Annotated in this window: 88 protein-coding genes (1 of these 88 only partly in view); 33 read left to right on the top strand and 55 right to left on the bottom strand. The window is 73.6% G+C overall.

Annotation, left to right across the window (positions count from 1 at the left end; all coding sequences use genetic code 11):
* Positions 1-11: 11 nt before the first annotated feature.
* Genes fabD through AB0J46_RS28440 form a run of 4 tightly spaced genes read right to left on the bottom strand, consistent with a single transcriptional unit; the run spans position 12 to position 5,098 of the window.
* Entirely contained in the window at positions 12-2,315 is a 2,304-nt protein-coding gene (fabD, locus tag AB0J46_RS28455; RefSeq protein WP_364337099.1) for an ACP S-malonyltransferase, read from the bottom strand.
* 15 nt (positions 2,316-2,330) lie between these two features.
* The gene (locus AB0J46_RS28450) at positions 2,331-3,053 is read right to left on the bottom strand and encodes an enoyl-CoA hydratase-related protein (RefSeq protein WP_364337097.1); all 723 of its coding nucleotides are present in this window, start codon (positions 3,051-3,053) and stop codon (positions 2,331-2,333) included.
* Entirely contained in the window at positions 3,044-4,261 is a 1,218-nt protein-coding gene (locus tag AB0J46_RS28445) for a hydroxymethylglutaryl-CoA synthase (protein ID WP_364337095.1), read from the bottom strand. The genes AB0J46_RS28450 and AB0J46_RS28445 overlap by 10 nt, the downstream gene beginning before the upstream one ends.
* 3 nt (positions 4,262-4,264) lie before the next feature.
* Positions 4,265-5,098: a DUF6039 family protein gene (locus tag AB0J46_RS28440; RefSeq protein ID WP_364337093.1), complete on the bottom strand. Its 834-nt coding sequence runs from the start codon at positions 5,096-5,098 to the stop codon at positions 4,265-4,267.
* A gap of 134 nt (positions 5,099-5,232) precedes the next feature.
* Between AB0J46_RS28440 and AB0J46_RS28435 the strand changes: the two genes are divergently transcribed.
* A complete protein-coding gene (locus tag AB0J46_RS28435) occupies positions 5,233-6,516 on the top strand; it encodes a cation:proton antiporter (RefSeq protein ID WP_364337091.1) in 1,284 nt (427 codons plus the stop codon).
* Between the two features lies 1 nt (position 6,517).
* On the opposite strand, the gene AB0J46_RS28430 is transcribed toward AB0J46_RS28435, so the two are convergent.
* Both AB0J46_RS28430 and AB0J46_RS28425 read right to left on the bottom strand, forming a co-directional pair.
* Entirely contained in the window at positions 6,518-7,156 is a 639-nt protein-coding gene (locus AB0J46_RS28430) for a 4'-phosphopantetheinyl transferase superfamily protein (protein WP_357978830.1), read from the bottom strand.
* A gap of 59 nt (positions 7,157-7,215) precedes the next feature.
* Complete coding sequence (locus tag AB0J46_RS28425; RefSeq protein ID WP_364337089.1) at positions 7,216-8,136, bottom strand: nitroreductase/quinone reductase family protein; 921 nt, start codon at positions 8,134-8,136, stop codon at positions 7,216-7,218.
* A gap of 160 nt (positions 8,137-8,296) precedes the next feature.
* Here AB0J46_RS28425 and AB0J46_RS28420 point away from each other — a divergent pair, with 160 nt between their 5' ends.
* The 3 genes from AB0J46_RS28420 to AB0J46_RS28410 all read left to right on the top strand — a co-directional run bounded on the left by AB0J46_RS28420 (position 8,297) and on the right by AB0J46_RS28410 (position 12,021).
* Positions 8,297-9,694: an MFS transporter gene (locus AB0J46_RS28420; RefSeq protein WP_364337087.1), complete on the top strand. Its 1,398-nt coding sequence runs from the start codon at positions 8,297-8,299 to the stop codon at positions 9,692-9,694.
* A gap of 32 nt (positions 9,695-9,726) precedes the next feature.
* Entirely contained in the window at positions 9,727-10,788 is a 1,062-nt protein-coding gene (locus tag AB0J46_RS28415) for an alkene reductase (RefSeq protein ID WP_364337085.1), read from the top strand.
* 498 nt (positions 10,789-11,286) lie between these two features.
* A complete protein-coding gene (locus AB0J46_RS28410) occupies positions 11,287-12,021 on the top strand; it encodes a glyoxalase (protein ID WP_364337083.1) in 735 nt (244 codons plus the stop codon).
* Positions 12,022-12,063: 42 nt separating this feature from the next.
* Here AB0J46_RS28410 and AB0J46_RS28405 read toward each other — a convergent pair whose 3' ends face one another.
* Genes AB0J46_RS28405 through AB0J46_RS28385 form a run of 5 tightly spaced genes read right to left on the bottom strand, consistent with a single transcriptional unit; the run spans position 12,064 to position 17,987 of the window.
* Positions 12,064-13,362 carry a hypothetical protein gene (locus AB0J46_RS28405; RefSeq protein ID WP_364337081.1) on the bottom strand — a complete coding sequence of 433 codons (1,299 nt, stop codon included), beginning with the start codon at positions 13,360-13,362 and terminating at the stop codon, positions 12,064-12,066.
* Complete coding sequence (locus AB0J46_RS28400) at positions 13,359-14,570, bottom strand: hypothetical protein (RefSeq protein ID WP_364337079.1); 1,212 nt, start codon at positions 14,568-14,570, stop codon at positions 13,359-13,361. The genes AB0J46_RS28405 and AB0J46_RS28400 overlap by 4 nt, the downstream gene beginning before the upstream one ends.
* Positions 14,567-15,850, bottom strand: a complete 1,284-nt coding sequence (locus AB0J46_RS28395) for a hypothetical protein (RefSeq protein WP_364337077.1) — start codon at positions 15,848-15,850, stop codon at positions 14,567-14,569. The genes AB0J46_RS28400 and AB0J46_RS28395 overlap by 4 nt, the downstream gene beginning before the upstream one ends.
* Positions 15,847-17,049, bottom strand: a complete 1,203-nt coding sequence (locus tag AB0J46_RS28390; protein WP_364337075.1) for an ATP-grasp domain-containing protein — start codon at positions 17,047-17,049, stop codon at positions 15,847-15,849. The genes AB0J46_RS28395 and AB0J46_RS28390 overlap by 4 nt, the downstream gene beginning before the upstream one ends.
* Complete coding sequence (locus AB0J46_RS28385; protein ID WP_364337073.1) at positions 17,046-17,987, bottom strand: glycosyltransferase family 2 protein; 942 nt, start codon at positions 17,985-17,987, stop codon at positions 17,046-17,048. Before AB0J46_RS28385 ends, AB0J46_RS28390 begins: the two co-directional genes overlap by 4 nt.
* Positions 17,988-18,186: 199 nt before the next feature.
* Here AB0J46_RS28385 and AB0J46_RS28380 point away from each other — a divergent pair, with 199 nt between their 5' ends.
* Genes AB0J46_RS28380 through glf form a run of 3 tightly spaced genes read left to right on the top strand, consistent with a single transcriptional unit; the run spans position 18,187 to position 21,763 of the window.
* Positions 18,187-19,983 carry a carbamoyltransferase C-terminal domain-containing protein gene (locus tag AB0J46_RS28380; protein WP_364337071.1) on the top strand — a complete coding sequence of 599 codons (1,797 nt, stop codon included), beginning with the start codon at positions 18,187-18,189 and terminating at the stop codon, positions 19,981-19,983.
* Complete coding sequence (locus AB0J46_RS28375; RefSeq protein WP_364337069.1) at positions 19,980-20,618, top strand: hypothetical protein; 639 nt, start codon at positions 19,980-19,982, stop codon at positions 20,616-20,618. Before AB0J46_RS28380 ends, AB0J46_RS28375 begins: the two co-directional genes overlap by 4 nt.
* Positions 20,615-21,763 (top strand): UDP-galactopyranose mutase, encoded by a 1,149-nt coding sequence (glf, locus tag AB0J46_RS28370; RefSeq protein WP_364337067.1) that lies wholly within the window; start codon positions 20,615-20,617, stop codon positions 21,761-21,763. The genes AB0J46_RS28375 and glf overlap by 4 nt, the downstream gene beginning before the upstream one ends.
* 176 nt (positions 21,764-21,939) lie before the next feature.
* Here glf and AB0J46_RS28365 read toward each other — a convergent pair whose 3' ends face one another.
* The 5 genes from AB0J46_RS28365 to AB0J46_RS28345 are packed head-to-tail and all read right to left on the bottom strand — an operon-like array spanning position 21,940 to position 34,669.
* Positions 21,940-24,111 carry a hypothetical protein gene (locus AB0J46_RS28365; RefSeq protein ID WP_364337065.1) on the bottom strand — a complete coding sequence of 724 codons (2,172 nt, stop codon included), beginning with the start codon at positions 24,109-24,111 and terminating at the stop codon, positions 21,940-21,942.
* Complete coding sequence (locus tag AB0J46_RS28360) at positions 24,108-27,740, bottom strand: DUF5682 family protein (protein WP_364337063.1); 3,633 nt, start codon at positions 27,738-27,740, stop codon at positions 24,108-24,110. The genes AB0J46_RS28365 and AB0J46_RS28360 overlap by 4 nt, the downstream gene beginning before the upstream one ends.
* Positions 27,737-28,888 carry an AAA family ATPase gene (locus AB0J46_RS28355; protein WP_364337061.1) on the bottom strand — a complete coding sequence of 384 codons (1,152 nt, stop codon included), beginning with the start codon at positions 28,886-28,888 and terminating at the stop codon, positions 27,737-27,739. The genes AB0J46_RS28360 and AB0J46_RS28355 overlap by 4 nt, the downstream gene beginning before the upstream one ends.
* A gap of 34 nt (positions 28,889-28,922) precedes the next feature.
* Positions 28,923-33,779 (bottom strand): DNA-binding protein, encoded by a 4,857-nt coding sequence (locus AB0J46_RS28350; protein WP_364337059.1) that lies wholly within the window; start codon positions 33,777-33,779, stop codon positions 28,923-28,925.
* Positions 33,776-34,669 carry a DUF4132 domain-containing protein gene (locus AB0J46_RS28345; RefSeq protein ID WP_364337057.1) on the bottom strand — a complete coding sequence of 298 codons (894 nt, stop codon included), beginning with the start codon at positions 34,667-34,669 and terminating at the stop codon, positions 33,776-33,778. The genes AB0J46_RS28350 and AB0J46_RS28345 overlap by 4 nt, the downstream gene beginning before the upstream one ends.
* Before the next feature lie 320 nt (positions 34,670-34,989).
* Here AB0J46_RS28345 and AB0J46_RS28340 point away from each other — a divergent pair, with 320 nt between their 5' ends.
* From AB0J46_RS28340 to AB0J46_RS28320, 5 genes are all read left to right on the top strand, one after another.
* Positions 34,990-36,585, top strand: a complete 1,596-nt coding sequence (locus AB0J46_RS28340; protein WP_358298299.1) for an FAD-dependent oxidoreductase — start codon at positions 34,990-34,992, stop codon at positions 36,583-36,585.
* A gap of 32 nt (positions 36,586-36,617) precedes the next feature.
* Positions 36,618-37,829 carry a cytochrome P450 gene (locus AB0J46_RS28335; RefSeq protein WP_364337055.1) on the top strand — a complete coding sequence of 404 codons (1,212 nt, stop codon included), beginning with the start codon at positions 36,618-36,620 and terminating at the stop codon, positions 37,827-37,829.
* A 138-nt stretch (positions 37,830-37,967) separates the two neighbouring features.
* On the top strand, positions 37,968-40,796 hold the full coding sequence (locus AB0J46_RS28330) for an AAA family ATPase (protein ID WP_364337054.1): 2,829 nt from the start codon (positions 37,968-37,970) through the stop codon (positions 40,794-40,796).
* Positions 40,797-40,868: 72 nt separating this feature from the next.
* Positions 40,869-40,991, top strand: coding sequence for a hypothetical protein (locus AB0J46_RS28325; protein ID WP_364337052.1), 123 nt, complete (start codon positions 40,869-40,871; stop codon positions 40,989-40,991).
* Between the two features lie 108 nt (positions 40,992-41,099).
* Positions 41,100-45,140 (top strand): S8 family serine peptidase, encoded by a 4,041-nt coding sequence (locus tag AB0J46_RS28320; protein WP_364337050.1) that lies wholly within the window; start codon positions 41,100-41,102, stop codon positions 45,138-45,140.
* A gap of 75 nt (positions 45,141-45,215) precedes the next feature.
* Here the strand turns inward: AB0J46_RS28320 and AB0J46_RS28315 are convergent, their stop codons facing one another.
* Positions 45,216-45,683, bottom strand: a complete 468-nt coding sequence (locus tag AB0J46_RS28315; RefSeq protein WP_364337048.1) for an NUDIX domain-containing protein — start codon at positions 45,681-45,683, stop codon at positions 45,216-45,218.
* A gap of 129 nt (positions 45,684-45,812) precedes the next feature.
* Here AB0J46_RS28315 and AB0J46_RS28310 point away from each other — a divergent pair, with 129 nt between their 5' ends.
* A complete protein-coding gene (locus tag AB0J46_RS28310) occupies positions 45,813-46,703 on the top strand; it encodes a YihY/virulence factor BrkB family protein (protein ID WP_358298309.1) in 891 nt (296 codons plus the stop codon).
* 74 nt (positions 46,704-46,777) lie between these two features.
* Positions 46,778-48,535 carry a 3-oxosteroid 1-dehydrogenase gene (gene kstD, locus AB0J46_RS28305; RefSeq protein WP_364337045.1) on the top strand — a complete coding sequence of 586 codons (1,758 nt, stop codon included), beginning with the start codon at positions 46,778-46,780 and terminating at the stop codon, positions 48,533-48,535.
* Between the two features lie 3 nt (positions 48,536-48,538).
* Here kstD and AB0J46_RS28300 read toward each other — a convergent pair whose 3' ends face one another.
* The gene (locus AB0J46_RS28300) at positions 48,539-49,186 is read right to left on the bottom strand and encodes a hypothetical protein (RefSeq protein WP_364337043.1); all 648 of its coding nucleotides are present in this window, start codon (positions 49,184-49,186) and stop codon (positions 48,539-48,541) included.
* 256 nt (positions 49,187-49,442) lie between these two features.
* Here AB0J46_RS28300 and AB0J46_RS28295 point away from each other — a divergent pair, with 256 nt between their 5' ends.
* Positions 49,443-50,843, top strand: a complete 1,401-nt coding sequence (locus AB0J46_RS28295) for an APC family permease (RefSeq protein ID WP_364337041.1) — start codon at positions 49,443-49,445, stop codon at positions 50,841-50,843.
* A gap of 107 nt (positions 50,844-50,950) precedes the next feature.
* Positions 50,951-51,514: a dihydrofolate reductase family protein gene (locus tag AB0J46_RS28290; protein ID WP_364337039.1), complete on the top strand. Its 564-nt coding sequence runs from the start codon at positions 50,951-50,953 to the stop codon at positions 51,512-51,514.
* Between the two features lie 165 nt (positions 51,515-51,679).
* On the opposite strand, the gene AB0J46_RS28285 is transcribed toward AB0J46_RS28290, so the two are convergent.
* The 5 genes from AB0J46_RS28285 to AB0J46_RS28265 all read right to left on the bottom strand — a co-directional run bounded on the left by AB0J46_RS28285 (position 51,680) and on the right by AB0J46_RS28265 (position 58,174).
* Entirely contained in the window at positions 51,680-53,632 is a 1,953-nt protein-coding gene (locus AB0J46_RS28285) for an ABC transporter ATP-binding protein (RefSeq protein ID WP_364337037.1), read from the bottom strand.
* Positions 53,629-55,365, bottom strand: coding sequence for an ABC transporter ATP-binding protein (locus AB0J46_RS28280; protein ID WP_364337035.1), 1,737 nt, complete (start codon positions 55,363-55,365; stop codon positions 53,629-53,631). The genes AB0J46_RS28285 and AB0J46_RS28280 overlap by 4 nt, the downstream gene beginning before the upstream one ends.
* A complete protein-coding gene (locus AB0J46_RS28275; protein WP_364337033.1) occupies positions 55,365-55,988 on the bottom strand; it encodes a helix-turn-helix domain-containing protein in 624 nt (207 codons plus the stop codon). Before AB0J46_RS28275 ends, AB0J46_RS28280 begins: the two co-directional genes overlap by 1 nt.
* Before the next feature lie 69 nt (positions 55,989-56,057).
* On the bottom strand, positions 56,058-57,761 hold the full coding sequence (locus AB0J46_RS28270) for an MFS transporter (RefSeq protein WP_364337031.1): 1,704 nt from the start codon (positions 57,759-57,761) through the stop codon (positions 56,058-56,060).
* Positions 57,762-57,871: 110 nt separating this feature from the next.
* Positions 57,872-58,174 carry a 4a-hydroxytetrahydrobiopterin dehydratase gene (locus AB0J46_RS28265; RefSeq protein ID WP_358298325.1) on the bottom strand — a complete coding sequence of 101 codons (303 nt, stop codon included), beginning with the start codon at positions 58,172-58,174 and terminating at the stop codon, positions 57,872-57,874.
* A gap of 424 nt (positions 58,175-58,598) precedes the next feature.
* Here AB0J46_RS28265 and AB0J46_RS28260 point away from each other — a divergent pair, with 424 nt between their 5' ends.
* The 7 genes from AB0J46_RS28260 to AB0J46_RS28230 all read left to right on the top strand — a co-directional run bounded on the left by AB0J46_RS28260 (position 58,599) and on the right by AB0J46_RS28230 (position 68,438).
* The gene (locus AB0J46_RS28260) at positions 58,599-59,705 is read left to right on the top strand and encodes an FAD-binding oxidoreductase (protein WP_364337029.1); all 1,107 of its coding nucleotides are present in this window, start codon (positions 58,599-58,601) and stop codon (positions 59,703-59,705) included.
* 70 nt (positions 59,706-59,775) lie between these two features.
* Positions 59,776-62,814 carry an amino acid adenylation domain-containing protein gene (locus AB0J46_RS28255; RefSeq protein ID WP_364337027.1) on the top strand — a complete coding sequence of 1,013 codons (3,039 nt, stop codon included), beginning with the start codon at positions 59,776-59,778 and terminating at the stop codon, positions 62,812-62,814.
* Between the two features lie 16 nt (positions 62,815-62,830).
* The gene (locus AB0J46_RS28250; protein ID WP_364337025.1) at positions 62,831-63,814 is read left to right on the top strand and encodes an aldo/keto reductase; all 984 of its coding nucleotides are present in this window, start codon (positions 62,831-62,833) and stop codon (positions 63,812-63,814) included.
* Positions 63,799-64,533, top strand: coding sequence for a sulfotransferase family protein (locus AB0J46_RS28245; RefSeq protein WP_364337023.1), 735 nt, complete (start codon positions 63,799-63,801; stop codon positions 64,531-64,533). Before AB0J46_RS28250 ends, AB0J46_RS28245 begins: the two co-directional genes overlap by 16 nt.
* Positions 64,534-64,542: 9 nt before the next feature.
* Positions 64,543-65,382 (top strand): family 3 encapsulin nanocompartment shell protein, encoded by an 840-nt coding sequence (locus AB0J46_RS28240; RefSeq protein ID WP_364337021.1) that lies wholly within the window; start codon positions 64,543-64,545, stop codon positions 65,380-65,382.
* Between the two features lie 37 nt (positions 65,383-65,419).
* Positions 65,420-67,045, top strand: a complete 1,626-nt coding sequence (locus AB0J46_RS28235) for an AMP-binding protein (RefSeq protein WP_364337019.1) — start codon at positions 65,420-65,422, stop codon at positions 67,043-67,045.
* A gap of 1 nt (position 67,046) precedes the next feature.
* Entirely contained in the window at positions 67,047-68,438 is a 1,392-nt protein-coding gene (locus AB0J46_RS28230; protein ID WP_364337018.1) for a DHA2 family efflux MFS transporter permease subunit, read from the top strand.
* Between the two features lie 55 nt (positions 68,439-68,493).
* Here AB0J46_RS28230 and AB0J46_RS28225 read toward each other — a convergent pair whose 3' ends face one another.
* Both AB0J46_RS28225 and AB0J46_RS28220 read right to left on the bottom strand, forming a co-directional pair.
* The gene (locus AB0J46_RS28225; protein ID WP_364337016.1) at positions 68,494-69,606 is read right to left on the bottom strand and encodes a right-handed parallel beta-helix repeat-containing protein; all 1,113 of its coding nucleotides are present in this window, start codon (positions 69,604-69,606) and stop codon (positions 68,494-68,496) included.
* 45 nt (positions 69,607-69,651) lie between these two features.
* On the bottom strand, positions 69,652-70,275 hold the full coding sequence (locus AB0J46_RS28220) for a GntR family transcriptional regulator (RefSeq protein WP_364337014.1): 624 nt from the start codon (positions 70,273-70,275) through the stop codon (positions 69,652-69,654).
* Positions 70,276-70,308: 33 nt separating this feature from the next.
* Here AB0J46_RS28220 and aceE point away from each other — a divergent pair, with 33 nt between their 5' ends.
* Complete coding sequence (gene aceE, locus AB0J46_RS28215; protein WP_364337012.1) at positions 70,309-72,756, top strand: pyruvate dehydrogenase (acetyl-transferring), homodimeric type; 2,448 nt, start codon at positions 70,309-70,311, stop codon at positions 72,754-72,756.
* A 104-nt stretch (positions 72,757-72,860) separates the two neighbouring features.
* Positions 72,861-74,216, top strand: a complete 1,356-nt coding sequence (locus AB0J46_RS28210) for a HAMP domain-containing sensor histidine kinase (protein WP_364337010.1) — start codon at positions 72,861-72,863, stop codon at positions 74,214-74,216.
* Between the two features lie 48 nt (positions 74,217-74,264).
* Here the strand turns inward: AB0J46_RS28210 and AB0J46_RS28205 are convergent, their stop codons facing one another.
* The 14 genes from AB0J46_RS28205 to AB0J46_RS28140 all read right to left on the bottom strand — a co-directional run bounded on the left by AB0J46_RS28205 (position 74,265) and on the right by AB0J46_RS28140 (position 89,877).
* Positions 74,265-75,860, bottom strand: a complete 1,596-nt coding sequence (locus AB0J46_RS28205) for a serine/threonine-protein kinase (protein WP_364337008.1) — start codon at positions 75,858-75,860, stop codon at positions 74,265-74,267.
* Between the two features lie 85 nt (positions 75,861-75,945).
* Positions 75,946-77,439 (bottom strand): CoA-acylating methylmalonate-semialdehyde dehydrogenase, encoded by a 1,494-nt coding sequence (locus AB0J46_RS28200; protein ID WP_364337006.1) that lies wholly within the window; start codon positions 77,437-77,439, stop codon positions 75,946-75,948.
* Positions 77,436-78,218 carry a Cof-type HAD-IIB family hydrolase gene (locus tag AB0J46_RS28195; RefSeq protein ID WP_364337004.1) on the bottom strand — a complete coding sequence of 261 codons (783 nt, stop codon included), beginning with the start codon at positions 78,216-78,218 and terminating at the stop codon, positions 77,436-77,438. The genes AB0J46_RS28200 and AB0J46_RS28195 overlap by 4 nt, the downstream gene beginning before the upstream one ends.
* The gene (locus AB0J46_RS28190) at positions 78,215-79,039 is read right to left on the bottom strand and encodes an inositol monophosphatase (protein WP_364337002.1); all 825 of its coding nucleotides are present in this window, start codon (positions 79,037-79,039) and stop codon (positions 78,215-78,217) included. Before AB0J46_RS28190 ends, AB0J46_RS28195 begins: the two co-directional genes overlap by 4 nt.
* Entirely contained in the window at positions 79,030-79,794 is a 765-nt protein-coding gene (locus tag AB0J46_RS28185; RefSeq protein ID WP_358292752.1) for an HAD-IA family hydrolase, read from the bottom strand. The genes AB0J46_RS28190 and AB0J46_RS28185 overlap by 10 nt, the downstream gene beginning before the upstream one ends.
* Positions 79,791-80,888, bottom strand: a complete 1,098-nt coding sequence (locus AB0J46_RS28180; protein WP_364337000.1) for an ABC transporter ATP-binding protein — start codon at positions 80,886-80,888, stop codon at positions 79,791-79,793. Before AB0J46_RS28180 ends, AB0J46_RS28185 begins: the two co-directional genes overlap by 4 nt.
* Entirely contained in the window at positions 80,889-82,715 is a 1,827-nt protein-coding gene (locus tag AB0J46_RS28175; protein WP_358006466.1) for an iron ABC transporter permease, read from the bottom strand.
* Positions 82,716-82,735: 20 nt separating this feature from the next.
* Positions 82,736-83,389 (bottom strand): DUF47 family protein, encoded by a 654-nt coding sequence (locus tag AB0J46_RS28170; RefSeq protein ID WP_364336998.1) that lies wholly within the window; start codon positions 83,387-83,389, stop codon positions 82,736-82,738.
* Complete coding sequence (locus tag AB0J46_RS28165; RefSeq protein ID WP_364336996.1) at positions 83,386-84,366, bottom strand: inorganic phosphate transporter; 981 nt, start codon at positions 84,364-84,366, stop codon at positions 83,386-83,388. Before AB0J46_RS28165 ends, AB0J46_RS28170 begins: the two co-directional genes overlap by 4 nt.
* Positions 84,366-86,204, bottom strand: a complete 1,839-nt coding sequence (iolD, locus tag AB0J46_RS28160) for a 3D-(3,5/4)-trihydroxycyclohexane-1,2-dione acylhydrolase (decyclizing) (RefSeq protein ID WP_364336994.1) — start codon at positions 86,202-86,204, stop codon at positions 84,366-84,368. Before iolD ends, AB0J46_RS28165 begins: the two co-directional genes overlap by 1 nt.
* Positions 86,201-87,112 (bottom strand): deoxyribose-phosphate aldolase, encoded by a 912-nt coding sequence (locus AB0J46_RS28155; protein ID WP_352324729.1) that lies wholly within the window; start codon positions 87,110-87,112, stop codon positions 86,201-86,203. The genes iolD and AB0J46_RS28155 overlap by 4 nt, the downstream gene beginning before the upstream one ends.
* On the bottom strand, positions 87,105-88,070 hold the full coding sequence (gene iolC / locus AB0J46_RS28150) for a 5-dehydro-2-deoxygluconokinase (RefSeq protein ID WP_364336992.1): 966 nt from the start codon (positions 88,068-88,070) through the stop codon (positions 87,105-87,107). Before iolC ends, AB0J46_RS28155 begins: the two co-directional genes overlap by 8 nt.
* Entirely contained in the window at positions 88,067-88,909 is an 843-nt protein-coding gene (locus AB0J46_RS28145) for a TIM barrel protein (RefSeq protein WP_364336991.1), read from the bottom strand. The genes iolC and AB0J46_RS28145 overlap by 4 nt, the downstream gene beginning before the upstream one ends.
* A complete protein-coding gene (locus AB0J46_RS28140) occupies positions 88,906-89,877 on the bottom strand; it encodes a Gfo/Idh/MocA family oxidoreductase (RefSeq protein WP_364336988.1) in 972 nt (323 codons plus the stop codon). Before AB0J46_RS28140 ends, AB0J46_RS28145 begins: the two co-directional genes overlap by 4 nt.
* A 237-nt stretch (positions 89,878-90,114) precedes the next feature.
* Here AB0J46_RS28140 and AB0J46_RS28135 point away from each other — a divergent pair, with 237 nt between their 5' ends.
* The 5 genes from AB0J46_RS28135 (at position 90,115) to AB0J46_RS28115 (ending at position 95,498) form a co-directional block, all read left to right on the top strand.
* The gene (locus AB0J46_RS28135) at positions 90,115-91,284 is read left to right on the top strand and encodes an ABC transporter substrate-binding protein (protein WP_358006489.1); all 1,170 of its coding nucleotides are present in this window, start codon (positions 90,115-90,117) and stop codon (positions 91,282-91,284) included.
* A 167-nt stretch (positions 91,285-91,451) separates the two neighbouring features.
* Positions 91,452-92,726 (top strand): phytase, encoded by a 1,275-nt coding sequence (locus tag AB0J46_RS28130; protein ID WP_364336986.1) that lies wholly within the window; start codon positions 91,452-91,454, stop codon positions 92,724-92,726.
* A 185-nt stretch (positions 92,727-92,911) separates the two neighbouring features.
* Positions 92,912-93,637 carry a helix-turn-helix transcriptional regulator gene (locus tag AB0J46_RS28125; RefSeq protein ID WP_364336984.1) on the top strand — a complete coding sequence of 242 codons (726 nt, stop codon included), beginning with the start codon at positions 92,912-92,914 and terminating at the stop codon, positions 93,635-93,637.
* A gap of 79 nt (positions 93,638-93,716) precedes the next feature.
* Complete coding sequence (locus AB0J46_RS28120; RefSeq protein WP_364336982.1) at positions 93,717-94,244, top strand: hypothetical protein; 528 nt, start codon at positions 93,717-93,719, stop codon at positions 94,242-94,244.
* A 90-nt stretch (positions 94,245-94,334) separates the two neighbouring features.
* Positions 94,335-95,498: an FAD-dependent monooxygenase gene (locus tag AB0J46_RS28115; protein ID WP_364336980.1), complete on the top strand. Its 1,164-nt coding sequence runs from the start codon at positions 94,335-94,337 to the stop codon at positions 95,496-95,498.
* Between the two features lie 28 nt (positions 95,499-95,526).
* On the opposite strand, the gene AB0J46_RS28110 is transcribed toward AB0J46_RS28115, so the two are convergent.
* Entirely contained in the window at positions 95,527-96,069 is a 543-nt protein-coding gene (locus tag AB0J46_RS28110) for a hypothetical protein (RefSeq protein WP_364336978.1), read from the bottom strand.
* 114 nt (positions 96,070-96,183) lie between these two features.
* Here AB0J46_RS28110 and AB0J46_RS28105 point away from each other — a divergent pair, with 114 nt between their 5' ends.
* On the top strand, positions 96,184-97,155 hold the full coding sequence (locus AB0J46_RS28105) for an alpha/beta hydrolase (RefSeq protein WP_364336976.1): 972 nt from the start codon (positions 96,184-96,186) through the stop codon (positions 97,153-97,155).
* Between the two features lie 320 nt (positions 97,156-97,475).
* Here the strand turns inward: AB0J46_RS28105 and AB0J46_RS28100 are convergent, their stop codons facing one another.
* The 10 genes from AB0J46_RS28100 to AB0J46_RS28055 form a co-directional block, all read right to left on the bottom strand.
* Positions 97,476-98,453 (bottom strand): alpha/beta hydrolase, encoded by a 978-nt coding sequence (locus tag AB0J46_RS28100; protein ID WP_364336974.1) that lies wholly within the window; start codon positions 98,451-98,453, stop codon positions 97,476-97,478.
* Between the two features lie 86 nt (positions 98,454-98,539).
* A complete protein-coding gene (locus tag AB0J46_RS28095; RefSeq protein WP_364336972.1) occupies positions 98,540-99,610 on the bottom strand; it encodes an aryldialkylphosphatase in 1,071 nt (356 codons plus the stop codon).
* Positions 99,607-100,764, bottom strand: a complete 1,158-nt coding sequence (locus tag AB0J46_RS28090; protein WP_364336970.1) for a phosphotriesterase — start codon at positions 100,762-100,764, stop codon at positions 99,607-99,609. The genes AB0J46_RS28095 and AB0J46_RS28090 overlap by 4 nt, the downstream gene beginning before the upstream one ends.
* A gap of 45 nt (positions 100,765-100,809) precedes the next feature.
* Positions 100,810-102,324 (bottom strand): aldehyde dehydrogenase (NADP(+)), encoded by a 1,515-nt coding sequence (locus AB0J46_RS28085; protein WP_364336968.1) that lies wholly within the window; start codon positions 102,322-102,324, stop codon positions 100,810-100,812.
* A complete protein-coding gene (locus AB0J46_RS28080) occupies positions 102,317-103,792 on the bottom strand; it encodes an FAD-dependent oxidoreductase (RefSeq protein WP_364336966.1) in 1,476 nt (491 codons plus the stop codon). The genes AB0J46_RS28085 and AB0J46_RS28080 overlap by 8 nt, the downstream gene beginning before the upstream one ends.
* Entirely contained in the window at positions 103,785-104,063 is a 279-nt protein-coding gene (locus tag AB0J46_RS28075) for a (2Fe-2S)-binding protein (RefSeq protein ID WP_364336964.1), read from the bottom strand. Before AB0J46_RS28075 ends, AB0J46_RS28080 begins: the two co-directional genes overlap by 8 nt.
* A complete protein-coding gene (locus tag AB0J46_RS28070; RefSeq protein WP_364336962.1) occupies positions 104,060-105,304 on the bottom strand; it encodes an FAD-binding oxidoreductase in 1,245 nt (414 codons plus the stop codon). The genes AB0J46_RS28075 and AB0J46_RS28070 overlap by 4 nt, the downstream gene beginning before the upstream one ends.
* 31 nt (positions 105,305-105,335) lie before the next feature.
* Positions 105,336-106,337, bottom strand: a complete 1,002-nt coding sequence (locus tag AB0J46_RS28065; RefSeq protein WP_364336960.1) for a proline racemase family protein — start codon at positions 106,335-106,337, stop codon at positions 105,336-105,338.
* On the bottom strand, positions 106,334-107,239 hold the full coding sequence (locus tag AB0J46_RS28060) for a dihydrodipicolinate synthase family protein (protein WP_358292699.1): 906 nt from the start codon (positions 107,237-107,239) through the stop codon (positions 106,334-106,336). The genes AB0J46_RS28065 and AB0J46_RS28060 overlap by 4 nt, the downstream gene beginning before the upstream one ends.
* Before the next feature lie 62 nt (positions 107,240-107,301).
* Positions 107,302-108,621 (bottom strand): aminopeptidase P family protein, encoded by a 1,320-nt coding sequence (locus AB0J46_RS28055; RefSeq protein WP_364336958.1) that lies wholly within the window; start codon positions 108,619-108,621, stop codon positions 107,302-107,304.
* Between the two features lie 203 nt (positions 108,622-108,824).
* Here AB0J46_RS28055 and AB0J46_RS28050 point away from each other — a divergent pair, with 203 nt between their 5' ends.
* Together AB0J46_RS28050 and AB0J46_RS28045 are read left to right on the top strand one after the other, a co-directional pair.
* Positions 108,825-109,025, top strand: coding sequence for a hypothetical protein (locus tag AB0J46_RS28050; RefSeq protein ID WP_352329981.1), 201 nt, complete (start codon positions 108,825-108,827; stop codon positions 109,023-109,025).
* A gap of 70 nt (positions 109,026-109,095) precedes the next feature.
* Positions 109,096-110,223, top strand: a complete 1,128-nt coding sequence (locus AB0J46_RS28045; RefSeq protein ID WP_364336956.1) for an acyltransferase family protein — start codon at positions 109,096-109,098, stop codon at positions 110,221-110,223.
* Positions 110,224-110,309: 86 nt separating this feature from the next.
* Here AB0J46_RS28045 and AB0J46_RS28040 read toward each other — a convergent pair whose 3' ends face one another.
* The 5 genes from AB0J46_RS28040 to AB0J46_RS28020 all read right to left on the bottom strand — a co-directional run.
* A complete protein-coding gene (locus AB0J46_RS28040; RefSeq protein ID WP_357979848.1) occupies positions 110,310-111,269 on the bottom strand; it encodes a TauD/TfdA family dioxygenase in 960 nt (319 codons plus the stop codon).
* 80 nt (positions 111,270-111,349) lie between these two features.
* The gene (locus AB0J46_RS28035; protein ID WP_364337237.1) at positions 111,350-111,424 is read right to left on the bottom strand and encodes a putative leader peptide; all 75 of its coding nucleotides are present in this window, start codon (positions 111,422-111,424) and stop codon (positions 111,350-111,352) included.
* Between the two features lie 57 nt (positions 111,425-111,481).
* Entirely contained in the window at positions 111,482-112,945 is a 1,464-nt protein-coding gene (locus AB0J46_RS28030) for a hypothetical protein (protein ID WP_364336954.1), read from the bottom strand.
* A complete protein-coding gene (locus AB0J46_RS28025; protein ID WP_364336952.1) occupies positions 112,929-114,803 on the bottom strand; it encodes a hypothetical protein in 1,875 nt (624 codons plus the stop codon). Before AB0J46_RS28025 ends, AB0J46_RS28030 begins: the two co-directional genes overlap by 17 nt.
* A 157-nt stretch (positions 114,804-114,960) precedes the next feature.
* Positions 114,961-115,343, bottom strand: partial view of a hypothetical protein gene (locus tag AB0J46_RS28020; RefSeq protein ID WP_364336950.1) — the end only. Its footprint extends 874 nt past the window's final position; the window shows 383 of its 1,257 coding nt (coding positions 875-1,257); its start codon lies beyond the right edge, outside the window — the gene reads right to left on this strand; it ends in the stop codon at positions 114,961-114,963.

Here is a 115,343-nt window from a genome sequence, read left to right as displayed (position 1 = left end):
GTCCTCAACGTCTAACCGTCCTTGGACAGGTCGCGCAGCCGGGCTTCGAGCAGCCCGGCTGCGGCCTCCATCAGCCGGTCGGCGATGACGTCCACGTGCCTGGCCCGCCAGTCGGCCAGCTCCGTGCCCGCCACCCACCGGTTGAACGCGCCCATCGCCGGCCCGCAGTGGACCTGGTAGTCCACCTGCCGCCCGGCCTCGCCGCGCAGCGCCAGCCTGATCGTGTGCACGAAGTACCAGCGGAAGACGAGCGCCATCCGGTGCTTGGGGTCGCGCTCGGCGCGGGCCAGCTCGGCCGGCCGGCGCGCGGCCAGGAACGCCCGGGTCTCCTCCCAGACCTCCTCGAAGGAACGGCGGAAGAACTTGTCCTGGATCGTCCGCCTGGTCCGCTCGTCGATCTCCTCCAGCGAGCCGTACTGGCGGTAGAGCTGGTACAGCTTGTTGGCGCGGGCCGGGAACAGCGTGCCCTTCCTGGCGACCTGCACCTGCGCGCCCATCTCGAACATGTCGCCGGCCGGGGCGTAGGCGGTGTCCTGCACGTCGAGCCCGGCCAGCAGGTCCTTGACGGCGTCGGACGTCCCGGCCTGCGGGGTGCACTGGTTGACGCTGCCGGTGACGATGAAGTCGGCGCCGAGCACGAACGCGGCGGCGGCCGCCTCCGGTGCGCCGATGCCGCCGGACGCCCCGACCCTGATGCGCCGGGCGTAGCCGTGGGCGGCCATCTCCTCGTCGCGCAGCCGCAGGATCGCCGGCATCAGCGCGTACGGCGAGCGCCCGTCGGTGTGCCCGGCCGAGTCGGCCTCGACGCAGACGTCCGCGCTGACCGGCAGCTCCGCGGCGACCTCCGCCTCGGCCGCGCTCAGCGCCCCCTCCCGGACGAGCCGGTCCAGGACGGCCTGCGGGGCGGGCCGCATGAAGGCAGCGGCGACCTCGGGCCTGGAGACCTTGGCCACCACGTGCCGGACGGCGACCGGCCGCCCGGCCGGGTCGCGGTGCGCGCCGCTGCAGCGGTAACGGACGAGGGGCGCGGTGATGTGCGGGTAGGCGGCGGCCTCGACGTACCGCACGTCGCGGCGGAGCAGCAGGTCCACCGTCTCGCGCTCCAGGCCCTCCTCGTCGAAGCCGTAGAGCAGGTTCACGCCGTAGGCGCCGTCCGGGCCGAGGGCGGACTGGACGGTGTCGAGCGCGTCGGAGATCTGGTCCAGGGTGAGGCCGCCCGCGCCGAGGAAGCCCATCAGCCCGGCCCGGCCCATCCTGATCACGAGCTCGGCCGAGGCGATGCCCTTGAACATCGACCCGGCCAGGTAGGCGTGGCGGACGCGGTAGTCGGCGCGGAACTCGGCCGAGCCGAGCACGATCCCGGCCTCCCGGACGGCGGGCGCCTCGACCGGCTCCCGGGCGGCGGGCTTCTCGACCGGCTCCCGGATGGCGGGCTTCTCGACCGGCTCCCGGATGGCGGGCTTCTCGACCGGCTCCTGCTCGGCAGAGGGCTCGGGCGGGTGGCGGCGGGTGACCGTCCACAGTTTGGTGAGCACGTCGCCGGGGCCGAGCTCCTCCAGCTCGGAGACGCCCTGGTCCATCAGGTAGCGCAGCCCGTCCACCCACCGCACCGGGTTGCAGATCTGGCGGCGCAGCAGCTCGGCCGCCTCACCGGCCCGGTACGGGCGTCCGGTCACGTTGGAGACGACGGGCACCCGCGGCTCCTCGATGCGGACGCCCTCCAGCGCCTCGGCGAAGGCGTCGGCGGCCGGTTCCATGTAGCGCGAGTGCGAGGGCACGCTCACGCTCAGCGGCACCCACTTGCCGGGGCCGCCGCGGCTGAGCGCGTCCAGCTCGTCCTTGGGCCCGGCCAGGACGACCTGTTCCGGGGAGTTGTAGTTGGCGATGTCGACGCCGGTGCCCGCCACCAGCTCCTCCAGCCGTTCGCGGTCGGCGCCGAGCACCGCCGCCATGGCGCCGCCGCCGGCCGCGGACATCAGCTCGCCGCGCCGCTTGACCAGGCCGAGCGCGGTCTCGAAGTCGAAGCAGCCGGCCGCGAACAGCGCCGCGTACTCGCCCAGGCTGTGCCCGGCCAGGTAGTCGGGCCGGCCGCCCTCCTCCTGCCGGGCGAGGAAGCTCAGCGCGTTGACCGTGAACAGGGCGGGCTGCACGTAGCGGGTCTCCCGCAGCCGCTTGGGGTCGTCGCACAGCTCGGCGACGGAGTAGCCGAGGATCTCGTCGGCGCGGGCGCACAGGTCGGGGTACCGCTCCAGGACGCCCGCGCCCATGCCCTTGCGCTGCGACCCCTGACCGGGGAAAACCCACACGACGGACATCAGGCGCGTTCCTCTCTAGCGTTCCCAGGGGAATCTCTTCTCGGTCGCGTAGTCGACGAGCCTGCGGCGCACCTCGGGGCTGGACATGAGCCGGCCGAACTCCTTGACCGCCACCTGCTCGGTCTCGTCCGACAGGATCCACAGCTCGCGGAAGTAGCGCTTCATGTCCGTGACGATCGACCGGTCCAGCTTGGTCAGCCGGTAGGCCAGCCGCCGCACGAGCGCCTCCGGGTCGTCCGACACCTCGTCCACCAGGTGGAAGGCGGCGGCCTCCGCGGCGCTCACCGGCTGGGTGCTCAGCGTCATCGCGTACGCCTTCTGAAAGCCCGTGCGCAGGATCAGGAACGGCAGCACGCAGCACGGCAGCAGCCCCCACAGCGCCTCGGGGAGGCTGAAGGTGCTGCGCTCGCTGGCGAAGACGAAGTCGCTGGCCGCGGCCAGGCCGACGCCGCCGCCGGCCACCCGGCCGTCCACCCGGGCCACCACCGTCACGGGCGTCTCGGTGAAGCGGCGCAGCAGGCCGTAGAACGCCCGGCCGCCGTCGGCGACGTCGCTGCCGGCCGCCTCCTCCAGGTCCATGCCGGTGCAGAAGACGCCGTCGCCGCCCTCCAGCAGCAGGATGCGGCAGCCGGGCGCGCGCTCGGCCTCGTCCAGGGCGGCGCCCAGCTCGTCGATGGCGCGGTCGTCGATCGTGCGGCTGCGCAGCCGGTGCCGCAGGGTCGCCGAGGTCAGCTCCATCTGTACTCCCGGTGGAAGTCCGCGATGCGGTCCAGCACCAGCAGGCCGCGACCGCCGAAGGCGTCCTCGTACAGGTCGCCGTACGGTTTGGGGTCCAGCACCGCGTCCCGCACCCCGAAGGCGCGGTCGGCGCTCAGCTCGGTCAGCGCGTCCAGCTCCGCGACGCCGATCTCGCGCCGCTCGTCCAGCGCCCGGCCGATGCCGCTGCGCCCCTGGGCCGGGATCACGCCGCTGTAGAACTCCGACGCGCAGCCCGACCCGTACGAGAACAGCCCCGCCCGTTTCGGCGCGTCGAACGCGCCGTGGTCGATGAGCGAGCACAGCGCCAGGTAGAGCGCGGCCGAGTAGGTGTTGCCCACCCGCACGCCGTAGGCCAGGGACGGCGCGACCCGCGCCGCGAAGTCGGCCTCGATCTCCTGCGCCCCCATGCCCTTGAGCTTGCGCAGCAACATCCGGTGCGCGCCCTTCACCATCCCGGCGAATGGCGTGTGCAGCGCCAGGTAGTCGAAGGTGTCCACGATGTCGGCCCCGGCCACCCGCCGCCCGTAGGCCGCGAAGCACTCCTCGGCGCAGCGCATGTACGCCAGCAGCGACAGGTCCGGATCGACGGCGTCGGTGTCGTGGCGCGGCCGGGCCGTGTCCATCACCTCGAAGGTGTGGTAGCCGCTGGCGCCGGGGTCGAGCCGCAGCACCCGCGCGTCCTCGCCGACCAGCATCGCCACCGCGCCGGCGCCCTCGGAGGGCTCCCAGTAGGTGGACTTGGCGGTGCCGCTGGCCGCGTCCGTGGCGATGGCCAGCGCCTTCACGCCGGGGATCGGGCTCGCGCCGACGACGGCGGCGGCGCACTGCAACGCGGCCGTCCCGCCGTAGCAGGCGTGCTTGACCTCGAACGAGCGGCACGCCGGGTTCAGCCCGAGATGGTGGTGGATGTAGGTGCTGATCGGCTTGCCGAAGTCGAGCCCCGACTCGGTGCCGACGACCAGCAGCTCGATCCGGTCCTTCTCCTCCGGGGCGAGCGCGTCCAGCAGCGGGCGGGCGGCGTTGACCGCGTTGGTGACCGGGTCCTCGCAGGGCAGGTTGACCGAGCGCTGCTCCATCATCAGGTTGCCGAAGCGGTTCACGTCCAGGCCGCGCGCGTCGAACAGCGCGCGGACGTCCGTGTACGCCCTGCCGACGTACGCGTTGATCGCCTCGATCCCGAGAGCCATGGCCTAGGGCACCATCAGGACGTCGTGGATGCTGGTCGGCACGAACAGCCGGTCCCACTGCCCGCCGCCGTGCCGTTCCGGGACCCGTTCCACGTCGTAGACCTCCTTGCGCATGCCCTCGCCGCGGTCCACCTCCCGCACGGCCTGGTAGTCGTCCAGCTCGCGCAGGTGGATGAGGGCGTGCAGGCGGTCCTGCCGGCCCCACGTCTGCTCGTAGATGAAGGCGGTGGCGCGGCCTTCCAGGTTGGCGTTGAGGTAACGCGACCAGTCGTAGAGGAACTGCCGTCCCTCCTCGCGCAGCTCGTAGCGCGCGTCGGCGGTGCGCAGCACGATCGCCCCGGCGGTCGCCGAGTTGAGCTGCTCCCGCTGCGTGGTCTGGTGCGTCGCGGGCGGCACGAACGTGCCGGGCACGTCGTGCACGTCGTCGGTGAACCCGTGCTGCGGGCACATGACGGTCTCCTGGAGACTGCCGTGCACGAACATCTTCTCCCAGTTGCCGCCGCCCTTCTTGGGCAGCCGGTCCTTGAGCGAGATCTGCTGGAACGCCTCGTCGTGGTCCACCATCTCGATGAGCTTGCTGTACTTCTCGGGGGACTTCATGTGCACGAACCAGTGCAGCCGCTCGCGTACGCCGAAGACCTCCTCGTAGCAGAAGGTCGTGGCGACGCCGGCCTGGGCGCGGTTCATGTAGTCGAGCAGGTCCACGCTGAAGTCGCGGCCCTCGCGGGCCATGCCGTACTCCAGCATCCCCACGCGGTGGATGATCAGGCCCGCGTTGCCCGAGTGCAGCAACTGGTCGGGGGGCAGGGTGGTCTGATACTGCGCCGGCTTCGTCATGCCCCGAATGTCGCCCACGGGGGCGGGAAGCTCCGCTCAATATTGAGCAGGCCCCTGGGGCGCCCGTCGCGGGCGGGCTCAATATTGAGCAGCAGGACGGCGGCCCGATCGGCCTAGCCTCTCGTGTGCCTGACATGCCTCTGGGAGCCCACGAACTGCTGGTCTTCATGCTGCAGCTGGGCCTGCTCCTCGGGCTGGCCGTCCTGCTGGGCCGGCTGGCCGTGCGCCTGCGCATGCCCGCCATCGTCGGCGAGCTGACCGTGGGCGTGCTGCTCGGCCCGTCGCTGCTGAACCATCTGGCCCCCGCCCTGAAGTTCACCCAGCTCCACCTGCTGGACGCGGTCGGCCAGGTCGGCGTCCTGCTGCTGGTCGCCATCACCGGCGTCCAGCTCGACTTCGGCCTGGTCCGGCGGCGCGGCGCGACGGCCGTCAAGGTGAGCGTCGCCGGTCTGGTCGTGCCGCTGGGGCTCGGCGTGGCCGCCGGTTTCCTGCTGCCCGCCTCCCTGCTCGTCGAGGGCACCAGCGTGACCGTCTTCGCGCTGTTCCTGGGCGTGGCCACGTGCGTCAGCGCCATCCCCGTGATCGCCAAGACGCTGACGGACATGAAGCTGCTGCACCGCGACGTCGGCCAGCTCTGCCTGACCGCGGGGATGGTGGACGACGCCTTCGGCTGGTTCATGCTCTCGGTCGTCTCGGCCATGGCGACCACCGGCGTGCGCGCCGGGCAGATCGTGTTGTCGCTGGCCTACCTGGCCGCGCTGGTGCCGTTCGCGCTGTGGGTGGGCCGGCCGCTGGTCCGCTGGACGATGCGGGCGGCCACCCGCTCGGACGAGCCGGGCCCGGCCGTGGCCGCCGCCGTGGTGCTGGTGCTGCTGGCCGCCGCCGGCACGCACGCGCTCGGCCTGGAGGCCATTTTGGGGGCGTTCGTCTGTGGCGCGCTGATCGGGCGGTCCGGCCACGCCGACGCCGCGTGGCTGGCCCCGCTGCGCACGATCGTCCTGAGCGTGCTCGCGCCCCTGTTCTTCGCGACGGCCGGCCTGCGCATGGACCTCACGCTGCTGGCCAGGCCGGACGTGCTGGCGGCGGCGGGGGTCGTGCTGGGGGTGGCGATCGTCGGCAAGTTCCTGGGCGCGTACCTGGGGGCGCTGCTGAGCCGGTTGAGCGCGTGGGAGGCGTTCGCGCTGGGGGCGGGCATGAACGCGCGCGGCGTCATCGAGGTGATCGTGGCGATGGTCGGGCTGCGCATCGGCATCATCGACACGGCGATGTACACGATCGTGATCGTCGTCGCGATCGTCACCTCGCTCATGGCGCCGCCGATCCTGCGCGTCGCGATGAGACGCGTCGAGCTCACCGCCGAGGAACGCCTGCGCCGGGCCGAGCACGAGCAGCTGGTCGAGCCCGGCCGCCGCGGCTGACCTATCGGGGGACGACGATCGCCGTGGCCAGCAGCCCGGGGGCGGCCGTCCAGCGGCCCGCGAACTCCGCCAGCGGCGCGTCCGGCGGCAGCAGCCTGGCGCGGAAGCGGCCGTCGAGGGAGAAGGCGAGCGAGCCGTCGTGGAACCCCAGCCACTCGCCGGTCAGCGGGAACCACGCCTTGTAGACCGACTCCTTGGCGCTGAACAGCAGCCGGTCCCAGCAGGTGCCGGGCCGCAGGTCGCGCAGTTCGCGGACCATCGCGGCCTCCTCGGGCCTGGCCACCATGCGGAAGACGCCTTCGGGGAGCGGTTCGTGCGGTTCGGCGTCGATGCCGATGCTGCGCACGTCGCCGGCGTCGGCCACGGCCGCCGCGCGGAACCCGGCGCAGTGCGTCATGCTGCCCACCGCGCCCGCCGGCCAGCGCGGCGCGCCGCGCCGGCCGGGGACGATGGGCGCGGGCGGGATGCCGAGGGCCGCCAACGCCTCGCGGGCGCAGTGGCGGACGGTGGCGAACTCGCGCCGGCGTTTGGCGACCGCCTTCCTGACGGCGTGCCGCTCCTCGGGGAAGAGCCGCACGCCGGGCGGGTCGCCGTAGGCGGTGGAGACGGCGACGTTGTCCGGGACGAGCGTCTCGATCATCGAGTGTCCCTCCTCCTGGGCCGGCGGGTGCCCCTCCGTCTACCCACAGGCCGCCGTCGTCACCGCTCTCCGGCGAGCGGTTCGAGGACGAAGACCGGGATCAGGCGCTCGGTCCTGGTCTGGTAGTCGGCGTAGTCGGGGTAGGCCGCCACCGCCCGCCGCCACCAGGCGTCCTTCTCCTCCCCCGACACCTCGCGCGCCCGGTAGACGCCGGTCGCCGTGCCGTCCTGGAGCTCGACGACGGGCTCGGCGAGCACGCTGGCGTACCACTGGGGGTTGACCGGGGCGCCGCCCAGGGACGCGACGGCCGCGTAGCGCCCCTCGTGCTCGACCCGCATGACCGGCGTCCTGCGCAGTTTGCCGGTCTTCGCGCCCCGGTAGGTCATCAGCACGACGGGCCGGTCCTTGATCGTGACGCCGTCGGTCGTGCCGGTGCGCATGATCTGCTCGACGTGCTCGCGGACCCAGTCCGACGTGCTGGGCTCGTACTCGCCGGTCGGCCCCTGTACGGCCCGCCGCGCCGCCTCCGCCGGGCCGTGCCGCCGGCCGGGGCGCTTGTCCACGTTGTCGGTGAGGGTGTTGATCAGGGCGGGCAGCCCGGCCACCGTCTCGGGCGGCAGCCCGGCCACGGTCTCCTCGGCCAGGTCGACCCAGAGCCGCTTGACCTGCTCGGCCAGCGCCCGGCCGCGGTCGGTGAGCTCGACCACGCTGGCCCGCTTGTCGGACGGCGCAGGCGTGCGGCGGATGTGACCGGAGGCCTCCAGCTTGCGGCTCATGAGCGTCACGCTGGGCGGCTCGCACCCCAGCGCCTCGCTGAGCTGCGCCTGGATCCTCGGCCCGGTGCGGGCGAGTTCGAGCAGGAGCGCCTCCTGCCCGGGATGCAGGCCGAGCGGGGCCAGCAGGGCGGCGGCCCTGGCCCGGTGGCGCAGGCTCAGCAGGCGGATCGCCTGGTTGACGGCGTCGGCTTGCGCGAAGTCCATGATCGCTCCTTGACGGAAATTAGTTATCTGCATAATAGTTATCCGCGTAACCAAATCCTACACGGCCGGGGCACGGCCTGCGGGAGCCGGGACCGTCCCCGGCGCGGCGCACGCACGCCGCGCGTCCACGGCGGCGAAGCAGACAAGAACGGAAGAACCCATGACGAGCATCGGCGCCGCCGCCCGGCGGGCCACCCCACGAACCGTCCCGTCCTGGCTGATCCTGGCGCTGGCCTGCGCCGGCCAGTTCATGGTCATCCTGGACGCCTCCATCGTGAACGTCGCCCTCCCCGCGATCCGCGCGGAGCTCGGCTTCACCCCCACCGGGCTCGCCTGGGTGGTGAACGGCTACCTGCTGGCCTTCGCCGGCTTCATGCTGCTGGGCGGCCGGGCCGCCGACCTGTTCGGCCCGCGCCGGACGCTGGTCGCCGGGCTGCTGCTGTTCTCCGCCGCCAGCCTGGCCGCCGGCCTGGCCACCGCGGCGGAGGTCCTGGTCACGGCCCGCGTGGCACAGGGCGCCGGAGCCGCCATGATGGCCCCCGCCACGCTGGCCGTGATCAACACGTACTTCACCGAGCCGGGCGCGCGTGCCAGGGCGTTCGGCGCCTGGTCGTCCGCGGGCGGCATCGGCGGGATGATCGGCGCGGTGGCCGGCGGCGCCATCACCACCGGCCTGTCGTGGCGCTGGGTCTTCCTCATCAACGTGCCGGTCGGCGCGCTGCTGATCGCCGTGGCCCTCGCGGCGCTGGTCACCGTGCGCGGCGCGCGGCGCGAGCCGCTCGACCTGGCCGGCGCGGTCACCGGTACCGCCGGCCTGGCGGCGCTGGTCTACGGGGTCATGCAGAGCGCCGAGCACGCCTGGTCGTCCGGACGGGTGCTCGTGCCCGTGCTCGCCGGCCTGCTGCTGCTCGCCGTCTTCGTCGTGGTCGAGGCGCGCTTCGCCGGGCGCCCCATGCTGCCCCTGCGGCTGCTCCGGATCCGGGGCGTGGCCGTCGGGAACGGCATGCTGCTGCTGTTCGGCGGGATCACCATCGCGATGTGGTACTTCACGTCGCTGTTCCTGCAGAACGTCCTGGGCTTCAGCGCGCTGCTCGCGGGGCTCGGGCAGACGCCCGCGGCGGTGACGTTCATGCTGGTCGCCCGGGCGTCCGCGGCCCTGCTGCCGCGGGCCGGGGCGCGGGCGCTGACGCTCGGCGGCGGCGCGCTCTTCGTGGCCGGGTTCGGCTGGCTGTCCCTGGCGCAGGCCGGCAGCGGCTACCTCACCGGCGTCCTCGGGCCCACACTCCTCGTCGCGGCCGGCATCGGGCTGACCTTCCCCACCCTCATGGCCGCGGCGACCGCCGAGGCGCCCGAAGGCGCGGCGGGCGTCGTCGGGGGCCTGGCCAACACCACCAGCCAGGTGGGCTCGTCGATCGGCCTGGCGGTCCTCGCGACGGCCGCGGGCACGGCGGGCTCCCCCGAAGCCCTCGCCGACGGCTACGGCCTGGTCTTCCTCATCGCGGCCGGGCTCGGCCTGGCCCTCGCGGCGGGCGGCTTCCTGCTGCCGCGCCGCGCCTGACCCACCCCACCCCTTCCACCAAGGAGATCTCCATGTCCCTCGCCTTCGATCCGATCGCCGTGGGCGGCACGAAGCTGGCCAACCGGGTCGTCATGGCCCCGATGACCCGCAGCCGCGCCCGCGACGGGCTGGTGACGAGCCTGACGGCGCAGTACTACGCCCAGCGCGCCTCCGCCGGGCTGATCGTCACGGAGGGCGTCCAGCCGTCGGTGATCGGCCAGGGCTATCCCTTCACGCCCGGCCTGCACAGCGCCGCGCAGGTCGCCGCCTGGCGCGAGGTCACCGGCGCGGTGCACGCGGCGGGCGGCAAGATCTTCGCCCAGCTCCTGCACACCGGCCGGATCGGCCATCCGGTGCTGCTGCCCGAGGGAGAGGTCCCCGTCGCGCCGTCGCCGGTGGCCGCGCGCGGGCAGCTCTTCACCCCCGACGGCGTCAAGGAGTTCGTCACCCCGCGCGAGCTGACGGAGCCCGAGATCGAGCGGACCGTCGCCGACTTCGCGAACGCCGCCCGCAACGCCGTCGAGGCCGGTTTCGATGGCGTGGAGCTGCACGGCGCCAACGGCTACCTGATCCACCAGTTCCTCGCCCCCGGCACCAACCGGCGCACCGACGGCTGGGGCGGCTCGGCGGCCGGGCACGCCCGGTTCGCCGTGGCGGTCGTCTCCGCCGTGGCCGGCGCGATCGGCGGCGACCGCACCGCGTTGCGGATCTCCCCCGGGATGCCGAACAACGACATGCACGAGCCCGACCCGCGGCCGGTCTACGAGGAGCTGCTGGGCCGGACGGCGGAGCTGGGGCTGGCGTACCTGCACGTCATGGAGGCCGCCGACCGGGAGCTGACGCGTGCCCTGCGGCGGCTCTTCCCCGGCCCGCTCGTCCTGAACCCGCACACCGGCGACCGCCCGACCGGCCCCGAGGACCTCGCGCTGATCGAGGACGGCACCGCGGACCTGATCGCCTTCGGCCGGCTCTTCCTCGCCAACCCCGACCTGCCCCGCCGTCTGGCGACCGGCGCGCCGCTCAACGCCCCGGACCCGGCCACCTTCTACGGCGGCGACGCCGGAGGCTACACCGACTACCCGGCCCTGTCCTGACCGGCCGGTCGCGGGGCGCGGACCCGATCAGGTGACGCCACCCTTTTTGATCTTCAAGGATGCGGCCGGCCGGAATTTCGGTCGGCCGATAAAGCGGCCTCCTTGCGGAGAAGGCGGTCGGAGGCGGTGTCAAGGAAGGTCCGCGCCCCACGCCCCGGCGGCGATTGACCCGGACCCGCGCGAACAGGACGCCACCAGCCTCGATGCGCGCCTCCACCCGCGGGAGTCACCGAAACGTGATCGGCGCTCTTTTCCCATGCATTCTTCGTCCCGCGGGTGATTCAGTGGAAAACAATTCCTCGGCGAATTCAGGGCGGGCGGTTCGCCGGAAATTCACCGCCACCCGATCGCTATTCAAATGAATCGGGAAAAGCGCATTGTCCGATCGATTATGTCTCGGAATTCAGCGGATGGGGGGCGGAACCGTCATGGAACGATCCATATGCGAGAGGCCGCCGGAGATGCCAGCATCGTCGGATGACCCGAGAGGTGGAATCCATGAGCGAGCCCGCGATCCGTCCCAACGAGACGACGGTTCCGGTGCTGCCCTGCCCTTCCCCCGAGCAGACCCTGGAGTTCTTCGAGGCGCTCGGGTTCACCGTCACCCACCGGCAGACCCGGCCCTACGTCTATCTGGCGATGCGCTGGAGCGGGTTCGACCTGCATTTCGGCCCCGCGCCGAAGGACTTCGACCCCGCCCGGGACGCGACCGGGGCGTGCCTGGTCCTGGTCGACGCGGTGGCGCCGTACCACGCCGCGCTCGTCGCGGCCATGCGCCGGGCCTACGGCAAGGTGCTGAGCACGGGCCTGCCGCGGATCACCCGCTACCGGCCCGGCGCGTCCAGGTTCACGCTGATGGACCCGTCCGGGAACTCGATCATGTTCATCCAGCGGGACGAGCCGGCCGAGCTGGAGTACGGCGGCTCCACGAAGCTGACGGGCCTGGCCAAGGCGCTGGACAACGCCCGGATCCTGCGCGAGTTCAAGAACGACGACCTGCAGGCCTACCGGGCGCTCAAGTCGGCCGTGCGCCGGCACGGCCCGCAGGCACCGGCGGCCGAGCGGGCCATCGCCCTGTGCCACCTCGCCGACCTCGCCACGGCGCTCGGCGAGCCCGCCGAGCCGTGGCTGGCCGACCTGCGCGGCACCGAGCTCACCCCCGACGACAGGCGGCGCGTCGAGTCCGAGCTCGGCCACCTCGCCGACCTGCGCGAATGGCTCGGGCCGAACTGACGGCGGGCACGCGGGCGGCGAACGGCCGGGCCGAGGAGGGCGTCAGGAGGCGGGGGTGTTGTGCATGATCTTGACCATCCGCACCTTGCCGTTGGGCTCCGGGGTGATGCTGTCCACCGTGCGCGCGGTCACCTCGAAGTCCGTGGCGACGGCGGCCACGGCGTCGCGGACCCGCCCGGCCAGGTCGGCGGGGGCCGACGGCGAGGGCACCAGCAGGATCTCCACCGCGCCCGGCCGGTACTGGAGCACCTGCACGCCGCGCACGCCCGCCGTCGGCATCACGGCCGGGTTGGTGAGGAAGTTGGCGTGCACCGTACGCCCGTCGGCGGCCACGACGCGGTCCTCGGTCCGTCCCTGGATCCGGCGGATGATCGGGGTGTGGAAGGCCCGGCACGGGCAGTCGTCCGGCTCGATGAGCACGCGGTCGCCGAGCCGGTAGCGGATCAGCGGCATCGCCTCGGCGTGCAGCCGGGTCACCAGGACCTCGCCCTCGCCGTCGGCCAGCGACACGCCGCCGTCGTCGTGCAGCACCTCCACCACCACGTCGGCCGAGCGCAGGTGCATCGCGCCCTCGGGGCAGGTGCGGCCGATCGTGTACGCCTCCACCGAGGCGTACACCTCGTGGCCGCGCGCCCCGAAGTAGTTCAGCACGTGCTCGCGGGCCTCGGGGGTGAGCGTCTCACCGGCGAAGATGACGGTGTGCACGCCACGGTAGGCGATCTTCCTGCGGCGCAGCTCGTCCACGAGGGTGACGATGCAGCCGGGGAAGCCCCACAGGAACGTCGGCCGTCCGCGCAGGAACGCCTCGACCTGCTCGTCCAGGCTCCGGCTGGTGTTGACGTGGACCGTGCGGGCCAGGCCGAGCCGCTGCAGCCGGTGCGGCCGGAACTCGCCCACCCGGAAGTAGCCGATCCGGTCCCAGGGGCGCAGGCCCGAGGCCAGCAGGTCCTGGAGGTAGGTGGCGCGCAGGTAGCCGAGGTCGCCCTCGGAGTAGAAGGGACGGATGGGCACGCCGGAGGAGCCGCTGGTGGGCGCCTCGCGGGTGTTGTCGGGGGTGAACCCGGTGGCCATCAGCTCGGCGGGCGGCAGGTCCCGCAGCGTCGTCCGGTTCAGCATCGGCAGGGCGGCCAGGTCGGCGGCGGTGGACAGCGCCGCCACGGCGTCGGCCGGGAACACGCGGCGGTAGTACGGCACGTTGGCGTGCGCGTGGCGGACGAGCCCCGTCAGCAGCCGGTCCTGCACGACCTGGAGCCGGGCCGGGTCCATCCGGTCCCGCGAGCGCGCCAGGTAGAGGTTCCGCACCACCGGCACCACCGGGATCGTGCTGGGCAAGCCCTTCATGAGGTCTCCTTCTTCAGCGTGGCCAGCATGACGCCGCCCTTGACCACCTCGCCCGCGCAGTACGCCAGCAGCGCGCCGAACGCCGCCGCGGCGGGCACCAGGAACCAACCGGCGGCGGCGACCACCGCGAACTGCAGGCACGCGGCCACCGCGGCCAGCCGCCGTCCCCGGTCGTCGGTGTTCTCCACCAGCAGGAACGCGGGCAGCACGGCCACCGTCAGGGCCGCCTCGGCCAGCAGCGCCGCGCCGGTCGCCACCATGCCCCGCTGGCCGCCCGCCAGCACCACCCCGAGCACGACCACCGCCAGGGCGCCGGCCGGCACGGCGGGCGCGAGGATGCGCCGCGCCATCCGGCGGGCGCCGGCCTCGCCCGTGCCCTCGATCCAGACCGCCACCCGCGGCTGGAGGATGCGCAGCAGGTACGACACGCCCATCACGACCACCGACAGCGCCACCGACCACACGTAGAAGACGCTGGTCTGCTGCGCGTCGTCCAGGTGCGCGAAGTACGCGAACGTCACCGAGGTGGCCGCGACCGCGGTCACCTCGCCGACGCTGAGCAGCGCCGCCGCGCGTACGGCCGGCCGGTAGGCGCCCTTGTCCGCCTTGCCGGCGCGCCCGCGGATCAGCCCGGCCGCCAGCACGGCGTTCAGCACGACCAGCACGCCGACGTGCAGGGCCAGCAGCGCGTTGGCCCGCATCCCGGTCATGGCCACCAGCCCCACGCCGGACGCCTGCGCGACGGCGAGCGTCAGGTAGGCGAACACGTCGGCCCGCGCCCGCCCGCGCAGCCGGTTCAGCGCCGCCATGACCGCGCAGCAGCCCAGCCCGCAGGCGTAGGCGGCGGCGGCCGCGTACCGGGCGGGCGCGCCGCCGGGGTCGGCCGCCGCCAGGGCCAGCCAGACGGGCACGGCCAGCGTGAACGGCGTGGCCGCCAGCAGCATGAACAGCGGCCGCAGCGTCTGCCCGCCGCGCCGCGGCACCAGCGCGAGCGCCGCCTTCTCGATGCCGCTGGACGTCAGGGCCAGCAGCCAGCCGGACACGCCGTTGGCGGTGGCGTACAGGGCGAACTCGTCGGCGCCCCAGAGGCCGAGCAGCACCAGGTTGGCGGTCCACAGGGCGGCGCGGAACGCGCCGCGCCCGGCGAACAGGGCCGCCGTCACCGCCACGAGGCGTGGCGGCGGCCTGCGGCGCAGGCTCACGGTCACGGGCCGGCCTGTGCCGACTCGACGAACCTGCCCTTGCCGCCGGGGGTGAGCGTGACCCGTTCGGCCTGCTCGAAGCGCACCTCGACCGGGCCGCCCACCTGCTTGGCCAGCCCGTTGCGGTAGGCCGCGGCCACCTCGTCGAAGTCCCGGCCCGCCTCGGGGACCAGGTGGACGGTGACGTTGCCGTCGGCGTCCTGGCGGACCATGCTCTCGGCCACGCCCGGCGTCCACATGGCCAGCGACAGGAACGTGGCCGTGTAGACGCGGTGGCCGCCGGGGAAGGTGATGTAGTCGTCGGACCGGCCGCCGGTCACCCGCATGCGCATGAACCGGTTGCCACAGCCGCACTCCCCCGGCACGATCATGCCGCGGTCGCCCAGGCGGTAGCGGACCAGCGGCATCGCCCGTTCCCTGAAGTGGGTCACCACGACCGCGCCGTCCTGGCCGTCGGGCACCGGCATGCCGTCGTCGTCCACGATCTCCAGGCGGACGCGGTCCTCGTCCACATGCATCGCGCCCCGGTCGCACTGGGTGGAGACGGTCAGCACCTCGTAGGCCGAGTACTCGTCGTACACCGGCACGCCGAAGCCGTTCTGGAGCAGCTCGCGCACCTCGTCGGTGAGCAGTTCCGAGTCGGTCATGACCATGCGCAGCGTGCGCCGCAGCCGGGCCACGTCGTTGGGTGAGGCGGCGCGCAGCAGCCCGCGCAGCACCACCGGGTAGCCCATGATCAGGTGCGGGCGCACCTTCAGCACGTCGGCCAGGATCTTCGCGTCGCCCTGCCCGGCGCCGATGACCGTGCGCGGGAACAGGCCGAGCCGCTGGAACCAGCGCAGCGGGCGGGGGAACGGCTTGATGTGCGCGATCCGCCACCACGGCCGGTAGCCCGACAGCAGGAAGCGGCGGAAGATGGTCGCGCCGTGGTAGCCGTAGGCGGCCACGTCGTGCCGCACCTCCAGGACGCGGCCCGTGGTCCCACTCGTACGGTCCAGCCGGTAGTCCTTGGCGCCCAGGCCGGGCGTGTGGAAGCGGGACAGGTCGCCGTCCAGCACGGTGGCCTTGTCCAGGATCGGCAGCTTCGCCAGGTCGGCCAGGCTGTGCAGGGGCACGTCGTAGCGCGGGTCGGCGTAGTGCGGCACGTGCGCGCGGGCGAAGGCCAGCAGGTCGCGCAGGCCGTCGAGGGTGAGCCGGTCGGTCTCGGCGCGCGGGCGGCGGATGGCGCGGAAGGCGTCCACGACGTGCCGCACCTCCCGCACGGCGACGCCCAGTCCATGGCTCACAGGCCGTCCCCGATCTCGAAGCGGAGCAGCCCGGTGGCCTCGGCCAGCACGCCGGCCAGCGCGTCCCGGCCGGAGGCGGCGGCGGTCAGGTAGCCGAGCTTGGCGCCCGCCCGCGTGTAGCGCTCCACGTGGTCGCCGGGGGCGGCGGCCAGCACCAGGTCGACGACGCCGGGCAGCGCCCTGACCTGCTCCTCGCCGTCCACCCGGACCAGTTTCCCGTCGCGTTCCGCGTTGAGCACGCGGACCGCGCCGTACCGGGTCGCCGCCGGGGTCAGGGAGGGCGTCTCGCCCATGGCCGACAGCACGTACTGCTCGACCACGTCCACGCCGTGGACCAGGCCCAGCAGCTCGGCCAGGCCGTTGCCGCCCAGGCGGGCGCCCATCTCGACGAGCACGACCTCGCCCGTCCCGGTGACCAGCACGTCGGCGCTGAGCGGCCCTTCGCGCAGCCCGGTCTCGGCGCAGACCGCGTCGAGCATCGGGCGCACGGCGTCGGTGACGTGGTCCGGCCCCGGCATGGTGTGCTGGACGGTGATGAACAGCGGCGGCGGGGTCAGCTCCCGTTCGGCCAGGCCGATCAGCGCCACCCTGCCGCCGATCACGAACGCCTCGGCCGTGTAGTGGGCGCCCTCCAGGAACTCCTCGGCCACGACGCGGCCGGACAGCGACCACTCCCTGGCCAGCCCCACGGCCTCGGGCAGCTCGTCCGGCGCGCGGCACAGCGACACGCCGCGGCTGCCGGAGGAGTCCACCGGCTTGACCATGAGCGGGAATCCCAGCTCAGGGGCGTCGCGCAGCACCTCCTCCGCGGTGCCGCTCACGTGGCGGGGGCCGGGCAGGCCGAGCCGGGCGCACATCGCACGGAACCAGCCCTTGTCCACCGAGCCGCGCACCGCGCCCTCCGACAGCCCGCACGGCAGGCCGAGCCGGGCGGCCAGGGCGAGCTGCGAGGGCAGGTTGACGTCGCTGGCCGGGGAGACCACGCCGGCCAGGTCGTCGCGCTCGGCCAGGGCCCGGGCGACCCGCGGCACGTCGCGGGTGCTGAGGTCGAGGAACTCGTCGGCGTGCGCGACGCCGGGGGCGTCGGCCCGCATGTCCACGCAGATCGTGCGCACGCCGAGGCGGGCCGCGGCGCGGATGGTGCTGATGGCGCCGTCCGCGCCGCCGAGGACCGCGATGGTGCGGCCGGCGCCGGTCACGTGAGCCTCCCGGCGAGCAGGTCAGCGGAATCGACCGGCACGTTGGCCTCCCGTACGAGGAACAGCGGCGGACGGGCCTGACCGCGAGAGATGTGCAGAAGCGTGCGGGCCATCATGCTCAGCCCGAACAGGGCGGCGGCCAGCGCCAGCCCGAACAGCAGCGCGCTGCCGGTGATCCCGGCCAGCAGCGCCACGGGCAGGCCGATCAGGCCCGCCCACACCGCGGCCGAGATGGGCCGCGACGAGAAGCCGAAGAACAGGTCCAGCGAGTGCCTGGCCAGCCCGCGCACGGTCACCTTGGACGAGCCGTGCACCCGCGGCCGGTGCGCGGTCGGCACGGTCGTCCAGGCGCGCGTCAGGCGCGGCAGCGTGGCCAGGAAGTACGGCGTGCCGAGCCGCAGGTCCACGATCCGGCGCGCGATCTCCGTGCGGACCAGGCGGAACGTCGTGGCGCGCGGCGGGATCTCGATGCCCAGCAGCCGCCGCGCCAGCCAGTCGTGCACGATCGACGCGGTCCGCCGCGGCCAGGGGTCCTTGCGGTCCACCCGGATGCCGAACACCGCGTCGTACCCGTCGGCCGCCCGCTCGATCAGCCGCTTGGCCTCGGTGGGCGGGAACTGCAGGTCGGCGTCCAGGTGCAGCACCCAGGGGTTCCGGGCGTACCGATATCCGGCCGAGAAGGCGGCCTCGACGCCGAAATTCTTGGACAACGATATGAACGACACACGATTGTCACTCTCGGCGATCAAGCGAATGCGCGCGAGCGTGTCGTCCGTACTGCCGTCGTCGACGAAGAGAATTTCGAGTTCGCCCTGGTCACCCAGCGCGTCGGCGATTTCCCGATACGTGTCAGGGATGTTGTCGGCCTCGTTCAGGCACGGAACGACCACGGTGAGTGCCAGGCCGTCCGGCGGAACCGGAAGCGGATGCTCATTCATGGAACGGTCTTCACCACGTGTATCAACCCCGGTTCACCCTGTGACAGGGCCCGGGCATTCCCACCCGGCTACGACCCCGGTTGCGGAATATATCCATACGCGTCAGACAAAAGCTAGGTATTGATTTCTTTCCGGACGGTTTGTTAGGAAGATCTCCGACGCGGGGCCGCTGGGTCATGCGCATTGTCAGGGGGCATTCATGTATGTGCTCGGCATCAGCCAGGTCCACGACTCGGCGGCGGCCCTGGTGGCCGACGGGAAGATCGTGGCCTTCGCCGAGGAGGAGCGGTTCACCAGGGTCAAGCACGACGGCCGGTTTCCCGCGCAGGCCGTGCGCTACTGCCTGGAGGAGGCCGGCATCACGCTGGCCGACGTCGACCACGTCGCCTACTACTGGCAGGCGCCCCGTGAGACGTTGCACGCGCTCGGCCACTTCGCCCGGCACCTGCCCCACACGCTGGCCGTCTTCCGCAACGACGCCGGCGACTACGGCGACAAGGCCAGCGGCCTGCTGGAGACGCTGTCCGACCAGAAGGGCCAGGCCCACCCGGACGACTACAACGTGGGCGGCGCGCTGCTGCTGCACCTGCGGCGCGGGTTCACCCTGGAGAAGATCCTGCGCGAGTCGCAGAACTTCCGGGGCCGGACGAAGTTCAAGGTCCACCTGATGGACCACCACCGCGCCCACGCCGCCAGCGCGTTCTTCATCTCGCCGTACCAGGAGTCGGCGATCATCACCTGGGACGGCATCGGCAGCGACGGCACCTCCACCTACCTCGGGCTGGGCAAGGGCGGCCGGATCCACGACATCCGCCGGGTCAAGTTCCCGCACTCGCTGGGCGCCATGTACGCCGGCGTCACCGGTTATCTCGGCTTCAACCCGACCCGGGACGAGGGCAAGGTCATGGGCCTGGCCGCGTACGGCACCGACCGCTACGTGGATGACTTCGCCGACCTGGTCCGCCTGGGCCCCGACGGCCACTTCGAGCTGGACCTGAGCTGGTTCCGGCACCACGCCACCGGCAAGCACCAGATGTCGGCCAAGTTCCTGGAGCGCTTCGGCCCGGCCAGGCCGCGCGAGCGCGCCATCCCCAACCAGCACTACGCCGACGTCGCGTACGCGCTGCAGGCCACGCTGGAGCGCACCGGCCTGCACGTGGCGCGCTGGCTGCAGGCCAAGACCGGGCAGACCCGCCTGGTCACCGCCGGCGGCGTCGCGCTGAACAGCGTCATGAACGGCCGCATCCTGCTGGAGACGCCGTTCGAGGACTTCTTCGCCCAGCCCGCCGCCGCCGACGACGGCTCGGCGCTGGGTGCGGCGCTGCTGCTGGGCGTGGAGAAGTACGGCATGCGCCGCCCGCGCGACGAGGAGTACATCTTCCTCGGCCCGCAGTTCGGCGAGGAGGAGATGGAGCGGGCGCTCCAGGACGCCGGCCTCGACTACCGGCGCACCGACGACATCAACGACACGACGGCGCAGGCGCTGGCCGACGGCAAGATCGTCGGCTGGTTCCAGGGCCGCATGGAGTGCGGGCCGCGCGCGCTCGGCAACCGCTCGATCCTGGCCGACCCGCGCCGCGCCGACGCCAAGGACCGGCTGAACGAGAAGGTCAAGCACCGCGAGCCGTTCCGCCCCTTCGCGCCCTCCTGCCTGGCCGAGCACGCCGGCGAGTACTTCGCCAGCGGCTACCCCTCGCCCGTCATGCTGCTCGTGTTCGACGTGCTGGAGCACCAGCGGGACAAGGTGCCGGCGATCACGCACGAGGACGGCACCGCCCGCGTCCAGACGGTCTCGGCGGCCGACAACCCGCGCTACCACGCGATGATCTCCCGCTTCAAGGAGCTGACCGGCGTGCCCATGGTGGTCAACACCTCGTTCAACGACAACGAGGAGCCCATCGTGTGCACCCCCGAGGACGCCGTCCGCTGCTACCTCAAGACCGACATGGACGCCCTGGCCCTGGGACCGTTCTTCACCGAGAAGGACGTTCGTTGAGGCGTTGGCTGTGGCTGGCGCCCGCCGTTCTGGGCGCCGGGGCGGCCACCATGATCATGGTGATCCTGCCGCCCGACCGTACTCTGGACAATCCGCTCGAAGCGCTGTGGAAGGTCAGCCCGCTGGTGTTCGCGGTGCTGGCCGTGGCCGGGTTCCCCCGGCGTCCGGGGCTGGGCATGGCGCTGATGTGCGCGCTGGTGGTCGGCTACATGGGCGTGCTCGACACGGTCAACGTGCTGCACATCTTCTCCTACGCCGAGTCCGCCGACCAGAAGGCCGCCTTCCCCGAGCTCTACCAGTTCATGCTCTTCATGAACTCCTTCACCGTGCTGGCCGTGCTGTTCGCCTACCGGCTGGGCGGGGCGCGCTCCGACCGCGTGGTGAAGGTCGGGCTCGCCAGTGTCCTGGTGGTGATCTCCGGGCTGAACGACCTGTCGATGTGGCTGCTCGGCGACTGGCCGCAGGGCCGGCCCGGCACGCTGACGTGGGCCTCGCACATCGCGGTGTTCGTCGGCGGGCCGCCGAGCGTCGCCGTGGCAGTGATCTTCTTCCTCGTCCACCTCGTCCTGGCCGGGGTCGTGCTGGCGCTGCCCGTGCGGCGGTGGCTGGACCGGCTCGTCCCCGCAGCCGCATGAACGCCGACTTAGTCGTCGTCGGCTCCGGTCTGTTCGGGCTGACCGTGGCCGAGCGGTGCGCGTCCGAGCTGGGGATGCGCGTGCTGGTGCTGGAGCGCAGGGACCACGTCGGCGGCAACTCCTACAGCGAGCGCGAGCCGCAGACCGGCATCGAGGTCCACCGGTACGGGTCGCACCTGTTCCACACGTCCAACGCGCGCGTGTGGGAGTACGCCCAGAGGTTCACGTCGTTCACGCCGTACGAACACCGGGTCTACTCGGTGCACAAGGGGCAGGTCTACCCGATGCCCATCAACCTGGGCACGATCTGCGCCTTCTTCGGCCGCCACCTCAGCCCCGACGAGGCCCGCGACCTGGTCGCCCGGCAGGCCGCCGAGGTGACCAGCGCCGGCAACCTGGAGGAGAAGGCGATCTCGCTGATCGGCCGGCCGCTGTACGAGGCGTTCATCCGGGGCTACACCGCCAAGCAGTGGCAGACGGCCCCGGCCGAGCTGCCCGCCGAGATCATCGGCCGGCTGCCGGTGCGCTACACCTTCGACGGACGCTACTTCGACGACCTCTACCAGGGCCTGCCCACCGACGGGTACGCCGCCTGGCTGGAACGCATGGCCGACCATCCCAACATCGAGATCCGGCTCGGCGCCGACTTCTTCGACCTGCGGGAGAGCCTGGCCGGCGCGGTGCCCGTCGTCTACACCGGGCCGCTGGACCGCTACTTCGGCTACGCCGAGGGCGAACTGGGCTGGCGGACGCTCGACTTCGAGACGTCCGTGCTGCCGACCGGCGACTTCCAGGGCACGTCTGTGATCAACTATGCCGACGAGGACCTGCCGTGGACGCGCGTCCACGAGTTCCGCCACCTGCATCCCGAACGCACCTGGTACCCGTCCGACGCCACCGTGATCATGCGGGAGTACTCGCGCTTCGCCGGTCGGGCCGACGAGCCGTACTACCCGATCAACACGCCGCAGGACCGTGCCCGGCTGCGCCGGTACCGCGACCTGACCAAGGGCGAGCGGGACGTCTGGTTCGGCGGACGCCTGGGCACCTACCAGTACCTCGACATGCACATGGCCATCGCCGCCGCCCTCACCCTGTACGAAAACCGCCTCCGCCCCCGCTTCACCCCCCACCCCTCCGAATAGGACGGCCCCTCCCACACCTGGTCCTGGGGCCGTTGCCGCCGTGCCTCCTGGTAAAGCGGCCGGCTTTCGGGGCCGGGGCCGTCGTCGCGCGCGGCTGCCTTTTCGTCCCCACCGCCCCCTTTCGCCTCCCGCGGGACCGGGCCGCCCGTGGGGTGGGCGGCCCGGTCGCCGGTTGGTCAGGGGGTGGCCTGCCAGGAGGTGCGGACGAGGGCGCGTTCGGTGGCGGCCAGGTGGGTCGCCGCCGCGAGCCAGGCCCGCGCGTACCCGTCCGGGTCGGCCTCGGCCAGCCTGCCGAACACGTCACGTTCGCGCCGGTCGGCCTCGTCGGCGAGCGCGACTGCCAGGTCGGCGGCCGTGCGGAACCCGGCGCGGCGCAGGGACGCGGCCTGCCCGCGGGCGTCGCCGCCGCGCGCGGACTCGGCGACCGCCCTGCGTCCACCGGAGACGGCCAGCTCGACCAGTCGGCGCACCCGCCACAGTGGTGCGCCGTCCAGCGGGTCCACCTCGGCGTACGCGTCCGGGCCGGGCGAGGGGATGGCGTCGGCGGGCGGGGGGCAGGCGTCGGCGGATGGCAGGTGCGAGCCCTGGAGGCGGTCGTAGCCGAGGTCGGCCCGGCCCTGCCACTCGGGGGGCAGCCTGAGCGTCGCCTCCTCCCCCGCGACCGGCCCCACGGCGAGCGGGACGAGCGTCGCCGCCCGGCCGGGCTCGACCCTGGCCACCACGCGCACCCGCAGGCCGGGCCGTGAGGCGAGCCGCCGCAGGTTCTCGACGTACGCGAGATCGGGATGACGGTTCGCCGGAACCAGCCGGACCACCGGCCCCTCACCACCGACCACCACTCCCGCCGCTTCCTCCGCCTCTCCCACCTGCGCGGCTTCGGCGGCTCTCCCGGCCTCCACCGCTCCCCGAGATTCGGCCGTTTCCGCCGCTCCCCCGGCCTCCGCCGCTCCCCCGGCTTCGGCCGGTTGTGGCGGGGCGGTGGGTGGGAGGTGGCGGGCCAGGACGTGGTCGCCCGCCGCGCCGACGATCACCAGGTCGCAGCCGACCGGCTCCCGTACCTGCTCGGCCGACTCCTCCTCGCTCCACGCCCCCGCCGACAGCCGGGCCCCCACCGCTTCGGACAGCGGCCGGGTGAACAGCGCGCCGAGCGGCCCGTCCGTCCAGGCCAGGCCGGCGACCGGGGTGGCCCGTACGCCCTTGCCCGCGCCGAGGCGGCCGTCCGGGGAGACGGTGGCCCCGGCGATCAGCAGTCCGCCGCGGGCCAGTTGCGCGTGGCTCATCATGGCCGCCCCGATGGCGACGGTCGCGGTCGCCGCGCCACGGGCACGGGCGGGGCCGCCGGGCTTGACGTCGGCCACCGAGAACCAGCGTCCGTCGTCGGTGACGAGGTGGGTGACCACCCCGCCGTAGCCGGTGCTGCTGATCACGGGCTCGCGGAAGACGCCGTACACCTTCAGGCCGCCGTTCGGACGGTAGCCGCGCCGTACGGTGCCGACCAGCGCCGGGTCGGGATCGGACGCGGCCAGCCGGCCCACGGTGAGCAGCAGCTCCCGCAGGGCGGAGACCAGGTCGGCGAGGCGGTGGCTGTCGTACCGGGCACGGGCGGCGCGCAGCCCGCGCACCACCCGCAGCGTGGCGGCCTCGGCCCTGGGCAGCCCGGCCAGGCGGGCGGTGTGGGCGGCTCTGAGCAGCTCAGCCTGCGGCACCGCGCCCGCGCCCGGCACACCCGCCGACAGCACGGCGGCCGCCGCGCGCCACAACCCCGCGGCCGCCGCCACCTGCGCCGCCCCGGGCGCAGCCGGAACGACCACCTCCCCCGACCCAGACTCGGCACCCGCCTGCCCGGACCGTGAACCCGACCCGGAGTCGCCACTCGCCTGGCTGGCTTCTGGGCCGGGCCCCGGCTCGGCACCCGCCTGGTCGGTGTCCGGTCGCCGGGCGGATTCTGTGGCCGGCTGGGCGGGACGTCCGTCGGTGGAGGGCGTGTCCGGTTGTCCGGAAGGGGACGGGGATGTGTCCGTCTCCACGTCCAGGGAGAGGCTGTCGGCCGGGTCGGCCAGGGGGCAGGCGGTGAGAAGGGCGGCGCGGTGGAGGCAGCGGGGGGCGAGGAGGCAGGAGCAGCGGGCCTGCCCCTCCTCCGCGATCACCCCCGACGGCCCCGGCGACAGCGTGACCACCGCGTCCTCACCGCACGTGACCACCACGTCGGTGCCGTCGGCCACCCGGTCGAGGGCGGCGTACTGGTGGACGGCCGCGTCCAGCTTCTTGAGCAACCTGCTGGTCAGGCCGTCGACGGCGGCGGCCACCACGTGCGGCGCGGCGGGCGGGAGCGTTGCAGAGGTGTTCACCGGACTTCTCCCCGGAGGCGGTCCCCCACCCAGCGGGCGAGGGCGAGCGGGCTGAGCGCGGCGACCGGCATGCCGGCCGCGACGAGCTGCTGGGCGATGGGCAGCGAGTAACGAGGCACGCCCTGGTCGTCGAGCGCCGCGCAGCCCAGCAGGTGGACGCCGGACCCGGCCAGCGAGCGCACCTCCGCGAGCAGGCCGCCCACCGGGTAGCCCTCCTCGAAGTCGCTGACGACGACCACGAGCGTACGGCTCGGCACGGTGACCAGCGTCCGGGCGTGCGCGAGCCCGGCGGCGATGTGCGTGCCGCCGCCGACCCGCACTTCGAGCAGCAGGGACAGCGGGTCCTCCACCCGGTCGGTCAGGTCGATCACCTGGGTGGAGAACGTCAGGAAGTGCGTCGAGAGCGTCGGCACGCCCGCGAGGACGGCGGCCGTCAGCGCGGACCACACGACCGACGCCTCCATCGACCCCGACACGTCGACCACGAGGATCAGCCGCCAGTCGGCCTCCTTCCTGGCCCGCGTGCTGAACACCGGCCGTTCCGGCACCACCACGAGCCGTCCGTCGTCGAGGCGGCGGGTGTGGGCCAGGTTGGCGCGCAGCGTGCGCGGCAGGTCGAGCCGGCCGCCGGGCCTTCTGGTCGGACGCGGGTTGGCCAGGCCGGTCAGCGCGGGTCTCAACCGGGTCGCCAGCTCGCGGGTCAGCTCGGCGACCAGGCGGCGGACGAGCGGCCTGAGCTTGGCGACCTGCTGCTCGGGCAGCCCGCCGGCCAGCGACAGCACGGACGTCAGCAGCTCGACGGACGGCCGCACGGCGGCGGGGTCCAGCTCGGCGAGCACGTCGTGCCGTCCGGCGTCGGCGGCCCTGGCCAGGACTTCCTCGCGTACGTCGCCGCCGAACAGGGACTCCAGCTCGTCGGACCATTCGCGGGCCGTGGGGAACGGGTCGCCCTGGCCTCCGGTGTCGCCCTGCTGCCCGAAGTCGTCGGCGCCCTCGCCGCGGCCGGCGCCGTAGAGCTCGTCCAGGGCGCGGGCGTACGGGCGGGCGCCGGCGGGCAGCCGTTCGCGCTCCCGCCCGAGCAGCAACCGCCACCGGTCGGCGGGGCCGATCCGCATCCCGCCCTCCACCCGCCGCCCGGACACCGGCTCCCCGCCCTCCGGCCGGCGCGTGGATGCCAAAGGCACCGGCTCCCCGCCGTCCACCGGCGGGACCGGACCGTCATACGAGGCCGGGGCGTCGTGCGGGGTGAGGAGGCCGAGGGTGTGCAGGGCCGTCAGGCCGGCCAGGTCGGCGGCGGTCCAGGCGGCCAGCAGGTCGGGCGGCGCGTCCAGCGTCAGGTCCGGACGGTCCCCGAGCCGCTCGGACACCGCCGCCAGCAGCCGGCCGCGCGCCGCCGGGGCGAGCGTGTCGAACCCACCGCGCAGGGCGGGCAGCCGGTCGAGGAACTCCTTGTCCGCCAGCTCGTCCACCCGGTCCATCAGCGGGCCGAGCGCGGCGGGCGCCGCCTGGAGCAGCGGTCCGGCGGCCGTGAGCACGCCGGTCAGCAGCAGGCTCAGCCGGCGGCGGCCGTCCGGGGTGGTGGCGGTGTCGATCCAGCCGGCGGCCCGCGCGCCCAGGAGCTCGGGGCCGTCCAGGTCGAGCAGCACGCGGGCGGCCAGCGCGGCCCCCTGGACGAGCGGCGCCCCGGTGCTCGCGAGCGCGCCCAGCGCGTCGTCCAGCCGAAGACCCAGCCGGTCCTCCCCGGCCCGCGTGGCAAGCGCGACCAGCGCGACCGCGTCCTCGGGCCGGTCGCTGCCGGCGAGTCCGGGCAGCGACCGGACCGCGGCCTCCAGCAGCGTGACGGCCAGCTCGCCCGCCTGCTCGCGCCCCTCCGGGGTGGTGCCGGGAAGGTGCTCGCGGCGCAGCGCCTCCAGCAGGTCGAGGGCGTCGAGCAGCTCAGGGAGGGTGGCCGTGGCGGGCAGCGTGCCGGCGGCGTCGGCCAGCCGCTGCCCGACCAGTTCCGGCAGGTCGCAGCGGGCGGCGGCGCGCAGCCCGTCGAGGATGGTGCGGCAGGTGGGGCCGCCGTCCGCGGACTCGCGCCGGTAGGTCTCCCGCAGCGTGCCCGCCGCGGCCTGCGCCGGGGTCACGCCCCGGACCCCGGCCAGGTCGAGCAGCGCGGGGACGGCGGGCGTCCAGGACAGGCGCCATTTGGTGGTGAGCGCGCCGGCGTCGCCGGTGCCCGCGACCTGGATCGGCTCGCCGTAGCCGATGCCGCAGACGTGCAGCCGGCGCAGCAGCACCTCCCGGCGCGCGTCCAGGTCGGAGCGGAGCGGGTCGAGGCGTACCTCGCGCGGGTCGGGGTCGTCCGGGCAGGGCAGCCTGAGCGCGGCCAGCTCCTCCTCGACGGCGGGGCCGAGCCCCGAGCGGGGGGTGCCGGGGGCGGTGCGGCCCCTGGCCGTCCCGACGAACACCGTGTCGAGCGCCTTGGCCAGCGCGCGTCCGCGGCCCAGGGGTTCGCCCTGGCCGAGGACGGTCGTCACCGCCTCCAGCAGCTCGCCGCGGCCGGGTGCGGGCAGGCCGCGCAGGCGGGCGAGGTCGCACGCCAGGCGCAGCGTCTCGACGGCCTCGCCGGTGCCCGCCGTGTGCCCGGCGGCCCGCAGCTCCCTGCACAGGTCGGTGATCGCGCGGGCGGCGCCGTCCCTGACCCGGTCCGGTACGCCGTCCGCCTCGAACACCGCCTGCTGCCAGCGCGGGTCACGGATCCCGGCCGGGTAGCCCGACCGGGCGTCGAGCAGATCGAAGGCGTACGGGACCAGCGAGGTGACGGCCCGCACCCCAGCGGGCGCGGACCCGGCGGAGTCGGTGGGAGCGGAGTCGGACGGGGCGGAGGCGGGGGCGGTGGTCTCGTCGGCGGCCAGCAGGGCGGGGACGTGGAAGGCGCCCACGACCGCGGCGACCCGGCGTCCACCGGCCGCGGCGGCGGACACCACGCGCCGCATGTACGCCTCCCGCGCCAGGTCCCTGGCCTCGACGCCGCCGCCCGCCGCCGCGTCGCGCCGCAGCGCCCAGCCCACGCCGAGCGCGGCCCGGCGGACGGCCTCCGGCTCGCAGCCCGGCGCCAGGACCTCGACGGCCCGGTCCCACATGTCGTCGCCCGCCCGCCCGGTGCCCGCGGCGGCCAGCGCGTCGGCGAAGCGCGGCGTGTCGGCGGCCTCGGCCTCGGCCTCGGGTCCGGCGGCCTGCCGGCCGGGGTCCGACAGCGGGAGGTCGCAGCACAGCACCTCCACGCCGCGCTCGACCGCCCACCGGATCGCCACCAGCTCAGGGGAGAAGTCGGCGAACGGGTAGAAGCCGAGCCCGTCCGCGCCGTTCCCGGCCAGGGCGACCGGGGCGACGGTGGCCGGGTCGGCCAGGTGGGGCAGCCACTGCTGGAAGTCGGCGGGCAGCTCGACGCACACCGTCTCCGGGTCGGCCGCCTCCAGCAGCTCGGGCAGCACCACGGCCAGGGCCGGACTGTGGTGCCGCACCCCCACCAGGTACGGCCGGGTCGCGGCGGCCAGCCCGGCCACCACCACCCGCGGATCCGCCGGGTCGAGCGGCGCGGCCGGGGTGGCGGGGGTGACCGGGGTCGCCGGGGTGTGGGGCGTCAACGGAGGTTCTCCCGCAGGTCCCAGAGGCGGCGCCACATGGCGGAGCCGTCCTCGGCGCGCCGCCGCACCGGCCCGTCCCAGTAGCCGAGCAGCCGTCCGTGGTCGGCGGGGTCGTCCTTGCGCACGACGCCCAGCAGGTGGCCGGGCACCAGGTCGAGGACGTCGCCACTCGGCAGGTACGCGGCCGCGACGCCGAGCGAGGCCGCCACCTGCACCGCCTCGGCGGTCGACATCACGGTGCCCGGCCGCTCGACGTCCCAGCCCTCGCCGGACCGTCCGGTGCGCAGGTCGCGGAAGACCGTGACCAGCGCCTCCAGCACCGCGTCGTCCACGGCGAACCCGGCGCCGGCGCGCTGGACGACCGCCGTGGCCTGCCGCCGCACCAGGGACGTCTCGGCCGCGGCGTCGGAGATGGGATCGACGGTCTCGAAGTTGAAGCGCCGCTTGAGCGCGGCCGACATCTCCGACACGCCGCGGTCGCGGAGGTTGGCCGTGGCGATCACCGTGAACCCGGGGACGGCGGCCACCTGCGCGTCGTCGGTCCCGGCCAGCTCGGGGACGCTGACCCGCCGGTCGGACAGGATGGACACCAGCGCGTCCTGCACCTCGGGCAGGCAGCGGGTGATCTCCTCGACCCTGGCCACCCGCCCCGATCGCATGGCGGTCAGCACCGGGGAGTCCACCAGCGCGCCCCGGCTCGGCCCCTGGGCCAGCAGCAGCGCGTAGTTCCAGCCGTAGCGGAAGGCGTCCTCGGTGGTGCCGGCGGTGCCCTGGACGGTGAGCGCGCTGGTGCCGCAGACCGCCGCGGCCAGCAGCTCCGACAACATCGACTTGGCCGTGCCGGGCTCGCCGACCAGCAGCAGGCCGCGCTCGCCGGCCAGCGTCACGACGCAGCGCTCGACCAGCGCGCGTTCGCCGACGAACTTGGGCGCCACCTTGAGCTTGGACGGCAGGCCGTCCCGGGCGGGCAGGGAGAGGGTCTCCTCGCCGCTGCCGCAGATGAAGGTCACGACGGCGCGCGGCGTCAGCAGCCAGCCGGGCGGGCGGGGGCCGTCGTCGTGGGCGGCGAGGAAGGCCAGTTCGGTGGCGTACCGCTGCTCGGCGGAGACCACCTGCGTGGCGGGGGTCGCCTCGTCGGTGAGGGTCATGGGGTTTCGTGTCCTTCGTGTGGTGATGACAGGGTCAGCGGCGGCGGCCGCGTTTGACGTCCAGCTGCTCGAACCGGGGCACGTCGCCGTCCTGGACGCGCCGCCAGGCCCTGGCGTACAGGTCGGCCACGGGTTCGCCGGGCACGAGCAGGCCGCCGAGGCCCGCGTCCGGGCTGAACATCGGGAGCTTCCACTGCTCCAGCGGGAGGCGCGGCGTGCGCTCCTCCGACCAGCCGCCGGTCAGGAACAACGAGCGTCCGGCGCGGGCGCGCACGGCCTGGACGACCAGGTCGGTGCGGGCCAGCTCGGCCCGCGCGGCCTTGAGCCGGGCCGGCTTCCAGCCGGTCCACCGGGCGGTGTTGCGGTCGGTGGGGTCGGGCATGGCCAGCAGCATCAGGTAGACGGCGGCGGCGTCCTCGCCGAGGCCGTGCGCCTTGGCGACGTCCACCACCAGGTCGGGCACCGAGCGGGTCGGGTCCTGCGGCCACCAGGCGCCGTCGGCGTCCCGGTCGCCCTGGGCGGGGTCGCCGGGGTCGGCCAGCAGCGCCGCGAAGCGCGGGTCGAGGGCGGTGCGCAGCGCGGACACGGCGGGGAACGAGCCGTTGAGCCCGATCAGGGCCCGCAGGTAGGGGTCCTCGCCGGCCGGGTCGAGCAGGTGCGGGCGGATGGCGGGCGAGGGCTGGCTGTCGTAGGTGGCCATGACGACCGCGCCGTACCGCTCGTAGCCGTCGCCGACCTCGGTCGGCGTGCCCGCGACCTTCTTGAACGCGGGCAGGCCGACGTACTGGTCGAGGTCGATCAGCAGCCCGGGGTGGGCGAGCCGGTCGCGGACCGCCGACAGGACGGCGGGCAGCCCGGCGCGCAGCGGATCCCCGGCCGGCAGCCGGTGGGCCAGCCAGGCGGCCGTGGCGACGGCCGTGACCAGCGACCGCCCGCCGAACCCGGTGCCCTGGCCGACGGGGTGGACGCGGTCGCCGCGCACCTCCCACTCCAGGTCCACGCTCAGCTCGGGAGCGGCGGCGGGGTCGAGCACCGCGCGCAGGGCCTGCGCCGGGTCGTCCTGGACGGTGCGCAGCGCGCGGGCGGCCTCGCCGAGCAGCCATTCGGGCAGGGCGAGCCGCTGCCCGAGGCGCTCGTTCCACACCCGCGCGGCGGCGGCCGCGTCGGGGCCGTCGGTCCACAGGCGGGCCGGGTCGGCGGGCAGCAGCGCCGCGGTGACGGCCTGCCGCACCCCGGCGCCGAGGGCGCGCAGCTCGTCCTTGGCGACGGCGGCCTCGGCCACCTTCACGCCGATCGTCGCGCGGGCCTCCTTGTCGAGGAAGGTCCGCTCGTAGGTGTCCACCTGCGGGAACCCGGCCACGACCAGCCGCGCGGCGGTCCGGGAGACCCCGGTGAGCCGGGCGAACTCCTCGGCGGCGGCGTCGTGCCAGGGGGCCGGGCCGCGCGCGGCCAGCTCGGTGAGGAACGCCGCGAGCCAACTCGCCTCCCGGTCACCGCCGACGGGCGAGGTGTCGCGGACCGTGTAGGGCGCGGGCACCTCGAACACCCCGGCGGGGTCGTGGCAGAGCGCCGTCCATTCGAGCCCGTCGACGTCCGTCTCGCGCAGGTCGAGGAAGGCGACGAACGCGCCGCCGCCCAGCGGCAGCACGCCCGAGAGCGAGCCGTCCGCCGGGGCGCCGTCCGCGCCCACCATGTGCTCGCGCCTGAGCGTCACCGTCATGCGGCGCCAGCGGGACGAGCCGGCCGCGACCGGCAGGCCGCCGTCGCGCAGCTCGCCGAGCAGCACGCCCAGCGCGTCCCGGTGCTCGGCCGGGGTGGTCGGCGCCGCGCACCGGTACGCCATGGCGGCGCAGTGGTCGAGCAGGCGCTCCCACCGCAGGCCGGAGGCCGGCATCCCGGGCAGGCGGAGGTGGTTGGCCACCTGCGGGCGGTCCTGCCCGGCGGTCACGGCCCCGCCCACCGCGCGGATCTGCTGGAAGGCGGCGTCGGCGTTGTGGCGGTGGTAGCCGCGGCCGTCGCCGATGCCGTTGAGCGCCTCGTCCAGCAGCAGGTCGGTGGGCCCGGACGGGCCCCGCTCGGCGGCCGGGTCGCCGGCCAGCGCGCGGTTGAGGTTGGCCACGACGGTGCGCACCGCGTCCTGCTGGCCGGCGGCGAAGCCGACGATCCCGGCCACGCCCTTGACCAGCGCCTCGTGGGTGATGCCCGGCAGCAGCGCGCGGACGGCCGCCGCCAGGTCGGCGCCGTGCGGCGTGGCCGCTTCGAGCAGGGCCGCGGCGGTCTCGCGGTCCGCGCGGCGCAGCGCCGCCGAGCCTTCGAGGTCGCGGGGGCGCAGGCAGTACCAGTAGCGCTCGGGCGGCAGGATGGGCGTGCCCGCGCCGAAGGCGCCCGGCTTGGCGTCGGTCCGGTACTCGGCCAGGACGACGCCGTCGGCGTCCACGAGGCTGATCCGGTAGCTGCCGCGCACGACGGCGCAGGCCCGGTCCGCGCCCGGGAACGTCAGCACCCGCACCGGCGCGCCGGTGCCCGGCGGCAGCGTCACCGAGATGCCGGACAGGTCCTCGGCGCGGTGGGAGCCGTCGGGCAGCTCGACCACGCGCAGGCCGTACAGGCCGTCCACGGGGGCGCCGACCGGGGTGGGCTCGTCGGAGGGCGCGGGCAGCAGCCAGCCCCTGCCGGGCCGGACGTCCGGGATGCCGGCGAGGAACCCGGGCAGCGACTTCCTGCCGATGCCGCCGCCGGCGGGGTCGAACTCGTACCAGCCGCTGTCGTGCTCCGCCCAGATCCACGTCCAGAACGACGTGCCGTCGGTGAGCAGGTGCCGCTCGTCGGGGACGGCCGTGTCACCGGCGTGCAGCACGCCGTGGCCGGTGGTGCGGCCGCCGCCGGGCACCGCCAGGCTGACCGGGTCGTCGCCCTGGTAGTAGTCCAGCCGCGTGCCCCGGCTCCGGTCCTTCCCGTCCAGGTCGCGCACCCGGTCGGCGGAGGTGTGCCAGTAGCCGCGCAGGCCGTTGGCGCGGTCGCGCGAGTCCCAGTAGACGAGCAGCTCGCCGTCCACGTGGTGGAAGCCGGGATCGCTCCAGGTGTCGTCCCTGGGGACGCGCAGGTCGTGGGTGAGCAGGACGCCGTCGGCCGAGAGCACCCGGGCCTGCGCGGTGCCCGCGACGACCAGGTTCGGCCAGGCGTCGCAGACGACGAGGTCCTCGATGTCCTTCTCCGGCACGAGCTGGGTGGCGGCCTGCTCGAAGGCGGGCCAGCCCAGCTCGTCGATGACGCCGGAGCGCAGGGCGCGGGCCAGCACCCCGGCCACGTCGGCGTCGGTCACCGCCTGGCGCACCTCGTCCTCGGCCAGGGCCAGGGCCTCGCCGGGCAGCCAGGACAGGCGGCGCAGGGCGTCGGGCAGGTTGGGCAGGCCGGCGGCAGCCGAACGGCGGGCGACCAGGCGTACCCACTCGGCCAGCAGCGGACGCCCGCCCGGCGAGGCGGCCAGGGCGCGGACGGTGGCCCTGCCCACGTCGTCGGCGTCGAGGTAGTCGGCGCCGTGCCGGAAGGCGGTGTGGAAGCGGCCGTCGGCGGCCAGGGCGAGCAGGTCGCGCCGGTCGTTGTGCTCCGCCCAGTGCGTCAGCCGGAGCCGGGCGCCGGGACCGGGGTCGGCCAGCGGGATGCCGAGGGCCAGCAGCAGGTCGATCAGGTCGGCGTCGTCGTCGACCTCGATCGTCGCGCCGGTCGCGGTCAGCTCGGCGCGCAGCCGGTCGGCCATGCGCTCGATCAGGGCGTGCAGCGCGGGCAGGTGCGGCGCGACGCCCCAGGCCCGCTGCCGCGCGGCGAGGAACCTGCGCAGCCAGCCGGCGGCGCCGTCGGCCGGGCGTTCGGCCTCGGGCACGTCGGTGTGCAGGCCGGCGGTCGCGCCCGCGCTCTCCAGGATGTCGAGCCAGATGCCCGGCAGTTCCCGGTCGTGGCTGTCGGGGATGACGTTCAGCAGCGTGCCGCGCAGCTCCGGGCGCTGCCCGGCCAGCGCCGCGACGGCCGGGGCGTGGGACTTCCACCAGCCGGTCGGGGCCTGCATGGCGGCCGGCAGGGCCAGCACCTCGGCCAGGTAGTCCTGCTCGGCCGTCTCGGCGTCCACGCCGGCGGCCCTGGCGAGCCTGCGGATGTCGGCGGCCATCTGCGCCGAGGGGGCGAGGCCGCCGGCGGTCCTGCGCACGCACAGCCGCGCGTACCTGTTCAGCGCCTCCGCCGCGGGCAGGCGGGCGGTCAGCTCCTTGGCGTACCCGGACAGCACCTTGACCGGCAGCGCCCCGGCCAGCGCGAACTCCAGGAACACCGCGTCGAGCCGGTCCTCGTCCACGGCGAGGCCGTGCTGGGCCTCGGCCCGGCGGGCGGCGGAGAAGAGCTGCCCGGCGTACTGGGCGTTGTCGGCCGCGGCGAACACCCGGGCGGCCTGCTCGTAGAAGGTCGGCAGGAAGTGCGGGACGGACGCGGCGAGCTGCTCGGCCAGGCGCTGGTAGGCGTCGAGCGCCATCTTGGGCTTGGTCCTGGCCTGCCGGGCGACGCGCTCCAGCTCCGGCACGACGGCCAGGGCGTGGTGCCCGTCCTGCGGGTGGTGGACCAGCACCCATTCGGGGAAGCCGAGCGAGCGCCGCAGGCCCAGGCCGACCACCGCGGCCTCGCCCTCGGGCACCAGGCCGAGGAAGCCGCCCACCGCGTCCTCGGCGCCGCTCAGCTCCTCGGTGACCAGACGCACGATCACCCGGTCGTCGAGGCCGGGGTGCCGGTAGGCGCGGGCGACCAGCGGCACGGCCCGCTCCCCCGCGCCCTCGGTGCCGGCCGGCAGCACCGCGCCGGCGTCGAGCAGCTCCCGCGCCTCGGCGTTCTGCGAGATGTCCCCGGTCATGCGCTCTTCCCCTCTTCGACCTGCCGGCCGGCGTGCAGCGCGGCGGCCATCCTCATGCCTTCCGACCAGGCGACCGGGCCGACCTCGCGCAGCGTGAGCGTCCTGCCGTCCTGGTCGCGCCAGGTGAGATCGCCCGTGGACGTCTCGCTGTCCCAGTAGGGCTCGCCGATCCAGACGGCGGCCTCGGTGAGCCGGCCGGCGTCGCGCACCTGGCAGGTGGCGTAGCCGCCGGAGACGCGGTAGCCGAGCTGGGTGGCGCGGGCCGCCACGCCGAACCGGGAGGCGTACGTGCCGCCCGCGAAGTCCTTCACCTGGCGCACCCCTTCGCCCTGGTCGGCGGGCTTGCGCCAGATGGCCCGGTGGATCTGCTCGACCTTCTGCGTGATGCCCAGCTCGGCGGCGAACTCGCGCAGGTCGTCGAGGTCGGGCAGGAGCACCGGGTGCGGCAGCGTCACCGTGCGCGGGGCCAGCCTGACGGTCTCGCCGTCGAGGTTGACCATGCGCAGCTCGCCGGCGGAGGTCGCGTCGCGCAGGAAGCCCACCTCGTCGGGGTCGTCGCCGACGACCGCCACGTCACGCAGCGCCGTCTGCCACGCCTCGTCCGGCCACACCCGGGCGATCAGCTCGGTCGGCACGGGCAGCGAGGACACCATCCAGGCGTCCACGTGCGCCACGCAGGACGCGGCGTGCCGGTCGAGCCATTCGGCGAAGCGGCGCAGCCGGTCCGCCTCGGGGTGCTCGCGCACCGCCTTCGGCAGCGTCTTCAGCTGCCGTCCGGCCGAGCGGCCGGACGTGGCCCTGGCCGTGACCCGGCCCTCTATCAGGGCGACCTCGTACGCGTCGCCCGCCGCCAGCCAACCCAATTGCCGCCGCCTCTCCTCGTGCGCCATGGCATGCAGCCATGCCGTCAGGCCATGGGAATGTGTCGCGGCGCGGATCTCCCACCGCCACGTTGCGCGGAACGTTATCGGCGATCACTGACAAATGCCTACCGACTGCCCGACGGCCCGGTTACGGCGCCGGGTCCCCTCGGCGAGCGGGGATGCTGTGATTTCTGTGCTTACCGCCTAAAGACCGTCCGTACCGCCTAAAGAGCAGGGCAGGATCGCCGCGCGCAGGCTACGGGCGCGGGCGGCGGGGGTAGGCCAGTCCGGGCCGGGCGCGCCGGCCGGGGAACGGGCGCGCGGCTCGCTCGACAGGGGGATGGCCGGTGAAAGTCGTCGTCGATCTGACGCGTTGCCAGGGGTACGGGCAGTGTGCCTTCCTCGCGCCCGACGTCTTCACCATGCGCGAGGAGTCCCTCCTGTACGACCTCGACCCCGGCGACGAGCGGCGCGAGCACGTGCTGCGCGCGGCGGCGGCCTGCCCCGTCCAGGCCATCCACCTCGACTGGACGGCCACCCGGCTCACGCCCGAGCCGCCCGGCCCGCCGGCGCGCGGGATGACCGACGGGCGCATCGTCATCGTCGGCGCGTCCCTGGCCGGGGCGCGGGCCGCCGGCGTGCTCAGGCGGGAGGGCTTCACCGGGTCGCTGACCGTGATCGGCGACGAGCCCGCCGAGCCGTACGACCGGCCGCCGCTGTCCAAGCAGGTGCTCATGGGACAGGTGGCGCCCGACCACGTCATGCTGCCCCACCTGCGCGAGGTCGAGGCCGAATGGTTGTGGGGCACCCGGGCGACGGGCCTGGACGTGGCCGGCAAGCGCGTCCTGCTGGCCGACGGCCGCGAGGTCGGCTTCGACCGGGTGCTGCTGGCCACCGGCACCCGCGCCCGGCCCTGGCCGCACGAGGAGCAGGCCCGGCTGACGGGCGTCCACACGCTGCGCTCGATGCGGGACGCCGCCGGCCTGCGGGAGGCGCTGGCCGCCCGCCCCAACCGGGTGCTCATCCTGGGCGCCGGGTTCACCGGCAGCGAGATCGCCTCGGTCTGCCGCGAGCTGGACCTGCCCGTGACGGTCGTCGAACGCGGCCCGGCCCCGCTCGTCAACGCCCTCGGCGGCGTGATCGGCGACGTCGCCGCCCAGCTCCACCGCGAGCACGGCGTGGACCTGCGATGCGGCACCACGGTCACCGCGCTGGAGGGCGACGGGCAGGGGCGGCTGCGCGGCGCCCATCTGTCGGACGGCAGCACGGTCGAGGCCGAGGTCGCCGTCGTCGCGCTCGGCTCGGTGCGCAACGTCGAGTGGCTGCTCGACTCGGGGCTGGCCGCCGGTGTGTGGGGCGTGGCCTGCGACGCCGGCTGCCGCGCCGTGGACACCAACGGCCTGGTGACCGACGACGTCTTCGTCGCCGGCGACATCGCCCGCTTCCCGCACCCGCTGTACCAGTACCAGTTCATGACGCTGGAGCACTGGGGGAACGCCGTCACCCAGGCCGAGATCGCGGCCCACAACATGGTCAGCGACCAGACCCACCGCTGGCCGCACCTGTCGGTGCCGGTGTTCTGGTCCAGCCAGTTCGGGGTCAACATCAAGTCGGTGGGCGTGCCCACCTTCGCCGACGAGCTCGTCGTCACCCAGGGCTCGACGGACGAGCGCCGCTTCGTCGCCGTCTACGGCTACAAGGGCCGGATCACCGCCGCGGTCACCTTCGACCAGGGCATGTGGCTGGAGTTCTACCAGCGGCTGATCGAGCGGGCCACGCCCTTCCCGCCCGCCTTCCGGCACATGGACATGCGGGGGGAGGCGCGGCCCGTGCCGGCCCGGGTGCCCGAGCGGCTGGTCGCGGCCGAGGGGGCGACGGTCGTGGTGACCGGCCACGACCCGGCCGAGCGGCGCGCCTCGCTGCGGCACGAGCCGCAGAGCTGACCCGGCAGGAACTCAGGACAGGAGTGCAGGACATGACCTCGGACGCCGCCATGCAGCGCATCCTCGACCCGGCCGGCCGCGCCGACCCCTACCCGTTCCTCGGGGAGCTGCGCCGCAACCCGGTGACGCGGCTGGCGGACGGCTCGTACGTCGTCAGCACGTACCGGGAGATCGTCGAGCTGCTGCACGACCCGCGGGTCAGCTCCGACCGGCGCAACCTGGCGAACGCGCCGGAGGAGCCGGAGCACGCGCCCGCCTTCATCAGGCTCGACCCGCCCGAGCACGACCGGCTGCGCCGCCTGACCATGCGCCACTTCGGCCCGCCGCACTCGCCGGGCGTCGTGGACGGGCTGCGCCCGATGATGCTGGCCACCACCACCGAGCTGATCGACGCCCTGGCCGGCAAGAACCGGGCCGACGTCGTGGACGAGGTCGCCTATCCGCTGCCGATCGCCGTCATCTGCCGGCTGCTCGGCGTGCCGGCCGAGGACGAGCAGCAGTTCCACGCCTGGGCCGACCAGATCGTCGAGACGCTCGGGCCGGGCGAGGAGGACCGCGCCGAGCGGGCCCGCGAGCGCCAGGCGGTGTCGCAGAACCTGGAACGCTACCTCGCCGGGCTGGCCGAGGCGCGGCGGCAGGAGCCGGGCGACGACATGTTGTCCGGTTTCGTCACCTACGAAGGCCCGGACGGCCGCATGACGCCCGAGGAGGTCGTCGCCACCTCCCTGCTGCTGCTCATCGCCGGGCACGAGACCACGATCAACCTCATCGCCAACGGCATGCTCACCGTGCTGCGCGACCCCATGCTGCTGGAACGCCTGCGCGCCGACCCCGACCTCGTCATCACCACGGTCGAGGAGCTGCTGCGCTTCGAGCCGCCCGTGCAGCTCGTCTCCTCCCGGGTCACCCTCGACGACGTGGTCGTGGGCGGCGTGACCATCCCGGCCGGCTCGCCCGTCGTGCTGGCGCTGGCGGCGGGCAGCCGCGACCCGGCCCACGTCCGCGAGCCCGACCGGTTCGACCCGTGCCGCCGGCCGAACGAGCACCTGGGGTTCGGGGGCGGCGTCCACTACTGCTTCGGCGCGCCGCTGGCCCGGCTGGAGGCGCAGATCGTGCTGGGTGAGCTGGTGCGCAGGGTGCGCAATCCGCGGCTGGTCGCCGACCCGCCGCCGTACCGCCCCAGCCCGGTGCTCCGCGGTCCCCGCCACCTCCTGATCGACTACGACGGCATCGCCCCGGCCTGACCAGCCCACGGCGCCCCCGCTGGAGCCGGAAGCCGGGGCCGCCGGGCACTTCCTCCCGGTTAGGGCGTTTCGCGGGGTTGTGACGTTGATCTGTGACTTCGGGTGCAGTTGAATGAGCGGGTGCGTGCTGGGCGGGTGGTGTCTCCTGTTCTGGTTGGGCGGGAGAAGGAGCTCGCCCGGCTGGTCGCGCTGGTCGCCGGGGCGCCCGCCGTGGCCGTCGTCGAGGGCGAGGCCGGCATCGGCAAGTCCAGGCTGACGGCCGAGCTGCTCGGCGGTCCCGCGGTGGCGGGCCTGCGGGTGCTGGGCGGGGCCTGCGTGCAGATCAGGGAGCCGTTCCCGCTGGGTCCCGTCGTCGAGGCGTTACGCGGACGGGCGTCCGAGCTGGCCGGCGCGGCGCTGTCACCCGTCGCCGGGGCGCTGCGCGAACTGCTGCCCGAGCTGGCCGGGGTGCTGCCGGAGACGCCGCCGCCGCTGGACGACCGGGCGGCCGAGCGCCACCGGGTCTTCCGCGGGCTCGCCGACGTGCTGACCGCGCTCGGCCCCGCCGTCCTGGCGGTGGAGGACCTGCACTGGGCCGACGGGCAGACGGTCGAGTTCCTGACGTACCTGATGTCCGTGCTGCCCGGCACGTTGCGGGTGGTGCTGACGTACCGGAGCGAGGAGGCGTCCGGCGCGGTGCGCGCGATCACGGCCCGCGCCCCCGACACGATCACGGCCGAGCACCTGGTGCTGCCGCCGCTCGACGCCGCCCAGACCCGGGTGATGGCCTCGGCGATCCTCGGGGCCGAGGAGGTGACGGCCGAGTTCGCCGAGCACCTGTGCGGGCGGGCCTCCGGCCTGCCGCTGGCCGTGCAGGAGCTGCTGGCACTGCTCCGCGACCGCGGCACGCTGATCCGCTGGGAGGGCGGCTGGGCGCGGCGGGCCCTGGAGGAGCTGGACGTGCCGAGCGGCGTGCGCGCCTCGGTGCAGGAACGGGTGGCCCGGCTCTCCCCTGGCGCCAAGGAGGTGGCCGAGCGCGCCGCCGTGCTGCAGCTCCCGGTGCCCGTCGCGCTGCTGTCGGGGCCCGACGTCGGCGCGATCGACGAGGTGCTGGGCTCCGGGCTGTTCGCCGACACCGGCGGCCTGGTCGGGTTCCGTCACGTGCTGGCGGCGCAGGCGGTCTACGAGGCGATCCCGCTCGGCCGCCGGCAGGCCCTGCACGCCGCCGCCGCCGACACCGTACGCGAGCTGCGCCCGGTGCCGCTGGGCCGGCTGGCCCACCACCTGCGCCAGGCCGGCCGGGCCGGGCAGTGGGTGGCGGCCGCGATCGAGGCGGCCGAGCAGGCGTCCCGGCTGGGCGACGACGCCGAGGCCGCCCGCCTGCTGGAGGACGTCCTGCGCGGCGCCGACCTGCCCGCCGCCCGGCGCGCCGAGCTGACGGTGAAGCTGGGCTGGGCCGCGCTGGAGCTGCTGCGCCCGCCGCCGGTCGCCGACCTGGTCACCGGCGCCCTGGAGCAGGACGTGCCGCCCCCGGTGCGCGGCCACCTGCGCCTGCTGCTCGCGCTGCACCTGGAACGCACCCGCACCGACGGCGCCCGCATCGGCGAGGCCTTCGCGCGGGCCGCCGACGACCTGGCCGGCGAGCCGGGGCTGGCGGCGTGGGCCATGGCCGGGGTCGGCCGCCCGCCCAGCGGCCTGCCGCCGGAGGAGAGCAGGTCGTGGCTGGAGCGGGCGCTCGCGACCCTGCCCGCGGTCGCCGACCCGGCCATGCGGATGCTGGTGCTCGGCAAGATCGCGATGATCTTCGTGGTGATGGGCGACCCGCGCTGGGCCGTGCTCGCCGACGACCTGCTGCGGGAGACCGGCGGACGGCGGCTGCTGCGCCGCGAGGTCAACGCCTACCGTTCCATCGGGGGCGCGGCCCTGTTCAGCGGGCACCACCGGCGGGGCCGCCGCCTGCTGACCGCGGCGGTCGAGGAGGGCGCCGAGCCCGACCTGCGCGAGCGGCTGGAACTGCGCTGCCTGGTGAACCTGGCCGCGGCCGACTACTTCGAGGGCTCCTGGCAGGGCCTGCCGGCCAGGCTCCAGGAGCTGCGCGACCAGTTCGGCGACGAACCGCACGAGCGCATCCTCGTCGACATCGTGACCGCCTGCCTGGCCGTGGTGCAGGGCCGTCAGGAGGCCGCGCTGCCGTCGTTGCTCGACGCCGCCGCCGAGGCCCGTACCCGGGGGCAGTACGACGACCTGGTGCTGCCGCTGGCGATGTCGCTCCGAATGAGCGCCGCGCGGGGCGAGCCGGAGGCGGCGATCGAGGCGGCCGTCGAGGCGGGCCGCCACTGGGAGGCGAGCGAGCTGTGGCCGGTGGCGGTCCGCGCGCTGCCCGCGCTGACCGAGGCGCTGCTCGTGGCGGGCCGTCCCGAGGAGGCCGCCGACGTCGTCGCGCGGCACGCCGCCCGGCTGGCCGGGCGCGACGCGCCGCTGGCCGGGCCCGCGCTCGCGCAGGCCCGCGGCCTGCTGGCGGCCGCCGGGGAGCAGTGGGCGCGCGCCGCCGCCGAGTTCACCGCCGCCGCCGACGCCTTCGAGACGGTCCCGGCGCGGTACGAGGCGGCGCAGGCGAGCGAGCAGGCCGCCGCCTGCCTGTTCGCCCTCGACGACCCCGAGGCCGCCGTCCGGCTCGGCCGGGCCGTCGCGGTGTACGCCGAGCTCGGGGCGCGCTGGGACCTCGACCGCGCGACCGGGCTGGGCCGCAGGTGGGGCGTCCGCCCGGCGGCGCAGAGCGCGCCCGCGCAGGCGGGGAACGACCACGCCCTGTCGGCCCGGCAGGAGCAGGTGGCCCGGCTGGCGGCCGAGGGGCTGACCAACCAGGAGATCGCCAGGGAGCTGTTCCTGTCGCCGAAGACGGTGGACAAGCACGTCAGCGCGGCCATGCGCAAGGTGGGGGCGCGGTCGCGGACGGAGCTGGCCCGCCACCTCCTCCCCAGCGACTGACCCCAATATGGGGATTTTTCCCCATAGGGCACCCCATACCCCACCCCATACGTCTGCCGCGACACTTTCGGCATGTCCAACACCATCCAAGACCCCGACCGGCCGGACCCGGACGACCCGGCCCCCGACGTCCCCTCCCCGCACGAGGAGACCCCGGAGCCTCCCCGCCCACCGGACGGCTTCGAACCCGTCTGACCCTTCCCGGACGGCCATGCCCCCGTCCGCACCCTCACGGACGGTTCCTCCTTCCGGGCCATGAGCCCGCCGCCGCCGTCCGAACCCCTCCCCGCCAGAAAGGCCACCATGGCACTGCCCCGCCCCCCGCTGGCACGCCGGACAGGCGTCCTGCTGACCGCGGTCACCGCGCTCGCCGGCGTGCTGACCGCCGGACCGGCGACCGCCGCGACACCGGACACCCCCGCACCCGGCGCCCCCGCCGCTCCCGCAGCGCCCACAGCGCCCGCGCAGCCCGCCAAGGACGTCGCCCTGTCCGGGGTGCGCGCCCAGAAGGTCGTCGTCACGCTGATCACGGGTGACAAGGTCCAGCTCACCCGGTCCGCCACCGGCCGGTACCGCGTCGAGCCGGCCCCCGGCACCCGCCAGGACGGCCGCCGCGTCAACCTGTTCACCCAGTTCACCCCGGACGGCGTCTTCGTGCTACCGGACGACGCGGTCTCCGCCGTCCAGGCGGGCCTGGTGGACAGGCGGCTGTTCGACGTCAAGTACCTGGCCGAGAACGGCTACTCCGACGAGGTGGCCAAGCGGCTGCCGGTCATCGTGCAGTACCCGGGCGACCAGCCCGAGGCCGCGGTCAAGCGCTCGGCCGCAGCCGTCCCCGCCAGCGAGCCCACCCGGACGCTGGAGAGCATCCACGCCTCCGCCCTCGACGTCACCAAGGCGGAGGCGGGCGCGTTCTGGGAGGCCGTGCGCGGCGGGCGGCCCGCCGGCGAGGGCCTGGCCAAGTCGCCCGGCACGCTGCGCGGCGGCATCGCCAAGCTGTGGCTGGACGCCAAGGTCAAGGCCGACCTGGACGTGAGCGTCCCGCAGATCGGCGCCCCCAAGGCATGGGAACGCGGCCAGGACGGGACCGGCGTGAAGATCGCCGTCCTGGACACCGGCGCCGACACCGGCCACCCCGACCTGGCCGGCAGGATCGCCGACAGCAAGTCGTTCGTCCCCGACCAGCCGGTCCAGGACGGGCACGGGCACGGCACCCACGTCGCCTCGACCATCGCCGGCACCGGCGCGGCCTCGGGCGGCAAGTTCAAGGGCGTCGCCCCGGGCGCGCAGCTCGTCGTCGGCAAGGTGCTCGACAACACCGGCTCCGGCCAGGAGTCGTGGATCATCGAGGGCATGGAGTGGGCCGCGCGCAGCGGCGCCAAGGCCGTCAGCATGAGCCTCGGCGGCCCGCCCAGCGACGGCACCGACCCGCTCAGCCAGGCCGTGAACGACCTGACCGCCGAGACCGGCACGCTGTTCGTGGTCGCCGCGGGCAACCTGTACGAGGCCGAGACGATCAGCATGCCCGGCGCGGCCGACGCCGCGCTGACCGTGGCCGCGGTGGACAAGAGCGACAAGCTCGCCGCGTTCTCCAGCCGCGGGCCGCGCCCCGGCGGCGGGCTCAAGCCCGACATCGCCGCGCCCGGCGTGGACATCGTGGCCGCGCGGGCGGCCGGCACCGCCATGGGCTCCCCGGTGGACGACCACTACACCGGCGCCTCCGGCACCTCCATGGCCACGCCGCACGTGGCCGGCGCGGTCGCGATCATGGCGCAGCGGCACCCGGACTGGACGGCCCAGCAGCTCAAGTCCGCCCTGATGTCCACCTCCACGGACGACGGCTTCACCGTCTACGAGCAGGGCGCCGGCCGGGTGGACCTGGACCGCGCGACCCGGCAGCAGGTGTTCGCGACGAGCGGCGGCGTGGACTTCGGCCTGCTGGAGACCGGCAGCGCGGCGAAGACCGGCGAGATCTCCTACCGCAACCTGGGCGACCAGCCCGTCACGCTCACGCTGAAGGCGGCGATGGGCGCCGCCAAGCCGGTCCTCGCCGACGCGACGCTGACCATCCCCGCCGGCGGCACCGCCGCCACCACCGTCACCCTCGACCCGGCCGAGCTGCCCGTCGGCCTCTACAGCGGGGCCGTGACGGCCGAGGCGGACGGCGTCCGGCTCAGCACGCCGCTCGGCGCGGTGCGGGACGTCCCCAAGTACGACCTGACCATCCACACCATCGACCGGGACGGCAAGCCGCGCACCCCGTCGGCCATGAGCGTCCTGGACGTCGACGGCAACAAGGGCGAGCTCGGCCCCAACCGCATCGACGACGTGGGCCTGGTGGTGAGCCGCGTCCCGGCCGGCACCGTCAGCCTGCTGCAGGTGCTCGACTGGGTGGACGCCGACGACCGCGCCAACCGGGCCTGGCTGTTCGAGCCCGAGCTGGCCGTCACCGGCGACATGGAGATCACCCTCGACGCCCGCAAGGCCACCGAGGTCAGCTTCGGCGCGCCGAGGACCGCGCAGCCGCTGAACAACACCTACGACGTCTTCTTCCAGCGCGCCCTGCCCAACGGCAAGGTCTTCGGCGGCACGCTGCTGTCCGGCCGCCCGCTCGGCGCCTGGGAGAGGGTGTGGGCGCTGCCGACGAAGAAGGTCACCAAGGGCGGCTTCCGCTTCGCCGGCCAGTGGGAGCTGGGCGTGCCTGAGGTCACCATGACCATGCGCACGCCGAAGCGCACGACCCTGCACCCGGTCTCCCGGGTCCACACGATCGACTCCGGCGAGATCCACCCGGGCTACGTCCCCTTCGAGGGCACCAAGGACCTGCGGGTGGTCGACGCCGGCAAGGGCCGTCCCGAGGACCTCGCGGGCAAGGACCTGCGCGGCGCGCTCGTGCTGATCGACGCCGAGCCCGCCGAGGGCATCTTCGGGGTGGCGTGCGGCCTGCAGATCGAGCGGGTGGGCCCGATCAGGGACGCGGGCGCCGCGGGCGTCCTGGCCTTCAACGAGAAGGCGGCCACCTGCCCGATCCCGCTGCCCATCTCGCAGAAGCCGTTCAGCGGCCCGTTCCAGCCGGTCGACATCCCCGTCGCCTACGTCTCCAACGCCGAGGGCCGCAAGATCCGCGAGGAGGCCGGCCGGGGCAGGGTGACCGTCCGGGTCGAGGGCACGCCGAACACGCCGTACTCGTACGTGTTCCGGCCGTCCGTGGACGGGCGCGTCCCCGGCTCGATGCGGTACGAGGTGACCGAGCGCCAGCTCCACCAGGTCGACCTCGACGTGCACGCCGGGCCGTACACGAAGTACATGAACTGGCGGGCCTCGTGGCGGACCGACGACATCTCCTACACGACGACCAACACCAACATCCTGCAGTGGTCGGCCCCGCTGCCCGAGCGCAGGACGCAGTGGATCTGGCCGCTCGACCCCAAGGTCGTGAGCGAGGCCGGCCTGTCCGCGCTGGTCACGTCCGCGCCCGGCGAGGAGGTCCAGGAGACCCGCTACCGGCACGAGGTGTTCGACCGGCCGGGCACCACCGTCCAGAAGTGGTTCGCCACCCCGAGCACGCCGGGCGCCTCGACGGCCTCCGACAAGCTGTACGCGCTCGGCGGCCCCGCGGACGCGCCCCCGCTCAGGCAGCTCGTGATCGGCGTGCCGTGCGCGATCTGCGTGCACGACGGCAACCTGTGGGTGACGCCGTCGATGGTCAACGGGGTCGGGGACCGGCGTGACGACGGCGTCGCGTTCGGCGACCTGGTGCCCCAGTACGAGCTGCACCTGTACCGCGACGGCAAGGAACTGCCGAACGCCCCCCTGCCGGGCTTCGACACGCTGCCGCGCTACCCGCTGCCCAAGGAGCCGGGCACCTACCGGCTGACGGCCAGGAACGCCCTGTCGGACATCGAGTGGACGTTCACCGCGCCGCCGTCCAAGGAGCAGCTGCGGCCGGGCGCCAACTGCTACGCCTGGTTCGTCGACGGGCTGGTCGAGCAGTGCCGCACCACCCCCGCGGTCTACGTCAGCTACGACCTCGGTGACACCCTGTCCGCCGGCAACACGGTGGCGGCCGGGCGCAGGCACACGTTCGAGCTGGAGGCCTACCACGGGCCGTCGGCGGCGAAGATGCCGGCGATCGCGGGCGTGCGGCTGTGGACCAGCACCGACGACGGCGCCACCTGGCAGCCCGCCGACCTCAGGCGGGGCCGGGACGGCGTCTACACCGCCGGCGCGAAGTACCCGGCCTACCGCGCCACCAAGGGCGCGGTGAGCCTGAAGGTGGAGGCGTGGGACGCGGCGGGCAACCGCCTCAGGCAGACCACCCTGCGCGCCTTCAACCTCCGCTGACCCCGCCGACCGCGGCCGCCCACCCGGCGGCCGCGGTCACCCGCCGGGCGGGACCCGCTGACCTTCCCGGCGCGGTCACCAGTCCAGCGTGACGGGCGAGCCGGGCCGTACGCCTTCGAGGAGCCCCTCGACCAGCCCGGCCAGCCCCGGCGGGAAGACCCGCTCGGTGGCGCGGCCCAGCTCGCCCGCGCTCCACCAGCGATGCCCGAGCCCGTCGTCGGCGGGCTCGGGCAGCCCCATGCCCGGGACCCGGGCGAAGAAGTACGTGTGCACGGTGTGGAACCGGTGTCCCCGCACCGACCACTCCCCCGCGTTGACGGCCACCGGCCCGCCCAGGTCCGCGGCGGCGAGCACGAACCCGGTCTCCTCCCGCACCTCCCGGCAGGCCGCCTCCGCCACCGTCTCCCCCGGCTCGACCGCGCCGCCGGGCAGGTGCCAGGCGGGCTCGGCGGGCCACGGGTCGGGCGGGACGAATCCGAACATCAGGACACGGCCGGCGGGCTCGGCGAGGATTACGCGGGCCGTGGGGCGGTACGTGATCACCTGCCGGAGGGTACCGGCAGGCCGTACGGCGGCGCGCGGGCCGGGGCCCTGCCGATCCGCTCGTGGCGGTACGGTGAGCACCCGGCGGCGTACGGCCACCGGGACGGAAAGCGAAGGGACCCGCGCACCATGAACGCCACCGGACCGGACAAGGGCCCGGCGGCGGCCTGGCGGCGGGCCCGCGACCGGCACGGCTGGCTCGACCACCTGTCCCGCGCCGTGCTGCGCTACGACAAGGCCGACGGCGGCCGGTTGTCGGCGGCCCTCACCTACTACTCCTTCTTCGCCACCTTCGCCCTGGCCCTGCTGGCGTTCGGCATCCTCGGCCACGTCATGGACGACCCGACGGTCCTCGCCACGGTCCAGCACTACCTGAGCGAGAACTTCCCGCGCCTCGACGTCCAGGCGTTACGGGAGGCCGGGGGCACGGCCGGCGCGGTGGCCTTCGTCGCGCTGCCGATGACCGGGCTGTTCTGGATGGACACCCTGCGCTCGGCCACCCGGGCGATCTGGGGGCTGGAGGAGTATCCGGGGCGTTTCCTCCTGCGCCAGCTCATCGACCTGGGCGTGATGGCCGGGCTCGGGATGCTGCTCGCCCTGTCGCTCGCCGTCGCCTTCGCCGCCGAGCGGCTGCTGACCTGGCTGGCCGTGCTCACCGTGGGCGTGGAGGCCCTTCCGGCCCAGTGGGTGCTCACCGCGGCCGGGATCGTGCTCGGCCTCGGCGTGAACACGCTGCTGGCCATGGCGCTGCTGACCGCGCCGCCGCGGCTGCGGGTGCCGCTGCGCCGCGTGATCGGCCCGGCGCTGGTGATCACCGCCGGGCTGGAGATCCTCAAGACGATCGGCCAGGTCTACGTCAATCTCACCGCGGCCAATCCCGCCTACCGGGTGGTCGCGGGCGCGGCGGGCATGCTGCTGTTCCTGAAGGTGCTCAACCAGCTCATCCTGTTCGCCACCGCCCTGACGGCCACCGCCACGTCGGGCCACGTCAAGGATCTGGCCGTGCGGCGGGCCCGTTGACAGGGTAACCAACCAAGCGCATGCTCGTTTCGGCGAGGGGGCCGACCGGCTCTCCCCTGTCGAAGGGATCACCGATGCGACCAGCCACACCGGCCTCCGACGACCTCACCCCCCGCGGCCGCAGCCGCCGTACCCTGCTCCTCGCGGGCGGGATCCTGGTCACCGGCGCGGCGCTCGGCCAGGACCCGGCCTACGCCGAGGCCGACTACGACGTGGTGGTGGTCGGCTCGGGGGCCGCCGGGATGACCGCCGCCCTCACCGCCGCCAAGCGCGGCCTGAGCACCGTCGTGCTGGAGAAGGCGCCGACGTTCGGCGGGTCGGCGGCGCGGTCGGGGGCGGGCATCTGGGTCCCGTGCAACGAGGTGATCCTGGCCGCCGGGGTGCCGGACACGCCCGCCAAGGCCGCCGCGTACCTGGCCCGCGTGGTGGGCGACACCGTCCCTGCCGCGCGGCAGCAGGCGTTCCTGAACGCGGGGCCGCAGATGATCTCGTTCGTGACGCGCAACAGCCCGCTGCGCTTCCGGTTCATGGAGGGGTACTCCGACTACTACCCGGAGTTCCCCGGCGGAATGCCGGGCGGGCGTTCGATCGAGCCCGACCAGTTCGACGGCAACCTCCTCGGCCCGGAGCTGGCCCGGCTCAACCCGCCGTACATGGCGACCCCGGCGGGCATGGTCGTCTTCAGCGCCGACTACAAGTGGCTGACGCTCGCCCTGGTCAACCCGAAGGGCGCGGAGGTGTCGGCGGCGTGCCTGCTGCGGGGCACGCAGGCGGCGTTACGCGGCGAGAAGCCGCTGACGATGGGCCAGGCGCTGGCCGCCGGGCTGCGCGCCGGACTGCTGGCCGCCGGGGTGCCGGTGTGGCTGAACACCCCGCTGCTCGGCCTGCACGTCGAGGGCGGCCGGGCCGCGGGCGTCGTCACCCCGGCCGGGGTGGTCAGGGGCAGGCGCGGGGTGATCGTCGCATCGGGCGGGTTCGAGCACAGCGCGGCGATGCGCGCCGAGTTCCAGCGCCAGCCCATCGGGACGAGCTGGACCGTCGGCGCCAAGGAGAACACCGGCGACGGCATCGAGGCCGGCGAGCAGGCCGGCGGCGCGCTGGACCTGATGGACGACGCCTGGTGGGGGCCGGTGATCCCGCTGCCCGGCGAGCCGTACTTCTGCCTGGCCGAGCGGACCCTGCCGGGCTGCGTCATCGTCAACGGCGCCGGCCGGCGCTTCGTCAACGAGGCCGCGCCCTACAGCGACGTCGTGCACGTCATGTACGACCGCAACACCCCGTCCGACCCGCACATCCCCGCCTGGCTGATCATCGACCAGCAGTACCGCAACAAGTATCTGTTCAAGGACATCGCGCCGCTGCTGCCCTTCCCCGACTCCTGGTACGACAGCGGCGTCCTGTTCAGAGCCCCGACGATCGAGCAGCTCGCCCGCAAGATCGGGGTGCCGGAGGCCGCCCTGCGCGCCACGGTCACCCGCTTCAACGGGTTCGCCCTGGCCGGGCGGGACGCCGACTTCCACCGCGGCGACAGCGCCTACGACCACTACTACGCCGACCCGTACGTCCGGCCGAACCCGTGCCTGGCGCCGCTCTGGCTGCCGCCGTTCTACGCCTTCAAGATCGTCCCTGGTGACCTGGGCACCAAGGGCGGCCTGCGCACCGACGCCCGCGCCCGCGTCCTGCGTGCCGACGGCTCGGTGATCCCCGGCCTGTACGCCGCCGGGAACGCCAGCGGCGCCGTCATGGGCCACAGCTACGCGGGCTCGGGCTCGACCATCGGACCGGCCATGACCTTCGGCTACGTGGCCGCGAACGACCTGGCCGGCGGCTGACCGTCAGTCGGCCGTGTACGTGATCGACCGGACGTCGTAGCCCCTCGTCGTGGAGCCGCGGACGTGCATGAACATCGCGCCGCCCTCGTAGGACCAGGCGCACGCGTAGCCCTTCGGCTCCTTGGCGCAGCCCTGGAAGTGGTGGGTGACGCCGCGCGGGTCGTACCTGACCCGGAACAGCGTCCGCACCGCTTCCTCGGCGCCGACCTCCAGCGCGGCGTACCGGTCGCCGCGCTTCCAGGCGGCGAACAGGTGCCCGGCCGCGGCGGACGGCCGCACGACGTGCCGGGACAGGTAGACCTTGGTGACCTTGGAGCCGGTCACGGCCATCGCGATGCCGTTGAGGCCGCCGGGCACGCGCACGCTGGTGTGCACGTACCGGCACACGCCGCGCGAGCAGCCGTCGAAGCGGTCGGGCGCGCGGTAGGCGTAGCCGAAGATCGTGCGCACCGCGGCGGGGGTGGCGACCCCGGCCGCGGCGGCGCGGTCGCCGGCCAGCCACGCGCGGAACAGCTCGCCCGCCACCTTGCCGGGAGCGGGCGCGGCGGCGAGCGCGGGCGCGGTGGCGAGTGCAGGGGCGGCGGGAAGGCCGAGCGTCAGCGTGGCGGTAGCCGCGAGGGCGGCGCCGCCGAGAACCAGTCGTCTGGACACGCCCCGACGTTAGGACCCGCCCCTTGCGCAGGGATTGCTCCCGACTTGCAACCCTTACCGCCGCCCCCGGGTTCCCCGCACCGGGGCGGATGCTCAGCGTGACGGCCTGTTCACGGATGACAAGCCGGGATCGTACAGTGTCAGGATGACGGTCGAGATCACGTGGTCGCGGCGGCGCGCGGCGACCGGCCGGGGCTCGCCGTCGCCCGCGCACCTGACGTAGCCGTCATCCTCACGGACGAGAAGGACCACCCCCATGGCTCAGATCAGTCCCCCCAGCCCGCCCGAGGCCGGCAGCGGCCAGCCCAGCCTGAAGCGGGTGATGGGCCCCGGCCTGTTGCTGCTGTTCATCGTCGGCGACATCCTCGGCACCGGCATCTACGCCCTGACCGGCCAGGTCGCCGGCGAGGTGGGCGGCGCGGCCTGGCTGCCCTTCACGATCGCCTTCGTCGTCGCGCTGATCACCGCCTGCTCCTACCTGGAGCTGGTCACCAAGTATCCGGAGGCCGCGGGCGCCGCCCTCTACGTGCACAAGGCGTTCGGCAAGCACGCGCTGACGTTCCTGGTGTGCTTCGCGGTGATGTGCTCGGGCATCACGTCGGCGTCGGCGGCCTCGCGGGCCTTCGCCGCCAACCTCGCCACCGGGTTCGGCCTCGACGCGGGCAACGGCGTCATCCTGCTGATCGCCGTGGGGTTCATGCTGCTGATCCTGGCCGTCAACCTGCGCGGCGTCGGCGAGAGCGTCAAGCTCAACGTCGTGCTCACCGCGGTCGAGCTGTCGGGGCTGCTGATGGTCATCGTGCTCAGCGGGTACTTCATCTCCGGCGGCCACGCCGACTTCTCCCGCGTCGTCGCCTTCGAGACGCCCGCCGACAAGGGCGTGTTCCTGGCCGTCAGCGCCGCGACGTCGCTGGCCTTCTTCGCCATGGTCGGCTTCGAGGACTCCGTCAACATGGCCGAGGAGACCAAGAACCCGACCCGGATCTTCCCGCGCATGATGTTCGCGGGCATCGGCATCACCGGGGTGATCTACGTGCTCGTGTCGATCTGCGCGGTCGCCGTCGTCCCGGTCGGGCAGCTGGCCGCCAGCGAGACGCCGCTGGTCACGGTGGTGCAGACGGCGGCTCCCGGCGTGCCGATCGCCTCGCTGCTGCCGTTCATCTCGATGTTCGCCGTCGCGAACTCGGCGCTGATCAACATGCTGATGGCCAGCCGGCTGCTGTACGGCATGAGCAAGCAGGGCGTGCTGCCGCCGTTCCTGTCGGCCGTCCACGCCACCCGGCGCACGCCGCACGCGGCCATCCTGTTCACCACGGTGGTCGCCATCGGGCTCATCACGTTCGTCTCGCTGGTCCCCGACAGCCCGGTCGTGGCGCTGCTGGGCGGCACGACCTCGCTGCTGCTGCTGGCCGTCTTCGCGGCGGTCAACGTGGCGGTCCTCGTCCTGCGCCGGGACGTCACCGGCGCCGAGCACTTCAACGCGGGCCGCGTGCTCCCCGTGGTGGGCACGGTAACCTGCCTCTACCTGGTGCTGCCGTGGTCCTCCGGGCGTCCGGCGGGCCAGTACGAGATCGCCGGGATCCTGCTGGTGATCGGCGTGATCCTGTGGGCGGCGTCCTGGTCGTCGGCCAGGCGCCGGGCCGCCCGGCGACCATAAGACCGGCGACCATAAGACCGGCGACCTTAAGTCCGGCGGAAGCAGACCGTAAGCAGGCTCCGGCACGCTGGGAACCACACAGAGCGGAACCGGAAGGGACATATCAGATGCGCAAGGTCAAGCTGCAGCTCCAGATCACCACGGACGGCTTCGTGGGCGGCCCCAACGGCGAGATGGACTGGGTCACGTTCCCCTGGACCGACGACATCAACGCCCACGTCGCGGCGCTCTGGGAGCCGGTCGACACCATCGTGCTGGGCCGCAAGCTGGCCGAGGGCTTCATCCCGGCCTGGGAGTCGCGGCCGGCGGGCGAGACCGAGGAGGGCATCGACAAGATGATCAACACTCCGAAGGTCGTCATCTCCCGCAGCCTCACCGAGTCGCCCTGGAAGAACGCCGTCGTGGCGGGCGGCGACCCGGCCGAGACCGTCGAGGAGCTGAAGGCGAAGCCCGGCGGCGACGTGATGGTGGCCGGCGGCGCCTCGATCGGCCGGCAGCTGATCTCGCGGGGGCTGATCGACCAGCTGCACCTGTTCGTCAACCCGGTCGCGATCGGGGCCGGGCTGCCGCTGTTCCCGGCGGGCGAGGGTCACCACCGGCTGCGCCTGGTCGGCGCGCGCGCGTTCGACTGCGGCGTGGTGGGCCTGCACTACGAGCCGGAACGGTCCTGAGAGGTCCGCCCTCCACCGTGGCGGGCCGTGAACCCGCGGAAGGCGAAAGAGAGCATGTGCCCGGGAATGGCCTCCCGGGCACTTCGCTTTTTGGTCAGAACGTCACTGACCAGGAGATAGTCCGGCCGTCAATGACGTGAAAGCGAAGGCCCGGGAGAATGGCGGTCAGTCCACCTCGACGGCGGCCTGGGCGAACTGGGCGGAGTAGAGGCGGGCGTAGGCGCCGTCCGCCGCCAGGAGGGCCTGGTGGGTGCCCTGCTCGACGATTCGGCCCTCCTCCATGACCAGAATGAGGCTGGCGTCGCGGATCGTGGACAGGCGGTGGGCGATCACGAAGCTGGTCCGGCCCTCGCGCAGCGAGCTCATCGCCCGCTGGATGAGCACCTCGGTACGGGTGTCGACGGAGCTGGTGGCCTCGTCCAGGATGAGGATCGCCGGCTCGGACAGGAATGCGCGGGCGATCGTGATGAGCTGCTTCTCACCCGCGCTGACCGTGGCGCCCTCCTCGTCGATCACCGTGTCGTAGCCGTCGGGCAGCGTGTGGGCGATGCGGTCGACGTGGGCGGCGCGGGCGGCGGCCTCGATGCGCTCGCGGGTGGCGCCCTCGGCCCCGTAGCCGATGTTCTCGGCGATCGTGCCGCCGAACAGCCAGGTGTCCTGGAGCACCATGCCGATGTCGGCGCGCAGCTCCTCCCTGGACATCTCGGCCGTGTCGACGCCGTCGAGGGTGATGCGGCCGCCGGTCACCTCGTAGAACCGCATGATGAGGTTGACCAGGGTCGTCTTGCCCGCTCCCGTGGGGCCGACGATGGCCACGGTCTGGCCGGGCTCCACGGTCAGCGACAGGTCCTCGATCAGCGGCCGGTCGGGGGCGTAGCGGAAGGAGACGTTCTCGAACGCCACGCGCCCCCGCAGCTCGGCGGGACGGGCGGGCTCGGCCGGCTCGGCCGACTGCTCGGGGGCCTCCAGCAGCTCGAAGACCCGCTCGGCCGAGGCGATGCCCGACTGGACGAGGTTCGCCATGCCGGCCACCTGGGTCAGCGGCTGGCTGAACTGCCGGGAGTACTGGATGAACGCCTGCACGTCGCCCAGCGAGATCGCGCCCGAGGCCACCTTGAACCCGCCCACGACGGCGACCAGCACGTAGTTGACGTTGCCGATGAACATCATCGCCGGCTGGATGAGGCCGGAGATGAACTGGGCGCGGAAGCTGGAGGCGTACAGGGCCTGGTTGTGCTCCTCGAAGGTGGCGACGGCCTCCTGCTGGCGGCCGAAGATCTTGACCAGGGTGTGGCCGCCGTACATCTCCTCGATGTGGCCGTTGAGCTTGCCGGTGGACGACCACTGCTTGACGAACTGCGGCTGCGACCGCTTGCCGACGACAGCGGTGACGTAGACCGACACGGGCACCGTGACCAGGGCGATGAGCGCCAGGATCGGCGAGATCCAGAACATCACCACCAGCACGCCCACGACGGTCAGCACCGAGGAGATGAGCTGGCTCATGGTCTGCTGGAGGGTCTGGGCGATGTTGTCGGTGTCGTTGGTGGCGCGGCTGAGGATCTCGCCGCGCGGCTGGCCGTCGAAGTAGCTGAGCGGCAGCCGCCCCAGCTTGGCCTCGATGCGCTCGCGCAGCCGGGACGCCGCCCGCTGGACGATGGTCGTCGTGAGCCGGAACTGCGCGATGCCGAGCAGCGCCGCCACCACGTAGATCGCCAGCACCCAGCCCAGGACGTGCGCCAGGGCGGTGAAGTCGATGCCCTGGCCGGGCACGACGTTCATCGAGGCGACCATGTCGGCGAAGTTGTCCTCGCCCTTGGCGCGCAGGCCCGCCACGGCCTGCTCCTTGGTGAGCCCGGGGGTCAGCCGGGCGCCGATGATGCCGGAGAAGATCAGGTCGGTGGCGTGGCCGAGGATCTTGGGCCCGGTGACGGTGAGCGCGACGCTGGCCGTGCCCAGCGCCAGCACGACGCCGAGCATCGCGCGTTCGGGACGCAGCAGGCGCAGCAGCTTGCGCAGCGTGCCGCCGAAGTCGAGCGCCTTCTCGGCCGGGCCGGCCATCATCCTGCCCGGCCCGAAGGCGGGCTGCGGGCGGCGCGCGGGAGCCTGGGCGGTCATGCCGCGGCCTCCTGTTCGGTGAGCTGGGACAGCACGATCTCGCGGTAGGTCGGGCAGGTCTCCATGAGCTCGGCGTGGTCGCCGCTGCCCACCACCCGCCCCTCGTCGAGCACGAGGATGAGGTCGGCGTCGCGGATCGTGTTCACCCGCTGGGCGACGATGACGATCGTGGCGTCGGCGATCTCCTCGGCCAGGGCGGCCCGCAGGCGGGCGTCGGTGGCGTAGTCGAGGGCGGAGAAGGAGTCGTCGAACAGGTAGATCCCGGGCCGGTGGACGAGGGTCCTGGCGATGGCCAGGCGCTGGCGCTGGCCGCCGGAGACGTTCGTGCCGCCCTGGGAGATCGGCTCGTCCAGGCCGCCGGGCATCGCCTCGACGAACTCGCGGGCCTGGGCGATCTCCAGGGCCCGCCACAGCTCCTCGTCGGTGGCGCCGGGCCGGCCGTAGCGCAAGTTGGAGGCCACGGTGCCGGAGAACAGGTAGGGCGACTGCGGGACCAGGCCGACCGCGCGGGACAGCGCCGCCGGGTCGAGGTCGCGGACGTTGACGCCGTCCACCAGCACGTCGCCGGCGGTCGCGTCGAACAGCCGCGGGACGAGGTTGAGCAGCGTGGTCTTGCCGCTGCCGGTGCTGCCGATGATCGCGGTGGTCCGGCCGGGCCGCGCGGCGAAGCTCACCCCGCACAACACCGGGTCCTCGGCGCCCGGGTAGCGGAAGTCGACCGACCGCAGCTCCAGCTCGCCCCGGTGGCCGTCGGGGGTGACGGGGTCCGCGGGCGGGTGGACGGTCGGGTCGGTGTCGAGCACGTCCTCGATGCGCTCGGCGCAGACCTCGGCGCGCGGGATCATCATGAACATGAACATGGCCATCATCACCGACATCAGGATCTGCATCAGATAGGAGATGACCGCGGTCAGCGCGCCGACCTGCATGGTGCCGTCGGCGATGCGGTGGCCGCCGAACCAGATGACGGCGACGCTGGAGACGTTCACGACCAGCATGACCGAGGGGAACATCAGCGCCATCAGCCGGCCGACCCGCAGCGAGACGTCGGTGAGCCGGTCGTTGGCCACGCCGAAGCGCTCGCGCTCGTGCCGGTCGCGGACGAACGCCCGGATGACCCGGATGCCGGTGATCTGCTCGCGCAGCACCTGGTTGATCCGGTCGATGCGCTCCTGCATGGTGCGGAACAGCGGCCGCATCCGCCAGACGACCAGGCCGACGATGACGATCATCACCGGCAGCACGACGAGCAGCAGCGACGACAGCGCGGTGTCCTGGCGCAGCGCCAGCACGATGCCGCCGACGCACATGATCGGCGCGGCCACCATCATCGTGAACGTCATCAGCACGAGCAGCTGCACCTGCTGCACGTCGTTGGTGGTCCGGGTGATCAGCGACGGCGCCCCGAACCTGTTCACCTCCTGCGCCGAGAAGCCCTGCACGCGGTGGAAGATCGCGGCGCGCAGGTCGCGGCCCAGGGCCATCGACGTCCTGGCGCCGTAGTAGACGGCCACGATCGAGCAGACGATCTGGACGAACGTCACGCCGAGCATCACCAGCCCGACGCGCATGATGTAACCGGTGTCGCCGGTGATGACTCCGTGGTCGATGATGTCGGCGTTGAGTGTGGGGAGATAGAGCGTGGCCAGTGTCTGCACGAACTGGAAGAGGACCACGAGGGTGATCTCCTTCCCGTACGGCCTGAGCTGGACCCGCAGCAGGCGGAGCAGCATCAACGGACGCTTTCTGTGATGGGGGTGCGGTAGGAGGGCAGCAGCAGCCCGTCGAGCAGGACGGAGACGAGCTCCTCGTCGTCCATGTCGCCGAAGTCGTCGGACAGGCCGAAACCGCGGTGGACGCTCACCGAGACGAGCATGAGCAGCAGTTGCGCCGTGGCCATGGGCGAGCGGCGCAGATGGTCGCGGTCGGGCTCGACGAGGGCGGCGATCGCGGCGGTGATGCGGGCGCGGCTGTCCAGCATGTGCTCGCGGAACTCGGCGTCCTCGGCCATGAGCTCGCGGGGCACGGCGAAGATGTTGACGTTGGCCTTCATGCCGGCCCGCAGCAGCGCCGCCACCTCACGCAGCCGGGCGCGCAGCCCGGCGGTGGCGCCGATGGCGGCGAGCGCGTCCTCGGCCGGACGGGGGTCGAACGCCCTCATCAGGGCCGCGCGCAGCAGCGTGGCCTTGTCGGGGAAGACGCCGAAGATCGTGCCCTCGGCCACGCCCGCGGCCTCGGCGATCTGGCGGGTGCTGACGGCGGTGCCGTGCGCGCGCAGCAGGGGGACGGTGGCCTCGACGAGGGCGGCACGGCGGTCTTCGGGCGCCATCGCGGGCACCCGTCGCCTCTTGGTCATGCGGACGAGCGTAATGAGTGAGTACTCGCTCGTTCAAATCATTATTTGCCGGACATGTGGATTGGCAGGTCAGCCCGCCGTCTTGTCGTCGGCCAGGTTCTTGAGCCACACGCCGGCGCCCCGCATGAGCACGTCCAGCTCACGGCGCAGCTCGGCGTTCTCGCGGCGCAGCCAGAGCAGCTCGTCCCGCTCCTCCAGGGAGAGCACGCCCGTCTCCTCCTGCTGGACCGGCCGCGGGTGGTGGCGGCCCTCGGGGGCCGGGTCGTGCGTGCGGAACGCGTCCTCCCAGGGGCCGAGGACGTCGGCGGCGGCCGGGGCGGGCCCGGCCGCCGGGGCCGGGGCGGGGGTCGCGGCGGCGACAGGGGCCGGGGCGGCGGCGGTCCTGGTCTTCGGCAGCGTGAGGGTGACCAGCGCGGCGACCACCGCGACGCCGCAGCCGATCAGCAGGGCGGTGCGGAAGCCGGTCTCCGAGGGCAGCGTGTGGCCGCCGACCGTCACGGTGAGCTGGGCCAGGACGACGCCGATCACGGCGGCGCAGACCGAGGTGCCGATGGAGCGCATCAGGGTGTTGAAGCTGTTGGCGGAGGCGGTCTCGCTCCTCGGCACCGCGCCCATGATGAGGGCGGGCATCGCGCCGTAGGCCAGGCCGACCCCGGCGCTGCCGACGCAACCGGCGATCATCAGGCCCCAGCTCCAGCCCATCAGGCCGAGCGCGGTGCCGTAGCCGGCCGCGATGACCAGCGCGCCGACGAACAGGCTGGTCTTGGGCCCGCGGGCGGCCGACAGCCGGGCGCCGAGCGAGGAGACCGCCATCATCATCAGCCCGGACGGCGCCATCCAGAGCCCGGCGGCCAGCATCGACTGGCCCAGGCCGTAGCCGAGCGCCGCGGGCAGCTGCAGGATCTGCATGAGGACCAGCGACTGGGCGTACATGGCGAAGCCGACGAGGATCGAGGCCACGTTGGTGAGCAGCACCTGGGGGCGGGCGGTGGTGCGCAGGTCCACGAGGGGGTCGCGGACGCGCAGCTCCCACAGCCCCCACAGCAGGGCGAGCAGCACCGCGCCGCCGAGCAGCCCGAGGGTGGTGCCGCTCGACCAGCCCCAGTCGCCGCCCTTCGACACGCCGAGCAGCAGGCAGACCAGCGCCGCGCCCAGGCCGAACGCGCCGACCAGGTCGAGCCGGGCCCGGACGGCGGCGGTGGGCGTGGCCGGGACCAGCAGCCAGATCAGCACCCCGACCAGCACGCTCAGCGCGGCCGAGCCCCAGAACAGCACCCGCCAGTCGGCGTACTCGGCGACCGCGGCCGAGATCGGCAGCCCGAGCGCGCCGCCGATGCCCATGGACGAGCTCATCAGCGCGATGGCCGGGCCGACCCGCTGGGGCGGCAGCAGGTCGCGCAGCGCGCTGACGCCGAGCGGGATCATGCCGACGCCCAGCCCCTGGAGGCCGCGTCCGGCGATCATGGGGATCAGGGAGCCGGACAGCGCGCACACCACCGACCCGGCGACGAGCGGCACCGAGCAGACGAGCATCATGGTGCGCTTGCCGTAGAGGTCGCCGAGCTTGCCGATCACGGGGGTGGCGACCGCGCCGACCAGCAGCGTCACGGTGATCACCCATGACGTGTCGGCGGCACTGGCGTGCAGCAGCCGCGGCAGCCGGCCGATGAGCGGCACCACCAGCGTCTGCATGAGCGAGCCGACGATGCCGGCGACCGCGAGCACGCTGACGATCCCGCCGCCGGAGCGCGGGCTGGGCGCGGAATGCACCATTAATCCCCCTATTGTCCGAATGCACCCTACACAGGATGTGCCCCCTGCACAACCTGTGCGCCCTGCACATCGCCCTGGTCACGGAACGGACCCTGCGCCGACAGGGCAGGTCAGCCGCGGTCGCGGGCGCCGCCGTCGAGGACCTGGTCGATGTGGGCGGCGAGCTCGACGTCGCGCTCGGTGACCCCGCCGGCCTCGCCCGTCGAGAGCCGGAAGCGGATGCCCTCCGCCGTACGCTCGATCTCGGCCTGGTGCCCCAGCGTGGCGCCCTCGTTGTGCACCGCCTCGCTCAGCCAGCCGTAGCTGTCGGGCGTGATCGGCACGTCCTTGACCAGGGCGTCGCCGTCCCGCCGCCAGCCCTCCAGCGCCGCCAGGGCGGTGTCGATGTCCTCGTCGGTCAGGCGCTCGGCCATGTTGCCCCCAAAGTCGTCGGCTTCCGACGCTCGGCTACCACCGATGGGCCGCTTCACACCCGCCATTTCCCTCTATAGCGTGTAGTACTACGACTCGTAGAGGGGACATGGCATGCGGGTGCTGGCCGCCGTCCCGCCGCGCCTGGCGGCGCCGGGTTTCGGGCGTCTGCTGCGCGCGCTCAGCGATCGGATCTGACACTCGGAGCGCACGCCTGCGCCGTTTCTGACATAGGGGTTGACGCCGCCGGAGCGCCCGGCCACCGCCGCCGAGCCCCTGACAGGCCGGTAATCACAAGATCGTTTATATAAATGCTTGAATTACAGCATTTACGACCTGACTTACTACGCATTTCGGGCAAGTCATTTCTGTCAGGACGTACAAACTGTTTGCCGAAACACGGTGAAATGTGATCAGTTTACGGACGTGAGAGATTTTCTCATTGTCGGGGGCGGCGTCGCGGGCGCCTGCGCGGGGTTCTTCCTCGCCAGGTCAGGCACCGTGACCCTGCTCGAAGCGGAGCAGGTCACCGGCCACCACTCGACCGGACGGTCGGCGGCGCTCTTCTCGGAGTACTTCGGCAACCGGGCCGTCCGGGCTCTCACGGCGGCGAGCAGGGACTTCCTCGCCGCGCCTCCAACGGGTTTCGCCGACGTCCCGCTGCTGAGCCCGCGCGGCGTGCTCGCGCTGTGCCCGCACGGCGGCGAGAAGCTGTTCGACGAGGTGCTGGCCGAAGGGCGGCGGGCCCCGACGCCGGCGGTGGAGATCGATCCCGCCGAGGCTCCGAAGCACTGCCCGATCCTGCGTCCTGGCCGGTTCAGCAGGGCGATGCTCAAGCCCGGCGCGATGGACATCGACGTGGACGCCCTCCACCAGGGCTTCCTGCGCGGCATCAAGGCGCGCGGCGGCCAGGTGGTCACCTCCGCCCGGGTCCGGGCGCTGTCGCGCACGGGCGGCGTCTGGCGGGCGGTCACCGACGCGGGCGAGCACGCCGCGCCGATCCTGGTCAACGCGGCCGGGGCGTGGGCCGACGAGGTCGCCGGGCTGGCCGGGGTGCGGCCGGTGGGCCTGCGCCCGCTGCGCAGGACCGCGTTCCTGGTGGACCTGCCCGAGGGGACGGACGCCCGGTCCTGGCCGATGGTCACCGACGTGGCGGACACCTTCTACGTCAAGCCCGAGTCCGGGCGGCTGCTGGTCTCCCCCGCCGACGCCACGCCCGTCCCGCCCTGCGACGCCCGCCCCGACGACCTGGACGTCGCCGTCGGCGTGCGGCGCGTCCAGGAGGCCACGACGCTGGAGATCCGCAGCGTCCGGCACGCCTGGGCGGGGCTGCGCAGCGAGGTGGCCGACGGGACGCCGGTGATCGGACCGGACCCCGGCACGCCGGGCTTCGTCTGGCTGGCCGCCCTGGGCGGCTACGGGGTGCAGACGTCGCCCGAGGCGGGCCGGATCGCCGCCGCCGCGGCGACGGACGGGGCCGCCGAACCGGCGTACGCGCCGGGCCGGCTCCGGAACGACTTGGAACGCCTATGAGGAAGGCGACGGGGGCGTGTGAGGCAAAGGGGCCGGTCGCCGTTCGTACATTCCTGACAGAGAGGTGGAGATGACCGGCAACACCCGCGGCTTCACCGGCCGGGCGGTCGACTTCGGCCCGTTCCGTCCCGTCCCGGCGTTGATCGAGGAGCAGACCGACCGGTGCCCGGAGCGGCCGGCGGTCACCTACGACGGCAGGACCCTCACCTACAGGCAACTGGACGACCTGGTCAACGGCCTGGCGGCGACGCTGGCCGGGCACGGCGTGGGTAAGGGCGACGTGGTCGCCGCCCTGCTGGTCAACTCGCTGGAACTGCCGGTCGCGTACCTGGCGCTGATGAAGCTGGGCGCGGCGTTCGTGCCGCTCGACCCGTCGTGGCCGGTCGAGCGCGTGCGCGACACGCTGGACGTGCTGCCGGACGGTCCGATCCTGTGCGCGGGCGGCGAACCGCTGCCGCCGGGCGCCGCCGATCGGGCGGTGATCGTCGGGATCGACGCGATCGTCCCGACCGCCGAGCGCCCGGCGGTCGAGCTGGGCCCGGACGACCTGGCGTACGGCTACTTCACCTCCGGCACCACCGGCACCCCCAAGTGCGCGATGAACCGGCACGGCGGCCTGGCCAACCGGCTGCGCTTCATGACCCGCTACTTCGCCGCGACCGGCGACGACGTCGTGCTGCAGAACAGCAGGCACACCTCCGACTCCGCGCTGTGGCAGCTGTTCTGGCCGCTGACCACGGGCGGGCGCACGGTGCTGCCCGTGCAGGGCGACTTCCTCAACCTCCGGCACACCATCGACCTGATCGCCCGGTACGGCATCACCACCGCCGACTTCGTCTCCAGCGTCTTCAACGCCCTGGTCGCCATCGTGGACGGCGACGCCGCCGCCCTGCGCGCGCTGTCGTCCCTGCGCCGGCTCGTCGTCGGCAGCGAGGCGGTCAGCCCGCGCGCGGTGCACCGCCTGATGGCCCTGCTGCCCGGCCTCGACCTGACCAACGGCTACGGCCCCACCGAGGCGTCGATCGGGATGGTCTTCCACCGGGTGTCGGCGGCCGACGGCGACGCGGTCCCGCTGGGCCGCCCGATCGACAACTGCTACGCGGTCGTGGTGGACGACGACCTGCGCCCGGTCCCGCCCGGCACGACCGGCGAGATCGCGATCGGCGGCGTCTGCCTGGGCGCGGGCTACCTGGGCGACCCGGCCGCGACGGCCAGGGCGTTCGTCGGCAACCCGTTCCCGGACGAGATCCCGGGCGAGCGCCTCTACCTCACGGGCGACCTCGGCCACCTGGACGACGACGGCCGCCTGTTCTTCGCCGGCCGCAAGGACTTCCAGGTCAAGATCCACGGCGTGCGCATCGAGCTGGGCGAGATCGCCGCGGCGGCCCAGCGCTGCCCCGGCGTGCTGCAGGCCGAGGTCCTGGTGGCCGAGCAGGCGGGCGTCAAGGCGCTGGCGCTGTTCGCCTCCGGCAGGGGCCTGACCGAGGCCGCGCTGGCCGCCGAGCTGCGCCGCACGCTGCCGCGGACCAGCGTCCCGCGCTACTTCTTCCCGCTGGCCGAGATGCCGCTGCACGACAACGGCAAGGTGGACCGCGGCCGGCTCCAGGAGATCCTCGACGGCCGGCTGGCCGAGGACACCGCGCTGCTGGCCGAGAGCGCGCCGACCGCGTGCCTGGGCGACCAGGTGCTGCGGGCGATGCGCTCGGCGCTGGGCTGGCCCGGCCTGACCGCCGAGACGCACTTCGCCGAGTCGGGCGGCGACTCCATCCAGGCCCTGTCCGTGGTCCACATGATCACCGCCGAGACCGGCGTGCGCGTGGACGTCAAGGACCTGTACGACCACCCGACGGCCGGCGCGCTGGCCCGGCTGATCGAGCGGCGGCGGCAGGACCACGAGGCCATCGAGGAGGAGTCGGTGCTGATGGCGCGCGACTCCGTGGTGCCCGACGGGGAGCCCATCCGGCGGGCGTCCAGGCCGGAGCGGCTGCGCACGGTGCTGGTCACCGGGGGCACCGGGTTCGTCGGCAGCCGTCTGGTGCACGAGCTGCTGAGCCGCGGCGGGCTGCGGGTGTGCTGCCTGGCGCGGGCGGCCGACGACGAGGCGGCCACGGCCCGGGTCGTCGCGGCGCTCGCCGAGCGGGGGTTGTGGGAGCCGCGCTTCGCCGACCGGCTGGAGGGCTACGCGGGCGACCTGTCCTTACCCGGCCTCGGGCTGGACGGCTCCACCTGGGAGCATCTGGCCCGAGCCTGCGACCTGGTGCTGCACAACGGCGCGATGGTGAACTTCCTGTTCGACTACCGCGCCCACCGTCAGGCCAACGTGCGCGGCACGATCGAGCTGGTGCGGCTGGCGATGGCCCACCACCCGGTGCCGCTGCACTACGTCTCGACGCTGGGCGCCTTGCAGACGGAGGCGCTCCACAGGGGCGAGCGCGTCCCGGAGGACTGCGACCCGGCGCTGGCCAGGCCGCCGGGCGGCGGCTACAGCCGGTCGAAGTGGATCGCCGAGCGCTACCTGGCCGAGGCCCGGCGCCGGGGCGCGCTGGTGACCGTGCTGCGGCTGGGCGAGATCATGCCGAGCGCCGACAACGGCTATCCGAACCCGGTCGCCTTCACCCACCTGCTGCTGTCGGCGTTCGTGCGGCTCGGCGTGCGTCCGGACGTCGCCACGCGCACCGACTACACCCCGGTCGACTACGTCGCCGCGCGGGTCGGTGCGGCCGTGGCCGATCCCGAGGTCTGGGGCCGTACGCTGCACGTCTTCCGCGCCGAGAGCGTCCGCATCGACGACGTGCCGGCCCGGGCGGGCGTGCCGGTCACGCCGATCCCGTGCGGCGACTTCGCGCGGCTCGTGCGCGAGACCGGCCGGGCGAGCGGGGACCGCGAGCTGATCACGCTCGCCTCCCTGCTGCCCGCCGCGGCGGACGAGGAGGAGCTGCGCCGGGCGTTCGGCGGGCTGCTCACCGACAACCCCGCGCTGTTCCGCAAGGACGAGTGCCACAGGCTCGAACAGCGATGGCGGCTCGGCGAGGGCACCCTCGACGGCCCGATCGCCGCCTACCACGCCCGCCTGGCGGGCACGGCCGGGCAGCGGGTGCCCGCCGGTTGATCAGGAAAGGTCAGGAATGCGCTACCGCAAGATGGGAAACCTCGGCTGGGAGGTCAGCGAGGTCGGATACGGCATGTGGGGCATCGGCGGCGGCCCCGGCGGCTTCACCGGCTGGGACTACGACGTCGCCCCCCGGTGCCTCGACGAGGCCGTCGAACTGGGCTGCACCTTCTTCGACACCGCCTGGGTCTACGGCCGCGGCGTCAGCGAGCAGCTGCTCGGCGCGCTGCTGCGCCGCCACTCCGGCCACCGGCTGTACGTGGCCACGAAGATCCCGCCGAAGAACCGCGAATGGCCCCCGCGCCCGGACGACACCCTCGACGACGCCTACCCCGCCGAGCACATCCGCGAGTACACCCATCGCAGCCTGGAGAACCTGGGCGTCTCGCGCATCGACCTCATGCAGTTCCACACCTGGGAGGACCGCTGGGCCCGCGACGAGCGGTGGCAGGAGGCGATCAGGGACCTCAAGAGCGAGGGCCTGATCGACGCGGTCGGCATCAGCGTCAACCGGTGGGAGCCGGCCAACTGCCTCGCCGCGCTCGACACCGGCCTGATCGACGTCATCCAGGTGATCTACAACATCTTCGACCAGGCGCCCGAGGACGAGCTGTTCGACCGGGCGCTGCGCGAGGGCGTGGGCATCATCGCCCGGGTGCCGTTCGACGAGGGCACCCTCACGGGCACACTGACCGCGGACAGCACGTGGCCGGAGGAGGACTGGCGCAGCACGTACTTCGGGCCGGAGAACCTGGGGCCGAGCGTCGAGCGGGCCGAACGGCTCAAGGCGGCGCTCCCGGAGGGGCTCTCGCTGCCGGAGGTCGCGCTGCGGTTCGTGCTGCACCACCCGGCGGTCAGCACGGTGATCCCGGGGATGCGCAGGCCGGCGCACGTGCGGGCCAACCTCGGCGTCTCCGACGGGCGGCCGCTCGACCCTGACCTGCTGAGCGAGCTGCGGCGGCACCGCTGGGACCGGGTGCCGGCGTGGTGGTCGGGGTGAGCGGGCCGCTGGTCGCCATGTGGGCGCACTCGCGCTCGGCCTCGACGGCGTTCCTGCGCATGATGATCGAGCGGGGCGACGTGGCCGTCCTGCACGAGCCGTTCCTGGCGCTGACCGAGGAGGGCTCGCTGACGCTGCCCGCGCCGGACGGCGGCCAGGTGACGGCCCGCTCGGAGAAGGACCTGCTGGTCCGGCTGGCCGAGCTGGCGCGGGCGCGGCCGGTGTTCGTCAAGGAGGTGCTCGACTACGAGTACCCGCACCTGTTCAAGCATCCGGAAGACCTGGCGGGGATCGTGCACACGTTCATCGTGCGCGACCCGCGGCCGACCATCGCCTCGCACTACGCGATCAAACCGGCGGTGACCTGCGACGAGATCGGCTACGAGCGGCTGTTCCTGCTGCACGAGCTGGTCCGGGAGGCGACCGGCCGGCGGCCGCTGGTGATCCGCACCGAACGGCTGATCCGCGAGCCGGCGGCGGTCGTCGAGGAGTTCTGCGCCTACACCGGCCTGCCCTTCCTGCCCGGCTCGCTCAGCTGGGCCGCCGGCGACCGCCCGGAGTGGGGGCGGACCCGCCGCTGGCACCTGGACGCGAGCGGCAGCGCCGGGTTCGAGGACCGCGGCAACGTCTACGCCGCCACCGTGGACAACCATCCGGCCCTGCGGGCCTTCTACGACCACCACCTCCCCTTCTACCAGCGCCTCGTCCAGGACGAATAGGGAGCATCCATGTCAGAGTCACCGGGCCGGCTGTTCGCGCGGGCCTACGCCGAGGACCCCGGCCACGCGGAAGTGACCTTCGACTACACCATCACCGAGGCGCACGAGCCGACCAAGGACCGGCCCCGCCTGACCGTGCGCAACCTGCTCAAGGTCGTCCCCGTCGAGGGCGACCGGGCCCGGTTCTGGACGGAGTCGCCGCCCGGCGAGGACGAGCGGCGGTCGGTGCGCGACTCGGACGTGCGCCGCGAGGCGGCCTTCAGGTTCGGCATGTCGGAGGCCAAGGTGCATCCGATCCGGGCGTGGGTGCAGATCCCCGACGGCCTGGCCGCCGACCCGGACGCCCTGGCCACCTTCCTCGACTACCGCCTGCTGGTGCGGCTGGCCACGGCCGAGAACCTGGCCCTGACCACCGCCCTGCTCGGCCATCCGGAGATCGCCCGCCTGCCGTACGACGACTACGTCCACGGCGTGCTGTCGGCGTGCGACGAGGTCGAGCAGTCGGGCGCGACCCCGCACGCGATGATCGTCAACCCGCGCGACTACTATCACCGGCTGATCGGCCGCGGCGGGCTGCTGGCCGAGCTGGCCGAGGGCAACGGCATGAAGGTCAGCCGCAACCGGTGGGTCGCCCCCGGGGACGCCCTGGTCGGCGACATCTCCGTGGCGGCCAGGCTGCTGGACGCGGGCCGCTCGGTGATCCGGGTGGCCGAGCCGCCGCCCGGCACGTTCGCCCGGCCGGGCGTGGCCGTCTGCGCGGAGGTGTACGAGGGCGTCGCGGTGCATCTGCCGGGGTTGTTCTACCTGGTCACCCCTGCCGGGGAAAACACCGTATTTCCCACTTCATAGCAATCGAGTAGAACGAGAACGACGAAAGGCGGTGACCGTGTCGGACACGAGCCAGGAATACCGGCGCAATGGTTGGTGGCGCGACGAGACCTTTCTGGACGACTTACGCCGCAACACAGGTGCGTCTCCCGACAAGGCAGCACTGATCAGCCGGCGCGTCGCCGACGGTGTCACCGACGTCGTCACCTACGCCGAGCTGGGCGCGATGACCGACCGCATCGCGCACGGCCTGGTCCGGCTGGGCGTGCGGCCGGGCGACTTCGTCGCCATCCAGCTCCCCAACCGCAGGGAGACGCTGCCCCTCGCGCTGGCGTGCATGAAGGTCGGCGCGCGCATCGCCCCGCAGATGCCCATCTACCGGCACCGCGAGCTGGACTTCATGATCCGGCTGACCGAGGCGAAGCTGTTCGTCACCACGAGCCGGATCGGCCACCTGGACACGGCCGAGACGGGGATGACCCTGGCCCGGGAGATCCCGAGTTTGGAGCACGTGATCGTCGTCGGCGGCGACGGCCCGCCCGGCTCGCTCGACTTCGACGAGCTCCTGCTCAACCCGGAACCGGGCGACCCGGCCGACATCGAGGGCCGCGAGCTGGGCCCCGACGACCCGTTCCTCATCCTGTTCACCTCGGGCACGACCGGCGAGCCCAAGGGCGCGCTGCACAGCCAGAACACCCTGTACGCCGACATCAAGGGCTACGCGGAGGCGTTCGGGCTGGACCCGAGCCTGGTCATCATGACGGCCCAGACGTCGATGCACTACGTCGGGCTGGTGATGGCGTACCTGACGGCGCTGACGCTGGGCGGCACCGCGGTCACGGCCGACGCCTGGGATCCAGGCGTCTACCTCGACCTGATGTCCGACCACGACGTCACCATGTACTACGGCTCGCCGCCGTTCGCCCGGGAGATCAGCGAGGAGCAGGCGGCCCGGCCGCGCGAGCTGCCCAGCCTGAGCGTCTTCGTCTCCGGCTCGGCCCCCGTCCCGCCGCACCTGGTGGAACGGGTCACCGAGACGCTGGGCGTGCGCGTGTACGCGCTGTGGGGCATGACCGAGAACGGCGGCGTCACCATGACCCGCCCGCAGGACCCGCCCGAGCGGGCCGGCGAGAGCGACGGCACGGTCATCTCCGGCATGGAGGTGCGCATCGTCGACGAGGAGAACAAACCGGTCGAGAAGGGCGAGATCGGCGCGCTTCAGGTACGCGGCGCGGCCCAGTGCCTCGGCTACTACCTGCGCGACGAGATCTACGCCAAGTCGATCACCCCGGACGGCTGGTTCGACACCGGCGACCTGGCCCGCGACGACGGCTACGGCGGCGTGCGCATCTCCGGCAGGACCAAGGACGTCATCATCGCCAACATGTGCCTCAAGCTGCCGGTCAGCGACATCGAGGCGCTGCTCGGACGGCATCCGGCGATCCGCGACATCGCCCTCATCGGCATCCCGGACCCGGCGCTGGTCGAGCAGGTGTGCGCCGTCGTCACGCCGTCGGGCGAGCCGCCCGCGCTGGAGGAGTTGCGCGCCTACCTCAAGGAGGCCGGCGTGAACGACTGGTTCTGGCCCGAACGCCTGGAGATCGTCGAGGAGATGCCGCGGACCGTCACCGGCAAGATCCGCAAGGTCGAGCTGCGGGAGCGGTTCGGCGCGGCGTCGGACTGAGGTGGCCGGTTCACGGGCGCTCCCGCTGGCCGTCCTGTGCGGGAGCGCCTTCCTCGGTGCGATCGACGTGCAGCTCGCGAACATCGCCTTCCCCGACATCATGCTCAGCTTCCCGCGCAGCAGCCTGCCCCAGCTGTCGTGGGTGTTCAACGGCTACGCGATCGTGTTCACCGCGGCGCTGCTGCCGGCCGGCGGCCTGGCCGACCGGTTCGGCGCGCGGCGGGTGTTCCTGACCGGCCTCGCGGTGTTCGTGGTCGGCGCCGCCCTGTGCGCGGTCGCGCCGTCGGCCGGCGCGCTGATCGCCGCCCGGGTCGTGCAGGGCGTGGGCGGCGGGGTGATCACGCCGCTGACGCTCGCGCTGATCCTGCCGTACTACCCGCCGGAACGCCGGGGCACGGCGATCGGGCTGTGGAGCGCGGCGCAGTCGGTGGCGACGGCGTCGGGGCCGTCGCTGGGCGGCATGCTGGTCGGCGTCTGGGACTGGCGGACGGTGTTCTTCCTGCACCTGCCGGTCGGGGCGGCCGTGCTGGCGGGCGCCTGGCGGATCGTGCCCAAGCGGGCGGGCGAGGCGGCCACGTCCCGGCTGCCGGACATCGCCGGGCTGCTGCTGCTGGTGGGGGCCATCGGGCTGCCCTCGCTGGCGATCGTGCAGAGCGACGCGTGGGGGCCGGGCAGCCCCGGCACGATCGCGGCGCTGGTCGCGGGCGTCGTCGTGGCCGTGCTGTTCGTCCGGCGGGCGCGCACGCATCCCGCGCCGATCGTGGACCTGGGCGCGCTGCGGGCGCGCGGCACGCAGCGGGCCAACCTCGCGATGTTCCTGGTCGGGCTGGTGATGTTCGCGCTGCCGCTGGCCAACATCCTGTTCCTGACCGGGATCTGGGGCTACTCCGTGGCCGCCGCGGGGCTCGCCGTCACGCCGGGGGCGCTCGCCCAGGTGCTGACCGCGCCGCTGGCCGGGCGGCTGGCCGCCAGGACCGGCCATCGCCTGCTCGCCCTGTGCGGGGTGGCGCTGCTGGCCCTGTCCACGGCGTACCTGGCGTTCGCGACGGGGGACGCCCCGGCGTACCTGACGGTGGTGCTGCCCGCGGTGGTGCTGTCGGGGGTCGCGGTGGCCGTGCTGATCACGTCGCTGAGCGGCGCGGCGGTGGCCGAGATCCCGCCCGCACGGCTGGCCACCGGCACCGCCCTGTCGGTGACCTCGCGGGCCGTCGGGGCCGTCATCGGCGTCTCGGCGCTGGTGCTGGTGCTGTCGGGCGACCGGCTCGGGGTGGTCGAGGCGTACCAGGGGGTGTGGCTGACGATGCTCGGCCTGTGCGCGCCGGTCGCCGTCGCCGCCGCCGGCCTGCGCGCCCCGCGCGCCCCGCGCGCCGAACCGGCGGCGCGCAGCGCCTGAACGCGTACGGGCCCGCCTCCCCATCCCCGAGGCGGGCACGAACGGTCCGCGCCGCCTAGGACGCGCAGTCGAGCACGGCGCCCGCCCTCGGCGTCACCGTCCCGTAGTAGTGGACCTTCTCGCAGGGGACGGTGTTGCCGGAGACCACGACGTCGGTGATCGCGGCGGCGTCGCCCCGGATGCCGAGGGCGTCGCGCGTGCCGGTGCCGCTCACCTGGTTGCCGGTGATCTCGACGGTCTGCAGCGGGGCTCCCGCCACCGACTTCACGTAGATCCCGCCCTCGCACCCCTCGACCGTGTTGTCGGTGATGCGTACGTTCTGGGCGTTGACCGTGGCGATGCCGTCGTAGCGGGTGTTGCGCACGATGTTGCCCTGGATGCGCACGTTGGTGTGCCGGTGGGCGGGGTCGGAGGTGTGCGAGCCGGTGAACTGGCCCCAGCCGAGTTGTGAGCCCGAGGCGTCGCAGGTGTTGCCGGTCAGCAGGATGTCGGTGCACGGCGTCAGATCGCTCGCGCCGCCCCAGGTGTTGCCGCCGGCCGGCAGGTCGAGCTGGACCGCCTCGCCGTGCCACAGCCCCTGGGCGGGGTCGCGGATCCAGCCCATCAGGCTGCAGCCCCGGACCGTGCCGCGCCGTACGGCGTTGAGCTCGATGCCGTGCCACCACTTGACGTTCCACATGGTGACGTTCTCGATCAGCACGTCGGAGGCGTGGATCATGGTGATGCCGTTCATGGCGGGCGCCTGGTCGAGCACGCCGCGCTGGACGAAGTCCCACACCGGGTCCCAGCTGCCGCCGGTGACGGCGATGTTCGTGGCGCCGGAGTAGCCGCCGGCGGTCGCGCTCACGGCGTTGAGGACCATCGTGTGCTTGACGCCCGTGGCGGGGAAGCGGGCCACGATCCTGACGTCCGTGGCGTCCAGATGGGTGTTGCTGTGCACGATGAGCGGTTCGGTGAGCAGGTAGGTGGCCTTGGGCACCTTGGCGATGTACCGGCCGGCGGCGTCCTTGGCGCCCTTGCCGTCCCTGGCGGCGTTGAGGAGCTTCTGGATCTCCGAGCCGCTGACGTAGGCGACCGAGGCCGACGCCTGCGCCCGTGCCGGTGTGACGAGCGGGCGACCGGCCAGCAGGGCCGCCGCGCCCCCGAGTAACGTCCTTCTGGTGATCATGGTCTTGAACTGTCCACGCCGGGCGCGGGGGTGTCAAGAGAGGGGTCAGTCGGGGGCGTAGGCCAGGACGTGGTCGTGCAGCAGACGGCCGGCCCGCGGGTCGTCGCGCTCGAACGCCTCCACGAGCGGCTCGTGGTCGGCCGCGTTCTCGTGCGGGCGCATCCGGAACAGCCGGATCGACACGTGCGTCCAGACCTCGACGCCGAGCGACTCCCACACCGACACCAGCAGCGCGTTGCCGGACGCCGCAACGATCTCCCGGTGGAAGGCCACGCCGTGGCGCACCTGGTCGTCGAGGGAGCCGGCGGCCGCGGCCGCGTGCAGGCGGGCCACGTGGGCGCGCAGCGCGGCCACCGGCGGCCGGCCGAGGCGGGTGGCCGTCTCCTCCAGCCCGGCCCGGACCTGGTAGACCTCGCGCAGGTCGTCGAGGGTGAAGCCGCGCACCCGGGCGCCGCGGTGGGGCGCCGACTCGACCAGCCGGAGCGCCTCCAGCTCGCGCAGCGCCTCGCGGACGGGGGCCTGGCTGACCTGGAGCTCGGCGGCCAGGCGGCGCTCGACGATACGCTCGCCGGGCTCCCAGCGGCCGCTGATCAGGCCGTCGAGCAGCACTTTCCTGATCTCCTCGCGCAACGGCGGCCGCACCACGGGCTCCACAGATAATCCTTTCATCGGATGATCGATCATATGGTGTTTAATGGAAGCATGGAGAAAGACCTGGATCCACAGGAGACCGCCGAATGGCTCGAATCGCTTGAGGCGGTCCGGCGGGCGGCCGGTCCCGATCGGGCCGATTACCTGCTGCGCAGGCTCGCCACGAGCACGCGCTATCTCAACACGGTGCCCACCGCCGAGGAGCCCGCCTACCCCGGCGACCTGGAGCTCGAAGAACGCGTCGCGGCCTACGACCGATGGAACGCCGCCGTCATGGTCAGCCGGGGCAGCAAGCTCGGCCTCGGCGGCCACCTGGCCACCTACGCCTCGGCCGCCTGGCTGTACGAGGTCGGCTTCAACCACTTCTTCCACGGCACGGACGACCAGGTCTTCTTCCAGGGGCACGCCTCCCCCGGCGTCTACGCGCGGGCCTTCCTCGAAGGGCGCCTGAGCGAGGAGCAGCTCGACCTGTTCCGGCGCGAGACGCAGGGCGGGCTGCCGTCGTACCCGCACCCGAGGGCGATGTCGGGCTTCTGGCAGTTCCCGACGGTATCGATGGGCATCGGCCCGCTCAACGCGGTCTACCAGGCGCGCTTCAACCGCTACCTGCACAACCGCGGCATCAAGGACACCTCGCACAGCCATGTCTGGGCCTTCCTGGGTGACGGCGAGATGGACGAGCCGGAGTCCACCGCGGCGCTGACGCTGGCCGCCAGGGAGGGGCTGGACAACCTCACCTTCGTGATCAACTGTAACCTCCAGCGGCTCGACGGCCCGGTACGCGGCAACACCCGGATCGTGCAGGAGCTGGAGAGCGTCTTCCGGGGGGCGGGCTGGCACGTCGTCAAGGCGCTGTGGGGCGCCGAGTGGGACGGCCTGCTCGGCTCCGACGAGCTCGTGGCCAGGCTCGGCGAGGTGCCGGACGGCCAGTTCCAGACATTCGCCGCCGCCGACGGCGCCTACATCAGGCAGCACCTGTTCCAGGGGCTCGACGTGCCGTACTCCGACGACGACCTGCGGCGCATCGTCGGCGGCTCGCGGGCCGGGCACGAGCCGCGCAAGGTGTACGCCGCCTACCACCGGGCGCTGCAGAACCGCGGCGCGCCCACCGTGGTCCTCGTGCAGACGGTCAAGGGCTGGACGCTGGGCGCGGGCGTCGAGGCGCGCAACGCCAACCACCAGATGAAGAAGCTCACGCTCGACGAGTTCCGCGTCATGCGCGACCGGCTCGGCCTGCCGGTCCCCGACTCGGCGCTGGCCGGGGAGCTGCCGCCGTACCTGCACCCGGGGCCCGGCTCGGCCGAGGCCGAGTACGTCGCCGAGCGCCGCCGGGAGCTGGGCGGCCCGATCCCCCGCCGCACGGTCGCCGGCCGGCCGCTGCCGCAGCCGGGCGAGCGGCCGTTCGCGGCCCTGGCCAAGGGCTCGACGCAGCCGATCGCCACCACGATGGCGTTCGTCCGGCTGGTCAAGGACCTGATGAAGGAGCCGGAGACCGGGCGGCGCTGGGTGCCGATCGTGCCCGACGAGGCCAGGACGTTCGGCATGGAGTCGCTGTTCCCCACGGCGAAGATCTACTCGCCGCTCGGCCAGCGGTACGAGTCCGTCGACCGGGAGCTGCTGCTGGCGTACAAGGAGGCGGTGGACGGGCAGATCCTCATCGAGGGCATCACCGAGGCCGGCTCGATGGCCTCCTTCACCGCGGCCGCCACCAGCTACGCCACCCACGGCGAGCCGATGGTGCCGTTCTACATCTTCTACTCGATGTTCGGCTGGCAGCGGACCGGCGACCAGATGTGGGCCCTGGCCGACCAGCTCGGCCGCGGCTTCCTGCTCGGCGCGACCGCCGGCCGCACCACCATGACGGGCGAGGGCCTGCAGCACGCCGACGGCCACTCCCAGCTCCTGGCCTCCGCCAACCCCGCCTGCCTGGCCTACGACCCGGCCTTCGCCTACGAGGTCGGCGTCATCGTCCGCGACGGGCTCAGGCGCATGTACGGCGAGGCCGCCGAGGACGTGTTCTACTACCTGACCCTCTACAACGAGCCGCTGCCCCAGCCCGCGATGCCCGAGGGCGTCGAGGAGGGCATCGTCAAGGGCATCTACCGCTACTCCGCCGGCGGCGGCGCCGCGCACCTGCTGGCCAGCGGCACCGCGATCCACTGGGCGCTGGAGGCCCAGCGGCTGCTGGCCGAGGAGTACGGGGTGGGCGTGGACGTCTGGTCGGTCACCTCGTGGAGCGAGCTGCGGCGCGAGGCCATGTCGGCGACCGGGGTGCCGTACCTGCGGCAGGCACTGGCCGGGACCGAGGGGCCGGTGATCGCGGTCAGCGACTGGATGCGGGCCGTGCCCGACCAGATCAGGCCGTGGATCGACCGGCCGTGGACCTCGCTCGGCACCGACGGGTTCGGGCTCTCCGACACCCGGGAGGCCGTGCGCAGGCACTTCGGGGTCGATCCGCGGTCGATCGCGGACGCCGTGCTGAAGGCGGTGGAGGAGTAGCAGCGGGGGCGACTCGTCCCGGCGTAACCGTATTTATCGAGGAATCTCCCTAAGTTAGGGCCTGGTGCACCAACCGTGTTCTGCTGATCCCCGGGGGGAGACGGGTGAGAACACGGTTGCGCCGGTCGCTGCGTACGCGGCTGGCACTGCTCGCCGGCATCGCCATGCTGCTGCTGAACGTCGTCGTCAGCGGCTTCGTCATGTTCGGCATCCACGACGACGTCGCCGACGTGCGCGCCAGCGACGTGTCCGGCCGGGCCCTGCGCGTGCTCCTCATGGTCAAGCGCAACCAGCTGCCCCAGGTGCTGGAACCCCTCGGCCTCGACGGCATCCAGGTCGTCGACCCGGCCGGACGGGCCGTCGCCTGGACGCCCAACCTGGCCGGCGTCCCCCGCCAGACCGCCCACGTCCCCCGCGACCAGGCGAACTACGTCAGCAGGAGCTGCGACCTGCCGGCCTTCCCCGGCCGGTGCGAGCTCGTGGTCGCTTTGCGCGCCTTCCAGCCCGAGGGCACCTGGATCATCTACGCCTTCGACCCCGCGGTCCCCTGGTTCGTCAGCCCGCAGGTCGTGCTGTTCCAGATCGTGGTGTCGGCGCTGCTGGTCGGGCTGACCTTCTTCGGGGTGTCGCGGGTCGTGGCCAGGACGCTCGCCCCCGTCAGCAGCATCACCAAGAGGCTCGCCGAGATCACCGCGGACGGCGGCGGCCTGCGGGTGCCCGTCCCGGACACCGACGACGAGATCAGAGCCCTGGCCGAGACCGCCAACCAGACGCTGGAACGGCTGGAGACGGCGCGGGCCCGCCTGGAGGCCGCGATGGAGCAGCAGCGCAGGTTCGCCGGGGACGCCTCGCACGACCTGCGCAGCCCGATCACCGCCATGCGCGCGCAGGTCGAGGAGGCCATGCTGCATCCGGAGGAGACCGACTGGCGGGAGACCAGCACCCAGGTGCTGGCCAGCCTCGACCGGCTGCAGGCCATCGTCACCGACCTGCTCACGCTGACCAAGCTGGACGCCGGAGCGCCGAGCGAGCGTGAGCCGGTGGACCTGGGCGAGCTGGTGGCCGCCGAGACCGCCAGGCCGCGGGCCAAGCGCGTGGTCACCGGCCCGGACGAGGGCGTGGTGGTCATGGGCGACCGGCTGCAGCTCACCCGGCTGCTGACGAACCTGCTGGACAACGCCGAGCGGCACGCCGAGACGCAGGTCACCGTGACCGTCCGGCAGGAGGGCGGCCGGGCCGTGCTGGAGGTCCTGGACGACGGCGGAGGCATCGAACGGGCCCAGCGCGAGCTCGTCTTCCAGCGCTTCATCCGCCTGGACGACTCCCGCAACCGCGACGCCGGCGGCACGGGTCTCGGGCTGCCGATCGCCCGCGAGATCGCGACCGCGCACCACGGCACGCTGACCATCGAGGACTCCCCCAAGGGCGCCCGCTTCGTCCTCCGCCTCCCCCTCGCCTGACGGGGTGCGGGGCCGCGGGGTTCTGGTGCCTGCCGGGGCCGCGGGGTTCTAGTGCTTGCCGTGGCCGCGGGCCAGGCCCTTGCCGTGCTTGGCCTTGGCGGCCTGATGGCCGACCTTCCGCCCCTTTCCCGAGCCGTCGCCGGACGTGGCGCCGGACCTGGCGCCGGTCACGGCGGGCCGCTGGGCCGGCGGCTGGGCGAGGGGCTGGGCGGGCGGACGGCGGCGGGAGCCGCTCTGCTCGGCCGCGCGGTCGGAACCGCCCTCCGAGGTGCGGTCGCGCGCGACGGCCACGGCGTGCATGACGCCCTCGTGCTCGGTGGCCTCATTCGGCGCCGGGTCGGCGTAGGAGGGCGTGCGGGGGCTGGCGGGCGGGCCGCCGTCGCCGTTCCATGACGTCGTGAGGAGCACGCTGGTGACGAGCGCGGCCACGGCGGTGAGCTGCCGCCAGCGCTGCGGCCTGCCCGGCTGCGGGATAGACACCGAGAACGGCAGCAGCTCGCGGTGCGCGCGAAGCCCGCGCGCGGCGTCGGGCATGGTCCGGCGCACGGCGTGGTTCCGCTCGCCGGTCCTGCGTACCGCGCGGTCCCACCCCGGGATCCGCCGCCTGGCGTCCGGCCGCACCCCTGCGACGGCCCCCACGTCCCGGACGCCCACCGGAACGGGATCGGCCTCCGGGACGGGATCGGCTTCCAGGGCGGGGGCGGGAACGGCTTCCGGAGCGGGGGCCGGGGGGAAGAGGGTGGGAGGAAGGAGGTCGCCGGTGTTGGGCAGGGGGGTGGCCAGGGGGATGGCGGCGGTGTCGTGGGGTTCCTCGTCGCGCAGCGCGGCCACCCGGGTCAGGCGCCGCCGGGCCTCCTCGCCGTCGATCCGGCGGGCGGGGTCCTTGGTCAGGAGACCGGCGATGACCGGCGCGAGCGGCCCGGCCAGGTGGAACGGCGCGGGCTCGGAGGTGAGCACCGCGGTCAGTGCGGCCAGATGGCCGCTGTGCGGGAAGGGCGACTGGCCCTCGACGGCCGCGTACAGGGTGGCGCCGAGGGACCACAGGTCGGCCTGCGGGGTCGCGTGGCCGCCGCGCAGGCGTTCCGGGGCGATGTACGCGGGCGTGCCCACCACCATGCCCGACTGGGTGATGTTGGCCTGGTCGTCGAGGGTGGTGGCCAGGCCGAAGTCGGTGAGCAGGGCGTGCCGGTCGCCGTTCAGCAGGATGTTGCCGGGCTTGACGTCGCGGTGCACGATGCCGTCGGCGTGCGCCGCGCTCAGCGCCTCCAGCACCTGCAGCCCGAGGCGCGCGGCGTCGGGCGGGGACAGCGGCCCGCGTTCGGCGATCACGTCGGCGAGGCTGCGCGAGGGCACGAGCTGGAGCACGATCCACGGCCGTTCGTCGGCCACCACCACGTCGTAGACGGCGGCGATGTGCGGGTGGCTCAGCCGGGCGGCCAGCCGCGCCTCCCGCATCGTCCGGCCGAGCAGCCGTTCCCGCTCGGTCCCCAGCGTGTGCCCGAGGGTGACCTCCTTGACCGCGACCTGCCGGTCGAGCAGCTCGTCGTGGGCCTGCCAGACCCGGCCCATGCCACCGCGGCCCAGCTCGGACAGCAGCCGGTAGCGTCCGGCCAGCAACCAGCCCGCACAGTGCGAAAGTGACATGCCGCCCTGCCTACCCGATCATCCCGCCCTCATGCAACGGCCGCACAGGCTTCGAGTCGATCCTGTGAGGAGGGCGGGCGCGGGGTCACCCGTTCGTGGGGAAGCCGAGGTTCACGCCACCGTGGGACGGGTCCAGCCAGCGCGAGGTCACCACCTTGCCCCGCGTGTAGAAATGCACCCCCTCGGCGCCGTGCACATGCGTGTCACCGAACAACGACGACTTCCACCCGCCGAAACTGTAGAACGCCATCGGCACCGGGATCGGCACGTTGATCCCGACCATCCCCACCTCGACCTCGTTCTGGAACCGACGCGCCGCGCCCCCGTCATTGGTGAAGATCGCCGTACCGTTGCCGTACACACCCTCGTTGATCACCCGCAGGCCCTCCTCATACGAAGACACCCGCACCACCGACAACACCGGACCGAAGATCTCCTCGGTGTGCGTCCGCGACCCCACCGGCACCTGATCCAGCACCGTCGGCCCCAACCAGAACCCCCCGCCCCGGCCACCCAGCACCTCGGTCTCCCGACCGTCCACCACGAGCTTGGCCCCCTCGGCAACACCCAGATCCAGATAGGAGGCCACCTTGTCCCGATGCGCCGCCGTCACCAGCGGCCCCATCTCCGACCGCGGATCATCACCCGGCCCCACCACCAACCGGCCCACCCGCTCCACGATCTTGCCGACCAGCTCATCCCCCACCGGATCCACCGCCAGCACGACCGAGATCGCCATACACCGCTCACCCGCCGACCCGAACCCCGCCGACACCGCAGCATCAGCCACCAGATCCAGATCCGCGTCCGGCAGCACCAGCATGTGGTTCTTGGCCCCGCCCAGCGCCTGCACCCGCTTACCGTGCGCACTGCCCCTCTCGTACACGTACCGGGCGATCGGCGTCGAACCCACGAACGACACCGCCGCCACATCCGGATGCTCCAGCAGCCGGTCCACCGCCACCTTGTCGCCCTGCACCACCGAGAACACCCCGCCGGGCAGCCCCGCCTCCTGCCACAACCGCGCCATCAGCAACGACGCCGACGGATCCCGCTCCGACGGCTTCAACACGAACGCGTTCCCACACGCGATCGCCACCGGGAACATCCACATCGGCACCATCGCCGGGAAGTTGAACGGCGTGATCCCCGCCACCACCCCCAACGGCTGCCGCATCGAATACGAATCCACCCGAGTCGAGACACCCTCGGAGAAACCACCCCTGAGCAGATACGGAATCCCGCACGCGAACTCCACCACCTCCAGCCCGCGCGCCACCTCCCCCAACGCGTCCGCATGCACCTTGCCATGCTCGGCCGAGATCAACCCGGCCAGCTCGTCACGATGGGCGTACATCAGCTCACGGAACCGGAACAGGACCCGGCCGCGCTTGATCAGCGAGGAGTCCCGCCACGCCGGGAAGGCCGCCACCGCGGCGGCCACCGCCGCGTCCACCTCGGCCACCGACGCCAGCGCCACGTGACCGCTGACCTCGCCCGTGGCGGGGTTGAAGATCTCCGCCGTCCGGTCGCCGCCGTCCGTCAGGGCGCCGTTGATCCAGTGCTTGACCGACTTCACCGTTCTCCCTCTCCCAGTGCCAGTTCCACCGCGTCCACGAGCGCGCCCTCGGCGCAGGGACGCGAGACCACGTCCGCGGCCGACAGGACGTCGGGATGGCCGTCGCCGACCGCGATGCCCAGGCCGGCGGCCTGGATCATGTCGATGTCGTTGGGGTTGTCGCCGATGGCGGCGACCTGCTCCAGCGGCACTCCCCGGGCCTTCGCCAGCTCGCGCAGGGCGCTGCCCTTGGTCGCCCCCTCCGGCAGCACCTCCAGGTACGTCGCCTCCGACCGGACGGTGACCGTGCCCGCGATGTCCAGGTCCGGCAGGCGGTCGCCGATCAGCATGCACTTGGTGATCCCGTCGGGGAGCAGCGCCGCCCAGTCGCCGGGGTCGCGCAGGGTGATGCCGTCCCGCCGGGCGTAGTCCCGCAGTTCCGGGACGTCGTCCACGGCCAGCGCCTCCCCGCCGGAGAACGCCACCGGGTACACGCCCGCGGGCAGCTCGCCGAACAGGCCGAGCAGCGTCTTCCAGGCGGTGGCGGGCAGGTGGCGGGAGCGCAGCACCTCGCCGGTCGCCAGGTTCACGGTGCGGGCGCCGTTGTAGAGGATGGCCGGGCCGTCCAGGCCCAGCTCGTCGTAGTAGGGGCGGGCCGAGCGTTCCATGCGGCCGGTGGCGATGACGACCTCGCCGCCCGCGGCCCGGTAGCGGCGCAGCGCGTCCCGGGCGGCGGGCACCATGGCCAGGTCGCGCCCGACGAGCGTGCCGTCGAGGTCGGTCACGATCCAGCGGATCACGTCGCGCTCCCCGCCCCGGCGACGCCGGCGGCCCCGGCGGCCACGTCGGCCAGCACCGAGGAGGCCAGGTCGAAGCCGCCGACGCAGGCCAGGTAGCCGCCCGGCTCGAAGACGCTGCCCGACAGCGGGATGTAGACGCCGCCGGCCTGCCTGACCAGCAGGGATCCGGCCGCGACGTCCCAGGCGTTGACGCGGGTGCCGTACGCGACGTCGGACCAGCCGGCGGCGACGTGGGCGAGCTTGAGCGCGGCGCTGCCCGGACGGCGGATGGTGGCGAACGACTGGGTCATCCTGGAGAAGCGGCGCAGCGCGCCCTCCTCGTCCTCGGCCAGGTCGCGCGGCGTGGGATAGCTGGACAGCAGGACCGCCTCGCGGTCGGCGCGGGCGCCCGCGCTGCGCAGCGGCTCGCCGTTGCAGACGGCCCCGCCGAGCCAGGCGGTGAACTCGTCGTCGCGCACCGGGTCGTAGATCACTCCTGCCACCACCTCGCCGTCCACGGCGGCGGCGATCGAGGTGCAGAAGAACGGCAGGCCGACGGCGAAGTTGGCGGTGCCGTCGATGGGGTCGACGTACCAGCTGATGGCGCCCTGTCCCCTGGTGCCGCCCTCCTCGCCCACCACGACGCTGTCGGGGCAGAGCCGGTCGAGCACCTCGCGGATGCCCTCCTCGGCCGCCTTGTCGTGCTCGGTCACCGGGTCGTGGAAGTCGCGCTTGGTCTGGATCTCCGGACGCGAGCGGAAGGCGCCGCGCAGCCGGTCGCCGACCGCCCTGGCCGCCTCGGCCGCGATGGCGGCCAGCTCGCGAGAGGTGTTCACGTCCATGTCTCCTCCAGGAGGGTCAGCAGGGCGCGGGGGTCCTCGACCGTGGCCTGAGGGCTCTGCCGCACCCGGTACGGGATCTTGTCGGTGCTCGCGGATACCATCAGGACGGTCGCCCCCGCCCCGGCCCGGGCGCCGCAGATCACGTCCCGGTCGTAGTTGTCGCCGACGTACCAGGCGTCGGCCGGGTCCACGCCGAGGGCGCGGCAGGCGAGCAGGATCATCTCGGGGTTCGGCTTGCGCACGCCGACCTCGTCGCTGTAGACCTGCGCGGCGAACAGGTGCTCCAGCCCGCTCCCCGCCAGGTAGTCGCGGTGCACGGCCCCGCACAGCGCGTTGCTGACGACGGCGGGGACGACGCCGTTGCGCAGGCAGGCGTTCAGCAGCTCCGCCATGCCGGTGCGCAGCTTCCGGTCGCTGCGCAGCTCGCCCATGCGCTTGCACAGGGGCGTCGCCTCGACGGTGACCAGCGTGCGGGCCTGCTCGGGCCAGTCGGTGGCGACGAACTCGGCCCAGAACCGGCGGTGGGTCATCTCCTCGGGCGCGAACTGCCGGGACGTGGAGTCCTTCCAGTACTTGTCGGCCCGCGCCCCGGCCCGGATGTCGCTCTCGACGTCCTCGGCCGTCAGGCCGTCGAACCCGGTCCTGGCCAGCATGGCGTGCACCTCGGCGGCCAGCTCGGCGGCCCAGGACGGGCGTTTGGCGGTCTCGACGATCACGCCGCCGAAGTCCAGGAGCAGCGCCTTGGGGCGGATCACGCGGTCACCTCCGCCCGGTCCCAGGAGGAGATGCGGGCGCCGTCCGCGCCGAACAGGTGGAGCTGCTCGGTCCAGCAGGGCAGCACGTCGCCGGGCACGGCCCGCACCGGCGTGTACGACAGGGCGAACAGCTCGGTGTCCAGGACGCGCAGCCGTACCGTCCAGGAGGAGCCGGCCGGCAGCACGGCCTCGACCAGCGCCTCCTCGCTCCAGGCGGCGGCGGGCGGCGCGCCGAGCCGCAGCGCCTCGGGCCGGATGCCGACGGCGGACGGGGTGACCCCCGAGCCGCGCGCCTCGACGAACCGCAGCAGGGATCCGGCCAGCCCGCCGGGCGCCGGTCCGGTGTCCACGATGGCCATCGGCGGGCTGCCGACGAACTCGGCGACGAACCGGTTGGCGGGCCGCTCGTACATCTCCATGGGCGCGGCGAGCTGCTGCAGCTCGCCCTCGTTCATGACGGCGACGTCGGTGGCCATGGTGAGGGCTTCGAGCTGGTCGTGGGTGACGAAGACGATCGTCGCGCCGGACTCCTCGTGGATGCGCTTGAGCTCGGCCCGCATCTCCAGCCGCAGCCGGGCGTCGAGGTTGGACAGCGGCTCGTCCAGCAGCAGCACGGACGGGTTGACCGCGAGCATCCTGGCCAGGGCGACGCGCTGCTGCTGGCCGCCGGACAGCTGGGAGGGGTAGCGGTCCATGGCGGCGTCGACGTGCACCATCTTCAGCGCCGCCTCGGCCCGCGCGCGCCGCTCGGGGCCCGGGACCTTGCGCATGCGCAGCCCGAACTCCACGTTGTCGCGCACGGACAGGTGCGGCCAGAGCGCGTAGTTCTGGAACACCAGCCCCATCGCCCGCTTCTCGGGCGGGACGTAGACCCCCTGCTCGACGGAGTCCAGGACGCGCTCGCCGACGGCGATGCTGCCCGCGGTGGGCTGTTCGAGGCCGGCGATCATGCGCAACGTGGTGGTCTTGCCGCAGCCGGAGGGGCCGAGCAGGCACATGAAGGCGCCGTCGGGGACCACGAGGTCGAGGTTCTTCACCGCGTAGTCGCCGCCGCCGTAGCTCTTGGAGACTGCGCTCAAGGTGATGTTCGGCATCTATCCTCCTAGGCCGGACGCCAGGCTGCTCTTGGTCAGCCGCTGGGTCAGGGAAGTCATGGTGAAGGAGAGCAAAGCGATCATGAGGACGACGCCGTTGGCGAGCTGCGTGTATCCGTAGTCGACCAGGCCGATGGAGAGCGTCGTGAGAAGCTGGGTGCCGGTGGTGGTCAGCATCACGACGATGCTGAGCTCCTTCAGCCCCGAGATGAACGGCAACACGATCCCGGTGACCAGGGCGCCCTTCTGGATCGGGAAGATGATCCGCCGCATCCGGTGCCACCAGGAGGCCCCGGCGATCTGCGCGGCCTCCTCCGGCTCCCGGCCGAGCTGCATCATCGCCGCGATGCCCGAGCGCGAGCTGTACGGCAGGTGCGTCACGGCCATGACCAGGATCAGCAGGAACGTCGTCCCGTACAGCGCCGGGACGGGCCCGCGGGCGACGGCGAACAGCGACAGCGAGGCGGCGGCGAAGGCGATGCCGGGGATGAGGTACGGCAGGAACGACACCTGGCGCAGGAACCCGGCGATGCGCGGCGCGGTGCCGCGGACGACGACGTACCCGATGAGCAGGCCGGCGACCGCGCAGATCAGCGAGGCCAGGCCGACGATGCGCAGCGAGTTCCAGGCGGCCTGCCACAGCTCGGAGCCGCGCAGGATGCCGTGCGGGAACCCGACCGCGCCGGGCAGCCGGTCGGCGATCCAGTAGTCGAGCGTCAGGGTCGACAGGTCCAGCGGCGTGCGGGTGAGCGTGGACAGCAGCAGCGTGAGCACCGGGATCAGCACGCTGACCACGAAGACCACCGCGCCCAGCGCGAACGCGGGCCAGCGCCAGCCGCGCAGGTCGCCCAGCCGGTCCATCGCGCCCTTGCCGCCGACGGTGACGAACCTGCGTTGCTCGCGCATCAGCCGCATGTCGGTGAAGACGATCAGCACACCGATGATCACGATGACGGTGGCGAGCACGGAGGCCACGCCGGTGCTGCGGTCCCTGATCGACTGGAACAGCCCGGTGGACAGCACCTGGTAGTCGGCGGGCAGGCCGAGCACGTACGGGGTGCCGAACGTGCCGAGCACCCGCCCGACCACGAGCAGCACGGCCGAGGAGAGCGCGGGCAGCATCAGCGGCACCACGATCCGCCGCACGACGACGCGCCGCGGCGCGCCGAGGATCCGGGCCGAGTCCTCCAGCTGGACGTCGATCCGGCGCAACGCGTTGCCGACCAGCAGCAGCACGAACGGGTAGTAGTGCAGCCCGAGCGTGACGATGATCGGCAGCGGGCCGTAGGCCAGCCAGTCGGGGGTGCGCACGCCGGCCGACTCCAGGAAGCCCACCTGCCCGCCGGCCCGCTCGTTCTTGAACAGCGTCAGCCAGGCCAGCGAGAACGTCCACGACGGCAGCATGTACGGCACCACCAGCGCCCCGGCCAGCCACTTGCGGCCGGGCACGTTGGTCCGGGTCACCAGCCAGGCCATCCCGCCGCCGAGCAGCAGCGCGAACAGCACGGTGCCGACCGCGACGACCAGCGTGTTGACCAGCGGGCCCCAGAACAGCAGGCCGCTGATCTGGGAACGGAAGACCCGCCACAGGTAGTAGCCGGTCCACTCGCCCGGCTGCTGGCCGGCGTGCAGCTCGTCGCCGAACTGGAGGCGGAAGGCGTCCGACAGGACCGCGATCAGGGGGGCGACGACGAGGTAGGCGAGCAGGACGACGAGGATCAGGCCGAGCGCGGCGGTCGGGTCGTGCCGCAGGACCTGGAGGCGGTAGCGGATTCGGCGCCGTCTCGGCGGGCGAGGCGGCGGCTCCGTCTTGGTCAGAACAGCCATGGTCTTCCTTCGGGGGGTTTTCAGTGGCTTCGTTTGAGCATGGCGTCGGCGAGGGCGTCGGCGGCCTCGCCGAGCCGGCGGCCCACGGCGTCCAGGCGGGAGAGCAGCTCGCGTTCGCGCAGGGTGTCCATGTCCAGCGGGCCGGCGAACAGCTCGGTGAGCCGGGCCTGGTGGAGCTGGCGGACGCGGCTGCGGGACTTGCGGGTGGCGAGCACGGCCACGGTGACCGAGCCGGGATCGCCGGTGATCTTCAGCAGGGCCTGTTCGAGCTGGTCCAGGCCGTCGATGACGGCGCCCAGCGGCTCGGCGGCGAAGGTGAGGTCGGCGGGTCCGAACAGGTCGGCCTCGCGGACGAAGTCGCGTAACTGGTCCAGCACGTCGTCGATCGAGCGGGAGAGCCGGAACAGGTCCTCCCTGTCGATGGGGGTGGCCAGCACCCGTTTCAGCGCCCGGACGAGCTCGGCGCGGGCGGCGTCGCCCTCGTGCTCGACCTCGGCCATGCGGGCGCGGGCCGCTGCCTGGCCGGTCGTGCCAGAGGCGGCCGAGCGGGCCAGCACGGCGCCCTCCCTGGCCACGGCGACCTGGCCGCGGATGAGGTCGATCACCCGCCGTCCGGACCGGCCGCGCAGCTCGTCCCAGGCGCGGGCGAGCCGGCGGGGCCGTCCGCCGCTCACAGCAGCCTCAGGCCGAGCCCGGCCAGGGCGCCCAGGGCCATGGACGACGGCAGCGTGACCAGCCACGCCGTACCCATGTTCAGCACTCCTTGCCATCGCACCCTCCTGCTTCCTTCGCTTGCCACCACGCCGACGACCCCGGCGGTCACGGACTGGGTCATGCTCACCGGGCTGCCCAGGGCCGAGCTGCCGAGGACGGCGCCGGTGGCCGCCGTCTCGGCCGACAGCACGTGCAGCGGCCGGGTGATGACCAGGCCGCGGCCGACCCGCTCGCCCACCCGCGGCAGCGTGGTCAGCGCCCCGGCCAGGAACAGCGCCACCAGCACGGCCATCCACACCGGCGAGAGCTGGACGGGCCCGACCCGGCCGAGCCCGTTGCGGCCGACGTCCACGGCGACGCTCGCCACGGCGATCATCTTCTGGCCGTCGTTGACGGCGTAGGCCAGGCACTGGGCCGCGTACGCCACCAGGTGGGCGGCCAGCACCAGCCCCGGCATCCGGCGCGAGGACGGCACCCGCCGGGACGCGGTGCCCAGCAGGTAGCCGAGCACCAGCCCGACCAGCGGCGCGCACGCCCCGATCGCCAGGACGGTGATCAGGCTCGGCCAGGCCACCGGCAGCCCGGCGCCGAGCCCGGCGCCCGCGATGCCGCCGATCACCGCCAGCGTCAGGCTGGTGGGCAGCCCTCTGCCGGTCAGCGCCGCCACCACCACGACGGCGATCACCACGCCGGCCAGGAACACGGCCGCGCCGCTGCCCGAGTCGAGCCCCGCGAGCCCTTCGGTGAAGGTCCGCGCGACCGCGACGCCCAGCACGTACGGCCCGGCGAACAGGACCGCCACCAGCAGCGCGGCGGCCAGCCAGCCGGGCGTGCGCGGGAAGCGCAGGCCGAGGCCGATCAGCGTGGCGCCGTCGTTGGCCCCGCTGATCAGCACGAACAGGACGGCCACCGCGGCGAAGGCCAGCGTCCAGCCCATCAGAGGTAGAGCCGCTGGTCGCGCTTGGCCTCGTCGTAGCGCTCGCGCGCGGCCCTGACCTCGGGCAGGCCGGACACCTGCGCGACCGGCACGTCCCACCAGGCCTGCGCGCCGGGGCCGCCGCCGGGGACGGGTTCGACGTACACGACGGTGGTCCTGGCCGACTCCCTGGCCTTGACCAGGGCGGCCCGCAGCGACTCGGGGCCGTCGGCGCGCAGCACGTCGGCGCCCAGGCTGGCGGCGTTGGCGGCGAGGTCCACCGGCAGGGGGTCGCCGTCCAGCTCGCCGCCGGGCCCGCGGGTGCGGTACGCGGTGCCGAGCCGCCGGGCGCCCACCGACTCGCTGAGGTTGCCGATGGAGGCGAAGCCCCGGTTGTCCACCAAGACGATCACCAGCTTGATCCGCTCCTGCACGGCGGTCGCGATCTCCTGCGCCATCATCAGGTACGACCCGTCGCCGACCAGCACGAACACCTCGCGTTCCGGCGCGGCCAGCTTCACCCCGAGGCCGCCGGCGATCTCGTAGCCCATGCACGAGTAGCCGTACTCGACGTGGTACTGCTCGGGGTCGGCGGGCCGCCAGAGGCGGTGCAGGTCGCCCGGCATCGAGCCGGCCGCGTTGACCACCACGCCGCCCTCGGCGACCTCGTTGAGGACGCCGAGCATGACGGGCTGGGTGAGCTCGGCGCCCGCGTAGGTGTGGCCGATCTCCGACTGCCAGGCGGCGGCCAGGGCGGCGGCCCGGTGGGTCCATTCGGGGTCGGCCCGCCAGTCCACGTCGTCGAGGGCGCGCAGGGCCTCGCGGGCGTCGGCGACGAGCGTGGCGCCCGCGTTCTTGGCCGCGTCGAAGGCGGTGACGTTGACGTTGAGGAAGGCGGCCTGCCCGAACAGCGTCCTGGAGGCGGTGGTGAAGTCGGTGTAGCGGGTGCCGACGCCGATGACCAGGTCGGCCTCGCGGGCCAGGGTGTTGGCCGCGTCGGTGCCGGTGTGGCCGATCGCGCCGGCCGCGCAGGGGTGGTCGTGGGGCAGCGCGCCCTTGCCCGCCTGCGTCTCGCCCACCGGCACGCCGTGGTTCTCGGCGAAGCGGGTCAGCTCGGCCCACGCCCCGCTGTACCTGACGCCGCCGCCGGCCACGATCAGCGGCCTGCGGGAGCCGCGCAGCAGCTCCTTCGCCCTGGCCAGCGCGGCCGGCTCGGGCACCGGGCGGGGAACGTGCCAGACCCGCCGGGCGAACAGCTCCTCGGGCCAGTCGTAGGCCTCGGCCTGCACGTCCTGGGGCAGCGCGAGCGTGACCGCGCCCGTCTCGGCGGGGTCGGTGAGCACCCGCATGGCCGCCAGCAGCGCGGCCGGGAGCTGCTCGGGCCGGTTGATCCGGTCGAAGAAGCGCGACACCGGGCGCAGCGAGTCGTTGACCGACACGTCGTAGGACCGGGGGTCCTCCAGCTCCTGCAGCACCGTGCCGGGGGCGCGGGTGGCGAAGACGTCGCCGGGCAGCAGCAGCACCGGCACCCGGTTGATCGTGGCCAGCGCCGCGCCGGTGACCAGGTTGGTGGCGCCGGGCCCGATGGACGTCGTGCAGGCGAAGGTGGACAGCCGCGCGCGGGTGCGGGCGTAGCCGACGGCCGTGTGCACCATGGCCTGCTCGTTGCGGGCCAGGTAGTACGGCAGCGCGTCGCCCGTGCCCGCGCCCTGCTCGGCCAGCGCCTGGCCGACGCCCGCGACGTTGCCGTGGCCGAAGATCCCGAGCACGCCGGCGATCAGCCGCTGCTCGACGCCGTCGCGCTCCGACCACTGGGCGGCCAGGAAGCGGGTCAGCGCCTGAGCCGTGGTCAGCCTCATGAGGCACCTCCTTGCACGAGATCGGGCACGCCGCCCTCCAGCAGGCCGAGCGCGGTGTCCACGGCGGCGCCCACGTCCCCGTCGGGCGGGTAGAGCAGCGCCCGGCCGACCACCAGGCCGCGCACGCCGGGCAGGCGCAGCGCCTTGCGCCAGGAGTCGTACATCTCGCCGGCGTCCTGGCCGGAGTCGCCGCCCAGCAGCAGCACGGGCAGGGTGGTGGACTCCACGACGCGTTCCATCTCCGGCACGACCGGGATCTTCAGCCAGGTGCGGGCGGAGGTCGCGCCGAGGCCCTGGCCGACGCTGATGGCGTGGATCACGGCCTCGGGCGACAGGTCGTGCCGCACCACGCCGTCCTGCCGCCTGGACCAGAACGGCTCGACCATCGCCATCAGGCCGTGCCTGGCCAGGTCGGTGACGGCCTGGCCGCAGCTGGCCAGGGTGGCGGCGGTGGCGCTGTCCTCCAGCGCGATCCGGCACAACATCTTGCCGCCGTCCAGGCCCATCGCGGCGATGGTGGGGGCGTCGTAGGCGGTGAAGCGGTCGTCGAACTCGAACACCGAGCCGTGCACGCCGCCGCGGTTCATCGAGCCGATGACGATCTTGTCGTCGAGCGCCCCGAGCAGCAGCAGGTCCTCGACGATGTCGGGGGTGGCCAGCAGGCCGTCCACGCCGGGCCTGGCCAGGGCGGTCATGAGCCGGTCGAGCAGGTCGGCGCGGCTGCGCATGGCCATCGGGTGGCCCGCCACGCCGAGGGCGCCGCGGGCCGGATGGTCGGCCGCGATGATGAGCAGTTGCTCCCTGCCGTTCCTGAGGGGCCGGCGCCGGCGGGCGGCCGCCGCCTCGGCGACGCGCTCCGGCTGCCAGGCGCGCTGGTCGAGCAGCCGGCGGTAGTCCTGCTCACGCATGCGTGACGGCTCCTTCCGAGAGGGTGGCGGACAGGACGGCCTCGACCTCGTCCGCCGTGGGCATCGCGGGCGCGCAGGCCAGGCGTCCGGCGACGATCGCGCCCGCGGCGTTGGCGAAGCGCAGGGTGCGTTCGAGCGGCCAGCCTTCGAGCAGGCCGTGGCAGAGCGCGCCGCCGAAGGCGTCGCCGGCGCCGAGCCCGTTGACCACCTCGACCGGGACGGGCGGCACCCGTACGGTCTCCGTGGCGGTCATGCCGAGCACGCCGTCCGCGCCCTGTTTGACGATGGCCAGCTCGACGCCCGCCGCCAGCAGGGTCTCGCCGGCCGCGCGCGGGTCGCGGGTGCCGGTGGCCACCTCGACCTCGTCGAGGTTGCCGGCCGCGACGGTGACGTGCGCGAGCGCCTGCCGCACCCGCTCGCGGGCGGTGGCCGCGTCGGCCCAGAACATGGGCCGGTAGTCCAGGTCGAGCACGGTGTGCCGGGCGCGCCCGCGGGCCTGCCAGGCGGCCAGGTGGGCGGCGTGGGACGGCTCGGCCGACAGGCCGGTCACGGTGGCCCAGAACAGCCGCGCTCCGGTGACGGCCGCCAGGTCGAGGTCGCCGGGCGCGATCTCCAGGTCGGGCGCGTCCTGGCGGTAGAAGTAGAGCGGGAAGTCGTCCGGCGGCCTGATCTCGCAGAACGTGACCGGCGTCGGCCGGCCGGGCACGGCGCCGACCAGGCGGTCGTCCACGCCGTAGGAGCGCAGCGCGTCGCGGACGAACGCGCCGAACGGGTCGTCGCCGGTCCGCGTGATCACCGCGCTGGAGTGGCCCAGGCGGGCGGCGGCCACGGCCACGTTGGTGGGGCTGCCGCCCAGGTACTTGCCGAACGTCTCCACGTGCCGCAGCGACACGCCGGTCTGGAGCGGGTAGACGTCCACGCCGACCCGGCCCATCGTCAGCACGTCGAGGGCGCTCACGCCAGGCCCCGCAGGAACGCCACGCCCGCCCGCACGTCGTCGGCCGGGCCGGCGCCCGCCGGGGGCTCGGCGTCGAGGACGACGTCCTGCTCCATGACGTACCAGCCGTCGTAGCCGGCGGCGGTCAGGCGTTCGACGATGCCCCGGACGTCCACGTCGCCGCGGCCGAGCCGGCGGTAGATCCCGGCGCGCACGGCGTCGGTGTAGGTCAGCTCACCGGCCCGGACGCGGGCGGCGAGCGCGGCGTCGACGTCCTTCAGGTGCACGTGGGCGATCCGCTCGGGGACGCGGGTGACCAGCTCCAGCGGGTCGCCGCCGCCGATGAGCAGGTGGCCGGTGTCCAGGCAGAGCGGGACGGCGCTGCCGCCGAGCACCCGGTCCACCTCCCGGCCGGTCTCGACCATGGTGCCGACGTGGGGGTGCAGGGTGAGCGCGCGGCCGTCGCCCTTGGCCTCGTGGAAGGCGCGGTCGAGGTTGCCGAGCAGGGTGCGCCAGCCGGTGTCGTCCAGCTCGGGACGGGCGTCGTAGCCGTCGGCGCCGGTGGCGGCGGCCAGCACGACGACCACGTCCGGGTCGAAGGCGGCCCAGGTGGCGCGGAGGGCGGGCAGCGGGTCGTGGGCGGGGTCGTGCAGGACCGCGGGGACGAATCCGCCCACGGCGCGCAGCCCGTACCGGCCGAGCAGGTCCTGGTCGGCGGGCAGGAAGCCGTCGGGGCCCAGCTCGGTGGCGGTCAGGCCCAGCTCGGCCATCTCGGCGAGCACGCGGTCGGCGGTGAGCTGGTGTCCCCATCCGGGCACCTCGCACACGCCCCAGGAGATGGGTGCGGCGGCGATCCTCACTTGGCCACCTCCAGCACGCGCACCGGACGGCCCTCGCGGCGCGCCAGGTCGGCGGCCTCGGCCAGGTAGAGGGCGGCCAGGGCGTCGCGGACGGTGCAGGGGCTCTCGCTCTCGCCCCTGGCCATCGACAGGAACGCGCCCATCTCGGCGACGTAGGCGTGCTCGAACCTGGTCTGGAAGTCCGGCCACGGCGGCCCGTCCGGGTTCAGGCCCTCGGCCGAGCGCAGCGGGGCGCGGTCGCCGAGCCCGACGGCGCGGGTGCCGAGCGTGCCGGCCAGCTCCATGCGCACGTCGTAGCCGGCGCCGTTGTAGCGGGAGCCCTGCAGGGTGACCAGCGTGCCGTCGTCCATGACGATCAGGGCGGCGCTGTTGTCGACGTCCCCGGCGGCGGCGAAGTACGGATCGCCGCGGTTGGCGCCGACCGCCTGCACGACGTCCGCCTCGCGGCCGGTGACCCAGCGCAGGATGTCGAAGTCGTGGATGTGGCAGTCGCGGAAGATGCCGCCGGACTGGGCGACGTACTCGGCGGGCGGCGGCGCCGGGTCGCCGGTCAGCATGTGCACGCGGTGCAGCTCGCCGAGCTCGCCCGCCAGCAGCGCCTCGCGGGCGGCCCGGTAGCCGGCGTCGAAGCGGCGCTGGAAGCCGATGTGCACGCCGATCCCGGCCCGTTCGACGGCCTCGGCCACCCGCAGCGTCTCCTTGACGGTCGGCGCGGCCGGCTTCTCGCAGAACGCGGGCACTCCCCGCTCGCACGCCCTCAGCAGGCCCTCGGCGTGGGCGGAGGTCGGCGTCGCGAGGACCACCGCGTCCGCGTCGAAGGGATCGCCGGTACGGGCGCCGAGCCGCCGGGCCACCTCCTCCGCCCTCGCCGTGTCCACGTCGGACACGACGAGCTCGTCAACCAAGGCGGACAGGGTGGTGGCATGGAACATGCCTATACGTCCTAGGCCCAGCAGACCCACACGCATGATCGCTCCTCATCCAGGGGGGCCTCCAGTTCTAGATGAACAGGAGATGAACCGTCAAGACTTTGTCCTGACATAAGGATGAACTGTCGTAGCTGGGCGGGCAGGCCATGGCGGCATCTCCACGTAAGAATGTCTTGACAAATTATTCACGTGACGTTCATCGTGAGCACACAATGGCGCCGGTCGGGGCTGGCGCGGCGCCTTGCGAATCCGAGAGGCAAGAGGAGTGACGCCATCATGAGGCGTACCGGGAAGATCATCTCCATGGCGTTGCTGGCGTCCGCCGCCGTGGCGTGCGCGCCCTCCACCGCAGGCGGAGGACCGTCGGCGGCGGCGACGGCCAAGGCGCTGCCCGGCCCGTCGCTCGATGCGAACTTCGACCTGGAGGCGCTGGTCGCCGCGGCGAAGAAGGAAGGCAGCGTCCTGGTCTACGACTCCAGCGGCGACATCGAGGAAGTGGCCAAGGCGTTCACCGCGAAGTACGGCATCGCCATGGAGGGGGTGAAGTCGGACACCCCGCAGACGGCCGAGAAGATGACCAGGGAGCACGCCGCCGACAACGTCACCATCGACGCGGCCATGTACGAGGACGGCGGCGTCCTGGTCGGCCAGCTCGCGCCGCAGGGCGTCACCCAGACGTGGATCCCCGGCGACCTGAAGGACCAGATCCCCGCCGAGAACCAGAACCCGCTGCTCGCCCTCTCCAAGGCGACGGTCTTCGGCTACAACACCAAGCTCTCCCCCGGCGGCTGCCCGGTGAAGAACGTCTGGGACCTGACCGATCCGGAGTGGTCCGGCAAGCTGGTGATGCAGGACCCGCTGGGCAAGCCGACCGTGCTGTCGTTCTTCACCCAGCTCGACGCGTACGGCAACCAGGCGCTCGAACAGGCCTACCAGGCCAAGTACGGCAAGCCGCTGAAGACCGAGGAGAAGAGCGCCGCACAGGAGTGGATCAAGCGCCTGTCGCTCAACAAGCCGGTGCTGACCGGCTCCGACGAGGACATCTCCGCCGCCGTGGGCGCGCCGGCCGCCACGGACAAGAAGATCGGCTTCATGTCGATCTCGAAGTTCCGCAACAACGAGGACAAGGGCTACCACCAGGCCGCCTGCGAGGGGATGACCCCCTTCACCGGCTTCAGCTACCCCAAGTACGCGGCGATCGCCACCAAGAGCAAGCACCCCAACGCGGCCAAGCTGTTCGTGCACTTCATCATGACCGAGGAAGGCGTCAAGCACGAGATCGGCGAGGGCGGCGTCTCGGGCAACAGCACGGTCAAGCCGATGGTCACCCCGCCCGGCCTGTCGGACTGGCAGGGCCAGCTCTTCCACACCGACCCCAAGGGCCTGCTCGGCGACCTGCAGAACCGCCAGGCCATGTCGGACTTCTGGCGCGTCAACCGCAGCTAGCGCGGGCCGTCGCACAGCCCGGCCGGGAGGATCCCCGGCCGGGCGCGTCGGCATGCCCTGGCATCCGTCCAACACCTAATGTCCTGACATAAGGACGACCTATTGATTTCTTGTTAACTGGTCGTTACGTTTTGGGACAACATCAACACCCCGAACGAGGAGGCGCAATGCGTCCCCTGTCCAGGCTCTCCCTGGCAGCCCTGATGTTGACCGTGTTGGGCGGGATCGCCGTACCCGCGGCCGGTGCCGGCGTGGCGACCGTGTACCCCGACGTCGAGACCCCCTCCCTCTACGACGACGAGGCCGGCGGCGACGCCAACGGCGACGACCCGGCGATCTGGGTCGACCCGTCCGACTCCGAGGACAGCGTGGTGATCGCCACCGCCAAGAAGGGCGGCCTGTACGTCTACGACCTCGACGGGCAGCAGCTCCAGCACCTGCCGGCGCCCGCCGCCCCCGGACCGGACGACGAGGCGGGCCGCTTCAACAACGTCGACGTCGCCTACGGCTTCGGCGGCAGGGACCTGGCGATCGTCTCCGACCGCGGCCGGGACACGCTGCGCATCTACGCCATCTCGCACGGCCACCTCACCGACGTGACCGACCCGGCCGCGCCGTTCGTGTTCAACACGACGCAGCAGCAGGTCAACGACGCCGAGACGGCCTACGGGCTGGCCGCCTGGAAGGACTCCACCGGCACGTACGCGCTGGTCAGCCGCCGGCACAAGACCTCGGTCGGCCTGGTCAAGCTGCTCGCCAAGCCGGGCGGCAAGATCGGCTACCAGCTCGTGCGGACGCTGACCCTGCCCAATTCCTTCACCCTGCCGAACGGCCAGACCTGGTCCCCCTGCCTTGAGCCGGACGAGCAGGCGCAGGTCGAGGGCATGGTCGTGGACCAGGAGCGGGACGTGCTCTACGCCGCCCAGGAGGACGTCGGCATCTGGCGGATGCGCGCCGACCTCACCGGCACGCCCGTCCTGGTGGACAAGGTCCGCGAGTACGGAGTCCCGGGCACCTACGACCCCGCGACCGAGGAGTGCACCCCCGGCGCCGACCCCGGCTACGGCGGCACGCACCTCACCGCGGACGCCGAGGGCCTGACCATCTACTACCGCGAGGACGGCAAGGGCTACCTGCTGGCCTCCAGCCAGGGCGACAACACCTTCGCCGTCTACCGCAGGGAGGGCTCCAACGCCTACCTCGGCCAGTTCCGGATCGGCGAGGCGAACGGCATCGACGGCTCGGAGGTGAGCGACGGCTCGACCGTGCTCAACGTGCCGCTGGGCGAGTTCGACGAGGGCATGTTCATCGCCCACGACGGCGTGAACACGCCGGCCACGGCGGACCGGGAGAACACCAACTTCAAGTTCGCCGACTGGGGCGACATCGCCGACGAGCTGGACCTGGACGTGGACACCGACGGCTGGGACCCGCGCGACTGATCATCGCCGCCCAGCGGTCCCGCGAACCGGGGCGCCGTCCAGCCGGACGGCGCCCCTTCGCCTTTTCAGGGGTGCGGCCTTCGCCGATCGAGCGGCGCGCCCTTCGCCGTTCCGGGCGGCATTCGGCCGATTTGGGCATCCCTTCGCGGGGCGGGGAGAATGGGGTGCGCGTGCGGAGGAGGAGTGTGACCGAGAGCCAGTCGCTCGACCACCTCGCCCGCCGCCTGGAAGAGGTGGTCGGCGAGCTGCGCGGCATCCCCGTCGACGTCGAGCGGCTGGAGGACCCCGAGCTCGTCCGCCGGCAGATCCTGCGCGCCACCCGGTCGTCGGCCGAGCTGCGGGCCATGCACCCGGTGGGCTCGCGCGAGCAGGGCCGCGACGAGCAGCGCAGCCGGCGTACCGTGCTGGACGCCCTGCGGGAGGGCCTGTCGATGCGCACGATCGTCCATTCGAGCGTGCTGGACGACCCGCGCAAGGCGGCCCGCATCCAGGAGCTGCACGCCGCCGGCGACCTGCACCGGGTCATCGACGAGCCCATCCAGCAGCTCCTCATCTTCGACCGGTCCGTGGCGTTCGTCCGGATCACCCCGATCGCCTACACGCCGGGCGCGCTGATGATCAGGCAGCAGGGGCTGATCGCCACCCTCATCGACCTGTTCGAGCTGTCGTGGGCGCGGGCCAGGGAGGTCACCGAGCCGGCCCACCAGCTCTCGCCCCGCGAGCGGGAGGTGCTGGCGCTGATCGCCGAGGGCCGTTCCAACAGCGCCGTGGCCCGCGCCCTGTCGATCACGGAGGCGGCCGTCGGCAAGCACGTGGCCTCCGTGTTCGCCAAGCTCGACCTGCCCGCGACCGACGACCACAACCGGCGGGTGCTGGCGGTGCTGGCCTACCTGCGCGGCGTGGCGAGGTAGGGCCAGGGCTACCCCGTTCTCGCCCCAGCACCCGTGCGGGCGGGCCGCGGCGGGCGCTTCGATGGACGTCATGCAGAAAATGACTGGATTGCTGGTGGGCGCGGTGTTCGGCGCGGTGTTCGTCGTCGTCAACGCGCACGGCCCGCTCGGCCCCGTGACCGCGAACCTGCTGCGGGCCGCCGCGTGCCTGGCGGCGGCGGGCGTGCTGGCGATGTGGTTCCGTGCCGTGCGCGCGGAACGTCCCGCCGCGGCCGGCCGGCGGGGCATGTTCGGGCCCGGCTACCTGGCCGTGGTCGTGGTCGAGGCGGTCCTGCTGTTCGGCGGGCTGCGGGTGCTGGCCGCGCTCGGGCGTCCCGAGGAGGGGAACGTGGCGTGGGTGGCGTTCGTGGTGGGCGTGCACTTCGTCGCGCTGGCGCCGATCTGGAAGGACTGGAGCATCGCCGTGCCGGGCGTCGCGCTCACGCTGCTCGGCGCCGGCGGGCTCGTCCTGGCCGCCACGGCCGCGGTGGCGTGGGTGCCGGTCGTCAGCGGGGTGCTGTCCGGCGTCGTGCTGCTGGCCGGCAGCCTCACCCTCGGCCTGCGCGGTACGGCGCGGGCGGCGGCCTGACCGTCCGGGGGGCGCGCCTTCTCCCCCGGCACAGACCCTCTGATACTCTCTGTGCTGAATTGATTACTTTCTGTCGCTAGGGGAGCTAGTGTGAAGGTCGCCTGCGTCGGCGGTGGGCCCGCCAACCTGTACTTCTCGATCCTGATGAAGCGGGTCGACCCGTCCCACGAGGTCGCCGTCTACGAGCGCAACCCGGCCGGGACCACCTACGGCTGGGGCGTGACCTACTGGGACGACCTGCTCAAGAACCTGCGCGCCGCCGACCCCGAGTCGGCGGACGTCATCAGGGAGAACTCGATCCGCTGGGACAGCTGGGTCACCCACATCCAGGACCGCGCGACGGTGTCGCTCACCGAGTCGGACGAGGGCTTCGGCATCTGCCGCCACCGCCTGCTCGACATCCTCGCCGACCGCGCCCGCTCCCTGGGCGTGCACGTCGAGCACGGACGCGAGATCGCCTCCCGGGAGGAGCTCGACGCGGACCTGGTCGTGGCCGGTGACGGCATCAACAGCACGATGCGCGAGCCGCACGCCGAGCATTTCGGCACCGAGATCGCGGTCGGCCGCAACCACTACATCTGGCTCGGCACCACGAAGGTCTTCGACGCCTTCACCTTCGCCTTCTCCGAGACCCCGCACGGCTGGATCTGGTGTTACTGCTACGTCTACAGCGGCGACCACAGCACGTGCGTCGTCGAGTGCTCGCCCGAGACCTGGAAGGGGCTCGGCCTCGACCAGGCCGACGCGGCCGACGGCCTGGCGCTGCTGGAGAAGATCTTCGCCGACGTCCTGGACGGCCATCCGCTGATCGGACGAGCGCACACCGACGGCAGCGCGTACTGGCTGAACTTCCGCACGCTGACCAACCGCACGTGGTACCACGACGACCTCGTCCTGCTCGGGGACGCCGCGCACACCACCCACTACTCCATCGGCGCGGGCACCGCCCTGGCCTTCGGGGACGCCGCCTTCCTGGTCAACGCGCTGAACCAGGAGCCGGAGCTCCCGGCCGCCCTCGCCCGCTACGACCGCGAACGCCGCAAGGCGATCCGCCCGCACCAGAAGTCGGCCCGGCTCAGCGCCCAGTGGTACGAGAACCTGACGCGCTACATCGACCTCTCGCCGGTCGAGTTCATCGCGCTGCTCGGCCAGCGGCACTCCCGGGTGCTGCCGCACCTGCCGCCCCGGCTGTACGTCCAGGTCGACCGCGTTCTCAGCGGGTTCGGCGGGTTCGGCGGCTCCGGCAAGGACTGACCGGGAGGCGCGCCCGCTCAGGCCCCGATCAGGGGAAGTCCTTGGGGTTCACGGGGCTGGTGCGGGCGTTGCCGCCCCTGACCGGGTTCAGGGTCAGCGTCCAGATGGTGTACTGCGTCGAGGTCGTGCGGAAGCGCAGCCGGTCGTTGAACTTCTGGTACGTCGCGCCCCTGGTGAAGCGGCCCTTCGACACACTGAACCGGTAGCCGGTGGTGAAGAAGATGCGGTACGTGCCGTCCCGGACGTCCCGGATGCGGGCCGTGGACCGCGCGCGGACGTAGACGCTGATCGCCTTGGTCCGGCCCTTGACGATGGTGACGACGCCGTCCTTGGACGTGCCGTTCTTGATCTTGAGTACGCCGCGGCCGCCGCTGAGACGGTCGTAGACGATCCGGCCGTTGGCCGGGCGGGAGGCCGCCTCCTGGACGGCCGAGGAGGTCTGGACGGCGGCGGCCTGGAGGCCCGCCGTGGCGGCGCCGGCCGGGGCGGAGGTCAGCAGCGTGCCGGTCAGCGCGACGGCGGCGACGACCCCCGCGCGTAACGGGGTCGCTTCGAGGAGTCTCTTCACCATGGGCTTCTCCTTGGGGGACATGGTCGGACTGATCGCGTACCCGTGTATATCAGGACAGACCGCTTCTACGCTCGTAGACTTTAAGCCGTCCGTTCGGCTCCGAGAGGCGGCACGATGAGCTACGTCCCCGTTCCCTACGACCCTGAGCTGGCGGAAGGTCTCGCGGCGTTCCTGTCCGCGGTCGAGAGCGTTCCGCTGCGCGCGGACACCATCCAGCGCAACCGCGAGATCTTCGCCGAGCTCATCCCGCCCATGGAGGCGATCGTCGCCGGCCGTCCCGTCGAGTGGTGGGACGTGGACGTGCCCGGCCCCGAGGGCGCTCCCGACGTCACGCTCACGGTCGTCCGTCCCAAGGGCGGGCCCGCGCCCGGCGCGGCGGCCGTGTACGAGATCCACGGCGGCGGGATGATCCTCGGCACCCGCTTCTTCGGCATCGAGGGCCTGATCCAGGCGGCCCTGGAGCACGGCATGGTCGGGGTGACGGTCGAGTACCGGCTCGCCCCGGAGAACCCGGCCCCGGCGGCGGCCGAGGACTGCTACGCGGGCTTCGTCTGGACCGCCGGACACGCCGAGGAGCTGGGGTTCGACCCGGGGCGGCTGCTCGTGTCCGGCTTCAGCGCGGGCGGCGGGCTCACCGCGTCCGTCGGCATCATGACGCGCGACCGGAACGGCCCGGCCGCCGCAGGGCTCTACGTCGGCGCACCCATGATCGACGACCGGAACTCGACCGTGTCGAGCCTCCAGTACGACGGCATCGGCGCCTGGGACCGCAACAACAACGACACCGCCTGGACCGCCCTGCTCGGCGACCGGCGGGGCGGCCCGGACGTGCTGCCGCACGAGGTCCCGGCGCGGGCGGCCGACCTGTCGGGGCTGCCGCCGGTCTTCATCGAGGTCGGGGCGGCCGAGGTGTTCCGGGACGAGGCGGTCGAGTTCGCCGGCCGCATCTGGGCGACCGGCGGCCAGGCGGAACTGCACGTGTGGGCCGGCGGCCACCACGGCTTCACCGGCACCCCAGGCGCCCGCGTCTCCCGCGCCGCCCAGGAAGCCAAACACTCCTGGCTGCAACGCACCCTGGGCATCTGACCCCACCCCTCCGCCGCCCTCCGCAAGAAGTGGGGGCGGCGTACTGAGGGCGCGGACACGCGGGAGCGCAGGGGTGAACGCTGGGGGCAGCCTGCCAGGGTACCGAGGCCCCGGAACGCCGGAAGCGCGGACGCTGGGTCGGGGGCGCGGACGCAGGGTGTCAGCGGGGCCGAGGACGCGGGAGTGCCAGGCGTGCACACCCCCTCCACACGACGCAAGGGGGCGGCGAGCCGGGGAGCCGGGAGCCGGGGGGCCGCGGGCACCTCGCCCCTCCCCCACCAGCCCGGACGCCCTTTGCGCGGTGCAGGGCGCGGAGTGGGTCAGGGGGTTAGGGTGCGGTGGAGCCAGGAGAGGCGGGTGGCGAGGGCGGCGCGGGTGATCTCGTGGTCCGGTGCGAAGATGTCGAACCCGTGGAAGGCGCCGTTCCAGATGTGCAGCTCGGCCTGGCCGCCGGCCGCCCAGATCCGCGTGGCGTACGCGACGTCCTCGTCGCGGAACAGCTCGGCGGCCCCCGCCTCGACGAACGCGGGCGGCAGCCCCGACAGGTCGGCCGCCCGCGCCGGGGCCGCGTGACAGGGCACGTCGGCGTCCGGGTCGCCGGCCCGCTCGCCGAGCAGTGCCCGCCAGCCCAGCAGGTTCAGGGCGCGCGGCCAGGTGCCGAGGCCGTCGTACTGGTGGCTGGAGACGGTGGTGTTGCGGTCGTCCAGCATCGGGCACAGCAGGAGCTGGCCGGCCAGGCGCGGGCCGCCGCGGTCGCGGGCCAGCAGGGCGACCCCGGCCGCCAGGCCGCCGCCGGCGCTGCCGCCCATGACCACCACGCGCCCGGGGTCCACGCCGAGCTCGGCGGCGTGCCGCGACATCCAGGCCAGCCCGGCGTAGCAGTCCTCGACCGGCGCCGGGTGGGGGTGCTCGGGGGCCAGGCGGTACTCGACGTTGACGGCGACGGCGCCCAGCTCCTCGACGAGCGCGACCAGGCGCGGCGTGTCCATGGCCCGATGGCCGGTGATCATGCCGCCGCCGTGGATGTTGTACAGCCCGGGGACCGGGGCCCGCAGGCGGCGCGGGCGCAGCACCGTGACCTCCAGGTCCGGCGCGCCGGCCGGGCCGGGGACGAGCAGCTCCTCGGCGTCGATCTCGCGGTCGCCGATCACCTCGGCGACCGGCGGCATGGGCATGGCCGCCCCGGCGGCGCGCATCAGGGGGATGGTCTCCAGGGTGGGGGCGGGGCCGTCCGGGCGGGGCATGCCGTCCAGGACCACGGCCAAAGCCGGGTCGAAGGGCACGGGGGCGGGGGGCACGGGAGTGGGAGGCACAGAGGTGGGAGGCACGGGGGCGGGGGGCACGGGGGTGGGGGGCACGGGGGTGGGGGGCATGGTTCTCCTGGTCACTGCGGTGCTGCGAAGGCGAGCGCCCGTGCCGGGTTCTCGACCATGATCATGTGGATGGCCTCGGGGCTGACGCCGAGGCGGCGCAGGGCGGGCAGGAAGTGCCGCGGGATGTAGTCGTAGCCCTTGCCGCCGTACCGCTTGAGCTGGATCTTCTGGCACACGTCGTGGCCGAGCACGATCTGGCCCGCGTAGCCGCGCTCGACCAGGTCGGCGATGCCGCGCAGCACCTTGTGGTCGCTGCCCAGGACCAGATGCCCCCACGGGCTGCCCGGCGCGGCCAGGAAGTCGAACTCGACGAAGACGCCACGGGCCAGCAGCCGCTCGGCGAACTCGGGGCCGGACAGGACGTCCATGCAGTGGCCCAGGACGACGTTGCCGGGGGCGACGCCCTCCTCCTGGAGGATGTCGAGCACCCGGAACTTCTCCTCGCCGACGCCGCCGACGTGGAAGGTGACCGGCGCGCCGGTGACGCGGGCGGCCCGTCCGGCGGCCCGTACGCTCTTGAGCTCGCCGCCGGTCAGCGGCACCGACTCCGCGCCGACCTCGCCGATGATGCCCGCGCGCACGCCGGTGCCGTCGGCCCCGAGCACGACGTCGCGCACGATGACGTCGGCCAGCTCGTCCACGGTTCGCTCGTCCATGTCGGACGGGTGGAACGCCGGGGTGTACCAGCCGCCGCCCATGACGATGTGCATCCCGCTGGCCCGGGACAGCCGCAGCAGCGCCTCGGGATCGCGGCCGAGGCCGATGGGCGAGACCTCGACCATGGTGCGCCCGCCGCTGTGGGCGAAGGCGAGGGTCTCGGCGAGCATCTCGTCGAAGTCGCCCAGCAGGTCGTTGTCGGCGTTCGGCCCGCCGTGGCGGGTGCGGGCGAGGTTGGCCAGGGTGAGCGGCTCGGCCGCCGCCGGCGCGTCCTCGCCGGGCCGTCGGGACCGGGTGGGCCTGCGCAGGTCGATGAAGATGTGCTCGTGCATGGACGTCTGCCCGAGCAGCGCCGGGGCCACCGGGCCGGCGACGGTGAGCGCCTGCCCGGCCAGGTCGGGGATGGGGAAGGGGTAGCGGCTCACGAGCCCGCCTCCTCGGTCCGGAGCGTGAGCAGCCGCCTCGGGTTGCGCACGGTGAGGGTCTCGATCAGCTCGTCGTCGGCTCCGAGCATCCTCAGGTACGGCACGAACTGCCGCAGGACGAAGGCGTAACCGCCGCCGCCGTAGGCGAGGAGCTGGGACTTGGCCCGCACGCCCTGCGACAGCAGGAGGCGTCCGGCGTGGCCGCGGCGGGCGAGTTCGAGCACGGCCGCGGCGACGTCCTGGTCGTCGGAGACGCTGAGCGCGGTGGGCAGCCTGCCGAGCTGGTCGAACTGCACGAAGACGCCGCGCCCGAGCAGCGGTTCGAGGTCGTCGGGCCGCGGGGAGAGCGCGTCGCAGTGCCCGACGGCCACTCGCGCGAGGTCCGCGCCCTCCTCGGCGAGCAGGTCGAGGACGCGCTGCTGGACGGCCGGGTCCTCGTTGCGGGCCAGCGAGACGGCGGCGCCGGTGGCCGCCGCTGCGCGGGCCGCGGCGACCAGGAGCGCGCGCTCGGCGGGCACGCCGGGGTCGAGCGCGGCCAGCTCGCCGATGATGCCGGCCCGCACCCCGCCCACGCCCTCGGTGAGGTCGCGAACCAGCTCCTCGGTCAGTTCCTCGGCCAGCGCGGCGGCGTCCCGGGCGGAGGTCGGCGCGGCGGCGGCCCGCCCGGTGGGGACGGCGGTCCCGTTGGGGTGGCGCGGGCCGGAGCCCATGACGGCGGGGACGGCGGTCCGTGCGGGGTGGTACCGGCCGCAGCCCATGACGACGGTTACGCCGGTCTTCTCGGCGAGCCGGCGCAGCCCGGCCGGGTCGCGGCCGAGCCCGTCGGTCGTCAGGTCCACCACCGTGCCGCCGCCGGCCTCCCGGAACGCGGCCAGCTCGGCGGCGGCCAGGCCCGCGTCGCCGAGCAGCAGGTCGTCCCGGTTGACGGCGCCCATGCCGACCTCGCCGAGCAGGTCCATCGTCAGCGGCGCGCGGTAGAGCCACAGGGCGCCGGCCGCCGTGGGACGGGTGCGGCCGGTACGCGCCCAGGACTCGGGCGTGTCGTCGGGCGGGGCGAAGTCGCTCAGCAGGTGCTCGTGCGGCAGGACCGCGCCCAGCGAGGCCGCTGGGACCTCGCCGGTGACGGCCACGACCGTGGCATCGGTGGTGGACACACGAGCAATATAGCCGCAGAGCGTCTACAAGTGTAGATAAAAGCGTCAGGCGACTCCGTCCACCGTCCGGGGGACGCCGAGCGGGTTGGCCTCGCGCAGCTCCGGCGGGAGGAGGGGGTCGGGGGTGTCCTGGAAGCACACCGGGCGCAGCCAGCGCTCGATCGCGGTGCCGCCGACCGAGGTCGAGGTGCTGGTCGAGGCGGGGTACGGCCCGCCGTGCTGCATCGCGGGCGCGACCGACACGCCCGTGGGCCAGCCGTCCACGACGACCCGGCCGGCCAGGCCGGCGAGCCTGGCCACCAGGCCGGCCGCCGCGCCCTCGCGCTCGTCGGCCGCCAGGTGCGCGGTCGCGGTGAGGTTGCCGGGCAGCGCGTCGAGCACGGCGTCCCGCTCGGACTCCGAGCCGTACCGGGCCACGACGGTGACCGGTCCGAAGCACTCCTCCAGCAGCTCGGCGTGGGCGTCGCCGTCCGCGAGCCGCTCGGCCGCCACGGTCAGCACGCCCGGCCGGACGGCCAGCGGCGCGGCGTCGTCCTCGCCCGCGGCCACCGCCTGCGTGACCCCGGGCAGCTGGGCGCGGGAGCGCACGCCGTCCAGGAAGGCCGCGCGCATACGCGGGTCGAGCAGCGGTCCGGCGGGCACGGCGGCCGTGACCACGGCGTCGAGCACCGCGTCGCCCGCCGGGCCCGCGGGCAGCAGGACCAGGCCCGGCTTGACGCAGAACTGGCCGAGGCCCTGGGTGTAGGAGGCGGCCAGGCCCGCGCCGATCTCGGCCGCCCTGGTCGCGGCGGCCCGCTCGGTCACCACGACCGGGTTGAGGCTGCCCAGCTCGCCGTGGAACGGGATCGGCCGCGGACGGGCGGCGGCCAGGTCGTGCAGCGCCCGCCCGCCGCGTACCGAGCCGGTGAAGCCGACGGCGGCGGTCAGCGGGTGCCGGACCAGCTCCGGGCCCGCCGCGAAGCCGTGGACCAGGCCCACGACGTCGGCCGGCAGACCGGCCTTCGCCGCGGCGGCGCGCAGCGCGCGGGCGGTCAGGACGCTGGTCGCCGGATGGTCCGGATGCGCCTTGACGACGACCGGGCAGCCGGCGGCCAGCGCGCTGGCGGTGTCGCCGCCCGGCACGCTGAAGGCCAGCGGGAAGTTGCTCGCCGCGAACACCGCGACCACTCCCAGCGGCACCTTGTAGCGCCGCAGGTCGGGGCGGGGGGCCGGGCGGGCGGCCGGGTCGGCGTGGTCGATGATCACGTCCAGGAAGGCGCCCGACTCGGCCACGTCGGCGAAGGCCCGCAGCTGGTAGCAGGTGCGGGCCAGCTCGCCGGTGAGGCGCACCCGGCCGAGCGCGGTCTCCGCGTCGGCGGTCGCGATGATCTCCTCGCCGCCCTCCTCCAGCAGCGCGGCGGCGGTACGCAGCAGGTCGGCGCGTACGGACCGGTCGGCCAGGGCGGGGGCGGCGGCGGCAGCGGCGCGCACGGTGCGGTCCACGTCCTGTGGCGTCGACTCCGCCGCGACGCGCTCGCGGGCCTGTCCGGTACGCGGGTCGACGCTCAGCACGTCACTCACGGTCTCGTCCTCTTTCGTGGTCTTCGTCGGGGTTGTCGTCGGCGAGCTCGGCCAGCTCGCCCAGGGACACCGGGGCCGCCAGGCTCCGGGTGGACAGCGGGCGCAGGTCGCCGGCCGTGCTCTCGCGGCTGCCCAGGCAGGCCGCGACGCCGGCGGTGGCGAACCCGCACACCCGTCCCTGGCACCAGCCCATGCCCGGCCTGGCCAGCATCTTCAGCGTGCGCGGGTCCTCCGCGCCCAGCTCGTCGTGGGCGCGGCGCAGGTCGCCGTAGGAGACCTCCTCGCAGCGGCAGACCAGCGTCTCGTCCCGCAGCCAGGACGTCCAGGCGCGCGGCACGGGGTAGGTCCGGTGCATGGCCGCGGCGAAGCGGCGCCCGCGGGCGATCGACCGGCGCAACCGGCCCATGAGCGCCGGGTCGGCCCGGCGGCCCAGCGTACGGGCCAGGGCCAGGGCGCTCAGCCGGCCCTCCTGCCGGGCCAGGACGGCGCCGCCGACGCCGGTCGCCTCGCCCGCGACGTACAGGCCGGGGACGCCGGTGCGCTGGAAGGCGTCCACGGTCACGACGAGCGAGCCGTCGACGTCCTTCCTGGTGTCGGCGCCGAGCATGAGCGGCAGTTCGAGGGACGGCGTGAACCCCCAGCCGAGCGCGACGAGGTCGGCGGGGATCTCGCGGGCCGGCCCGGCCGGGCGGCCGTCGCGACCGAGCCGGGCCAGCCGGACGGCCTCGACCCGGTCCTCGCCCAGGATCTCGGTGACCACGGTCCCGGTGCGGTACGGCACGCGGTGGCGGGCCATCAGCGCGGCGTACCGCAGCGCCTCCAGCCCCTTGGCCGGCACGGACCCGGCGCCGCGCAGGTCGCGCAGCCAGCCGAGCGTGGCGTTGGCCTCGGCGACGGCCGCCACCCTGGCCCCGGCCGCGGCCAGGCCGGTGGCGACCGGCAGCAGGAACGGCCCGGTCCCGGCGACGACCGCGCGGCGGCCCGCGAGCGTGCGCTGCCCCTTGAGCAGGGCCTGCACTCCCCCGGCGGCCATCACGCCGGGCAGGTCCCAGCCGGGGACGGGCAGCTGCCGGTCGTAGCCGCCGGGGCACAGGATCAGCGCGCGGGCGGTCACCGTCGTGCCGGACGCCCCCTCCCCGGGGACGGTGGGCGTGGTGCGCAGCGTGAACGTGCCCGCGCCGTCGCGGGTCGCCAGCCAGACCTGGTGGCCGGGCAGGTAGCGGACCCGTCCGGCGGCGGTCAGGGTGCGCAGCCGGTCGCGCAGCCGGGTGAAGACCGGCCAGTCGTGGTGCCCGGCGGCGTCCTCGGGGCGGGCGTGGCGTTCGTCGTAGTGCCGCCAGAACTGGCCGCCCGGCTGGCGGGCGCCGTCCACGAGGGCCACGTCCAGCCCGGCCTCGGCGGCCTCGACGGCGGCGGCCAGCCCCGCCGGGCCCGCGCCGACCACGGCGACGTCGTGCGTCTCACTCATGACGGCCTCCCTGCTCACCCTCTGCCGGGGCGTCGTCGCCGAGCCGCATGCCGTCGCGCGCCGGGACCAGGCAGGCGCGCAGGTCCGGGACGCCGTCGACGGTGATGAGGCAGTCGAAGCAGATGCCGATGCCGCAGAACAGGCCGCGCGGCCGGCCCGCGCCGCGGGTGGTGCGCCAGTCGAGGATGCCGGCCGCGACCAGGGCGGCCCCGACGCTCTGGCCGGGCTCGGCGGGGACGCTCGCACCGCGGAAGGTCATCTGGTGGGTCATCGGGGCCCCTCCTCGGTCGCGGCGGACCCGGTGCCGGGAAAGCGGTCGGGGGTGGGAAAGCGGTCGGTGCCGGGAAAGCGGTCGGTGCCGGGAAAGTGGTCGGGGGTGGGGAAGCGGTCGGGGGCGAACGGCTTGAGGTCGAGGTCCGGGGTGCGGCCGGTGAGCGCCTGGGCGACGAGCTTGCCGGTGCCCGCGGACAGTCCGATGCCCGCGCCCTCGTGCCCGCAGGCGTGCCACAACCCGGGCGCGCGCGGGTCGGGCCCGATCACCGGCAGATGGTCCGGGCAGTACGGCCGGAAGCCCAGGTACGTGCGCATGGCCCGGACGTCCCGCAACATCGGGAACAGCGCGATCGCCTTGGCCGCCAGCGCGCCGGCCGCCCGCGGGGAGAACGTGCGGTCGAAGCCGACGCGCTCCCGGGAGGCGCCGATGAGGATCGTGCCGCTGCCGGTGCCCTCCACGACGGGCGAGGTCTGCAGGGCGGCGTCGGAGCTGGCCACGTCCCCGACGTACTCGGCGGCGTAGACCTTGTGGCGGATCGTCCGGGGCGGCATGGGCTGGGTGACCAGCACGAACCCGCGCCTGGGCAGGACGGGCACGTGCACCCCGGCCAGGGCGGCGACGTCGCCGGCCCACGTGCCGGTCGCGTTGAGCACCGCCCCGGCGGGCAGGTCGCCGGCCGTGGTGCGCACGCCGGTCACCCGGCTCCCGTCGCGCAGGAAGCCGGTGACGCCGGTGCCGGTGCGCACCTCGGCGCCGTGCGCGCGGGCCAGCCGCAGCAGGTGGGCGACCACCAGCATGGGCTGGACCTGGGCGTCCTGGGGGTAGAAGGCGGCTCCGGCGAGTCCGGGCGCGAGGTGCGGCTCGTAGTCGCGCAGCTCCTCCGCCGCCACGTCACGCACCTCGACGCCGTGGCGGCGCTGGTGCTCGCCCAGCTCGCGCAGCGAGGCCAGGCCGGGCCCGGACGCCGCGACGACCAGCCCGCCCTTGGCCTCGAACTCCCACAGCCCGGCGTGCTCGGCCAGGTCCTCGCGCCACACCCGCTGGGAGTAGAGCGCGAGGTCCAGCTCGGGCCCGGCCTCCTTGTCGGACACGAGCAGGTTGCCCTCCCCCGCGCTGGAGGTGCCCCCGGCGATGGCGCCACGCTCGACGACCACCACGCGCAGCCCGGCCAGCGCGGCGAAGTACGCGCCGGCCGCGCCCACCACGCCGGCGCCGACCACGACGAGGTCGGCGGTCACGGCGTGCCCTTCGCGCCGCCCGTCCGGCGGCTCACAGCAGGAACCCCGCCGGGAAGGGGTCGGTCGGGTCGAGGTGGAACTGCGAGGTGCCGGTGACCCAGGCGCGGCCGGTGATCGAGGGCAGCACGGCGGGCAGCGGGCCGACCGTGGTCTCGCCGAGCAGCCGTCCGGTGAAGCGGGTGCCGATGAACGACTCGTTGACGAAGTCGTCGCCGAGGGCCAGCTCGCCCCTGGCGTGGAACTGGGCCATGCGGGCGCTGGTGCCGGTGCCGCACGGCGAGCGGTCGAACCAGCCGGGGTGGATGGCCATGGCGTGCCTGGACAGCTGCGCCGTCGAGCCGGGGGCGGCCAGGTAGACGTGGTGGCAGCCGTTGATGTCGGGCCGCTCGGGGTGGACCGGGCGGTCGTGCTCGTTGACGGCGTCCATGATCGCGAGCCCGGCCGACAGCAGGTCGCCGGCGCGGGCCCGGTCGAAGGGCAGTCCCAGCTCGGCCAGCTCGACGAAGGCGTAGAAGTTGCCGCCGAAGGCCAGGTCGTAGCCGATCTCCCCGAAGCCGGGCACCTCGACCTTGCGGTCCAGCGCGTACGCGAACGAGGGCACGTTCTGGATGGTCACCGAGGTCGCCGCGCCGTCCTCGACCGCCACGGACGCCACCACGAGCCCGGCCGGCGTGTCGAGCCGGATCGTGGTGACCGGCTCGACCACGGGCACCATCCCGGTCTCCACCAGGACGGTCGCCACGCCGATCGTGCCGTGGCCGCACATCGGCAGCAGCCCGGAGACCTCGATGAACAGCACGCCGTAGTCGGCGTCGGGCCGGGTGGGCGGCTGGAGGATCGCCCCGCTCATCGCGGCGTGGCCGCGCGGCTCGTACATGAGCAGCGTGCGCACGTCGTCGCTGTTCTCCATGAACCACAGCCGGCGCTCGGCCATGGTCTCCCCCGGGATGGCGCCGACGCCGCCGACGATCACGCGGGTGGGCATGCCCTCGGTGTGGGAGTCGACGGCGTGGAAGGTGCGACGTGATCTCACTTGTAGCCCTTTTCCAGGACGGCCTCGGTGTCGGCGGTGATGCGGGCGACCAGCTCGGGCGCGAGCGGCAGGCGCGGCGGACGGCAGGCGCCGCCCCTGCGTCCGGCCAGGTCCATGGACAGCTTGATCGACTGCACGAACTCGGGCTTGGAGTCCCAGCGCAGCAGCGGGTGCAGGTCGCGGTAGACGCGCAGCGCCTCGGGCAGGTCGGCGGGGTCGCCCGAGGTGGCCAGCCGGTACAGGCGGGTCGTGGACTGCGGGATCATGTTCGGGTACCCGGCGATCCAGCCGACGGCCCCGGCCAGGCCCAGCTCCAGCAGCACGTCGTCGGCCCCGATGAGCAGGTCCAGCTCCGGCGCCAGCTCGGCGATCTCGTACGCCCTGCGCACGTCCCCGGTGAACTCCTTGACGCCGACGATCAGGCCCTCGTGGTACAGCTCGGCCAGCAGGGCGGGGGTCAGGTCGACCTTGGTGTCGAACGGGTTGTTGTAGGCCACGACCGGCAGCCCGGCCTTGGCGACCTCCCGGTAGTGGGCGACGACGGCCTCGCGCGGGGCCCGGTAGGCGTTCGGCGGCAGCAGCAGCACGGACGTGGCCCCCGCCTCGGCGGCCTGCTCGGCCCAGCGGCGGGCCTCCATGGAGCCGTACGCGGCCACGCCCGGCATGACGCCGAACCCGGGCGGCGCGGCCTGGACGGCCGTCTCGACGACGCGGGCCCGCTCCTGCGGCGTGAGCGTCTGGTACTCGCCCAGCGAGCCGTTGGGCGTCACACCGTCACAGCCGCCTTCGGCCAGGAAACGCACGTGCTCGGCGAACCCGTCGTAGTCCACGGAGAGGTCGTCGGCGAAGGGCAGGGCCGTCGCGACGTGGATGCCGCGCCACGGCGTGGCGGAGGTGGTCATGCTGAGGTCTCCTCACATGGGGATATTCGAGAGATTATGCGGTGCAATGTCACAGCGACTACCTACCCGGCGGCCATCCACTTCTCCAGGCCGTCGGCGTCCAGGGGCAGCGCGGCCGACAACACGTCGGCGCCCTGCTCGGTGACCACGAGGTCGTCCTCGATCCGGACGCCGATCCCGCGCAGCTCCGGCGGGACGGTGAGGTCGTGGGGGTGGAAGTACAGGCCGGGCTCCACGGTGAGCGCCATGCCGGGGGCCATGACGGCGTCCTGGTAGGACTCCTGGCTCGCCCGGCCGCAGTCGTGCACGTCCAGGCCGAGGTGGTGGCCGACGCCGCAGACCAGGTAACGGCGGTGGTGCTGGCCGGCGTCGGACAGCGCCTCGTCCACCGAGACCGGCAGCAGGCCCCAGTCGGCCAGGCCGTGCGCGACGACCTCCATGGCGGCGTGGTGGAAGTCGCTGAAGCGGCGGCCGGGGGCGACGGCGGCGAGCGCGGCCCGGTGGGCCCGTTCGACCAGGTCGTGCACCTGCCGCTGGGCCGGGGTGAAGCGGCCGGAGACGGGGAAGGTGCGGGTGACGTCGGCGGTGTAGCAGCTCTCCGCCTCGACGCCGAGGTCGAGCAGGAGCAGCTCGCCGGGGGTGACCGGGCCGTCGCAGCGCACCCAGTGCAGGGTGGGCGCGTGCGGGCCGGAGCCCACGATGGAGGGGTAGCCGGGGCCGTTGCCGTAGGCGCGGGCGTACCGGTCGAAGGTGCCCTGGAGCCACCGCTCGCCGCGCCCGTCCACGGCGGCGGGGATCTCGCGGACGACGGCGGCGAACCCCTCGACGGTGCGGTCCACCGCCTCGCGCAGCTGGCCGAGCTCCCAGTCGTCCTTGTACATGCGCAGCTCGGCGAGGACCCGGGCGGCCTCCTGGTCCTCGGTCACGTCCGTGCTCAGCTCGGCCAGTGGCCGGACCCGCACGCCCAGCGCCTTCGCCCAGTCGTCCAGGCCGGGCGCGGCGCCCACCCACAGCTCGCCGTACCTGGAGTCGGTGAAGAACGCCGGGTCGCCGGGGCCGGCGGGCGGCGGCACGTAGAGGGTGGCCTCGGCGCCCTCCAGCACGACGACGGCGTTCTCGATCTGGCAGCCGGTCAGCCAGACGAAGTCGCTGCCGGCGCGGAAGTCGTAGGCCATGTCGTTGCTGCGGATGGGGGCCTGCCCCGCGGCCAGCACGGCTCTCCGGCCGGTCAGCGCCTCGGCCAGCCGCGCCCGGTGGGCGGCGGCGGCCTCGGCCGCGCCGGGCACCACGCGCGGCGTGCGGTCGGGGGTGCCCCAGCCGGTGTTCATGTACGCGGCGAACGCGGGGATCTCGGACAGCCTCGGGGGCCTGCCGTCACGCACCGGGGATCACTCCTTCCATAGGGCTCAGTAATGTGTGGCATTGCACTGAACACTAGGACGACAGGAAGCCGCCGCCAAGAGGTGACCAGAAAAATCCGCATATCGTGACAAAGGCTCGGTTACTCTGCGGAAGCCACGCGATCATCACGCACACGGAGCCCCCGCAGCGGACGAGCGCGGCGGGACGAGAGACGGGAAGAACGATGACCTCTTGGATCCTCATCGTCGTCGGCGTGCTGCTGGCCCTGGTGGGCGGGCTCTGGGCGCTCCAGGGACTGGGCGTGGTGGGCGGCAGCGTGATGACCGGCGACACCGCCTGGGCGGTCATCGGGCCGGTGGTCCTGCTGGTGGGCGTCGCCGTCGTGGTGATCGGCCTGCGCCTGCGGCGTTCGCCGTCCCGCTGAGCGAGGCGCGCGATCCGGGCGGCCGTCCGCTCACGGAGGGTTCTGTCGCAAATGGCCTAGAATTCGACAGATGTCCCCCGCCTCCGCCCGGCTGGCCTGGCTGGACGCCCTGCGGGGGCCCGCCGCGCTGGCCGTCACCGCGCATCACGCGGGCTGGTCCTTCGTCCCCGCCGCGTGGGCGGTCGTGGACCGCAGGATCGACCTCGGCACATGGGGCGTCTTCGTGTTCTTCCTGGTCAGCGGCTACATCATCCCGGCGTCCCTGGAACGGCGCGGCGACCTGCGCGCCTTCTGGACCGGCCGGGCCTTCCGCCTGCTGCCGCTGCTGCTCGCCGCCCTCGGCCTGGCGTTCCTGCTCGCGCTCGCGGGCCTGTTCCCGCTGGATCCGCGCCTCGGCGAACGTCCCGCGCCCCTGGTCGCGCTCGGCAACCTGACGATGGTGCAGGAGCTGGTCAACCTGCCGCCCGTCATCGGCGTGACCTGGACGCTGTCGTACGAGATGGCGTTCTACCTGATCAGCGTGGCGCTGTTCGCGACCGGCCAGGCCCGCAGGTCGGCGGGGATCGCCGTCGCGCTGGCGGCGCTGGCCGTGCCGGCGGGACTGCTGCTGCCGGGCGCGTCGATCAACGGCGGGGCCGACCTGACCGCCGCGCTGCTCGTCCTCGCGGTCGTGGCGGCGATCGCGGTCACCGTCCTCGGGGACGGCCGGGCCCGTACGGCGGCCGCCGCGGCGGGCGGGCTGCTCGGGCTGGCGCTGGTGGTCCTGGGCAGCCGGGCCGGCACCTGGCAGGGCGTGATCATCCTGGCCGCCATGTTCGCCGGGACCGCGGTGCACCGCGCCGAGCAGGGCGTGATCTCCTGGCGGACCGCCGGGCTCGCCTGCCTGGCGGTGGTGGCCTGCGGCGTCCCCGCCAAGGACGACCCGGGATGGGCACCCGCCCTCGTGCTCGCCTTCGCCGTGTTCGGACTGGGGCTGGCGCTGCGCCACAGGGCGTTCCCGCGCGTGCTGACCCGGCTCGGCGTGATCAGCTTCTCCGTCTACCTGCTGCATCCCCTGCTGCTGCGCCTGCTGCCGAACCTGGTGCTGTACTACCTGGCCCTGATCCCGCTGTGCCTGGTGACGTACCACGTGATCGAGGCCCCGGCCCAGCGGCTCGGCCGCCGGCTGAGCGGGTCGCGCGCCGCCGTCCAGAGGTAGGGACCGACGCCGCGGGCGGGCACCCCCCAGCCCCCGCCCGCGCGTCCGGTGCCGCGAGCGGGTCCCGCTCGCGGAGGTGGCCGCCGTCAGGCGACCACGAGTGACTGCGCCCTGAACTCCCTTCCGGCCACGATCTCCGAGACGAACCCGTCGGGTCCGACGGGACGGTCGCCGATCAGCGTGACCCGGTGCAGCCTGCGCGGCACGTCGAGGTGGTCGAGGTCGGACGGGGCGAGGTGGGCGGTGGCGCGGTTGTCCCAGAAGGCGACGCTGCCGGGCTGCCAGCGGAACCGCACGGTGTACTCGGGCCGGGTGAGCTGCTCGTACAGCAGGTCGAGGATGCGGCGGCTCTCCACGGCCGACAGGCCCACGATGTGGTCGGTGAAGCCGGGGTTGACGAACAACGCCCGCTCACCGGTCTCCGGATGCACCCGCACCACCGGGTGCACGGAGATCAGCAGGTTGTCGTTGATGCGCTTGACCAGCTTGCCGTCCTCGTCGGCGGCCTGGTAGCCGGCCAGGAAGCGGTGTTCGGCGCGCAGGCCGTCCACCAGGTCGCGCAGCGGCGCGGACAGGCCCTCGTAGGCGGCCACCAGGTTCGTCCACTGGGTGTCGCCGCCGAACTCCGGCACGGTCTCGGCCCGCAGGATCGAGGCGGCGGGCGGGTTGACGGCGGCGGTGACGTCGGTGTGCCAGCCGGAGAAGTAGGAGTAGCGCCTGCGCTGGTAGAGCTCGCGGTAGTTGACGCCGTAACGCTTCTCGTACCGGCGCGGGTCGATGGTCAGGATCTGCGGGAACTCCTCGGGCGGCGCGTCCTCGTGCGGGTGGGCGTGGGTCAGCTCGCCGAACTGGCGGGCGAAGGCGATCTGCGCGGCGTGGTCGAGCTCCTGCCCGCGGAAGAACACGACTTTGTACGCGAGCAGCGCCTGGCGGATCTCCTCGACCACGGACGGATCGAGCGGGTGGGCCAGATCGACGCCGGTGATCTCGGCGCCGATGTGCCCGGCGACCCGCCGGACGGTGAGCACGCTGGTGGGTGTCGACATGGTTGGGCCACTCCTCTGAGCTTCGGGGAAGGTCTGGGGGAAGGACGCTCGGGCGTCCGAGGAGAGCGGGGACCCGGAGGTCACCGCACGGCACAGAGCGCGCTCGCCTGCCGCCGGAGGTCGACGTGGAGGCGGGCCACCAGAAGGCTCTTCACGCCTCTGATCCTGCGCTAGATTTCCTACAAAAGCAATAGGTAATACATGAAAGTCGGTCAGCTCCTGCCGGGGGCGCCGTCCGTCACCGTGACCCGGCCCGAGTACGCCGAGGTGCCGTCCGGGTTGAGCTGGAGGATCGGGATCTCCTTGGTCTGGCGGGCGCCGCCCTCGACGATCCTGATCGGGCCGCTGGCGCCCTCGACCGACACCGTGCCGCTGGTCAGCATGTTCGCCATGTCCTGCGGCGAGGGCACGTCCGGCTCCCGGGCGAACGCCTTGGCCGTCTCCAGGGCCACGAACATGGCGTCGTGGTGCATGATGGCCATGCCGTCGTCGAGGCTCTCGTGCGGGAACATGCGCCGGAAGCTGTCGGGGTCGTCGCCCTCGAACCTGGCCCGGATCGCCGTGAGCACCCCGCCGCCGGGCAGCGCGAGGCTCGCCGGGTGGGCCAGGGCCGTGTAGAAGAGCCGGATCCGGGTGTCCCCCCACATGCCGAGGTCGACCTTGCGGTTCATCTCGCTGGCGTCGTCGCCGGTGATCACGGTGACGCCGGGCCGGGCGCACCGCTCGCGCTGGCTGAGCGCCTGCATCAGCGCGGGCAGCTGCTCGCTGCGCCCGGCGTACAGGACGGTGTTCGCGCCGGAGTTGCACACGCGCTCGGCGATGACGTCGAGCACGGTGCCGGAGAACCTGGTCGAGGAGTCGAAGGACAGCTCCATCACGCGTTCCCGGCCGGCCAGCGAGCCGGTGTAGAACCGGGCGAGGGTCCTGACGTAGCTGTCGGCCGGGTTGAGGTCCTTGATCACGACCGCCTTGAGCCCGGGGTTGACCTTCCTGGCGTGCACCACCCCGGCCTGGGCCTGCTCGCTGTTCAGGGCCGCGACGCGGGCCAGGCCGGGGAAGCCGGTGAGCTCGTCGGAGGTGATGACCGCCGAGACCATCGCGTACCGGCTCGCGCTCAGGCTCGCGACCGTCCTGCGGGTCGCGCCGGTGCTGGCGCCCAGCCCGGTCACGGCCACGATGTGCTCCTGCGCGGTCCGGTCCCGGACGGCCTCGACCGTCGGCTCCCAGTCCTGCGGCCCGTCGCTGGCGACCAGCACCCGCACGTACGGCGGCGAGGACGGCTGCCGGTTGCGCCACACCTGCGCCAGGTGGACGCCCTCCAGGCCGTGCCTGATGCTCTCCCGGTTCAGGGCGATGTCGGTGAGGGAGCCGGTCATCGGGAACATCGCGACGACGGTCACGTAGTCGTCCGGGTGCTCCTTCTCCACCGCGGCGTTCTCGGCGGCGATGCGGCTCATGACCGGGGCCAGGTCGGGGCCGAAGGCGTCGCTGTCGTCGGTGAGCCGCGACGTCCTGACGTAGAGCCCGAGGACGACGACGGCCGCCACGACGAGCACCCCCGCCAGCGCCCTGCGCAGCAGGACGCGGTTGCGCCGGCCCGCCGCCCACTTCGCACCGACCTCCGCCGGCGCCGGATCGCCCGCCCCGGCCGTGCCGAGGTCACCGTCGTCGCTCATACCTGTCGGCCTCCCGTAACAAGATCGCCGGACTGGTGGCCGACCGCCTGGCCAGGTCCCGCAGCCCGCGCGCGACCTGCTCGGCCCGGCTCCCGGACGGGTCGAGCAGCGGATCGAGCCAGAACCAGCGGTCCACGACCAGGGCCCTGACCACGACGAGCCAGTCCCCGCGCTCGTGCGGGACGGCGGTCGCCACCAGCGAGTCGTACAGCTCGTCCAGGGGGGTGACCAGCGGCAGCCGGTTGGGGGCGGTGGTCACCTCGTTGAAGCCGGCCAGCCATTCCGGCAGGCGGCTGCGGCCGTCCTCGCGCACGTCGAGCCGGTCGAAGAGCCGGTGCAGGTGCCCGGCGACGTGGGTCAGATGACCCTCGGGGTCGTCCCGGCCGACGCGGGCCAGGCGGTGGTGCAGGCTGCGCGGGTTCTCCTCGCCGCCGGGGCCGAGATGGAAACGTTCCAGGTCCCCGTGCACGTCGTCCCAGCGGCCGGTGACGGCGAGCCGGTGCAGCAGCAGCCGCCGCAGCCACGGGTGGATCACGGTGACCTGGGGGTCGCGCGCCCCCTCGTAGCGGCCGTGCGGGTCCCGCTCCTCCGGACGGCGGTCGAGCCAGAGCAGGTCGGCCAGCTCGTTGCGCAGGTTCGGCGTCCGGCCGGCCCGCTTGAGCAGGGCGCTCTCGGCGTCGTCCACGTTCCTGGCCGCCGCCCAGTCGGTGAGCTCGTCCAGGTGGGCCAGGTGCAGCCGGTCGGGCCAGCGCAGCAGGTCCTCGCGGCACACGACGGCGCGGAAGGCGTCGTCGTCCTGGGCCGTGGCGGCGAGCCTGCCCAGGCGCCGGGTCACGGCCGGATGGCCGCCGGTCAGCTCCCGGACGGCCGAGGCGTAGGCGCGCGACCTGTCGGCCTCCAGCGGCGGCATCAGCACCGGGTACCACCACGGCTGCTCCCGGGCGTCGTAGCCGGCCCGCCAGTCGCGGTAGCTCGCCTCCGCCAGCGTGGGCGGGTGGGCCGCGCCGGGCACGACCGTGCCGGGACGCGCCCACGAGCCGCCCATCGGCAGCCACTCCTTCGACTCGGCCACCACCAGCAGCGGGTCGGCGCCCTTGGCCGGGCCGAGCGCCCTGAGCAGCGCGCGGCCCGCCGCGGTCTCGGCCCCCTCCAGCAGCAGCAGGCAGCTGCGGGCGTGGCGGTGGCTCTTGGACCAGGAGTCGGTGAGGTCGGCGACGAGGGCCCGGCACAGGATCGCCCCGGCGGACCCGGACGGGTCGCCGCCGCGGCCGTCCCGCCGTCTGGCCAGGTCGATCACGTTGCCGTTGGCCATCTGGGCGGCCAGCCAGGTCCTGCCCTTGTCGTTGAGCAGCCTGACCACGCGGCGGCGCTGGCCCCGCGCGGCGTACTGGAGCACCGAGGTGAGCGCGGCCAGCGGCTCGGCCCCCGGGATGCGGCCGAGCAGGTCGCGCAGCAGGGACAGGGCATCGGAGAGCCGCTCGGGGTCGCCGCCGTCCACGAGGTCGTCCAGTTCGCCGGCCAGCTCGTTGTCGGAGCGGTCCCGCGGGTCCAGGGCCAGCACGTGCAGCGCGAAGACCACCCGGGGCAGCCGGACGCTGGAGGTCTCCATCAGGTCGTGGGCGATGCGCTCGACGGTCTTGACCACCGGCGCGTCGCGCAGCCCCGGCAGCCGGAAGTCCACCCGCACGCGGGGCGACTCGGGCCTGGTGACACTCCTCCAGACGCGGGTCAGGCACACCTCGCGGTCGGTGCCGTCGGGGCCGAGCAGCACGATGACCGGGAGCCGGTCGCCGCTCCCGAGCGGGAGGCACTCCTTCGTCACCAGGCGAAGGTGCGCGTCGTTGAACGAATCCGCCATCGCAGCAACCTGCTTGGTCGTCGTCAGCCGGTGCGTGCCCGAGTGAGCATCGCCCCGCGGACGCTCGTCTCCATCATAGAAACGAGGTACCGGGCGGCGAGGGGAAAATCCGGATGAATCCGGAGCCTCCGGCCAACGCCGGAGGCTCCGGCCGGGGTCAGGGGTGCGGGCGCTCGTCCACCACCTGCAGCACCTTCCCGGTACGCGGGTGCGTCACCAGCTCGGACGGCCGCACCCATTCGACGGTCAGCGGGTGCACCAGCCCCTCGGCCACGGACTTCGGGTAGAGCGGCTTGGCCGCGTACACGGCGTCCACGAGCCGCTGGGTCAGGCCGGGCGGCGGCTCCTGCGTGCAGGCCAGCCGGAGGAGCAGGCCGTCCTTGCCGTCCCAGCGGCGCTGGACCATCTGCATGGCCGACATCGCCCGGTCCGGGTCGGCGGCGACCAGCACGGCCCGGACGGCCTCGCTGGACATCGCCACCGTCTCCACCCTGGCCCCCTCCGACGTCCTGCCGACCAGCCGGAAGGCCCGGCATTCCG

It is taken from the genome of Nonomuraea sp. NPDC049758 (assembly GCF_040674635.1).
Taxonomy (GTDB): domain Bacteria; phylum Actinomycetota; class Actinomycetes; order Streptosporangiales; family Streptosporangiaceae; genus Nonomuraea.
This window is presented reverse-complemented; position numbering and strand designations above follow the sequence as displayed.

Coding starts and splice junctions, on each gene's coding strand:
- AB0J46_RS28030 (WP_364336954.1), bottom strand. CDS start 112,945: ATGAGCGACGACGGTGACCTCGGCACGGCCGGGGCGGGCGATCCGGCG.
- AB0J46_RS28310 (WP_358298309.1), top strand. CDS start 45,813: ATGAACGCCACCGGACCGGACAAGGGCCCGGCGGCGGCCTGGCGGCGG.
- AB0J46_RS28380 (WP_364337071.1), top strand. CDS start 18,187: ATGTATGTGCTCGGCATCAGCCAGGTCCACGACTCGGCGGCGGCCCTG.
- glf (WP_364337067.1), top strand. CDS start 20,615: ATGAACGCCGACTTAGTCGTCGTCGGCTCCGGTCTGTTCGGGCTGACC.
- AB0J46_RS28220 (WP_364337014.1), bottom strand. CDS start 70,275: ATGAAAGGATTATCTGTGGAGCCCGTGGTGCGGCCGCCGTTGCGCGAG.
- AB0J46_RS28405 (WP_364337081.1), bottom strand. CDS start 13,362: ATGAAGGGCTTGCCCAGCACGATCCCGGTGGTGCCGGTGGTGCGGAAC.
- AB0J46_RS28120 (WP_364336982.1), top strand. CDS start 93,717: ATGACTGGATTGCTGGTGGGCGCGGTGTTCGGCGCGGTGTTCGTCGTC.
- AB0J46_RS28420 (WP_364337087.1), top strand. CDS start 8,297: ATGACGAGCATCGGCGCCGCCGCCCGGCGGGCCACCCCACGAACCGTC.
- AB0J46_RS28205 (WP_364337008.1), bottom strand. CDS start 75,860: ATGTCACTTTCGCACTGTGCGGGCTGGTTGCTGGCCGGACGCTACCGG.
- AB0J46_RS28265 (WP_358298325.1), bottom strand. CDS start 58,174: ATGGCCGAGCGCCTGACCGACGAGGACATCGACACCGCCCTGGCGGCG.
- AB0J46_RS28110 (WP_364336978.1), bottom strand. CDS start 96,069: ATGGTGAAGAGACTCCTCGAAGCGACCCCGTTACGCGCGGGGGTCGTC.
- AB0J46_RS28045 (WP_364336956.1), top strand. CDS start 109,096: ATGTCCCCCGCCTCCGCCCGGCTGGCCTGGCTGGACGCCCTGCGGGGG.
- AB0J46_RS28275 (WP_364337033.1), bottom strand. CDS start 55,988: ATGACCAAGAGGCGACGGGTGCCCGCGATGGCGCCCGAAGACCGCCGT.
- AB0J46_RS28335 (WP_364337055.1), top strand. CDS start 36,618: ATGACCTCGGACGCCGCCATGCAGCGCATCCTCGACCCGGCCGGCCGC.
- AB0J46_RS28080 (WP_364336966.1), bottom strand. CDS start 103,792: ATGAGTGAGACGCACGACGTCGCCGTGGTCGGCGCGGGCCCGGCGGGG.
- AB0J46_RS28025 (WP_364336952.1), bottom strand. CDS start 114,803: ATGGCGGATTCGTTCAACGACGCGCACCTTCGCCTGGTGACGAAGGAG.
- AB0J46_RS28050 (WP_352329981.1), top strand. CDS start 108,825: ATGACCTCTTGGATCCTCATCGTCGTCGGCGTGCTGCTGGCCCTGGTG.
- AB0J46_RS28180 (WP_364337000.1), bottom strand. CDS start 80,888: ATGCCGAACATCACCTTGAGCGCAGTCTCCAAGAGCTACGGCGGCGGC.
- AB0J46_RS28135 (WP_358006489.1), top strand. CDS start 90,115: ATGAGGCGTACCGGGAAGATCATCTCCATGGCGTTGCTGGCGTCCGCC.
- AB0J46_RS28325 (WP_364337052.1), top strand. CDS start 40,869: ATGTCCAACACCATCCAAGACCCCGACCGGCCGGACCCGGACGACCCG.
- AB0J46_RS28295 (WP_364337041.1), top strand. CDS start 49,443: ATGGCTCAGATCAGTCCCCCCAGCCCGCCCGAGGCCGGCAGCGGCCAG.
- kstD (WP_364337045.1), top strand. CDS start 46,778: ATGCGACCAGCCACACCGGCCTCCGACGACCTCACCCCCCGCGGCCGC.
- AB0J46_RS28355 (WP_364337061.1), bottom strand. CDS start 28,888: ATGACCCTCACCGACGAGGCGACCCCCGCCACGCAGGTGGTCTCCGCC.
- AB0J46_RS28290 (WP_364337039.1), top strand. CDS start 50,951: ATGCGCAAGGTCAAGCTGCAGCTCCAGATCACCACGGACGGCTTCGTG.
- AB0J46_RS28225 (WP_364337016.1), bottom strand. CDS start 69,606: ATGATCACCAGAAGGACGTTACTCGGGGGCGCGGCGGCCCTGCTGGCC.
- AB0J46_RS28280 (WP_364337035.1), bottom strand. CDS start 55,365: ATGCTGCTCCGCCTGCTGCGGGTCCAGCTCAGGCCGTACGGGAAGGAG.
- AB0J46_RS28105 (WP_364336976.1), top strand. CDS start 96,184: ATGAGCTACGTCCCCGTTCCCTACGACCCTGAGCTGGCGGAAGGTCTC.
- AB0J46_RS28435 (WP_364337091.1), top strand. CDS start 5,233: ATGCCTCTGGGAGCCCACGAACTGCTGGTCTTCATGCTGCAGCTGGGC.
- AB0J46_RS28190 (WP_364337002.1), bottom strand. CDS start 79,039: ATGGACGTGAACACCTCTCGCGAGCTGGCCGCCATCGCGGCCGAGGCG.
- AB0J46_RS28140 (WP_364336988.1), bottom strand. CDS start 89,877: ATGCGTGTGGGTCTGCTGGGCCTAGGACGTATAGGCATGTTCCATGCC.
- AB0J46_RS28385 (WP_364337073.1), bottom strand. CDS start 17,987: ATGAATGAGCATCCGCTTCCGGTTCCGCCGGACGGCCTGGCACTCACC.
- AB0J46_RS28165 (WP_364336996.1), bottom strand. CDS start 84,366: ATGGGCTGGACGCTGGCCTTCGCCGCGGTGGCCGTCCTGTTCGTGCTG.
- AB0J46_RS28430 (WP_357978830.1), bottom strand. CDS start 7,156: ATGATCGAGACGCTCGTCCCGGACAACGTCGCCGTCTCCACCGCCTAC.
- AB0J46_RS28250 (WP_364337025.1), top strand. CDS start 62,831: ATGCGCTACCGCAAGATGGGAAACCTCGGCTGGGAGGTCAGCGAGGTC.
- AB0J46_RS28130 (WP_364336986.1), top strand. CDS start 91,452: ATGCGTCCCCTGTCCAGGCTCTCCCTGGCAGCCCTGATGTTGACCGTG.
- AB0J46_RS28450 (WP_364337097.1), bottom strand. CDS start 3,053: ATGGAGCTGACCTCGGCGACCCTGCGGCACCGGCTGCGCAGCCGCACG.
- fabD (WP_364337099.1), bottom strand. CDS start 2,315: ATGTCCGTCGTGTGGGTTTTCCCCGGTCAGGGGTCGCAGCGCAAGGGC.
- aceE (WP_364337012.1), top strand. CDS start 70,309: ATGGAGAAAGACCTGGATCCACAGGAGACCGCCGAATGGCTCGAATCG.
- AB0J46_RS28350 (WP_364337059.1), bottom strand. CDS start 33,779: ATGACCGGGGACATCTCGCAGAACGCCGAGGCGCGGGAGCTGCTCGAC.
- AB0J46_RS28270 (WP_364337031.1), bottom strand. CDS start 57,761: ATGGTGCATTCCGCGCCCAGCCCGCGCTCCGGCGGCGGGATCGTCAGC.
- AB0J46_RS28285 (WP_364337037.1), bottom strand. CDS start 53,632: ATGACCGCCCAGGCTCCCGCGCGCCGCCCGCAGCCCGCCTTCGGGCCG.
- AB0J46_RS28410 (WP_364337083.1), top strand. CDS start 11,287: ATGAGCGAGCCCGCGATCCGTCCCAACGAGACGACGGTTCCGGTGCTG.
- AB0J46_RS28060 (WP_358292699.1), bottom strand. CDS start 107,239: ATGACCACCTCCGCCACGCCGTGGCGCGGCATCCACGTCGCGACGGCC.
- AB0J46_RS28175 (WP_358006466.1), bottom strand. CDS start 82,715: ATGGCTGTTCTGACCAAGACGGAGCCGCCGCCTCGCCCGCCGAGACGG.
- AB0J46_RS28440 (WP_364337093.1), bottom strand. CDS start 5,098: ATGACGAAGCCGGCGCAGTATCAGACCACCCTGCCCCCCGACCAGTTG.
- AB0J46_RS28155 (WP_352324729.1), bottom strand. CDS start 87,112: ATGCGTGAGCAGGACTACCGCCGGCTGCTCGACCAGCGCGCCTGGCAG.
- AB0J46_RS28425 (WP_364337089.1), bottom strand. CDS start 8,136: ATGGACTTCGCGCAAGCCGACGCCGTCAACCAGGCGATCCGCCTGCTG.
- AB0J46_RS28075 (WP_364336964.1), bottom strand. CDS start 104,063: ATGACCCACCAGATGACCTTCCGCGGTGCGAGCGTCCCCGCCGAGCCC.
- AB0J46_RS28040 (WP_357979848.1), bottom strand. CDS start 111,269: ATGTCGACACCCACCAGCGTGCTCACCGTCCGGCGGGTCGCCGGGCAC.
- AB0J46_RS28345 (WP_364337057.1), bottom strand. CDS start 34,669: ATGGCGCACGAGGAGAGGCGGCGGCAATTGGGTTGGCTGGCGGCGGGC.
- AB0J46_RS28320 (WP_364337050.1), top strand. CDS start 41,100: ATGGCACTGCCCCGCCCCCCGCTGGCACGCCGGACAGGCGTCCTGCTG.
- iolD (WP_364336994.1), bottom strand. CDS start 86,204: ATGAGGCTGACCACGGCTCAGGCGCTGACCCGCTTCCTGGCCGCCCAG.
- AB0J46_RS28415 (WP_364337085.1), top strand. CDS start 9,727: ATGTCCCTCGCCTTCGATCCGATCGCCGTGGGCGGCACGAAGCTGGCC.
- AB0J46_RS28445 (WP_364337095.1), bottom strand. CDS start 4,261: ATGGCTCTCGGGATCGAGGCGATCAACGCGTACGTCGGCAGGGCGTAC.
- AB0J46_RS28255 (WP_364337027.1), top strand. CDS start 59,776: ATGACCGGCAACACCCGCGGCTTCACCGGCCGGGCGGTCGACTTCGGC.
- AB0J46_RS28240 (WP_364337021.1), top strand. CDS start 64,543: ATGTCAGAGTCACCGGGCCGGCTGTTCGCGCGGGCCTACGCCGAGGAC.